Source organism: Nocardia exalbida NBRC 100660 (assembly GCF_000308575.1).
In the GTDB taxonomy this organism is placed as follows: domain Bacteria; phylum Actinomycetota; class Actinomycetes; order Mycobacteriales; family Mycobacteriaceae; genus Nocardia; species Nocardia exalbida.
The window spans coordinates 56,518-168,111 of sequence record NZ_BAFZ01000068.1; the positions used below are offsets into that span (position 1 = coordinate 56,518).

The 111,594-nt window shown below is 68.8% G+C and carries 99 protein-coding genes and 3 pseudogenes (1 of these 102 only partly in view); 38 read left to right on the forward strand and 64 right to left on the reverse strand.

The window, feature by feature from the left end:
• A protein-coding gene (locus ON29_RS16340; RefSeq protein ID WP_040867197.1) for an acetate--CoA ligase family protein crosses the window boundary here: on the reverse strand, window positions 1–1,003 show its start. Its footprint begins 1,148 nt before the window's first position; only the first 1,003 of its 2,151 coding nucleotides appear in the window; the start codon lies at window positions 1,001–1,003; its stop codon lies beyond the left edge, outside the window.
• A gap of 1 nt (window position 1,004) precedes the next feature.
• Window positions 1,005–1,778, reverse strand: a complete 774-nt coding sequence (locus tag ON29_RS16345) for an enoyl-CoA hydratase/isomerase family protein (protein WP_040867327.1) — start codon at window positions 1,776–1,778, stop codon at window positions 1,005–1,007.
• Between the two features lie 162 nt (window positions 1,779–1,940).
• On the opposite strand from ON29_RS16345, the gene ON29_RS16350 reads away from it, so the two are divergent.
• Entirely contained in the window at window positions 1,941–3,335 is a 1,395-nt protein-coding gene (locus ON29_RS16350) for an amino acid permease (protein WP_217999198.1), read from the forward strand.
• A 16-nt stretch (window positions 3,336–3,351) separates the two neighbouring features.
• Here the strand turns inward: ON29_RS16350 and ON29_RS16355 are convergent, their stop codons facing one another.
• Both ON29_RS16355 and ON29_RS16360 read right to left on the reverse strand, forming a co-directional pair.
• Entirely contained in the window at window positions 3,352–4,275 is a 924-nt protein-coding gene (locus ON29_RS16355) for a MurR/RpiR family transcriptional regulator (protein WP_217999199.1), read from the reverse strand.
• Window positions 4,276–4,364: 89 nt separating this feature from the next.
• Window positions 4,365–4,682 (reverse strand): hypothetical protein, encoded by a 318-nt coding sequence (locus ON29_RS16360; protein ID WP_040867199.1) that lies wholly within the window; start codon window positions 4,680–4,682, stop codon window positions 4,365–4,367.
• 628 nt (window positions 4,683–5,310) lie between these two features.
• Between ON29_RS16360 and ON29_RS16365 the strand changes: the two genes are divergently transcribed.
• Complete coding sequence (locus tag ON29_RS16365; protein ID WP_040867200.1) at window positions 5,311–5,703, forward strand: DoxX family protein; 393 nt, start codon at window positions 5,311–5,313, stop codon at window positions 5,701–5,703.
• A gap of 90 nt (window positions 5,704–5,793) precedes the next feature.
• Here ON29_RS16365 and ON29_RS16370 read toward each other — a convergent pair whose 3' ends face one another.
• From ON29_RS16370 to ON29_RS16380, 3 genes are read right to left on the reverse strand one after another with little or no spacing between them, the layout of a single operon-like run.
• Window positions 5,794–6,840 carry a TIGR03842 family LLM class F420-dependent oxidoreductase gene (locus ON29_RS16370; RefSeq protein ID WP_040867202.1) on the reverse strand — a complete coding sequence of 349 codons (1,047 nt, stop codon included), beginning with the start codon at window positions 6,838–6,840 and terminating at the stop codon, window positions 5,794–5,796.
• A gap of 34 nt (window positions 6,841–6,874) precedes the next feature.
• Window positions 6,875–8,296 (reverse strand): dihydropyrimidinase, encoded by a 1,422-nt coding sequence (gene hydA / locus ON29_RS16375; protein WP_040867203.1) that lies wholly within the window; start codon window positions 8,294–8,296, stop codon window positions 6,875–6,877.
• A gap of 14 nt (window positions 8,297–8,310) precedes the next feature.
• On the reverse strand, window positions 8,311–9,147 hold the full coding sequence (locus ON29_RS16380) for a nitrilase-related carbon-nitrogen hydrolase (RefSeq protein WP_040867205.1): 837 nt from the start codon (window positions 9,145–9,147) through the stop codon (window positions 8,311–8,313).
• 205 nt (window positions 9,148–9,352) lie between these two features.
• On the opposite strand from ON29_RS16380, the gene ON29_RS16385 reads away from it, so the two are divergent.
• Window positions 9,353–10,084 (forward strand): peptidylprolyl isomerase, encoded by a 732-nt coding sequence (locus ON29_RS16385; RefSeq protein ID WP_245548981.1) that lies wholly within the window; start codon window positions 9,353–9,355, stop codon window positions 10,082–10,084.
• Between the two features lie 59 nt (window positions 10,085–10,143).
• On the opposite strand, the pseudogene ON29_RS16390 reads toward ON29_RS16385, so the two are convergent.
• Together ON29_RS16390 and ON29_RS16395 are read right to left on the reverse strand one after the other, a co-directional pair.
• Window positions 10,144–11,324, reverse strand: a pseudogene (locus ON29_RS16390) (cation:proton antiporter).
• Between the two features lie 4 nt (window positions 11,325–11,328).
• Window positions 11,329–11,811, reverse strand: a complete 483-nt coding sequence (locus ON29_RS16395; RefSeq protein WP_040867207.1) for a cation:proton antiporter regulatory subunit — start codon at window positions 11,809–11,811, stop codon at window positions 11,329–11,331.
• A gap of 225 nt (window positions 11,812–12,036) precedes the next feature.
• Between ON29_RS16395 and ON29_RS16400 the strand changes: the two genes are divergently transcribed.
• Window positions 12,037–14,121, forward strand: coding sequence for an acyltransferase family protein (locus ON29_RS16400; RefSeq protein ID WP_051175299.1), 2,085 nt, complete (start codon window positions 12,037–12,039; stop codon window positions 14,119–14,121).
• 7 nt (window positions 14,122–14,128) lie between these two features.
• Here the strand turns inward: ON29_RS16400 and ON29_RS16405 are convergent, their stop codons facing one another.
• The 3 genes from ON29_RS16405 to arc form a co-directional block, all read right to left on the reverse strand.
• Entirely contained in the window at window positions 14,129–15,652 is a 1,524-nt protein-coding gene (locus ON29_RS16405; RefSeq protein WP_245548982.1) for an ArnT family glycosyltransferase, read from the reverse strand.
• Complete coding sequence (locus ON29_RS16410) at window positions 15,615–16,280, reverse strand: TetR/AcrR family transcriptional regulator (protein WP_040867211.1); 666 nt, start codon at window positions 16,278–16,280, stop codon at window positions 15,615–15,617. The genes ON29_RS16405 and ON29_RS16410 overlap by 38 nt, the downstream gene beginning before the upstream one ends.
• Before the next feature lie 110 nt (window positions 16,281–16,390).
• Window positions 16,391–18,151, reverse strand: a complete 1,761-nt coding sequence (gene arc / locus ON29_RS16415; RefSeq protein WP_040867337.1) for a proteasome ATPase — start codon at window positions 18,149–18,151, stop codon at window positions 16,391–16,393.
• A gap of 178 nt (window positions 18,152–18,329) precedes the next feature.
• On the opposite strand from arc, the gene ON29_RS16420 reads away from it, so the two are divergent.
• Complete coding sequence (locus tag ON29_RS16420; protein WP_051175282.1) at window positions 18,330–18,848, forward strand: WKL family lipoprotein; 519 nt, start codon at window positions 18,330–18,332, stop codon at window positions 18,846–18,848.
• 37 nt (window positions 18,849–18,885) lie between these two features.
• On the opposite strand, the gene ON29_RS16425 is transcribed toward ON29_RS16420, so the two are convergent.
• Window positions 18,886–19,719 (reverse strand): tRNA (adenine-N1)-methyltransferase, encoded by an 834-nt coding sequence (locus ON29_RS16425; RefSeq protein ID WP_040867339.1) that lies wholly within the window; start codon window positions 19,717–19,719, stop codon window positions 18,886–18,888.
• A 75-nt stretch (window positions 19,720–19,794) separates the two neighbouring features.
• On the opposite strand from ON29_RS16425, the gene ON29_RS16430 reads away from it, so the two are divergent.
• Complete coding sequence (locus ON29_RS16430) at window positions 19,795–20,706, forward strand: RecB family exonuclease (RefSeq protein ID WP_051175283.1); 912 nt, start codon at window positions 19,795–19,797, stop codon at window positions 20,704–20,706.
• Window positions 20,707–20,748: 42 nt separating this feature from the next.
• Here the strand turns inward: ON29_RS16430 and ON29_RS16435 are convergent, their stop codons facing one another.
• The 10 genes from ON29_RS16435 to metH all read right to left on the reverse strand — a co-directional run bounded on the left by ON29_RS16435 (window position 20,749) and on the right by metH (window position 33,915).
• A complete protein-coding gene (locus tag ON29_RS16435) occupies window positions 20,749–21,942 on the reverse strand; it encodes a YeiH family protein (RefSeq protein WP_245548983.1) in 1,194 nt (397 codons plus the stop codon).
• Entirely contained in the window at window positions 21,942–22,076 is a 135-nt protein-coding gene (locus tag ON29_RS37500; protein WP_281032543.1) for a hypothetical protein, read from the reverse strand. The genes ON29_RS16435 and ON29_RS37500 overlap by 1 nt, the downstream gene beginning before the upstream one ends.
• A gap of 113 nt (window positions 22,077–22,189) precedes the next feature.
• A complete protein-coding gene (hisG, locus tag ON29_RS16440; RefSeq protein ID WP_040867212.1) occupies window positions 22,190–23,041 on the reverse strand; it encodes an ATP phosphoribosyltransferase in 852 nt (283 codons plus the stop codon).
• A 44-nt stretch (window positions 23,042–23,085) separates the two neighbouring features.
• Entirely contained in the window at window positions 23,086–23,367 is a 282-nt protein-coding gene (locus ON29_RS16445; RefSeq protein ID WP_174315390.1) for a phosphoribosyl-ATP diphosphatase, read from the reverse strand.
• A 101-nt stretch (window positions 23,368–23,468) separates the two neighbouring features.
• A complete protein-coding gene (locus tag ON29_RS16450) occupies window positions 23,469–25,283 on the reverse strand; it encodes a choline/carnitine O-acyltransferase (RefSeq protein ID WP_040867214.1) in 1,815 nt (604 codons plus the stop codon).
• The gene (locus ON29_RS16455; protein WP_174371830.1) at window positions 25,280–26,116 is read right to left on the reverse strand and encodes a class I SAM-dependent methyltransferase; all 837 of its coding nucleotides are present in this window, start codon (window positions 26,114–26,116) and stop codon (window positions 25,280–25,282) included. Before ON29_RS16455 ends, ON29_RS16450 begins: the two co-directional genes overlap by 4 nt.
• Before the next feature lie 44 nt (window positions 26,117–26,160).
• The gene (locus ON29_RS16460) at window positions 26,161–27,024 is read right to left on the reverse strand and encodes a HalD/BesD family halogenase (protein WP_040867218.1); all 864 of its coding nucleotides are present in this window, start codon (window positions 27,022–27,024) and stop codon (window positions 26,161–26,163) included.
• A gap of 159 nt (window positions 27,025–27,183) precedes the next feature.
• Window positions 27,184–27,855, reverse strand: a complete 672-nt coding sequence (locus ON29_RS16465) for an HAD family hydrolase (protein ID WP_040867220.1) — start codon at window positions 27,853–27,855, stop codon at window positions 27,184–27,186.
• A gap of 301 nt (window positions 27,856–28,156) precedes the next feature.
• A complete protein-coding gene (locus ON29_RS16470) occupies window positions 28,157–29,968 on the reverse strand; it encodes a serine/threonine-protein kinase (protein WP_040867221.1) in 1,812 nt (603 codons plus the stop codon).
• A gap of 350 nt (window positions 29,969–30,318) precedes the next feature.
• Entirely contained in the window at window positions 30,319–33,915 is a 3,597-nt protein-coding gene (gene metH / locus ON29_RS16475; protein ID WP_085994894.1) for a methionine synthase, read from the reverse strand.
• Window positions 33,916–34,082: 167 nt separating this feature from the next.
• On the opposite strand from metH, the gene ON29_RS16480 reads away from it, so the two are divergent.
• A complete protein-coding gene (locus ON29_RS16480; protein ID WP_039798445.1) occupies window positions 34,083–34,967 on the forward strand; it encodes a PAC2 family protein in 885 nt (294 codons plus the stop codon).
• Window positions 34,968–35,068: 101 nt separating this feature from the next.
• Window positions 35,069–37,657 carry an AMP-binding protein gene (locus ON29_RS16485; protein ID WP_063825337.1) on the forward strand — a complete coding sequence of 863 codons (2,589 nt, stop codon included), beginning with the start codon at window positions 35,069–35,071 and terminating at the stop codon, window positions 37,655–37,657.
• Here ON29_RS16485 and ON29_RS34845 read toward each other — a convergent pair.
• Window positions 37,559–37,864 (reverse strand): hypothetical protein, encoded by a 306-nt coding sequence (locus tag ON29_RS34845; protein WP_083863606.1) that lies wholly within the window; start codon window positions 37,862–37,864, stop codon window positions 37,559–37,561. The genes ON29_RS16485 and ON29_RS34845 overlap by 99 nt on opposite strands.
• A gap of 331 nt (window positions 37,865–38,195) precedes the next feature.
• On the opposite strand from ON29_RS34845, the gene ON29_RS16495 reads away from it, so the two are divergent.
• From ON29_RS16495 to ON29_RS16510, 4 genes are all read left to right on the forward strand, one after another.
• Window positions 38,196–39,335: an NsdA family TPR-like regulatory protein gene (locus ON29_RS16495; protein WP_040867224.1), complete on the forward strand. Its 1,140-nt coding sequence runs from the start codon at window positions 38,196–38,198 to the stop codon at window positions 39,333–39,335.
• 107 nt (window positions 39,336–39,442) lie between these two features.
• Complete coding sequence (locus ON29_RS16500) at window positions 39,443–41,155, forward strand: TIGR02677 family protein (protein WP_245548984.1); 1,713 nt, start codon at window positions 39,443–39,445, stop codon at window positions 41,153–41,155.
• Window positions 41,155–42,576, forward strand: a complete 1,422-nt coding sequence (locus ON29_RS16505; protein ID WP_040867226.1) for a TIGR02678 family protein — start codon at window positions 41,155–41,157, stop codon at window positions 42,574–42,576. Before ON29_RS16500 ends, ON29_RS16505 begins: the two co-directional genes overlap by 1 nt.
• A gap of 3 nt (window positions 42,577–42,579) precedes the next feature.
• Entirely contained in the window at window positions 42,580–46,770 is a 4,191-nt protein-coding gene (locus ON29_RS16510) for a TIGR02680 family protein (RefSeq protein ID WP_040867228.1), read from the forward strand.
• Between the two features lie 27 nt (window positions 46,771–46,797).
• On the opposite strand, the gene ON29_RS16515 is transcribed toward ON29_RS16510, so the two are convergent.
• Window positions 46,798–47,112, reverse strand: a complete 315-nt coding sequence (locus ON29_RS16515; RefSeq protein ID WP_040867230.1) for an ArsR/SmtB family transcription factor — start codon at window positions 47,110–47,112, stop codon at window positions 46,798–46,800.
• Between the two features lie 84 nt (window positions 47,113–47,196).
• Between ON29_RS16515 and ON29_RS16520 the strand changes: the two genes are divergently transcribed.
• Window positions 47,197–47,967 (forward strand): SDR family NAD(P)-dependent oxidoreductase, encoded by a 771-nt coding sequence (locus ON29_RS16520; protein WP_040867232.1) that lies wholly within the window; start codon window positions 47,197–47,199, stop codon window positions 47,965–47,967.
• 87 nt (window positions 47,968–48,054) lie between these two features.
• Here ON29_RS16520 and ON29_RS16525 read toward each other — a convergent pair whose 3' ends face one another.
• From ON29_RS16525 to ON29_RS16535, 3 genes are all read right to left on the reverse strand, one after another.
• Complete coding sequence (locus tag ON29_RS16525) at window positions 48,055–48,555, reverse strand: M15 family metallopeptidase (RefSeq protein ID WP_040867235.1); 501 nt, start codon at window positions 48,553–48,555, stop codon at window positions 48,055–48,057.
• Between the two features lie 792 nt (window positions 48,556–49,347).
• Window positions 49,348–49,812: a hypothetical protein gene (locus ON29_RS16530; RefSeq protein ID WP_051175285.1), complete on the reverse strand. Its 465-nt coding sequence runs from the start codon at window positions 49,810–49,812 to the stop codon at window positions 49,348–49,350.
• 137 nt (window positions 49,813–49,949) lie between these two features.
• Entirely contained in the window at window positions 49,950–51,626 is a 1,677-nt protein-coding gene (locus tag ON29_RS16535; protein WP_051175303.1) for a fumarate hydratase, read from the reverse strand.
• 275 nt (window positions 51,627–51,901) lie between these two features.
• On the opposite strand from ON29_RS16535, the gene ON29_RS16540 reads away from it, so the two are divergent.
• Window positions 51,902–52,372: a MarR family winged helix-turn-helix transcriptional regulator gene (locus ON29_RS16540; RefSeq protein ID WP_040867239.1), complete on the forward strand. Its 471-nt coding sequence runs from the start codon at window positions 51,902–51,904 to the stop codon at window positions 52,370–52,372.
• A 4-nt stretch (window positions 52,373–52,376) separates the two neighbouring features.
• Here the strand turns inward: ON29_RS16540 and mftD are convergent, their stop codons facing one another.
• Together mftD and mftE are read right to left on the reverse strand one after the other, a co-directional pair.
• Window positions 52,377–53,609, reverse strand: a complete 1,233-nt coding sequence (mftD, locus tag ON29_RS16545) for a pre-mycofactocin synthase MftD (protein ID WP_040867346.1) — start codon at window positions 53,607–53,609, stop codon at window positions 52,377–52,379.
• On the reverse strand, window positions 53,606–54,307 hold the full coding sequence (gene mftE, locus ON29_RS16550; protein WP_040867241.1) for a mycofactocin biosynthesis peptidyl-dipeptidase MftE: 702 nt from the start codon (window positions 54,305–54,307) through the stop codon (window positions 53,606–53,608). The genes mftD and mftE overlap by 4 nt, the downstream gene beginning before the upstream one ends.
• Window positions 54,308–54,372: 65 nt before the next feature.
• Here mftE and mftR point away from each other — a divergent pair, with 65 nt between their 5' ends.
• The 6 genes from mftR to ON29_RS16580 all read left to right on the forward strand — a co-directional run bounded on the left by mftR (window position 54,373) and on the right by ON29_RS16580 (window position 59,733).
• The gene (mftR, locus tag ON29_RS16555; RefSeq protein ID WP_040867243.1) at window positions 54,373–54,969 is read left to right on the forward strand and encodes a mycofactocin system transcriptional regulator MftR; all 597 of its coding nucleotides are present in this window, start codon (window positions 54,373–54,375) and stop codon (window positions 54,967–54,969) included.
• A gap of 139 nt (window positions 54,970–55,108) precedes the next feature.
• Window positions 55,109–56,014, forward strand: a complete 906-nt coding sequence (locus tag ON29_RS16560) for an STAS domain-containing protein (protein ID WP_039798458.1) — start codon at window positions 55,109–55,111, stop codon at window positions 56,012–56,014.
• 13 nt (window positions 56,015–56,027) lie between these two features.
• The gene (locus ON29_RS16565) at window positions 56,028–56,417 is read left to right on the forward strand and encodes an STAS domain-containing protein (protein ID WP_039798459.1); all 390 of its coding nucleotides are present in this window, start codon (window positions 56,028–56,030) and stop codon (window positions 56,415–56,417) included.
• Window positions 56,407–56,820 carry an ATP-binding protein gene (locus ON29_RS16570; RefSeq protein ID WP_051020806.1) on the forward strand — a complete coding sequence of 138 codons (414 nt, stop codon included), beginning with the start codon at window positions 56,407–56,409 and terminating at the stop codon, window positions 56,818–56,820. Before ON29_RS16565 ends, ON29_RS16570 begins: the two co-directional genes overlap by 11 nt.
• Window positions 56,813–57,442: a SpoIIE family protein phosphatase gene (locus ON29_RS16575; protein WP_040867245.1), complete on the forward strand. Its 630-nt coding sequence runs from the start codon at window positions 56,813–56,815 to the stop codon at window positions 57,440–57,442. The genes ON29_RS16570 and ON29_RS16575 overlap by 8 nt, the downstream gene beginning before the upstream one ends.
• On the forward strand, window positions 57,439–59,733 hold the full coding sequence (locus ON29_RS16580; protein WP_040867247.1) for a SpoIIE family protein phosphatase: 2,295 nt from the start codon (window positions 57,439–57,441) through the stop codon (window positions 59,731–59,733). Before ON29_RS16575 ends, ON29_RS16580 begins: the two co-directional genes overlap by 4 nt.
• On the opposite strand, the gene ON29_RS16585 is transcribed toward ON29_RS16580, so the two are convergent.
• Window positions 59,678–60,745 (reverse strand): DUF4185 domain-containing protein, encoded by a 1,068-nt coding sequence (locus ON29_RS16585; protein WP_051175286.1) that lies wholly within the window; start codon window positions 60,743–60,745, stop codon window positions 59,678–59,680. The genes ON29_RS16580 and ON29_RS16585 overlap by 56 nt on opposite strands.
• A 532-nt stretch (window positions 60,746–61,277) precedes the next feature.
• Here ON29_RS16585 and ON29_RS16590 point away from each other — a divergent pair.
• Window positions 61,278–62,480 (forward strand): AI-2E family transporter, encoded by a 1,203-nt coding sequence (locus tag ON29_RS16590; RefSeq protein ID WP_083863612.1) that lies wholly within the window; start codon window positions 61,278–61,280, stop codon window positions 62,478–62,480.
• 14 nt (window positions 62,481–62,494) lie between these two features.
• Here ON29_RS16590 and ON29_RS16595 read toward each other — a convergent pair whose 3' ends face one another.
• The 7 genes from ON29_RS16595 to ON29_RS16625 form a co-directional block, all read right to left on the reverse strand.
• The gene (locus ON29_RS16595) at window positions 62,495–63,502 is read right to left on the reverse strand and encodes a DNA topoisomerase IB (RefSeq protein ID WP_040867248.1); all 1,008 of its coding nucleotides are present in this window, start codon (window positions 63,500–63,502) and stop codon (window positions 62,495–62,497) included.
• 154 nt (window positions 63,503–63,656) lie between these two features.
• Complete coding sequence (locus tag ON29_RS16600) at window positions 63,657–64,367, reverse strand: DUF8020 domain-containing protein (protein WP_040867249.1); 711 nt, start codon at window positions 64,365–64,367, stop codon at window positions 63,657–63,659.
• Window positions 64,368–64,400: 33 nt separating this feature from the next.
• Window positions 64,401–64,778, reverse strand: coding sequence for a PepSY domain-containing protein (locus tag ON29_RS16605; RefSeq protein WP_051175287.1), 378 nt, complete (start codon window positions 64,776–64,778; stop codon window positions 64,401–64,403).
• Between the two features lie 481 nt (window positions 64,779–65,259).
• Complete coding sequence (locus ON29_RS16610; RefSeq protein ID WP_040867250.1) at window positions 65,260–67,572, reverse strand: arylsulfatase; 2,313 nt, start codon at window positions 67,570–67,572, stop codon at window positions 65,260–65,262.
• Between the two features lie 119 nt (window positions 67,573–67,691).
• Window positions 67,692–68,708, reverse strand: coding sequence for a TIGR03617 family F420-dependent LLM class oxidoreductase (locus tag ON29_RS16615; RefSeq protein ID WP_040867251.1), 1,017 nt, complete (start codon window positions 68,706–68,708; stop codon window positions 67,692–67,694).
• 122 nt (window positions 68,709–68,830) lie between these two features.
• Window positions 68,831–69,376 (reverse strand): hypothetical protein, encoded by a 546-nt coding sequence (locus tag ON29_RS16620; RefSeq protein ID WP_040867253.1) that lies wholly within the window; start codon window positions 69,374–69,376, stop codon window positions 68,831–68,833.
• Window positions 69,377–69,586: 210 nt separating this feature from the next.
• A complete protein-coding gene (locus ON29_RS16625; RefSeq protein WP_085994895.1) occupies window positions 69,587–70,915 on the reverse strand; it encodes an APC family permease in 1,329 nt (442 codons plus the stop codon).
• Between the two features lie 425 nt (window positions 70,916–71,340).
• Between ON29_RS16625 and ON29_RS16630 the strand changes: the two are divergent.
• Window positions 71,341–71,985 (forward strand): annotated as a pseudogene (locus ON29_RS16630) (PAS and ANTAR domain-containing protein); the annotation flags it as partial.
• Between the two features lie 520 nt (window positions 71,986–72,505).
• Here ON29_RS16630 and ON29_RS16635 read toward each other — a convergent pair.
• The 12 genes from ON29_RS16635 to ON29_RS16690 form a co-directional block, all read right to left on the reverse strand.
• On the reverse strand, window positions 72,506–73,414 hold the full coding sequence (locus tag ON29_RS16635; RefSeq protein WP_051175288.1) for an oxygenase MpaB family protein: 909 nt from the start codon (window positions 73,412–73,414) through the stop codon (window positions 72,506–72,508).
• A gap of 277 nt (window positions 73,415–73,691) precedes the next feature.
• The gene (locus ON29_RS16640) at window positions 73,692–74,390 is read right to left on the reverse strand and encodes a hypothetical protein (RefSeq protein ID WP_040867256.1); all 699 of its coding nucleotides are present in this window, start codon (window positions 74,388–74,390) and stop codon (window positions 73,692–73,694) included.
• Between the two features lie 9 nt (window positions 74,391–74,399).
• Entirely contained in the window at window positions 74,400–75,578 is a 1,179-nt protein-coding gene (locus ON29_RS16645; RefSeq protein WP_040867257.1) for an MCE family protein, read from the reverse strand.
• Complete coding sequence (locus ON29_RS16650; protein WP_040867258.1) at window positions 75,575–76,696, reverse strand: MCE family protein; 1,122 nt, start codon at window positions 76,694–76,696, stop codon at window positions 75,575–75,577. The genes ON29_RS16645 and ON29_RS16650 overlap by 4 nt, the downstream gene beginning before the upstream one ends.
• Entirely contained in the window at window positions 76,693–77,793 is a 1,101-nt protein-coding gene (locus ON29_RS16655; RefSeq protein WP_040867260.1) for an MCE family protein, read from the reverse strand. Before ON29_RS16655 ends, ON29_RS16650 begins: the two co-directional genes overlap by 4 nt.
• Window positions 77,793–78,806 carry an MlaD family protein gene (locus ON29_RS16660; protein WP_040867355.1) on the reverse strand — a complete coding sequence of 338 codons (1,014 nt, stop codon included), beginning with the start codon at window positions 78,804–78,806 and terminating at the stop codon, window positions 77,793–77,795. The genes ON29_RS16655 and ON29_RS16660 overlap by 1 nt, the downstream gene beginning before the upstream one ends.
• Complete coding sequence (locus tag ON29_RS16665) at window positions 78,803–79,825, reverse strand: MlaD family protein (protein ID WP_040867261.1); 1,023 nt, start codon at window positions 79,823–79,825, stop codon at window positions 78,803–78,805. The genes ON29_RS16660 and ON29_RS16665 overlap by 4 nt, the downstream gene beginning before the upstream one ends.
• On the reverse strand, window positions 79,822–81,273 hold the full coding sequence (locus ON29_RS16670; RefSeq protein ID WP_040867263.1) for an MlaD family protein: 1,452 nt from the start codon (window positions 81,271–81,273) through the stop codon (window positions 79,822–79,824). Before ON29_RS16670 ends, ON29_RS16665 begins: the two co-directional genes overlap by 4 nt.
• An 8-nt stretch (window positions 81,274–81,281) precedes the next feature.
• Window positions 81,282–82,145 carry an ABC transporter permease gene (locus ON29_RS16675; protein ID WP_040867264.1) on the reverse strand — a complete coding sequence of 288 codons (864 nt, stop codon included), beginning with the start codon at window positions 82,143–82,145 and terminating at the stop codon, window positions 81,282–81,284.
• A 2-nt stretch (window positions 82,146–82,147) separates the two neighbouring features.
• Window positions 82,148–82,981 carry an MlaE family ABC transporter permease gene (locus ON29_RS16680; protein ID WP_040867357.1) on the reverse strand — a complete coding sequence of 278 codons (834 nt, stop codon included), beginning with the start codon at window positions 82,979–82,981 and terminating at the stop codon, window positions 82,148–82,150.
• A 346-nt stretch (window positions 82,982–83,327) separates the two neighbouring features.
• A complete protein-coding gene (locus tag ON29_RS16685; protein WP_040867266.1) occupies window positions 83,328–83,516 on the reverse strand; it encodes a hypothetical protein in 189 nt (62 codons plus the stop codon).
• Window positions 83,516–83,740 (reverse strand): hypothetical protein, encoded by a 225-nt coding sequence (locus ON29_RS16690; RefSeq protein ID WP_040867268.1) that lies wholly within the window; start codon window positions 83,738–83,740, stop codon window positions 83,516–83,518. Before ON29_RS16690 ends, ON29_RS16685 begins: the two co-directional genes overlap by 1 nt.
• 236 nt (window positions 83,741–83,976) lie before the next feature.
• Here ON29_RS16690 and ON29_RS36670 point away from each other — a divergent pair, with 236 nt between their 5' ends.
• The 3 genes from ON29_RS36670 (at window position 83,977) to ON29_RS16700 (ending at window position 86,077) form a co-directional block, all read left to right on the forward strand.
• Entirely contained in the window at window positions 83,977–84,387 is a 411-nt protein-coding gene (locus tag ON29_RS36670; protein ID WP_217999203.1) for a helix-turn-helix domain-containing protein, read from the forward strand.
• Window positions 84,388–84,417: 30 nt separating this feature from the next.
• Entirely contained in the window at window positions 84,418–84,756 is a 339-nt protein-coding gene (locus tag ON29_RS36675; RefSeq protein WP_217999205.1) for a hypothetical protein, read from the forward strand.
• Window positions 84,757–84,898: 142 nt separating this feature from the next.
• Window positions 84,899–86,077, forward strand: a complete 1,179-nt coding sequence (locus ON29_RS16700) for a DUF3089 domain-containing protein (protein ID WP_051175289.1) — start codon at window positions 84,899–84,901, stop codon at window positions 86,075–86,077.
• A gap of 207 nt (window positions 86,078–86,284) precedes the next feature.
• Here ON29_RS16700 and ON29_RS37125 read toward each other — a convergent pair whose 3' ends face one another.
• Window positions 86,285–86,671: a RidA family protein gene (locus tag ON29_RS37125; RefSeq protein ID WP_245548985.1), complete on the reverse strand. Its 387-nt coding sequence runs from the start codon at window positions 86,669–86,671 to the stop codon at window positions 86,285–86,287.
• A pseudogene (locus ON29_RS37130) lies at window positions 86,669–87,253 on the reverse strand (DinB family protein); the annotation flags it as partial. The gene ON29_RS37125 and the pseudogene ON29_RS37130, both read right to left, overlap by 3 nt.
• A 62-nt stretch (window positions 87,254–87,315) precedes the next feature.
• On the opposite strand from ON29_RS37130, the gene ON29_RS16710 reads away from it, so the two are divergent.
• Window positions 87,316–88,317 carry a helix-turn-helix transcriptional regulator gene (locus tag ON29_RS16710; protein ID WP_040867271.1) on the forward strand — a complete coding sequence of 334 codons (1,002 nt, stop codon included), beginning with the start codon at window positions 87,316–87,318 and terminating at the stop codon, window positions 88,315–88,317.
• A 151-nt stretch (window positions 88,318–88,468) separates the two neighbouring features.
• On the opposite strand, the gene ON29_RS16715 is transcribed toward ON29_RS16710, so the two are convergent.
• Both ON29_RS16715 and ON29_RS16720 read right to left on the reverse strand, forming a co-directional pair.
• The gene (locus ON29_RS16715) at window positions 88,469–89,143 is read right to left on the reverse strand and encodes a PAS and ANTAR domain-containing protein (RefSeq protein WP_051175290.1); all 675 of its coding nucleotides are present in this window, start codon (window positions 89,141–89,143) and stop codon (window positions 88,469–88,471) included.
• A 75-nt stretch (window positions 89,144–89,218) separates the two neighbouring features.
• A complete protein-coding gene (locus ON29_RS16720; RefSeq protein WP_051175304.1) occupies window positions 89,219–90,337 on the reverse strand; it encodes a LuxR C-terminal-related transcriptional regulator in 1,119 nt (372 codons plus the stop codon).
• A gap of 207 nt (window positions 90,338–90,544) precedes the next feature.
• Here ON29_RS16720 and ON29_RS16725 point away from each other — a divergent pair, with 207 nt between their 5' ends.
• On the forward strand, window positions 90,545–92,206 hold the full coding sequence (locus tag ON29_RS16725; RefSeq protein ID WP_040867276.1) for an FAD/NAD(P)-binding protein: 1,662 nt from the start codon (window positions 90,545–90,547) through the stop codon (window positions 92,204–92,206).
• Window positions 92,207–92,697: 491 nt separating this feature from the next.
• Complete coding sequence (locus ON29_RS16730) at window positions 92,698–93,036, forward strand: STAS domain-containing protein (protein ID WP_051175305.1); 339 nt, start codon at window positions 92,698–92,700, stop codon at window positions 93,034–93,036.
• A gap of 49 nt (window positions 93,037–93,085) precedes the next feature.
• Here the strand turns inward: ON29_RS16730 and ON29_RS16735 are convergent, their stop codons facing one another.
• Window positions 93,086–94,123, reverse strand: a complete 1,038-nt coding sequence (locus ON29_RS16735) for an LLM class F420-dependent oxidoreductase (RefSeq protein ID WP_040867281.1) — start codon at window positions 94,121–94,123, stop codon at window positions 93,086–93,088.
• Window positions 94,124–94,270: 147 nt separating this feature from the next.
• Here ON29_RS16735 and ON29_RS16740 point away from each other — a divergent pair, with 147 nt between their 5' ends.
• Entirely contained in the window at window positions 94,271–94,930 is a 660-nt protein-coding gene (locus ON29_RS16740; protein ID WP_083863617.1) for a cyclodeaminase/cyclohydrolase family protein, read from the forward strand.
• Window positions 94,931–94,957: 27 nt separating this feature from the next.
• Here ON29_RS16740 and ON29_RS16745 read toward each other — a convergent pair whose 3' ends face one another.
• The gene (locus ON29_RS16745; RefSeq protein ID WP_040867284.1) at window positions 94,958–95,860 is read right to left on the reverse strand and encodes an NADP-dependent oxidoreductase; all 903 of its coding nucleotides are present in this window, start codon (window positions 95,858–95,860) and stop codon (window positions 94,958–94,960) included.
• Between the two features lie 66 nt (window positions 95,861–95,926).
• Here ON29_RS16745 and ON29_RS16750 point away from each other — a divergent pair, with 66 nt between their 5' ends.
• The 4 genes from ON29_RS16750 (at window position 95,927) to ON29_RS33905 (ending at window position 98,914) form a co-directional block, all read left to right on the forward strand.
• Complete coding sequence (locus ON29_RS16750) at window positions 95,927–96,361, forward strand: winged helix-turn-helix transcriptional regulator (protein ID WP_051175291.1); 435 nt, start codon at window positions 95,927–95,929, stop codon at window positions 96,359–96,361.
• A 195-nt stretch (window positions 96,362–96,556) separates the two neighbouring features.
• Window positions 96,557–97,306, forward strand: a complete 750-nt coding sequence (locus tag ON29_RS16755) for a L,D-transpeptidase (protein ID WP_040867370.1) — start codon at window positions 96,557–96,559, stop codon at window positions 97,304–97,306.
• 54 nt (window positions 97,307–97,360) lie between these two features.
• Window positions 97,361–98,008, forward strand: coding sequence for a nucleotidyltransferase domain-containing protein (locus ON29_RS16760; RefSeq protein WP_063825338.1), 648 nt, complete (start codon window positions 97,361–97,363; stop codon window positions 98,006–98,008).
• A gap of 162 nt (window positions 98,009–98,170) precedes the next feature.
• Entirely contained in the window at window positions 98,171–98,914 is a 744-nt protein-coding gene (locus ON29_RS33905; protein ID WP_051175293.1) for a DUF8176 domain-containing protein, read from the forward strand.
• A gap of 9 nt (window positions 98,915–98,923) precedes the next feature.
• Here the strand turns inward: ON29_RS33905 and ON29_RS16770 are convergent, their stop codons facing one another.
• On the reverse strand, window positions 98,924–99,787 hold the full coding sequence (locus ON29_RS16770) for a bifunctional 5,10-methylenetetrahydrofolate dehydrogenase/5,10-methenyltetrahydrofolate cyclohydrolase (protein ID WP_040867285.1): 864 nt from the start codon (window positions 99,785–99,787) through the stop codon (window positions 98,924–98,926).
• A 482-nt stretch (window positions 99,788–100,269) separates the two neighbouring features.
• Between ON29_RS16770 and ON29_RS16775 the strand changes: the two genes are divergently transcribed.
• Together ON29_RS16775 and ON29_RS16780 are read left to right on the forward strand one after the other, a co-directional pair.
• Entirely contained in the window at window positions 100,270–101,139 is an 870-nt protein-coding gene (locus ON29_RS16775) for a YdcF family protein (protein ID WP_040867287.1), read from the forward strand.
• Between the two features lie 95 nt (window positions 101,140–101,234).
• Window positions 101,235–102,038, forward strand: coding sequence for a putative protein N(5)-glutamine methyltransferase (locus ON29_RS16780; RefSeq protein ID WP_040867290.1), 804 nt, complete (start codon window positions 101,235–101,237; stop codon window positions 102,036–102,038).
• 160 nt (window positions 102,039–102,198) lie between these two features.
• On the opposite strand, the gene ON29_RS16785 is transcribed toward ON29_RS16780, so the two are convergent.
• Together ON29_RS16785 and ON29_RS16790 are read right to left on the reverse strand one after the other, a co-directional pair.
• Window positions 102,199–103,029, reverse strand: coding sequence for an SDR family NAD(P)-dependent oxidoreductase (locus tag ON29_RS16785; protein WP_040867292.1), 831 nt, complete (start codon window positions 103,027–103,029; stop codon window positions 102,199–102,201).
• 33 nt (window positions 103,030–103,062) lie between these two features.
• Window positions 103,063–104,634, reverse strand: a complete 1,572-nt coding sequence (locus tag ON29_RS16790; protein WP_040867293.1) for a succinic semialdehyde dehydrogenase — start codon at window positions 104,632–104,634, stop codon at window positions 103,063–103,065.
• Window positions 104,635–104,783: 149 nt separating this feature from the next.
• Here ON29_RS16790 and ON29_RS16795 point away from each other — a divergent pair, with 149 nt between their 5' ends.
• A complete protein-coding gene (locus tag ON29_RS16795; protein WP_040867294.1) occupies window positions 104,784–105,467 on the forward strand; it encodes a TetR/AcrR family transcriptional regulator in 684 nt (227 codons plus the stop codon).
• A 15-nt stretch (window positions 105,468–105,482) separates the two neighbouring features.
• On the opposite strand, the gene ON29_RS16800 is transcribed toward ON29_RS16795, so the two are convergent.
• Genes ON29_RS16800 through ON29_RS16815 form a run of 4 tightly spaced genes read right to left on the reverse strand, consistent with a single transcriptional unit; the run spans window position 105,483 to window position 109,850 of the window.
• A complete protein-coding gene (locus ON29_RS16800) occupies window positions 105,483–106,406 on the reverse strand; it encodes a short-chain dehydrogenase/reductase (RefSeq protein ID WP_169332583.1) in 924 nt (307 codons plus the stop codon).
• Window positions 106,403–107,869 (reverse strand): flavin-containing monooxygenase, encoded by a 1,467-nt coding sequence (locus ON29_RS16805; protein WP_040867295.1) that lies wholly within the window; start codon window positions 107,867–107,869, stop codon window positions 106,403–106,405. The genes ON29_RS16800 and ON29_RS16805 overlap by 4 nt, the downstream gene beginning before the upstream one ends.
• A gap of 38 nt (window positions 107,870–107,907) precedes the next feature.
• Window positions 107,908–108,978, reverse strand: a complete 1,071-nt coding sequence (locus ON29_RS16810; protein WP_040867296.1) for a PDR/VanB family oxidoreductase — start codon at window positions 108,976–108,978, stop codon at window positions 107,908–107,910.
• Entirely contained in the window at window positions 108,975–109,850 is an 876-nt protein-coding gene (locus ON29_RS16815) for a metal-dependent hydrolase (protein ID WP_051175295.1), read from the reverse strand. Before ON29_RS16815 ends, ON29_RS16810 begins: the two co-directional genes overlap by 4 nt.
• Window positions 109,851–109,953: 103 nt before the next feature.
• Here ON29_RS16815 and ON29_RS16820 point away from each other — a divergent pair, with 103 nt between their 5' ends.
• Window positions 109,954–110,616, forward strand: coding sequence for a TetR/AcrR family transcriptional regulator (locus tag ON29_RS16820; RefSeq protein WP_040867298.1), 663 nt, complete (start codon window positions 109,954–109,956; stop codon window positions 110,614–110,616).
• Between the two features lie 153 nt (window positions 110,617–110,769).
• On the opposite strand, the gene ON29_RS35910 is transcribed toward ON29_RS16820, so the two are convergent.
• A complete protein-coding gene (locus tag ON29_RS35910; RefSeq protein ID WP_157172811.1) occupies window positions 110,770–110,931 on the reverse strand; it encodes a hypothetical protein in 162 nt (53 codons plus the stop codon).
• A gap of 99 nt (window positions 110,932–111,030) precedes the next feature.
• Here ON29_RS35910 and ON29_RS16825 point away from each other — a divergent pair.
• The coding region (locus tag ON29_RS16825; RefSeq protein ID WP_373283883.1) for a 3-oxoacyl-ACP synthase III family protein at window positions 111,031–111,594 on the forward strand (564 nt) is incomplete at its 3' end.

Below are 111,594 nucleotides of genomic sequence, written 5' to 3' on the forward strand. Positions count from 1 at the left end.
CCGATTCGATGCCCTGCGCGGCCAAGGCGTCCGAGGCCAGCGCGGCATGACCGCCACCATCGCTGAGGATGGCGACGGTGCGGCCGTGAACTATGGGAGCGCAGGTGGCGAGCGCCCCGGCGACGACAGCCAGTTCGTCTGAACGGTCGACCAATTCCACCCCGGCTTGGCGCAGGACGGCGGTCGCAACGGCGTCCGAACCCGCGATCGAGCCGGTGTGCGAGGCCGCTGCACGGCGGCCGCTCTCCGAACGTCCGCCGCGTAGCAGCGCGACCGGCGTATCCGGCACGGTGCGAGCGGCGGCCACGAGAAACGATCGCCCATCGGCGAATCCCTCGGCATGGATCGCCACAACGCCGGTTTCCGGATGACGGGCGAGTTCGACAAGGCATTCGTCGTAGCGGACGTCGGCTTGATTGCCCAATCCCACGTACGCGTGGAAGCCGGGACCTTTCGCGGCGCGGTCGTCGTTCACCAACGACAGCAGCATGTTCCCGCTCTGCGTGATGACACTGATCGGTCCGCGCGGAATATTCTGCAGGCCGACGAGATTCGCACCGGAAGTCAGATTGAGCAGGCCGGAGGTGTTCGGGCCGATTACCCGGATCCCCGTCTCATCGATCGCCGCGGTCAGGGCGGCGGCGAGGGCGGCGCCATCCTCTCCGATCTCGCCGAAGCCGTTGGCGAGCACCACCGCTCCGGCGATCCCCGCGGCCGCGCACTGACGCAGCGCACCCGGCACAGCGGCTGCGGGCACGGCGATCAACGCGACGTCGGCGCCCTCGGGAACCTGATCGATCGACGCGTGGACATCAAGGCCGAGGATCTGCCGGGTGTTCGGATTGACCGGGTAGACGGGGTAGGCGTAGCCCGCCTCTCGCAGGGCGCGGATGGCCTGGTGACCGCGCTTCGCCGGGTCGGCGGACGCGCCGACCACCACGATGGAGCGGGGGTCGAGCAGCCGTTCGAGCCGGGTCCGGGCCGGGGCGTCGAGTGAGGTCACGTCACTTTCCTTCGAAGACGGGGCTACGGCGTTCGGCGAAGGCCGCGACGCCTTCGGCCCAGTCCCGGGTCGCCATCAACTCGAGGATGTGGCGCGGCTCGGCCGCGAGGGCGACGTCGAGGGGATCGTCGCGGCGCAGCGCCGCCTTCATCCGTGCCAGCGGCAACGGAGCTTTGGCCGCCAGCGATTCGGCGAGCCCGCGCGCCGTGTCCAGAAGGACGTCGCCGGGAACGGACGCGTAGGCCAGGCCCCAGTCGAAAGCTCTTGTGCCGGTGCATCGTTCGCCGAGAACGAGCAGATCTGTGGCCCGGCGCAAACCGATCAGCCGGGGCAGCCGATAGGTGACTCCCCCGCCGACGAATGTCCCGATGCTCACTTCGGGAAAGCCGATCTGCGCGTCCTCGGCCATGACGAGAAAGTCCGCGCTCACGGCCAATTCGGCGCCGGCTCCGAGCGCGTAGCCCGCGACGGCGGCGATTACCGGCGTGTCCATGCGCTGGATCTGCTCGCATGCCCGCTGCGCGAGATCGAGGTAGTGGGCCTGCTCGGTGGGCGTCCGTGTGCCGGAGCGATGCGCTTTCAGGTCCGCGCCCACGCAGAACGCGCGGCCCGCCCCATGAAGTATCACGCAGCGCACTGCCGGATCGGAATCGGCGACGACCAGGTGGCCGATCAACGCCTCATAGAGTTCTTCGCTGACCGCGTTGAGCCGCTCCGGGCGATTCAGCGTCAGCGTCGCGATCGAACCGGATCTGTTCACCAGCACCGTGGACATCTCGCTCACTTCCTCCTGCTCGGGGTTCGAGGCCCACACTATGCCATGAATCTTGCATTCCCATGACTGAATGCAAATCGATTTGCATGCCAGAGTTCAGGCGGTGTTGCATGACCGACCATCAGTTACCCGGGTCACAGCCCACGATCCTTGGGAGGCATCGTGCCCACCGCAATCCCTCATGCAGGAAACCTGAAGCACACCATCAACACTCGTCAGCTCACGATGATCGGGATCGGCGGTGTCATCGGCGCAGGCTTGTTCGTCGGCAGCGGCACCGCGATCGCCGCGGCTGGGCCGGGCATCGTTCTTGCCTACCTGCTCACCGGCCTGGTCGTGATCCTGGTGATGCGCATGCTGGCGGAATTGGCGACGGCCAGTCCGGAAACCGGTTCGTTCTCGAGCTACGCCTCCCGCGAACTCGGGCCATGGGCCGGGCTGTCGGTCGGCTGGGTGTACAGCTACCACTGGTGTGTGACGGTCGCCTTCGAGGCCGTCGCCGGTGGCGCGATCGCCAACCAGCTGTTACCCGCCGTGCCCAGCTGGGCGTTCGCCCTGCTGTTCCTGAGCGCCCTGACCGGAGTCAATCTGGCCGCGGTGAGTTCGTTCGCGCGTTTCGAATTCTGGTTCGCCCTGATCAAAGTCGCCGCGATCGTCGCCTTCATCGGCATCGGCATCGCCGCGATCTGCGGCGCGTTCCCGCACTACGCCGCGCCGGGCACGACGAACTTGCTGGGAAGAGGCGGCCTGTTGCCCAACGGAGGCACTTCCCTGCTGGCCGCGTCGCTGACGGTCTTCTTCTCCTACTTCGGCACCGAATTGGTGACGATCGCCGCGGGTGAGGCCGCCGATCCGGTCGAGGCCGTGCGCGCGAGCATGCGCAGCGTCGCCGGGCGCATTCTGATCTTCTACGTGGGCTCGATACTGGTCGTGGTGACACTGCTGCCCTGGGACAGCGCCGAGATCACCGAAAGTCCGTACACCGCAGTGCTGAATCTGCTGGGCATTCCCGGCGCCCGGACCATCATGAATATCATCGTGCTCACCGCGGTGCTGTCGTGCCTGAACTCCGGGCTCTACTCCGCGTCACGGATGCTGTTCTCCCTGGCCCAACGCGGAGAGGGACCGCGACCGCTGGGCCGGATCACCCGTTCCGGCGTGCCGGCCGCTGGGGTTCTCGCCGCCGCGAGCGCCGGATTCCTGGCCGTGGCCGCGAACTACTTTCTGCCTACCGGAGCGGTCTTCAGCTTTCTGCTCAGTTCGTCCGGCGCCGTCGCGGTCACGGTCTACCTGTGCATCTGCGCCACCTACATCGCCGGTCGGCGCAATCGCGCCGCCGCGGAACCCGCCACGCCACCGGTGCGGATGTGGGGGGCGTCTTATCTGCCGTGGCTCGTCTCGGTGACGCTGCTGGGGATCGTGGTGGGGATGGTATTCGGCTCCGATACCCGGACGCCGCTGGCGCTGACCCTGGTGGTCACCGCCCTCGCCGTGGCCGCGGGGCTGGTGCGCCAGCGTCGCGCCGACCGGAGTGCTGGGATGACGCCGGTGAAATAGTCACCGACAGAGGGAATCAGATATCGTCGGCGGCGTATACGCCGAATTCGTCGAGCAGTCTCTCCTCCGCCAGCAATGTCTCGCGGACCTCGTGGCCGAGTAGATGGGCCACCGCACCGGACAGCGCTTGGACGATCGACGTGAAGGCGGTCATCGAACGCAGCACGCTCGCACTCGACGCCTCGACGTAGAAGGTCTCGTGCGCCGCCACCGCCAGCGGCGAGACCGGGGTGTCGGTCAGGGCCACGACGTGCGCGCCACGTCGGCGTGCCCACCGCGCCGCGCGGACGGTGTCCAGACTGTAGCGATGGATCGATACGGCCACGAAACAGTCCCCCGCGCGAACGCGCCGCAATTCGTCGGTCAGCGATCCACTGGCCCCCGTTATGGTCACCACGTCCTCACGTAGCAAACCGAGCAGGTAACCCAGCAGATAAGCCGGAGCATGACATTTACGCAGACCCATCACGTGCACCCGCGGCGCGCGCGCCAGCTGTGCGGCGACCGCGTCCCATGTGGCGTCCGCGATACCCGCGAAGGAGCGCGCGATATTCGCTTGGTCCAGCACCACCTGACTCTCCCGCACGCCCGCCCCCTGCGCCACCACGTGCTCGAGGTTCTCGAAACGCCGCAGCAACTGCGCCTGCTCCTGCAGCCGCTCCTGGCAGAGGCGGGCCAACCCGGGATACCCCTTGAGCCCGAGACCGTTCGCGAACCGCACCACTGTGGCCTCGTTGACCGCGACCGCGCTCGCCAGATCGGACACGGTCATGAAGGCCACCGCCTCCGGGTCCGACAGCACGCGCTCGGCCAGCTTCTTGTGCGAGGCCGACAGCGAACCCCACCTGGCGCGGATCTCGGCGACCAGATGGTCGAACGTCGCCGGACCCGTCGCCGACTCCGCGTTCGCTCCCACTGCGCCTCCCACCAGGTCGACCACCACGAATTCCTTCTCAATCTATCCGACCGGGTAGGTCGCCTCTTCGGCTCCGACGACCGAGAGTCGGCGCCCACTACTGAGACACGGGCCTAGCAGCGTTCATACCGACGCGCGTAGGGCTGCGACTCCGGTGAAACATCGCGCCAGGATGGCTGGCAACCGCCGACGAAGACCGCGAAACCGGGGCCGCTGCGCGTTTCGATCGTGTAGTCGACCACGGCACCGGGCTGGGCCGAGTAGGGAAGATGCTTTTCGGCGAGTTGTGTTGCCTGCGCTGCGGTGAGCTGCTTTCCGACAGGAGGATATATCGCGACGTCCAGGGTGCGGCCTGCTTTGCCGGGCGGGTCGTAGACGGCAATCCGGACGAAGAATGGGGTGGGTTGATCGGTCAGGAACCACTCCCACATCTCGAGTTCGCTATCGGACAGGAAGCGGGGTCGGCTGGACGGGAAGATGGGTCGGAATCGAACATCCTGTGAGCAGGACTGCCACCATCATCAATATGACGGTCGGGGTGGTTGAGCGCATAACGTTTCATTCTGGCGTCCGGGATGCCAGGCGATGCTAGCGGATTTCGGTCATGACGCTGGCCGGATCCCACAGTCGGCCCGCCGCGGCACGATCCAACCGTGCGATACAGGCCGCCGCGAGTTCGAGCTGTCCACGGTTGGTCTGCCATCACACCGGCATATCGCCTCCGATCACCACCGCGCCGGGGTCTCCAGCCATGGTGCCCCCGTGGCCGCAAAGGGATTTGGCCGGCAAACACTGCGCGATCGATCATCGTGACAGGAGCAGTGCAGATCACCGATGGGCGAGGCGCACCGCGGCCATGGAAAGGCAATCGCACTGCGCCGTGACGCACGTCACGCCCGGCGTGTGTCACACACACAGAGCAGCCGGTGTCTGGTGTCCGACCAGTTACACCAACGGGAAGCTGACAGCGATGCCCGCGCACCGCATCGTCGAGCAGCCCGTCGGCGACCTTCGGATCGTCCAGACGAATCCGAGTCGCCTGAACCCCAGGAGAAGCTCATGAATCTCGCCCTCTGGATCGTTGCCGGGCTACTTGCCGCGCTTTCCCTTTTCGGTGGCCTCACCAAGACTTTCATGCCCAAGGCCGAATTGGACGAATTGGGCGCGAAGTCCGGTGGGGGATGGACGATGCACGCAAGCGCCGGTTTCGTCAAAACTCTCGGAGTTCTCGAGATCCTGGCCGCGGCGGGCCTGATCCTGCCCGCCGCCTTGGACATCGCACCGGTGATGGTGGCGGTGACTGCCGTCTGCTGGATCCTGTTGATGGTCGGCGCGATGATCACCCACGGCCGTTACGGCCAGTACAAATACGTCGCGCTGAACCTCGTCTACCTCGCGCTGGCCGCCTTCGTGGCATGGGGCCGTTTCGGTCCCGAATCCTTCACCGGCTGATTCAGGTGAGTGGCCGGTCTCTCGTCCGCGGGGCACGCACCCGAGGCGAGTTCACCCCGATCAGCGAGTCAGAAGACGTGATCGACCACGCTAGTCGCTCCCCGCGGTGGACCGGGTAGCGGTCACGAGGGGAGCGAGACGAGGCAGCACCGATTCACCGTACGCCTGGAGGGTCGCGGTTTTCGCGTCGTGCTGGAGGTAGACGGCGAATTGGTCCACGCCCAGCTCCGCGAGGCCGCGCAACCGGGACAGCTGGTCGTCGGGCGTGCCCAGCAGGCAGAAGCGGTCCACGATGGCGTCGGGCACGAATTCGGCGTGCACGTTGTCCGCGCGTCCGTGCTGGTTGTAGTCGTAACCTCGCCTGCCTTCGACGTAGTCGGTGAGGGCGGCCGGAATATCGCCCGTCGTCCCGTATCTCTCGACGATCTCCGCCACGTGGTTGCCGACCATCCCGCCGAACCATCGGCACTGTCGGCGCGCGTGCGCCAGCGCCGCGTCCGTCCCGTCGGTGACGTAAGCGGGCGCGGCGACGCAGATCCGCACCGTCGCCGGGTCCCGGCCCGCGCGCTCGGCCGCCGCGCGCACCCGCGCGATGGTCCATGCGGTGATGTCCGGGTCGGCCAGCTGCAGGATGAAGCCGTCCGCGACCGCGCCGGTCAAGTCGAGAGCACGTGGCCCGTAGCCCGCTACCCATACCTCCAGCCGCGAGTCCGCCGCCCACGGCAGCCGGACCACCGTGTCATCGATTCGCGCGCTGCGCCCGTTGCCCAGCTCCCGGATCACCTCCACCGCTTGCCGCAGCGTTGCCAGGGTGGCGGGTTTCCCGCCTTGCGTGCGCACCGCCGAGTCACCGCGCCCGATCCCGCACAGTGTGCGGTTGCCGAACATCTCGTTGAGGGTGGCGAAGGTCGACGCGGTCACCGTCCAGTCCCGGGTGGCCGGGTTGGTCACCATCGGACCGACCATCACCTTGCGGGTGGCCGCGAGGATCTGGCTGTAGATGACATACGGCTCCTGCCAGAGCAGATGCGAGTCGAAGGTCCAGACGTGGGAGAACCCGTACGTCTCCGCGAGCCTGGCCAGTTCGATCACCCGCGAGGCCGGGGGCGTGCATTGCAGCACCAGACCGATGTCCATGCGGCACTCTCCGTTTCGAGGATCGAAAGGCGCGTCAGATCAGGTTCTGCGAGAGGTCACGCTTGACGAACCGGCCGTGTCCCGCGCGACCGAGATAGCCGCCGCCGTCCACGACCACCCGGCCCCGGGACAGCACCGTGTCGACGTGACCGTCGATCTCGAATCCCTCGTAGGCCGAGTAGTCCATGTTCATGTGGTGGGTCTTGCCGAGACCGATGCTGGTGTGGCCGTCCGGGTCGTAGATGACGATGTCGGCGTCCGCCCCCGGGCTGATCACTCCTTTGCGCGGGTACATGCCGAACATCCGGGCCGGCGCGGTGCAGCAGACCTCGACCCAGCGTTCCAGCGAGATCCGCCCGCTCCGGACGCCCTGGAACATCAGGTCCATCCGATGCTCGACGCCGCCGATGCCGTTGGGGATCTTGCTGAAGTCGCCGAGACCCAGCTTCTTCTGGTCCTTCATGCAGAACGGGCAGTGGTCGGTGCCCACGGTCGTGACGTCACCGGTCCGCAGATAGCGCCACAGCTCGTCCTGATGCCCCTCGGCCTTCGATCGCAGCGGTGTCGAGCACACCCACTTCGCGCCCTCGAAACCCGCTGCGCCCAGCTGATCTTCGAGCGAGAGGTACAGGTACTGCGGGCAGGTCTCGCCGAAGACGTTGCGTCCGGCGTCGCGGGCGGCGGCGATCTGGGCCAGCGCCTGCCGGGCCGACACATGCACCACATACAGCGGCACGCCCGTCAGCTCGGCCAGCATGATCGCGCGGTGGGTGGCCTCCTCCTCCAGCTGCCACGGTCTGGTCGTGCCGTGGAAGTACGGCGCGGTCTGCCCGCGCGCGAGCGCCTGCTCGACCAGCACATCGATGGCGATCCCGTTCTCGGCGTGCATCATCAGCAGCGCACCCAGCTCGGCCGCGGACTGCATGGCGCGCAATATCTGGCCGTCGGTGGAGTAGAAGACACCCGGGTAGGCCATGAAGAGTTTGAAGCTGGTGACCCCCTCGGCCACCAATTCGCTCATCCCCTTCAAGGACTCGTCGTCGACCTGACCGATGATCTGATGGAAGCCGTAGTCGATCGCGCACTGTCCGGCGGCCTTCGCATGCCAGGCGGCCAAGGTGTCCTGCACCCGCTCCCCCGGCTTCTGCACGACGAAGTCGACGATGGTGGTGGTGCCGCCCCACGCGGCGGCGCGGGTGCCGGTCTCGAAGGTGTCGGAGGCCTGGGTCCCGCCGAAGGGCATCTGCATGTGGGTGTGGCCGTCCACACCGCCGGGGATCACGTATCTGCCGGTCGCGTCGAGCACCCGATCGGCGGAGGCGGCGAGGTCCGCGCCCAGCGCGGCGGAGCCCGGCTGGAGGACGGCGACGATGGTCTCGCCCTCGACGAGCACGTCGAGCGGCTGCGATCCGGTGGCGGAGACGACCGTGCCGCCGTGGATGAAAGTGCGCGCCATGTCGTTCCCCGGTCTCAGGGGGCGACCAGCGGCCCGTAGGCGTCGGGGCGGCGGTCGCGGTAGAAGGCCCAGCGATCGCGCACCACCTTGATCAGGTCCATGTCCAGATCGCGGACGACCAGCTCGGGGTCGGTGTCGGAGGCGAGGTCACCGACGAACTGGCCTTCCGGGTCGACGAAGTAGCTGGTTCCGTAGAAGTCGTCGTCGCCGTACTCCTCGACGCCGACGCGGTTGATGGCGCCGATGAAATACTCGTTGGCCACCGCTGCCGCCGGTTGTTCCAGTTTCCAGAGGTAACCGGACAGACCGCGCGAGGTGGCCGACGGGTTGAACACGATCTCCGCCCCGGACAGGGCCAGCGCGCGCCAGCCCTCCGGGAAGTGCCGGTCGTAGCAGATGTACACGCCGACTCTGCCGACCGCGGTGTCGAACACCGGCCAGCCGAGGTTGCCCGGGCGGAAGTAGAACTTCTCCCAGAACCCGTGCACGTGCGGCAGGTGATGTTTGCGGTACTTACCGAGATAGCTGCCGTCGGCGTCGAGCACCGCGGCCGTGTTGTACAGCAGGCCCGGCTGTTCCTGCTCGTACACCGGCAGGATCATCACCAGGCGTAATTCCTTCGCCAGTTCGGCGAATCGCTCCGTGGTCGGCCCCGGGACGGATTCGGCGTAGTCGTAGAACCCCGTGTCCTGCTGCTGGCAGAAATAAGGCCCGTAGAACAGCTCTTGGAAGCAGATCACCGCGGCACCCTCCGCGGCGGCCCGGCGCGCGTACGCCTCGTGCGCCTTCAGCATCGACTCTTTGTCGCCGGTCCAGTTCGTTTGGACCAGCGCCGCTCGAACGATTCCCATGCTTTGTTATACGTCACCGGCAACAACTCTGTTGTCCAACAAGTTGCCGGAAACTCTTTTGTGGCCGATCTGCGGCCATCGCAGGCCCTGTCATCGGATCGCTGAGGCGGAAATCGAGCCGTACTCCCCCACCACTGCGGGGGAGATGGAATGATTCGCGCTGCATCGTCCGGTGCGCAACCCCGAGTGAAGGAGCTTTTCAGCGGTGAGCAGCGAAGTGCAAGCGCGAGAACTCGTCAACGGCCGGCGCGCGGGGCGCCGGAGCCTACCGTGGCGATCGCTGCGAATCCTCGGGGTACTCGCCGTCGGCGTGACGCTGGTGGCGTCCGCGACGGGTGTCGTCTCGGCGACCCCCGCGCCGGCTCGGGAGCAGGGCCCGGCCGGCTGCGGCGCACCGGCCGCCGGTAAGCCGAACGGCAAGCAATGGGCCGCCGAACCCGGCATGACCATCGATGCCAACGCCGGATACACGGCGACGCTGACCACCAGCTGTGGCACCGTGACCATCGCCCTGGACGCGGCACACGCGCCGCGCACGGTCAACTCGTTCGTGTTCCTGGCCGGTGAGCAGTTCTTCGACCACACGAAGTGCCACCGGATGACCACCGAAGGCATCTACGTCCTGCAGTGCGGCGACCCGACCGCCACCGGCATGGGCGGCCCCGGCTACTTCTTCCCCGACGAGAACCTGGCGGGGGCCACCTACCCGGCCGGTACGGTCGCCATGGCGAACGCCGGGCCCGGCACCAACGGCAGCCAGTTCTTCCTGGTCTACCGCGACGCGCCGCTGCCGCCGAGCTACACCCCGTTCGGACGGGTCACCGCGGGCATGGATGTTCTGTCGTCCATCGCCGCCGCGGGCGTCAAGGACGGCTCCTCCGACGGCGAGCCTGCCGTCGAGGTCGTGCTGAACTCCGTCGCCGCCGGACGGAACTGAATCCCACCGCGGTGGCGGTGCGCTCCGGCGTCGCCACCGCGGGTTCGGCCCACCGTCGGTCAGGACACGCCGGCACGCCGCCGCAGCACCAGCGCCATGACCGGCTCGACGAACCGGCTGGCGATCGGACCCAGAACCGCCATCAACAGCACGTAGGTGGTGGCCAGGGCGGCGAATTCGGCGGGGACCGCGCCCGCGGCGACGGCGAGTCCCGCGATGACGATGGAGAACTCGCCGTGGGCGACCAGTGCGGTGCCCGCGCGCGCCCGGCCGAGGCGTCCCGCCCGGCCCGCTTGGCCGCCCACCAGCCGGTGGCGATCTTGCTGGCCGTGGTGACGAGCGCCAGCAGGCAAGCCCAGCCCAGCACCGGCGGGATGCTCGCCGGGTCGGTGCTCAGGCCGAACAGCACGAAGAACAGCGCGGCGAACAGATCGCGCAGGGGTTCCAGCAGTTTGGTCGCGTTGTGCGCGGTCGAGTCCGAGATCGCGATGCCCAGCAGGAAGGCGCCCACCGCCGCGGACACCTGGACCGCGGAGGCCGCGCCCGCCACCAGAAGCGCGGATCCGAGCAGCTTCAACAGGAAGATCTCGCGGTCGGCACTGTCGACGATCGCGGAGACGTAGCGGCCGTAGCGCAGCGCGACGATCAGCACGACGGTGACCGCCGCCAAGGCGATCCCCAGCGTCTTCAGTCCGGCGACGAAGCCCACACCGGCCAATACCGCCGTCAGCACCGGCAGGTATCCGGCCATCACCAGGTCCTCGAACACCAGGATGGACAGGACCACCGGCGTTTCGCGGTTACCGAGCCTGCCCAGATCGTTGAGCACCTTCGCGACGATGCCCGAGGACGAGATGTAGGTGACGCCGGCCATGGCGATGGCGCCGGTGAACCCCCAGCCCAGCCCGAACGCGACGAGCACACCCGGCGTCGCGTTGAGTACGAGGTCCAGCACGCCCGCGGCCCACGATCGGCGCATGCCGGTGACCAGTTCCGGCGCGCTGTATTCCAGGCCGAGCAGCAACAGCAGCAGGACGACGCCGATCTCACTGGCGAGGTGAATGAAGTCGTCCACCTGCCGCAACTCGACCAGGCCGCCGGTGCCGAACACCAGCCCGCCGATCAGGTACAGCGGGATGGGCGACATGCCGATGCGCGCGGCGATCCGCCCGAGCAGGCCGAGGCCGAAAAATACCGCGCCCAGCTGGATCAGCGCGAGCGCGGTCTCGTGTGCCACCATGCGCTCAGCCGTCTAACAGGATCTTGGCGGCGGCCTCCAGGCCCTCCGCGGTGCCGACGACGACCAGCACGTCCCCCGCCGTGAAGGTGAAGTCCGGCCCCGGGGAGGGAATGGGCTGCCCGCTGCGCACCACCGCGACGATGGACGCCTTGGTCCGGGTACGTATCTGGGTCTCGCCCAGCATGCGACCGTCGAAGCGGGACCGGTCCGGGATGGACAGCTGGCGGGTGGTCAGCCCGGTGAACTCACGGTGTTCCTCGCGCAGCTGCTCGACCAGTTGCGGCGCACCGAGCAGGCTGGCCAGCACCGCCGCCTCCTTCGCCGTCAGCGGTACCTGTTCGGTCTCATCGGGGTCGTCCGGCTTGCTCACGATGAGGTCCATCGTGCCGTCGCGATGGTCGATCACTCCTATCCGGCGTCGTGTATTGGTCAGCGGGAAATCCTTACGCACACCGATACCCGGCAGGGGTGTCACCTCAACGTTCACGACTCCACCCTAACGACCAGCCGAGGACGACCGATCCGCGGGTGACCGAATTGTCCGGATTCAGCGACTGTTTCCGCACCATGGACCGGCCCCGCGAGTTGGACCGGGGTTCACCGGCCGTGGTAAGAGAGATGACGTGTCCCGTACATCGTCCCGTTGCCGAGCCGTCGCATTCCGTTGCCGCGGCGACCGCGCCGTGCGAGTCCGGTGACGGTCGCCCGAGCGGTGAACCGGCTCCTCCGGCCGGGTGCGGTCGCCCCGGCGGGGCCGCAGCGGGGCGCCGGCGGATACCGGCACGATCTGGACGGGTTGCGCGGCGTGGCGATAGCGCTGGTCGTGGCGTTCCACATCTGGTTCGGGCGGGTCTCGGGCGGCGTGGACGTGTTCCTGGTGCTGTCCGGCTTCTTCTTCACCGGCTCGCTGTTGCGCGGGGCGGAATCCACCGGCACCGTCCGCATCCTCCACACCGCGGGCAGACTCGCCCGTAGATTGCTGCCCGCGCTGGTGACGCTGCTGGCAGCAGTGGTCGCGGCGACCGTGCTGCTGCGTCCGTTCACCCAGTGGGGCGAGATGGCGGCCCAGACGCTGGCGTCGCTGCTGTACTACCAGAACTGGTATCTGGCGCTGTCCTGGTCGGACTATCTGGCCGCCGATCCGTCGGTGAGCCCGCTCCAGCACCTGTGGTCGATGGCCGTGCAGATGCAGTTCTACTTGCTCGCGATGCTCGTCGTGGCGTCGGCGGCGGCCCTGTGCCTGCGTTTCGGCCGCCCCGGGGCATTGCGCCCCGTCTTGGCCGTCCTGCTCGCCGCGGGCACGGTGGCCTCGTTCGTCTACGCCGCGCACGGCACCGCGGTGCACCAGGGCTGGAACTATTACGACAGCTTCGCCCGCGCCTGGGAGTTGTCGGCCGGCGGCCTGCTCGCGATCGTGGCGCCCTGGCTGAAACCGCCGCGCCCGGTGCGGGTCGCGGCGGCCGTCCTCGGTGCGGTCATGGTGCTGGTCTGCGGATGGCTGATCGACGGTGCCGACCGGTTTCCCGGTCCGGCCGCGCTGGTGCCGGTCGGCGCCACGCTGGCGCTGATCCTCGCGGGCGGCGGCCTGACCGCCGCCGAGCAACCGCTGCCCAACCGGCTGCTCGGCGCGGCGGCCGCGGTCCGCCTCGGCGAACTGTCCTACGCGCTGTACCTGTGGCATTGGCCGGTCCTGATCTTCGTGCTGGCCCGGACCGGAGCCGCGACCGCCGGACTCGGCGTCGGACTGGGGGTCGTCGGCGCGTCGTTGGCGCTCGCCTACCTGACGAACCGGTTCGTCGAGGAGCCGTTGCGGATGCGGTCCGGCCGCTCGGCGCGCGAGACACCCGTCCACCCCCGCCACACCGGCCGACTGGTCGCGGCGCTGGGGATCGCGGTGCTCGCGGTGTCGGTCGGCGAGCAGGTGGCGACCAGAGCCAATCCGCCGCGGGCGGTGACGGCGCTGGAACCGGTGCACTATCCCGGCGCGGAGGCGCTGGTCGACGGCGCGAGCACGCCCGAGGCTCCGATGCGCCCGACCATGTACGAAGCGCCGGCGGACGCCGCCTACCCGTCTCGCGACGGCTGCATCGCGGACTGGGACACCCGCGACGTCGTCACCTGCACCTACGGGGATGCCCAGGCGGAGCGGACCCTCGCGGTGGTGGGCAGCTCGCACGCCGAGCACTGGGTGCCTGCCCTCGACCTGCTCGCTCGCGAGCACGCCTTCCGGGTCGAGGTGTATCTGAAGATGGGCTGCCCACTGACGGTGGCGGCGGAACCGATGTACAAGGGCGAAGCGAATCCGGATTGCCGCGACTGGTCGGTGGAGGTGATCGACCGGTTGGCCGTCGAACGCCCGGAGTGGGTCTTCACGACGGCGACCCGGCCGCGAGACGGCGACGGCGACGAGACCCCGGGCGACTACCTGGACGTCTGGGCCCGGCTGGCCGACCGTGGACTCAACGTACTCGCCATCCGCGACACACCATGGCTGCGCCGCGACGGGGTGCGGTATCGGGCCATCGACTGCCTCGCCCAGCAGGGCGACCGGATCAGCTGCGGCATGCCGCGCGCGGCCGCGCTGAATGCGGTCAACCCGGCGCTGGAGTTCGCCGCCTCGTTCCCCAACGTGTTCCCGGTGGATCTGTCCGACGCGCTGTGTGAACGCGACGTCTGCGCGGTCGCCGAGGGCAACATCCTCATCTATCACGACGAGCACCACCTCACCGCCAGCTATTCGCGCTCGCTCGCACCGGAACTCGGCAGGCGCTTGTCGCCGATCCTCGGCTGGTGGTGAAGCGGACTCAGTTCAGCCGCAACATATCCGACCAGGCCCGCGACCAGGGCTCATGCGGTCGCGCGCAGCGCCAGAGGGTGACCGCGCGAGTGACGCCGGGAAATCCGAGCCGGGCGTCGACGTGCCCGATCGCGCTCACCTCCCCGCAGCGTGCCAGCACATCGGCCTCGGTGCCGCCCACCCACAGCACCGTGGTCGCCGTGTCCGGCGGGGCGCCGAAGTATCCGAAACCGCGGTTCGGGCTGTACACGGCGGGCAAGCCGTATGCCCCGCGATCGACATCCAGAGCGCTTGCCTGCCAATAGGAGTCGGCGATCACCACCGCCACCGCCCGCTCCTGTTCCGGCAGCGCCCGGTACGCGGATGCCACACCCGTCGCGAGCTCCGACCACCCGAATCGCCCGTACACCGCGATTTCCAGGCCTGCCTCGGCTTGGTCGGCGACCGGTTCGATGTCCGCTTCCGGACGCAGCGGCAGCGAGAACACCAGCAGTGCGGCGGAGATCGCCAGCACCGGGACGGTGAGCAGCACCCGCGAGCGCCGCATATTCTCCGTCCAGCGCACCGCGCCCGCCGCGATCAGCACCCCATAGCAGCCCGCCGCGTAGTACGGACGTCCGTCGGTCGCGATGAAGACGACCACCAGCACCAGCGGCAACAGCCCGAGAAATCGGTAGGGCCGCCAGTTCTCCGCCCGAAACAGCGTCCACACGCCGTAGATCAGCAGTATGCCGCCGAGCAAGCCGGCCGAGGCGAGCGCCAACGGCAGCCAGACAGCCCGGCCGCCGATCGTGGCCTGCTCCGCGGCGACCACACCACCCAGACGCAGCTGCGGCCAGCCGTGCGCCGCCTGCCACGCCAGGCTGGGCGCGGAGCTCAGCGCGACGACCGCGCCGCCGCACCACAGCGCCGGGCGGCGCAGCAGCTCACGCGGCCCGTAGACCGCCACCCCGACCGCGAGCGCGATCCAGAAGAACGGGATCAACCACTTGACCTGCATATCCAGCGCGGTGACCAGCCCCGCGGCGAACAGCAGGCCGTCGCGGCGGGTGCGGACCCAGCGGACCACCAGCCAGCTCACCACCACCCACAGCGCCGTGTCGATGGTGTTGGTGGCCAGCAGACTGCCCTGCACCAGCAGGAATGGCGAGGTGGCGTAGGCGGCCGCGGTCACCACCTGCGCCGCGCGGCCGCCGCCGAACTCCCGGGCGATCTGCGCGGTCACCAGCACGGCCGCCACGGTGAACAGCACGGCCGGAAGACGCAGCGCCACCAGCGAACCCGGGGCGAGCAGGTCCATCGTCGCGGCGATCGCGGGCAGCAGCGGCCCCTGGTCGGCGTAGCCTGCCGCGAGCCTGCGCCCGGCCGCTACGAAATACAGTTCGTCGCCGAAGAATCCGTACCGCCCGATGGAGACCAGCAGCGCCAGCGCGCCGAGCGCCGCCACCGCTCCCACACCGCCGAGGGCGAACGGTGGTAGCGGTTCGCCGGAATCAGTCGGCCGCCGTGGAACATCCAGCACCTCGGTCACCTTCGCCCGCCTTCCGCGTCGCCGTGTCGAACAGCCCGCACAGATGCGCCGAGTAGGCATCCATCGCGAAATCCGGCTCCCGCACGGCGCGCCCGGCCGCGCCGTCGATGGCGTCGCGGATCGACCTGGCCATCAGCAGCGGATCGAACTCGCCGAACTCCCCGGTGCGTTGTCCTTCGGTCATGATGTCGACCAGGGGGGCGATGATGTCACGCTCCCCGTCGGCGGAGGCGAATTTCGGTTTACCCTCCGCGTCTCGCAGATTCGTCACGACATCCACCAGCGCGGCCACGTAGGTGGTGTTCGCCGCGATGAAGCCGAGGTTCGATTCGAGGTAGGCCAGCAGGCTTGCGCGCGCCCCGGCCGCCGCGCCCACCCGCGGGGCGATGTACTCCGCGGCCGAGACGTACAGCTGGATGACCAGCTGCGTCATCAGGTCGTCCTTGCCCTCGAAGTGGTAGGAGATGACGCCCTTGGAGATTCCCGCATGCTCGGCGATGCGCGCCAGCGAGGCGTTGGCGTACCCGACCTCGGAGATCACCTCCACCGCCGCGGCGATGATCTGCCGCCGCCGGGCCTCCTCGATGAACGACCGGCCTTGTCCGCCCGTTCCATTTTCTGGCCGCATGGCCAAATTTTAGCACGAGCGGCCAGCGGGGGTGCCGCACTGCCGCACCCTCGAACAGCCGAAGGGCCGCGCCTCCGAGGAGACGCGGCCCTTCGTGGTCCGGCGAGCCGTTACAGGTACTGACCGGTGTTCGACTCGGTGTCGATGGCGCGGCTGGCGCTGGCGTTCTTGCCGGTGACCAGCGTGCGGATGTAGACGATCCGCTCACCCTTCTTGCCCGAGATGCGGGCCCAGTCATCCGGATTCGTGGTGTTGGGCAGGTCCTCGTTCTCGGAGAACTCGTCCACGATCGAATCGTAGAGATGCTGGATGCGCAGGCCGGGGTTGCCGGTGTCGAGCACCGCCTTGATGGCGTACTTCTTGGAGCGGTCCACGATGTTCTGGATCATGGCGCCGGAGTTGAAGTCCTTGAAGTACAGGACCTCTTTGTCACCGTTGGCGTAGGTGACCTCCAGGAAGCGGTTGTCCTCGCTTTCGGCGTACATCCGGTCGACGACCCGTTCGATCATCGCGCGGATGCACAGGTTCTTGTCGCCGCCGAACTCGGCCAGGTCGTCGTCGTGCAGCGGCAGGTGCTCGGTGAGGTACTTCGAGAAGATGTCCTGCGCCGACTCCGCGTCGGGACGCTCGATCTTGATCTTCACGTCCAAGCGGCCAGGCCGCAGGATCGCCGGATCGATCATGTCCTCACGGTTGGAGGCGCCGATCACGATGACGTTCTCCAAGCCCTCGACACCATCGATCTCCGACAGCAGCTGGGGAACCACCGTGGTCTCGACGTCCGAGGAGACGCCCGAGCCGCGGGTGCGGAAGATCGAGTCCATCTCATCGAAGAACACGATCACCGGCGTGCCCTCGGACGCCTTCTCGCGAGCCCGCTGGAAGATGATCCGGATGTGGCGCTCGGTCTCGCCCACGAACTTGTTCAGCAGCTCGGGGCCCTTGATGTTCAGGAAGTAGGACTTGGCTTCCTTGGCATCCTCACCGCGCGCCTCGGCGATCTTCTTGGCCAGCGAGTTGGCCACCGCCTTGGCGATGAGCGTCTTGCCGCAACCGGGGGGACCGTAGAGCAGCACGCCCTTCGGCGGACGCAGCGCGTACTCGCGGAAGAGGTCCTTGTGCAGGAACGGCAGCTCCACCGCGTCGCGGATCTGCTCGATCTGCCTGCCGAGACCACCGATGTCGCCGTAGTCGACGTCGGGCACCTCTTCCAGCACGAGGTCCTCGACCTCGGCCTTGGGGATGCGCTCGAAGGCGAATCCGGCTTTCGTGTCCACCAGGAGCGAGTCGCCCGGCCGCAGCTTGCGAATGGGGGAATCGGGGTCGTCCAGGTCGTCCACCTCGGCGACCTTCGCCAGCGGGCCGGCCAGCCACACCACGCGCTCCTCGTCGGCATGGCCGACGACCAAGGCGCGACGTCCGTCGTCGAGGATCTCCCGGAGGGTGCCGATCTCGCCGACCGCGTCGTAGTGCCCGGCCTCGACGACCGTGAGCGCCTCGTTGAGACGGACGGTCTGACCGTATTCGAGCGTCGAGGTCTCGATGTTCGGTGAACACGTCAACCGCATCTTGCGACCCGAAGTGAACACGTCGACCGTCTGATCGTCGTACACACCGATCAGAATGCCGTATCCGCTCGGCGGCTGACCCAGCCGATCGACCTCCTCGCGCAGCGCCACCAACTGCTGGCGCGCTTCCTTGAGGGTGTCCATCAGCTTCGTGTTGCGAATGGTCAGCGAATCGATGCGGGCTTCCAATTCCCGTGTGCGATCCGGCGAGTCGGCGAGTTGCCTTCGGAGTGCAGCCGCTTCGGCGCGTACCGCCTCGAGCTCTCTCCAGGCCGCCGAATCCGAATTCTCGATGGGGCTCATGTGCTGCTCCTCCCAGTCCCGGTCTATCAACGCTACCGGGCGCGACCCGTTCTCGCTTTCCGACATGGTTTCGTGGTGATCACATCTGGGCCGCGATCGGCGGCCGGACCACCATGTTAGCCTGCCCTAACCCGACCCTGGCGAGCCCGCTCGCCGCCCGAGCCGAAAGGTTGCCACCATGCTCCTTCCCGCGAGAACCCTGCGTGTTTCCCTTGCCACCGCCGCCGCGGCGCTGGCCATCTCCGGCGCGTTGGCGGCATGCGGCTCCGACGACGACTCTTCCACCAGCACGGCGACCTCCGCCACCATCAGCGCCGCCGCGTCGGGTACCCACGATCACGGCGACCATGCGGCCGGCGCGCCGACCGCCGAGACCTTGCAGGCGACGCTGGTCAGGCTCGCCGATCCGAATGTACCCACCGCGGAGAAGTCCAAGCTGATCGTCAACGGTGACAAGCGCACCGCGAACATCGACCAGATGAACGCCGGCCTGCAGGGCTACACGCTGACCTTCGCCGTCGCCGACCTCACCACCCAGGGCAACACCGCGAACGCGCAGGTGACCATCAGCTCCCCGCACGGCGCCGCCCCGGCCGTCCCGTTGACCTGGGAAAACGTCGACGGCACCTGGAAGCTGTCGGACGCGAGCGGCTGTCTGCTGCTCGGCTTCGCGCAGGCGCCCTGCGTCCCGGTCTGAGTCCGGCGCGCCGATCACTCCCGTCGCCCTGCCGCGCTCAGCCCTTCGACGGCCTGCGCTGCGGCTTGGGCGTGACGGTGCCCTCGGCGAGCCTGCGGGCGCTGACCAGGAAGGCGGTGTGACCCTGCATGCGATGTTCGGGCCGCACGGCGAGGCCGACCACGTGCCACGGGCGCACCAGCGACTCCCAGGAGCGCGGCTCGGTCCAGCACTCCTGCTCGCGCAGCGCTTCGACCACCTTGGACAACTGTGTCACGGTCGCCACGTAGACGATCAGCACGCCGCCGGGCACCAGCGCCTTCGACACCGCCGGTAGCGCGTCCCACGGCGCGAGCATGTCCAGCACGGCGCGGTCGACCGGCTCTCCGGTGTAGTCGGCCACGTCGCCGACGGTCAGCGACCAGTTCGCCGGGCGCTCGCCGAAGAACGTCTCCACGTTGCGCACCGCGTGCTCAGCGTGATCGGCGCGGATCTCGTAGGACACCACCTGCCCCTGCGGCCCGACCGCCCGCAGCAGGGAGCAGGTCAGCGCACCGGACCCCGCGCCTGCCTCCAGCACGCGGGCCCCGGGGAAGACGTCGCCCTCGTGCACGATCTGCGCGGCATCCTTGGGGTAGATCACCGCGGCCCCGCGCGGCATGGACAGCACGTAGTCGATCAGCAGCGGACGCAGCGCGAGGTAGGGCGTGCCGTTGGTGGAGTGCACCACGCTGCCCTCGTCGGCGCCGATCAGGCTGTCGTGCTTGATCCCGCCGCGATGGGTGTGGAACTCCTTGCCCGGCTCCAAGACCACCGTGTACAGGCGCCCCTTGGCATCGGTCAGCTGCACCCGGTCACCGATGGTGAATGGCCCGGTCCGTCTGGCCGTCATGAATCTCCGTTCCACTGGTTGGAATCCGTGCTGTCCGGCACCGGCGTGTCGGTACCGCCGGATAGCCTGCCAGGTATGTGCTCGCCCGTGTCCACGCCCCCTGCCGACGACGCGCGGACCTTCGAGCCCGACGCGACGGCGAGCCGCGCCCGGCCCGCGCTGTCGCCTTCCCGGGCAATGGATTTCAAGCAGTGTCCGCTCAAATACCGGTTCCGGGCGATCGATCGGATACCCGAGCAGCCGTCGGTGCACGCGGTGCGCGGTACGGTGGTCCACGCGGTGCTGGAGGATCTCTATGGGTTGCCCGCGGGCGAGCGGGTGCCCGAGCGCGCCGAGGCCCTGGTCCCCGCGGCGTGGGCGCGGGTGCGCGCCGAGCAGCCGGAGGTCGCGGAGCTGATCGCCGGCGAGCGGCTCGACGTCTTCCTCGGCGAGGTGCGCGCGCTGGTGCGCCGCTACTACCGGCTGGAGGATCCGACGCGTTTCGACCCGGAATCTCGCGAGGCGCGGGTGGAGGTCGAACTCGCGGACGGCGCGCTGCTGCGCGGCTTCGTCGACCGGATCGACATCGCGCCGAGCGGCGCACTGCGCGTCGTCGATTACAAGACCGGTCGCGTACCGGGGCCGACGCACGAGACCAAGGCGCTGTTCCAGCTGAAGTTCTACGCGCTGGTGGTCCTGCGCACCCGCGGCCTGGTGCCCGCCCAGCTACGGCTGATCTACCTGGCCGACGAGCAGATCCTCACCTATGCCCCCGATGAGGAGGAGTTGCTGCGCTTCGAGCGCACGCTCTCCGCACTGTGGGCGGCCATCTTGGAGGCGGGCCGCACCGGAGACTTCCCGCCGAACACCGGCCGGATGTGCTCGTATTGCGACTACAAGCCGCTGTGCCCGGCGTTCGGCGGCACGCCACCCCCCTACCCCGGCTGGCCGAGCGGCGGCGCGACCGAGTCCCCGGACGAGACCCTGGCCGACGCCGTCTCGGACTGATCCCGCGGCCCGGCGGGCGGCTCGGATCGGCCGCGAGTCGCCTCAGGCGGTGAAGTTGTGGAACAACAGGACCGAAAGCCCCAGCCCCACCGCGAGATTCACGACCGCCGCCGATCCGAACACCACGACCGGCCGCCAGCCCGCTTCGCGCAGCCCGCGCAGCGAGAACTCCAAGCCGATGGAGACGAACGCGAAGATCAGGAACCAGGTGCGCAGATCGTTGACGATCGCGATGTGCGCAGCGCCCGACTTCTTGTCCGTCGATTGCAGGTACAGCGTGCCGATGATCGAGGCGGCGATGAAGCCGAGGACGAACTTCGGGAACCGCTCCCAGAACTGCCGCGCCGACGGCCGCGCCGCTCCCGGCCTGCGCTCGACGCGCAACGTGAAGTAGGCGGTCAGCGCGATCGCGACGACGCCGATCAGGGCGTTCTGCGTGGTCTTGACGATGGTGGCGATCTGCAGGGCCTTCTCCCCCGCGATCGCGCCGGAGGCCGCGACCGCCGCCGTGGTGTCGATATTGCCGCCGATCCAGGCGCCCGCGACCGCGTCGGACAACCCGAACACTCCCGCCAGCCAGGGCAGCAGGAAGATCGAGGGCAGCGCGAAGACGATCACCAGCGAGGCCGCGTAGGCGATCTGCTCACGCCGAGCCTGCACCGCCCCCGCCGCGGCGATCGCCGCGCTGACGCCGCAGATCGACACCGCCGAGGACAGCAGCGCACGCAGTTTGTCGTCCAGCCCCAGGCGTCCGCCCAGCCACCAGGTGAAGCCGAACACCGCCGTGATCAGTAGCAGCGCTTGGAGAATCGACGGGCCCGCCGCGGTGACCAGGATCTTCAGATTGATCGACGCGCCGAGCAGCACCACGCCGGTCTTGATGAAGAACTCGGTGCGGAAACCCGCCGAAAGACGGTCGCGCAGAGCCAGTTTGGTCAGCACCACGTTGCCGATCAAGCCGAGTGCGATGGCGTACACCGGGAATTCGATCGACTTGGCGACCCGCTGGAACGGCGTGTCCACCGACCACCGCGGGACGTGCGTCTCGAAGTACCGGGTGAGGGCGCCGAGCACGATCACGACGACGATGCCGGCCGCGATGGCGGCGGCCGTCGGACGGGGGACCGCCTGCAGCGCTTCGGTTTCCGAGGATGGCACCTCGGCACGTCCCGCCGCGGGCCTGTTCTCGGTCAGGGCGTTCGGTTCGTTCGCCGCTCCGGCGCCGGTCTCGGCCATCACGGCACCAGCCAGTCCGGAATCACGCCGAGCAGGACCAGCGCGATCAGCACCAGCCCGGCGATGGCCGCCAGCCAATCCTCGTTCCAGGTGAAGGTGCTGCCCGACTGCTCCTCGGGTGGTGACTGTGCCACGGGGACTCCTTGCGTTTCCTCATCGAGAGGCCGCACGGTAGCAACTCGCGGTCACAGCGCACACCGATTGCGCTCAGCCTGAGCGGATCAGGCGTATCGGACGAATCCGGCGTTCAGAATGCGCGGCAGGAGCGAATGTCGGTGGCCAGGATGGCTTTGGCGCCCAGATCGGCCAGCTGGTCCATCAGCTCGTTGCTCTGTTTGCGCGGAACGAGCGCACGCACGGCCATCCAACCGGTATCGGCCAGCGGCGCGACGGTGGGCGACTCCAGCCCGGGGGTGATGACGAACGCCTCGTCGAGCAGTTCCTTCGGGCAGTCGTAATCCAGCATGACGTACTGCTGGGCGAAGACCACGCCCTGGATCCGGGCGACGAGCTGGTTGCGCGCCCGGTCGCCCTGGTCGGCGTCCTTGCGTTCGACCAGCACACCCTCCGAATCGCACAGCGATTCACCGAAGGCCACCAGATTGTGCTGGCGCAGCGTGCGCCCGGAGCCGACGACATCGGCGATCGCGTCGGCGACGCCGAGCTGGATGGAGATCTCCACCGCGCCGTCGAGGCGGATCACCTCGGCCTCGATGCCCCGGCGGCGCAGATCGCTCAGCACCAGGTTCGGGTAGGAGGTGGCGATCCGCTTGTCGTAGAGGTCCTCGACCTTCCACTCCCGCCCGGCGGGGGCGGCGTAGCGGAAGGTGGAGCGGCCGAACCCGAGGGCGAGTCGTTCCTGCACCGGCGCGCCGGAATCCAGCGCGAGATCACGTCCGGTGATCCCGAGATCGAGTTCGCCGGAGCCGACGTAGATGGCGATGTCCTTGGGCCGCAGGAAGAAGAACTCGACCTGGTTGGCCGGGTCGAGAACGGTCAGATCACGCGAATCGGTGCGCTTGCGGTAGCCCGCTTCCGCGAGGATCGAGACGGCGGATTCGGACAGGGCGCCTTTGTTGGGAACTGCGACGCGCAGCATGGGAGGAGTCCTTTCGGGAGGAGAAACGGGGTGTCGGACGGCCGTCACAGATGTCGGTACACGTCCTCGAGCTTCAGCCCGCGGCCCACCATCAGCACCTGCACCCAGTACAGCAGCTGGGAGATCTCCTCGGCGAGCGACTCGTCGCTCTCGTGTTCGGCGGCCAGCCACACCTCACCGGCCTCCTCGAGCACCTTCTTACCCTGGGTATGCACGCCGGCGTCCAGCGCGGCAACGGTTCCGGACCCCTCGGGGCGGTTGACCGCACGATCCTGCAGCTCGGCGAACAGGGATTCGAAGTTCTTCACGATGAGCCATTGTTTCAGACCCGGATGCGGGCCCGTTGCTCCGGCCCACGATGGCCGGGAACGGCGACCGCCCGGCTCCTCCGCCCCGGGCGGGTGCGGAGGAACCGGGCGGAGAGCGCCTAGTTCGCGGCGAGCAACGCCTGCAGATCGGCGACCGCCGTGCGGAGGTGATCGGCGAAGGCGTACATCTGGTCGGCGACCGGCTTCGGGGTGGCCAGATAGAGATTCCAGCGGTCCGGCAGCAGGACGTAGGCGATGCCGATGCACCGGGAGCTGGTGGAGCCGAAACCGAAGTAGCGGATGTTGACCGACGGCGCCGAGCTGGTGCTCAGGTAGTCGTCGCGCATGATCGTCCAGCCCGGGCTGTCGTAGAGCGGGATCGGGTCGGTGACGCCCAGCTCCGCGCCGCGACGGCGCTGGATCCACTGCAGCTCCCACAGGTGCTGCTCGGGGGCGGCCCCGGTCTGGCACTGCTTGGCCCGTTCCACGTGCGCCGCCGCCGCCGTCCGCGCCGCGGCGAGCCGGGCCTCGGCGCCAGCGTCCGGGTCCTGCATCGCGTCCACGAAGGCGATCATCTCCGGGGTGACCACCCGCATGGCCTCGGTGCGGCCGTTGCGGTACTGCCTGGTCGCGATGGACTCGTAGGTGGCGCCGGTGAGCCCCTTGCTGCGCCGATGGGCCAGCTGGTAGCTCAGTTGCGCGAACGCGTCCGGCGAGATGCCCAACGCCTTGGCCGCGGTGGTGCCGAAGTCCGGGAACGACAGCGTCTGGGTGGCGTTCTCCGCGGCGTACCGGGCGAAGGCGGCGCCCGCCGCCGCGATATCGCCGCGCTGCGCCTCGTCCAGCACGAACTCGATCGGCTCCACCGCGGGCAGTCCCTGCGCCTGCGCGCCGGAGCGCGTGGCGTGTTCCTCCACCGGGGTCTCCAGCAGGGCGTCCACGAACGAAAGGATCGTGGTGCCGTCGAGTCCGCAGTGTTCGACGTTGATGCCCGCTTGGCCGTCATCGAAGACGATGAAGGACACCGATTTGTCGAACCACCGGTTCGCACTGTCGCCGTGCAGCAGCTCGTCGCAGGCGTGCAGTTCGTCGCGCGGGGCGAAGTCCTCGAGGCAGACGGCGAACAGCGCGGTCTCGATGGTGTCCAGCGCCGCGGCGTTCGCCGGTTCGGCCAGCAGCCGCTGCCTGCTCTGCGCCCACTCCGCGCGGGCCTTGGTGGTGAGCTGCCCGACGGCGGTGTCGGTGCGGGCCGGGCGGGCACCGGCCTTCAGCACCGCGCGCAGCCCGTCGGCGAGATCCTCCGGCGAGTACGGCGCTCCGTCCGGTCCGATCACGTCCATCCGGAACGGGCTGCCGTGGAAGAACACCACGATGTGCCGGGCCTGCGAGGGGCCCGGCCATTCCTCGCTGTAGGGCACCCGCACGGTGTCCTGCTCCACACCGGGGATCCGCGTCTCGGAGAAGAGGTACTTGTTCTGCCACATGGACAGCTGCTGTCCGCGCTGGGTCACCGGCGGGACGGTCTCCTCGTCCAGCGCCAGCTTGTAGTCCACGGCGGCGGCGATGATGCCCGCCGCGCGGTCCACCTGGGTGGCGGCGGTGGAGCCGGCCAGGGCGGTGTCATCCCGGAACAGGAAGAAGAAGTTCGCGTTGAGGGCGATCCGGTCCCGCCTGCCCAGGTACCGCGACGGCCAGAACAGGTCGAGCCAGCTGCCGACCCCCGGCGTCGCGTCGTACTCCGCGAGCGCCGCGTGCAGCGTGCGCCCCGGCCCGTCGGGTCGCAGCAGGTCGTCGACCGCCGTCCGGGTAGCGGCGAGTTCGTCGGCGGTCAGCAGCGGCTCACACCACTGCAGGAACCGCCCACAGCTGTCCTCCAGCGTCGGCAGGGGCACCCGGGGCAGGTGGTCGTCGGCGGCGAAGGTGCGTTCGGTCAATGCGAGTCCTCGGTGTCGGCGTGATGTTTCGGCAGCGGCCTGGACACGTACAGGTTGGCATACAACCATCCCTGGTCTTCCCGGCCGGTGGTGTCGATTCCGTTGGCGGACAGGGTGTTCAGTACCTGCGCCTGCTCGGCCGGTGAGGCGAACCTGCGTTGCTCGTACAACCCCGGCGCCTGCTCGGTCCGGTAGCCGAGCGCGGCGAGTTCCGCCTCGATCGGTGCGAAGTCGAACATGCGCAATACGAAGTGTGCCATCCACGGCCGCCTGCGCGGGTGCGCGGTGGCCACGCGAGTCAAGGTCTTCTCGGTGACGTAGCCGATACAGCCGGTGGAGACGACCAGATCGGCGGTCGCCAGCAGGGCGCGCTGTTCGTCGGTCGGTTCGCCGGACTCCAGGTCGGCGTGCACCACGTCGTGCAGGAGCCCGGCCTCCCGCGCGTAGTCGAGGGCGGGGCGGGAGGCGTCCATGCCGAGGAAACGCACGTCGTCCGCCACGGCCCGCGCCGCGACGCGGGCCAGGTCGCGCCGGATCAGACCGGCCCGATCGATGTCGGCCACGGCGTAGTGCTCGGCCAGTTCGCCGATGGTGGTGTCGAAACGCAACAGCGCGGCGTTCACGCCGTAGGAGCAGCCGATGTCGAGCACGGTCGGTACGGCCACCCGCGCGGAAGCGCGGAACTCCCGAATCTGTTGCTGGAAGAACGGTTTCGCCAGTTCCGGAATGCGGTAGTCCAGATCGGACATACGCGCGTAGTACGCGCGCGGATCGGGGCGGTCGTAGATGTCGTCGAAAGACGCTTTCCCGGTCGTGTGTAACGGCACTGGCACTGTCGGTCCTCTCGGGTCGAGCTCGGTCAGTCGAGCCGTTCGGCTCAGTCGAGCAGTCGATCGCCCCGCACGGCAGCGGCCGCGGCGGCTAGGTGGTCGGGAAGCACGCGGCCGAACAACTGCCGGGTACGTTCCACCGTGCCGACCATTCCGGGACGATCGGTGTAGGCGAAAATGGCCGAATGGCGCTGGCGCGCACCGCCCACGGGTGAGACGCGGTGCAACGAGAAGCGACCCTGGAACAGCTGCAGGTCGCCCGGGCGCAATTCGAGCCGCTGGACGAAACGCTCGCCGTTGCCGGTCAGCACGGCGCGGACGTCGTCGAGGTTTTCCGCCTCGGGTGTGCGGATGCCGGGGCAGTATTCGAAGACGCCACCGTCCTCGGCGGGCTGGGTCAGCATCGAGACGGTGAATTCGTTCGTGTCGAAATGCCAGGGATGCGACATACCCGGCGCGACGACGTTGAGGCACAGTCCGGCGAGCGGATCGGCGAACTCGTGCAATTCGGCCAATCCGAAGCAGTCGGCGACGAACCGCTGGAACAGCTCGTCGGTGTAGAGCCGGTGGATCAGCGCGTCGGCGGGAATCCGGTCGCGCGGCACGAAGGCGTTACCCCGCTCCAGCACGATCCGGCCCGGATGATTCTCCGGCAGTTCGGCGTCCAGGGGAATGTTGTAGGCGTTGACCCGCTCGACCTCGTAGTGCGCGTGCGGGGCCATCGACTCCCCCTGCGCCCGCAGGGTCTCGGCCAGCTCCGGGCGGACGAACCCGCGCAGCACGGTGCAGCCGGTGTCGGCCAGTTCCGCACGGGCGCGCCGCACCGCTTCCCGCAGCGCGGGCCCCTCCGGATCCGCCAGGGGATACTGTGCGATATCTACGATCTCGTCGAGTACGCCCAACGCTGCCATGGCGTCATTTTGGTGGACCCGTCGCCGACACGCCCGGGATTCGGCGAGATTGCCGGTGATCACGGTCACACCTACTATCTGCGCGCACTCCCGTTGCGGCACAGTAACTCTCGACCCACGTCGGCCCGCGGCGGCGCGTCGGGCGATCGCCCGATCAGCTCAACGACGTACGCGCAGAGCGTGTTCGAGATCCGTGACGGTCAGCCCGATCAGCGAATCCCGGAACACCCGTCCCGGCGCGTGCGGCACCGGGATCTCGCACGGGACCACCATCAGCGCACAGCCCGCGGCCTGCGCCGCACGGGCACCGGTGGGCGAGTCCTCTACCGCCACACAGTGTTCCGGATCGAGTCCGAGCAGTTCGGCGGCGCGCAGGTAGACATCCGGCTCCGGCTTGCCGTGCGCCACCTCGTCGCCGCAGACCGAGACGTCGAAGAAGTCGCGCCCCAGGGTGTCGAGACCGAATTCCGTGAGCGACCGCTTGGTATTGGTGACGAGCGCACTGGACAACCCCGCCGCGCGAACCATGGCCAGTGCGTCCTTCGCACCCGGCCGCCACGGGATGGGGCCGGTCATCAATTCGGTCACCCGCCGTTCCAGGAACTCCCCCGCCGCGCGCAGCGAGTCGGGTGTGGGCGCGATGCCGAGGCCGGTGAACATGATCCGCAGAGCGTTCGGGCCCGACGCCCCGATCAGCGCGTGCCGGATCGCGTCGGTCATCTCGCGGCCGTGCTCGCGCGCCAGTTCACGCACCGCGACGTCCCAGAGTTTCTCCGAGTCCAGCAGCGTGCCGTCCATGTCCCAGAGCACTCCGGCCAGTCGCGCTGTCACGTTCGGTCCTTCTCCTAGATCTCGTCCATGTCATGGGCGCGGCTCGGCGGGCCGTCCGCGCCCCACCGCGAAGTGGGCCCACGAACCGTACCGCCGGGCGAAGCCCCCTCACCCGTGCAGCCGGATGGACCGGGTACCGCCCAGCGTTCGTCCATCGTGCCGCGCGCGGCGGAGGCAACCGCCCGAAGCGCACCGTCGGGCGCCTCCACGCCGAGCCCGAGCAAGGGCCGAGGCAGCGCCCGATCGGTGCGGTCACACCGAAATCGCCCACAGCAGGCGCCGACCGCGATGAGGAACCGGTCTAGGTGCCCGACGCGGCGATCTGCAGCTTGGCACTGTCCCCGACGACCTCGATCCATCGGTTCTCGGAGGTCGTCGTGCCGTTCTTCAGGGTATAGGTCAGCGCGACCACCGCCCGGTTCGCACCGTTCTGCGTGACCGAGCCCACGCTCACCGAGCGGATGGAGCCCCAGAAGTTCACGTAGGAGTCGTAACCGGTCTTCGCCTGGTATCCAGGGGCGAGCTGTGTCCAGGCGCCGGACACGTTGGCGGGCAGCATGCCGTAATAACCCTGGATGAACGAGGCGATCCGGTCGGGCGTCGGCGGCCCGGACGGGGCGGTCGTCGCGGTGGCGGTCGGGCCGGTGGTGGTCGGGACAGGGCTCGACGTGGTGGGCTGGGGTGTGGTGCCGGGCGGCGGGGTGGTGCTCGGTGCTGGATTCGTCGTCTGCGCGGGCGGGGCGGTTCCCGGTGCGGGCGGGGGCGGGGGCGCTCCCGCGGAGGTGGTCGCGGGCCCGGGCACGGGAGCGGGCGCCGGGGAGGAGGACGCCTGAGCCGGGGGGTGCGCGGGAGCTTGGGCCGGGGCCTGTCGCGGCTCCGGCCCGGCCGCGTCGGCCGATGACGGCGCGTTCTCGGGCGCCCCGGCGGCCGGAGGCACTGCCGACGACGTCGCCGCGTCGCCACCCTCGCTGTCGACGGTGGCCAGCGTCGCGATGATGGCGACCAGGATCAGCACCCCGACCACGGCGGCGACTTCCACCGCGATCAGCCGGCCGCGCTGCCTGCCCCGCAGAACGCCCGGCAACGTCGCCGCCCGCCCGGGCCGCCTAGGCGGTGGCGGCGGCGTGACCGATTGCGGCGGGAACGGACTCGGCCCGGCGAAGGGCACGACAGCGGTGACCTCGTCGTCCACCGGTTGCTCCGGCGATACGGCAGCGGCTCGGCCGGGCAGGACGGTCGTCGCCGTGGCAGGGGCGGGAATCACCTTGGTCACCGCTACGGGCAATTGTGGATCCCGGCCCGCCGCAACGGCTTCGAGGACCGCTTTCGCCTCCCGCATGGTCGGGCGGTCGGCGACGGACGGAGCGAGCAGGTACATCAGCACCGGCCCCAGCGGGCCCGCGGCCTCGGGAGGCGGGATCTCCCCCCGCGCGACCGCGTGCAGCAGGGCGAGCGGGTTGTCACCCTCGCCGAAGGGCGGGGTGCCCTGCACCGCCGCGTACAGCGTCGAACCGAGGGCGAAGACGTCGGAAGCCGGTTCCGGATCCTCGCCGCGCGCCACCTCCGGCGACAGATAGGCCGGCGTCCCGGCGAGGAAGCCGGTGGCCGTGACCGTCACGTCGCCGACCGCGCGGGATATGCCGAAATCGGTGATCTTGACCGTGCCGTCGTCGGCGACCAGCAGGTTCGCCGGCTTCACGTCCCGGTGCATGATCCCCGCGTCGTGCGCGGCGGTCAGGGCGCTCGCCGCTTGCGCGCCGATCTCGGCGACCTCGATCGGCGGCAGCGTGCGATTGCCCGACAGTTTGGTCGCCAGGCTCGGCGCGTCCATGTACTCCATGACCAACCAGGGCTGGCCGTCCTCCTCGGCCACGTCGAACACGGTGATGGCATTCGGATGGTGCAGCCGGGCGGCGATCCGCCCCTCCCGCATGGCACGCCGCTTCGCCTCCAGCGCCGCAGACCCGGACAGCCCGGGACCGAGCAACACCTGTTTGACCGCGACGGCGCGCTGCAACCGGACATCGGTCGCTCGCCAGACCACACCCATGGCGCCGGTGCCGATCGGATCCGTGAGCCGGTACCGTCCCGCGATCAATCGATCCGCCGTCATGGTGGTGTGCCTCTCCTACTCACGCGCCTAGCCGTTTCGCACTCCGCGCGTAAGCCCGCCGAGGACTCCGAAGGCGTACGCGCCGAGGTGCTTCGCACCACTGAGCAGGGAAGCGAACGCATCCGCCGACTGCCCCGGATGCAGTTACAACGCCTTCGACAATGGCACATCCACCCGACAGACATCCACCTCCCGGCGCTGGCCTGGGCGATCGCCCAGGTCAACACCGCGCGCCCGCGCGCCATGACGCGCCGACGCCAACCCGATTCGCGCGAGAATCGACATCCGGCCAGGTAGCAAAGGCCCTTGGCGCGAGAGCATTTCGCTATGGCTCGCGGCGCGTCGCACGCCTACGCGTTGAAGTACTTCGCCTCCGGATGCAGCAGCACGAACGCGTCGGTGGACTGCTCCGGATGCAGCTGCAGCTCCTCCGACAGCACCACGCCGATGCGATCGGCCTCGAGCAGGTCGACCAGCTTGGCGCGGTCCTCCAGGTCGGGGCAGGCGCCGTAGCCGAAGGAGTAACGCGCGCCGCGGTAACCGAGCTTGAAGTACTCCAGGACGTCGGCCGGGTCGGACTCGGCGACCGCGTGGCCGTCGAGCACCAGTTCCTCGCGGATGCGCCGGTGCCAGTACTCGGCGAGCGCCTCGGTGAGCTGGACGCCGATGCCGTGCACCTCCAGGTAGTCGCGGTAGCTGTCGCCCGCGAACAGTTCGTTGGCGAAGTCGGCGATCGGCTGACCCATGGTGACCAGCTGGAACGGCAGAACGTCGACCTGACCTGTCGTGCGGGCGTAGTCCCGGGAACGGATGAAGTCGGCGATGCACAGGAAACGGTCGCGCTGCTGACGCGGGAAGGTGAACCGGTACCGTTGCGGCGCGTCGGGCTCCGGTTCGGTGAGCACGATGACGTCGTCGCCTTCGGACACCGCGGGGAAGTAGCCGTACACCACCGCGGCGTGCTGCAACACACCTTCGGTGCTCAACCGGTCCAGCCAGGCGCGCAGGCGCGGCCTGCCCTCGGTTTCCACCAGTTCCTCGTAGCTCGGTCCGTCGCCGCTGCGCTGCCCGCGCAGGCCCCACTGGCCCAGGAACAGCGCCCGCTCGTCCAGCAGACCCGAGTACTCGTGCAGGGCAAGACCTTTGACCAGCCGCGTGCCCCAGAACGGCGGCACCGGCACCGGCAGGCCGGTCGCGACGTCGGAGCGTTCGGGCACCACGACGGGCACCTCGGCCGCCCGGCGCTCCGCGGCGATCCGCTTGGAGCGCTCGTGGCGCGCTTTGCGCTCGGCGGCCCGCTCCCGCTCGGCGACGGCTTCCGGGCTGTCCGGGTCCGCTTCGCCGCCGCGCTTGCGGGTCATGATGTCGTCCATCAGCCGCAGGCCCTCGAACGCGTCGCGCGCGTAGTGCACGTCGCCCTCGTACACCGCGGTGAGATCGTTCTCCACGTACGACCGGGTGAGGGCCGCGCCGCCGAGCAGCACGGGGAACTGATCGGCCACGCCCTTGGCGTTGAGTTCCTCGAGGTTCTCCTTCATCACCACCGTCGACTTCACCAGCAGGCCGGACATGCCGATGACGTCGGCCTTCTTGTCCACCGCCGCGTCCAGGATGGTGGCGATCGGCTGCTTGATGCCGAGATTGACCACCTCGTAGCCGTTGTTCGACAGGATGATGTCCACCAGGTTCTTGCCGATGTCGTGCACGTCGCCCTTGACGGTGGCCAGCACGATGCGGCCCTTGCCGCTGTCGTCGGTGGCCTCCATATGCGGCTCCAGGTACGCGACGGCGGCCTTCATCACCTCGGCGGACTGCAACACGAACGGCAGCTGCATCTGACCGGAGCCGAACAGCTCACCGACCGTCTTCATCCCGGCGAGCAGGGTCTCGTTGATGATCTGCAGCGGCGGCACCTCGGTCATGGCCGCGTCGAGGTCGGCCTCCATCCCCGCTCGTTCACCGTCGACGATCCGCCGCTCCAGCCGCTCGAACAGCGGCAGCGCGGCCAGTTCCTCCGCCCGCGACGCCTTCGACGAGGAGGTGGAGACGCCTTCGAACAGCGCCATCAGCTTCTGCAGCGGGTCGTAGTCCTCGGCGCGGCGGTCGTACACCAGATCCAGCGCGGTTTCGCGCTGCTCGTCCGGGATCCGGCTGATCGGGAGGATCTTCGAGGCGTGCACGATCGCGGAGTCCAGACCGGCCTCGACGCATTCGTGCATGAAGACCGAGTTGAGCACCTGCCGGGCCGCCGGGTTGAGACCGAAGGAGATGTTGGACAGACCCAGGGTGGTCTGCACCCGGGGATGGCGGCGCTTGAGCTCGCGGATGGCCTCGATGGTCTCCAGCCCGTCGCGGCGCGACTCCTCCTGGCCGGTGCCGAGGGTGAAGGTGAGCGTGTCGATGATGATGTCGCTCTCCGACAGCCCCCAGTTGCCGGTGATGTCGGCGATCAACCGCTCGGCGATCTCCACCTTCTTCGCCGCGGTGCGGGCCTGGCCCTCCTCGTCGATGGTCAGCGCCACCACCGCGGCGCCGTGCTCGGCGACCAGCCGCATGGTCTGCTGGAAACGCGAATCGGGCCCGGCGCCGTCCTCGTAGTTCACCGAGTTGACCGCGCAACGCCCGCCGAGATGTTCCAGTCCGGCCTGCAACACCGGGGCCTCGGTGGAGTCGAGCATGATCGGCAGCGTCGAGGCGGTGGCCAGCCGGGCGGCCAGCTCCCTCATGTCGCGGGTGCCGTCCCGGCCGACGTAGTCGACGCACAGATCGAGCATGTGCGCGCCGTCGCGGGTCTGGTCCTTGGCGATGTCCAGGCACTTCTGCCAGTCCTCGGCCAGCATGGCGTCGCGGAAGGCCTTGGAGCCGTTGGCGTTCGTGCGCTCGCCGATCATCAGGACCGAGGCGTCCTGTTCGAACGGCACCGCGGTGTACATGCTGGACACGCTCGGCTCGTGCACCGGCTTGCGCCGCTCGGCGATCGGCGGCAGGGCCTGCTCGACCTCGCGCACCGCGGCGGTGACCTGACGGATGTGCTCGGGCGTTGTCCCGCAGCAGCCGCCGACCAGGGCCAGCCCGAACTCGGTGACGAATCCGCGCAGCGCGACCGCGAGCTCCTCGGGCGTCAGCGGATACTCCGCCCCGTGGGCGCCGAGCACAGGCAGCCCGGCGTTCGGCATCACCGAGACCGGCACCTGCGCGTGCCGGGACAGGTGGCGCAGGTGCTCGCTCATCTCGTCCGGGCCGGTCGCGCAGTTCAGGCCGATCATGTCGATGCCGAGCGGCTCCAGCGCCGTCAGCGCCGCGCCGATCTCGCTGCCCACCAGCATCGTGCCGGTGGTCTCCACCGTGACGTGGGTGATGATCGGGATCCGGCGGCCCAGCTTCGCCATCGCGCGCCTGCTGCCGGTCACCGCCGCCTTCACCTGGAGCAGGTCCTGGCAGGTCTCGATGAGGATGGCGTCGGCGCCGCCGTCCAGCATGCCGAGGGCTGCCTCGGTGTAGGCGTCGCGCAGCGCCGCGAACGGGGCGTGACCGAGCGTGGGCAGCTTGGTGCCCGGCCCCATCGAACCCAGCACGTACCGTGGCGTACCGTCGGCGGACGGACCCATCTCGTCGGCGACCTCGCGGGCCAGCCTGGTGCCGCGCTCGGACAGGTCGCGGATCCGGTCGGCGATGTCGTAGTCGGCGAGGTTGGGCAGATTGCAGCCGAAGGTGTTGGTCTCGACCGCGTCGGCGCCCGCTTCGAAATAGGCGCGGTGGATGTCGCGCAGGACGTCGGGGCGGGTGTCGTTGAGGATCTCGTTACAGCCCTCCAACCCGCGGAAATCGTCCAGGGTCAGATCAGCCGCTTGCAGCATGGTGCCCATCGCACCGTCGCCGATGACGACACGGCGGCGCAGCGTGTCGAGTAGCGTGGTGTCGAACTCGGCGGGGATGGACGCAGACATGCGTTCCAGCGTAGTGGGCAGGGGGGACGTTCCAGGCCACCGCGTCGAGGCTCGGTGGCCTGGACCACACGCCCGGCGCGACGCCGCCGCATCCGCTCGCGGAAACACGCCACCCGGTCCGGCCGTCATACGACACGCCATATCGCCGCACGCCGTAGGCTGACCGAGTGAACGCCAGTGAAACTCCCGATCCGGAACTGCCGACGTTGCGGGATCCGGTACTGGTCGCCGCCTTCGAGGGGTGGAACGACGCCGGTGACGCGGCCAGCGGCGCCGTCGAGCATCTGGAACTGATCTGGGACGCCGAACCGTTGGCCGAACTCGACTCCGAGGACTACTACGACTATCAGGTCAACCGGCCGACCGTGCGTCAAGTGGACGGGGTGACCAGGGAAATCCAGTGGCCGTCGACGATGCTGTCGGTCTGCTCGCCACCCGGAAGCGACCGCGACGTGGTGCTGCTGCGCGGCATCGAACCGAACATGCGCTGGCGCAGCTTCTGCGGCGACCTGCTGGAGTTCATCGAGCAGCTCGGGGTGCAGACGGTGGTCATTCTCGGCGCGCTGCTGGCGGACACTCCGCATACCAGACCGGTGCCGGTGACCGGCTCGGCCTACAGCAAGGAGGCGGCCGAGCGGTTCAACCTGGAACAGACCCGCTACGAGGGCCCCACCGGGATCACCGGCGTGCTGCAGGACCAGTGCGTGAAGGCGGGCGTCCCGGCGGTGTCGTTCTGGGCCGCCGTCCCGCACTACGTCTCCCAGCCGCCCAATCCGAAGGCGACCATCGCGCTGCTGCACCGGGTGGAGGACGTGCTCGACATCGAAGTGCCGCTGGGTGAGCTGCCCAAGCAGGCGGAGGACTGGGAGACCGCGGTCAACGAGATGACCGTGGGCGACGAGGAGATCAGCGAGTACGTGCGCTCGCTGGAGGAGCGCGGGGACGCGGCGGTCGACGTGAACGAGGCGATGGCCAAGATCGACGGCGACGCCATCGCGGCGGAATTCGAGAAGTACCTGCGCAGACGAGGTCCGGGCAGCTTCGGTCTCTGATCGGCGGCGCGGCGGCGCGTTCGGACGGGCAACCGTTCACCGGAAGTTCGCCAGGGGACCACCTTCGGGCCGGGGACCGGCCGCCTCCTACACTTTCGCCGGTGACCGTCCATCCGATCGTCGAGCGTCTGCGCACCTTCGACGAGCGGATCGCCGTCCGGTGCCCCGACCGTGCGGACACCGACGGCGCCAAGCCCGAATCCGCGCGGCAGGTCACCTACGCTCGGCTTGCGGCGCTGGTCGAGGGTTACGCGGCCGAGCTGGGCCCGGCCCGCCGCCTCGTCGCGCTCGCCGCGCGCAATGACCTCGCCTCGCTCGTCGCGTATCTCGGAGCGCTCAGCGCCGGCTGCGTCGTGTTGCTCACCGAGCAGATCACTGCGGAGTTGCGGGACGCCTACGATCCGGACGTCCTCATCGAGGGAGGCCGCGCCCGCGTGGTGCGGGAGCGCTCGGCGCATCGTCTGCATCCGGATCTCGCGCTGCTGCTGAGCACCTCGGGGTCCACCGGGTCGCCCAAGCTCGTCCGGCTCTCGGCGGGGAACCTGCGCGCCAACGCCGCGGCCATCGCCGAGTACCTGGCCATCGGCCCGGAGGACTGCGCGGCCACCACCCTGCCTATGTTCTACTGCTACGGCCTGTCGGTGGTGCACAGTCATCTGTTGCGCGGGGCGAGCCTCCTGCTCACCGACCGGTCGGTACTGGATACGGAATTCTGGCGCGCGTTCCGGGAGTGCCGCGCAACGTCTTTCGCCGCGGTTCCCTACACCATCGATCTGCTCGACCGCATCGGTTTCGCTCGCATGACCCTGCCCCACCTGCGCTACGTCACCCAGGCGGGCGGCAGGCTGGCGCCGCGGCGAGTGCGCGAATACGCCGAACTCGGCCGGGCGAACGGCTGGGACTTCGTCGTCATGTACGGGCAGACCGAGGCCACCGCCCGGATGGCGTACCTGCCCTCGCATCTGGCGAGCGCGCATCCCGACTGCATCGGGATACCGATCCCCGGCGGCGAATTCACCCTCGAGCCGATCGAGGAAGCCGACGAGGGGGACGAACCGCGCGAACTGGTCTATCACGGCGCCAATGTGATGATGGGCTACGCGAAGTCGGCGGCAGACCTCGCACTCGGCCCCACGCTCGACGCACTGCGCACCGGCGACCTGGCCCGGCGCACACCGGAGGGCTTGTATCAGGTGGTCGGCAGGCGCAGCCGCTTCGCCAAGATCTTCGGATTGCGCATCGATCTGGAGCGGCTCGAATCCGGGCTGGCGGCGGCGGGTTTCACGGCATGTTGCGCCGACGACGACACGCACTTGGTCGTCGCGGTGGAGACCCCTCGGTCCGATCCGACCGGAACCGCCGCGCGCCTGTCCGGCCTGCCCGCCGCCGCCATCCGGATCCGCCCGGTCGAGCGAATACCACGGCTACCGAATGGCAAACCCGACTATCCCGCGATCCGGCGGCTGGCCGGATCCGTGCCGCAGGTGCGTGACATCCGTACCCTCTACGCCACCACCCTGGGCATCGACCCCGTGCGGATCCACGCGGACAGCACGTTCGTCGATCTCGGCGGGAATTCGCTGACCTACGTGACCACCGCGGCACGACTGGAGCGAACTCTCGGCGGCCTGCCCACCGACTGGCCGAACACCTCAGTGGCGGACTTGGAGCGGATACCGGAGGGTCGCAGCCGGTTCGGACGGGCGCTCGACACCGGAACGCTGCTGCGCGCGATCGGCATCGTGCTGATCGTAAGCGCGCACGCCGGAGTGTTCGTGCGGTGGGGCGCGGCGCACGTGCTGCTCGGTGTGGCCGGATTCAACTTCGCACGGTTCGCCGTGACCGCCGCGCGCCCGGCCGCGCGCTTGCGGCACACACTGCGCGCCGTGGGCTCCATCGCGGTGCCCACGGCGCTCTGGGTCGCGCTGACGCTGCCCTTCGTCGACTACTACGGGTGGCAGAATGTCCTGTTGCTGAACAAGATTCTCGGCCCGCACGACAGCGCCACCGCCGGGCACCTGTGGTTTCTCGAGGTGCTCGTGTACTTCATGCTGGCCGCCGCGCTGCTGATCCGGATCCCCGTGGTGGACCGATGGCAACGCGCCGAGCCGTTCTGGTTCGCGATGGCGCTGGTCGCGATATGTCTCGTGTTCCGATACCAGGCGTTCGGTCTGTATTCGCCGAAGGACATCCCGTTCTCCCCGCTGGCGGTGTGGCTCTTCGCGCTCGGCTGGGCGGCGGCGAAGGCGACGTCGATGTGGCAGCGGATGACGGTGAGTGCCGTCGTACTGATCGCGGTGCCCGGATATTTCGGCGTCCCCGAGCGGGAGCGACTGATCATGGCGGGCTTGCTCGCACTGGTGTGGTTGTCCGCGGTCCGGGTTCCCGCCGTCGTCGCCGTCTGCGCGGCGGTGCTGGCCGACGGATCGCTGTTCGTCTATCTACTGCACTGGCAGGTGTACCCGCTGTTCGAACAGCACCGGCTCGCGGGGCTGCTCGCTTCCCTGGCAGCGGGTGTGGTAGCGAGCGGTACGGTTACCTGGCTGCGACGCTGGGGATCGTTGCGGTATCGGGCAATTCGGTCGCGGCGATCAGCTCTCCACGGTCCATACCCGCGCCGCAGCCTCCTGGGCCAGTTTGGCGATCAGGATGTCGCGCGGAATCGTCTGACCGGCAAAGTGATCGAGTGAGGGAACCACCACATGATGCGCGTCCGCGCGCTTGAGTTCCGCCGTGAGTTCGGCGAATGCCGTCCCGTCGCCGCCGGTCGATTCATGGAACGTTGCGGCGAAGCACAGCCCTTCCTCGCGGGCGAGGCTGCTCATCGCCGCCTCGAGCTCCTTGCAATGGCCATCGGCCAGATCGTCACGCAAGTATCCATAGATCAACGCTTCCACCCGAACCTCCGTTGGATTGGGATCGCTGTTCTCTTATGTGGATCCACCCGTTTTACGGGGTATTTGCGCTTCGTGCAAGAGCAGATGTACTTGCACTTGCTCTTACAGGAGGGGCTGGCTAACTTCTGGCGCCATGACCAGCATGCACAATGCGGCGGCGCGAATGTAGCTGTCAACACACGGACATCTGCCTGCCCTCTTGGGGCCACCAAACGTTAACTGGTGCGATACTACAGACGTGGCCGCTACCGACGATCGACCCGTCTGGGCTGTCCGAATGCGCTCCGAGCGTGACGCGAGGGGGTGGTCGCAAGCCGACGCTGTTCGCGTAATGCGTGGAAAGTCTTCGCACAACCTGCCGACCGACAGTACTCTCCTACGTAATTGGCGCCGTTGGGAATCGGGCGAATCACGCCCCGACGACTTCTACGCGCCCATCATCGCCGCCACCTTCGACACGGTGCCCGCGGCGTTCTTCCCCAAGACCAGACCGAACCGGGACGACGAATTGCTCTCGGCGACGGGCATGGACACGCTCGAGTTCATCGGACGACTGCGCATGTCCGATGTGTCCTCGGTGACGCTGGAGGCCATCCGCATCACCGCCGAACGCCTGTGCTGCGAATACTCCTACGCCGACCCGCACGATCTGCACGCCGAGGGCACGGCGTGGCTGCGCAGGATCACCTCGTTGCTGGACGGTCGCCTGACCCTGGCCCAGCACCGCGAAATCCTCGTTCTCGCCGGATGGGTCGCGCTGCTGGTCGGCTGCGTGGACTACGACCTCGGCCGGCGCACCGCCGCCGAGGCGACCCGCCGCGCCGCCCGATCGCTGGCGCAGGAGGCGGAGAACGTCGAGATCGCCGCGTGGACGACGGAAATGACCGCGTGGTTCGCGCTCACCCAGGGTAACTACCGCGGCGTCATCGAGGCCGTTCAGCCGACGCTGGAAGTAAGCCAGCACCTGCGCGTCGGTGTCCAGCTCGCCGCCCAGCGCGCCAAAGCCTGGGCCAGGCTCGGCAATACGCGCGAGGTGGAGACCGCGCTGGAGGAGGGCCGAGCTATCTTGGAGCGACTCGAACATCCGGCGAATCTGGACAACCACTTCGTGATCGATGCGAACAAGTTCGACTTCTACGCGATGGACTGCTGCCGCGTCGCGGGCGAGGATCGGCTCGCCGAAAGCTACGCGCGCGAAGTGATTCGCAACGCGACCCGGCCCGACGGCACGGTGCGCAATCCGATGCGGGTCTCCGAGGCCCACCTGACGCTGGCCGTGGTCGCGGTGCGCGACCGCGACCTGGAGCTGGCGGTGGCCGAGGGCATGCGCGCGTTCGCGGGCAGCAGGCGCTCCCTGCCCTCGCTGATGTGGATCGCGGGCGAAGTCGCGCGCGAGATCATCGAGCGTTTCCCCGGCGACCCGCGCACGCGCGCCTATCTGGACCAGATGCGTTCGATGTCCGTCGAATGAGCCGGCCCGCTCCGCGACCGCGGCGAACGGTGCCGAACCGGACGCGGCCACGCCGGACACCGGAACGTCGTGCGGGCGGCGATCAGCCCGCTACTACCCTGTTCCCGGTGACCGACTCCGCTGACAGCTGTGCCGACACCCGCTGGGACGACCGGCTGCGGCTGTTCTCCTTCGCCACCGCCGAACGGCGCGCCGACTACCTGCGGGTGCTGCGCGCGTTCGACAGTGCGCGCGCGGCGTACGTGGTGCTGCTGCATGCCGACGACGTCGCGGAGTGGATCGGACGCAATGGAAATTCGCTGCGCACGCCCGATCTGGTGGCTACGAACCAACCGGTCGCGATGGCCGGTGGTGAGGAGCACGCCGGGGAATCGCGAAGGTCCGCGAGCCCGCACGAAGGCGGCCGACGGGAACCGGAGACCGACGCGCCGGACCGATCCCCGGAGACCAGCGGCCCGGCGGCGGGCCCACGCCTGACGGCCGCCGAGATCGGTCCGCTGCTCGACCAGCTGCACCAGTGGGGCGTGCTGGAGCGCAGTTACGACGGAACCCGCGCCGCGACGCTGGCCGAATATCGCAACCGGCACTACGTATACCAGTTCTCCCAGGCCGGATTCCAGGCATACCGGGCGGTCGCCGGTGTGCTCAGCGCACGCCTCGACGATGCCTCGTTGTCGCGCTTGGTCCTGCCGGAATTGCTGGCCGATCTGCACACCCTGGCCGAGGCCAACCGGGCGGGCGACGCCGAACGCGTCTACCGCACGCTGCGCCGCCTCGACACCGCGCTGTCCGACCTGGCCGCCCGCGCGGCGCACTTCTATCTGGGGCTCGGCGACCTGGTGCGCACCACCGAGATCACCCCCGAATCGTTTCTCGCACACAAGGACGCGCTGCTGGCGCACATGCGTGAGTTCAGCCTCGACCTGGCCCGGTTCACCCCGCGACTGGCGGCCGCCATCGCCGAGATCGAGGAGACCGGCGTCGAGGACCTGATCGACCGCGCGGCCCGTTGCGACGAACGAGTGCTGCTGGGCATCGAGGAACGCCGATCGGATTGGCAGGCCAGGTGGGACGGACTGCGGACCTGGTTCGTCGCGTCCGGCGGCGGAGAGCCTGCGGGCACCACGGAGGCCGAGCGGCTGCGCGAGGCCACCATGAGCGCCATCGCCGCGGTGCTGTCGTTGCTGCGCCGGGTCACCGAGACGCGGCGCGGCGGGGTCAGCCGGGAGTCGGCGCTACGGCATCTGGCGGGCTGGTTCACCGCGGCGCCGAGCGCGGACAGCGCCCACGCCCTGTTCGACGCGGTGTTCGGGCTGGGCAAGCCGCGGCATCTGGCGATGGAACACCCGGACGCCGACGTGATCCCGGCGATCCGGTCCTGGTGGGACGCACCGCCGTTGGAGATCTCACGCACGCTCGCCGAGACCGGGCGCCCGCCCTCGGCGGGTGCGCCGGCCCGCATCCACCGCAACGACGCCGGTATCCGGCGTCTGCGCGAGGCACAGTTGGACGCGCAGCGGGCCCGCGCCGAGGCCGCCCGGTCACTGGCTTCCGGCGACCTGCACGAACGGGTGCTGGACGAACGGGAAACCGAAGTGCTGCTGCGGTTGCTGGACGCCGCGTCGACCGCGTGGGTTCCGGTGCGCGGCCGGGTGGCGGGCACCACCGGTTCCGACAGCGGCGTCACCCTGACGGTGTCCGAGCACGACGGCCCGACCGTCGTGCGCACCACCCGCGGGCTGCTGCGGTTGAACAACCGCGCGCTGAAGATCGAGCAGACGACCGGAGCACGGTCGCGCCCGCGCGGGGAGCGCCGCTGATGCACGGACGCGCCATCGACGCACTCGCGCTGGACAATTATCAACGCGCGGCCCGGGTCATCCTGGCCAACCACCTGGTGACCCGCACCTATCCGGACCGGATCGCGCTGCCGCTGATCCGGCGCTGGGCCACCGAGCTGCGCGAGGACCTGGCCGAATTGTTCGGCTATCGGCTCGAAGTCACCGAGACGACGGCACGCGTCTTCCCGGTACTGGACCGCCTCGACGCGGGCAGGCCCGCGCGCACGCCCGCCGAGCGCGTCTTCGACCGCCGCCGCTACGCCTACCTGGCGCTCGCGCTCGCCGCACTGGGGCGGGCCGGGGACCAGATCACGTTGTCGGAGCTGGCCGATCAGGTCGCGACCTACGCGAGCCGGGTGGACGGCCTGGAGCTGGCCACCGACCGGGCCGCCGACCGCGACGCGTTCGTCGACGCGGTGGGCTGGCTGACCGCACGCGGCGCGCTCGCCTTGGCCGACGGTGACGCGGGTGGGTGGGCCAGCGATCCGGATGCCGGTGAGGCGCTCTACGACATCGACCGGCCGGTGGTCTTCGCGCTGTTCCGGCCGCCGCGGGCATTGCAGCATCTGCACAGCGTGTGTGGGCTGCTCGGCGAGGAGGCTACGGGCACCACCGTTTCCGCCCCCGGGACGGCCGGAGCCGAGATCGCGCGCCGGGTGCGCAGGGCGCTGGTCGAACAGCCGGTGGTGTACGCCGAGGACCTCGCGCCCGAAGAGCGCCCCGCCCTCGCCCAGGAGCGGCTGGTCGCGGAGGTCGAGCTGTTCACCGGGCTGCGCGCCGAACGCCGTGCCGAGGGCGTCGCGCTGATCGACACCTCTGGGCGGCTGTCGGACGTCCGTTTCCCGGGGACCGGTACGCTCGCGCAGGTCGCTTTACTGCTGGCGGGTGAGATCGCCGACCGGGTATTGGATATCGATCAACCGTTGCCGCGACGCCACACCGCCGCGGAGCCGGATGCGGCCCTGGCCGACCAGCTCGATGAAGCGATCCCCGAATCCACGGTGTTCGCACCGCTGGCCGAGGCGCGTGCACCGGCGGCACCTGCCGACGATCTCGATCCGCCGGATGACATCCAGGGACAGGAGGATCGGCTCACGCCCGGCTATCCGCTGATCGAGCGGACCTGGTTGCGCGAGACGGTGCAGGCACTGGCCGACCGGTACGGCACGACCTTCGCCGCGCAGTGGCAGGCCGACGTCGCGCGCCTCACCACCGAGGTGGTGGCCCTGCTGGAACGACTACGGCTGGTCCGGACGACCGAGGAGGGACTGCTCGTGCTGCCTGCCCTGGCCCGCTACCGTGGCGCGGTCGTGACGGTCCGCACCAAGCGGGCCGCGGAACTGTTCGTCACCGCGGCCGACACCTACGGGCCCGGCGGTACCGGCACGGAAGGGAACTGAGGGATGTCGCTCATTCACGGCGGAGTGCGGTTCACCCCGACCCGCGCCGGGATCGTCAACCTGTGGGACTACCGCGACCAGGAGTTCTGTTTCGCGGACGGCAGATTGGTGCTGCGCGGGCCGAACGGGTCGGGCAAGACCAAAGCGCTGGAGGTGCTGTTCCCGTTCGTGCTGGACGGGCGGATCGAGCCGCGCAGGCTCAATCCGTTCGCCGGCGAGGAACGCACGATGAAGTCGAATCTGCTCTACCGCAAGCAGGACTCGGCCTATTCCTATGTCTGGATGGAGTTCGCGCGCGGTCGCTGGGAGGACCCCGAGGCGGTCACCGTCGGCATCGGCATGCGCGCCACCCGTTCCTCGGACAAGGTGACCCGCTGGTATTTCGTCGCCGACGGACGGGTCGGCGTCGATTTCTCCCTGATCGGCCCGGACGACCGGCCGTTCACCCGTAAACAACTCGCCGAGCAGATCGGCACCGACTCGATCGTCGACCGGCCGGTGGACTATCGCAACGCCATCGACGCGCGCATGTTCGGTCTCGGCACGCAGCGCTACGACCAGCTGATCAATCTGATCCTCACGCTCCGCCGCCCGCAGCTGGCCAAGAACCTGGACCCGCGCGGGCTGTCGCAGGCGCTCACCGACGGCCTGCGCCCGCTCGACGAGCAGCTGATCCTGGACGCCGCCCGGTCGTTCAGCGATATGGAGGAGGTCGGGCGCACCCTGGAGGGTTTGGTGCACGCCGACACCGCGACGCGGGCCTTCGTCGAGGTGTACCGCAAATATCTTGCGGTGCAAGCGAAGACCGACGTCGACCAGGTCCGCGTGCGGCTGGACGCGGTGACCCATGCCAGTACGGCGCTGTTCGCCGCCACGGCCCTGCGTGAGCGCAGGGACACCGAGCGCGCCGCCGCCGAGGCCCGCGCCGAGGATGCCGACCGCGCCTACGAGCAGGCCCTCGCCGATCGGGAAAACCTCCAGCGCTCCAGCGCCTACGAGGGCAAACAGCAGCTCGACGACCTGGCCGACGCGGTGCGGCGCCTGGAGACCTCGGCGGGTGTGCACGCCGACAAGGCGCTCAAGGCCCGCCAGACCCTGGACCAGCGGACCGTGGAGGCCGAGCGCGCGCGAACCGCGGTGCGCACCGCCGCGGCCGCGCTCGCCCGCGGCGAGGACGACCTGCGCGGCGCGGCGCAGGAGGCGGGGATCGCGTGGGCGCCGCTGCCGGAATCGATCCGGGCCGAGCAGCTCACCGCGGCGGTGCGTGGGCACGCCGAGGAACGCGACGCCGACGTGCGTGCGGTCCGCAAGGCGGTGGGGGCGATGGAGACCGCCGCCGCCGAACGTACCAGGGCCGAGCGGCTGTGCGAGCGCGCGAACGAGCTGCGTGACGCGGCCGCGGCGGAGGTCGCGCACGCCGAAGCGAAGGTCGCGTTGACCCGCTCCGAGGCCGCGGCCGCGTTGCGCGCCTGGTGGGACGAGCACAACGAGGTCTACACCCCGGTGCGCGCCGGTCTTTTCGAGGCGCTGAACTCGGCGCTGGCCGAGGCCGGTTCGGATGCGCCGACCATCGGCGAGGTGCTGACCGAGCGCACCGAGCCGCTGCTCGAGGAGATTCGCGGCCGCCGCCAGGACGCACGCGCCCGCGTGGCCGCGGCGGCGGCGCGGGGCAGTGAGCTGAGCGCCGAACACGAACGAGTGACGGCCCGGCGAGACGACGCGCCACCGGCATTCGCGGGCCGCCGCGGCCGGACCGGCGACCGGCCCGGGGCTCCGCTGTGGCGGCTGGTGCGCTTCGCGGACGGCGTGACGCCCGAGTCCGCGGCGGGCATCGAGGCCGCACTGCACGCCGCGAATCTGCTGGACGCCTGGGTCTGCCCGGAGGGCGAGCTGCCGCCGGACTACGACTGCGATCAGTTCCTGGTACCGCTGCCCGCGCCGGAGCGCCCGAACGGTCGCACACTCGCCGACGTGCTGGTCATAGAGGACGATTCCGACATCATGACGGTGCCGCGGCAGGTCGTCGCCGACGTGCTCGCCTCCATCGCCCTGCACGAGGGCGCGGGCGAGCCGGAAGGGCCGGTGACGATCGGAGCGGACGGAGCGTTCCGGCAAGGCGTGCAGGTCGGCAGGCACCGCAAGACCGACGCCGAATTCATCGGCGCCACCGCGCGGGCCAGGCGCCGCGAGCTCCGCTCGGCCGAGTTGGCCGCGGCCGTGGCGGCCGCGGACGAGGACCGGCGCGCCGCCGAACAGCAGGAGGCCGCCGCCACCACCGAACTCGCGCGAATCTCCGCCGCCGCCAAGGCGCTTCCGCGCCCGGCCACGGTGACCACGGCCTTGCGCGCGGTATCCGAGGCCGCGGGCGTGCTGCGATCGCGGGCGGAGGCCGTCGCCCACGCCGAGCGCGATCTCGACCGAGCGGTCGCGGAACTGTCCGCCGCGGACAAGAAGCTGCGCGCCGCCGCCACCACCCACCGCACACCGCGCACGGCCCAGGAGATCGACGCCCTCGCCGCCGCCATCCGGCACTTCGAGAACACCGGCACGGGACTGCTGCGGCTGCGCGGCGACCACGAGCGAGAGCGGGAGCGCGAACGCGAAGCCGCCGACCGCTTGACCGAGGCCGCCGACCTGGCCGAGGCGTTCACCGAAGAGGCCGAGGCCGCGCGCACCGGCTACCAGGAACAACTGCGCAAGCTGGAGACCCTGCGCGATGCCCTCGGCGCGGGCGCGGCCGATATCGACCGCGAACTGGAACAGGCCCGGCAGCGGATCGAGGCGACCAGGTCCGAGCAGAAAGCCGCCCGCAAGGCCGCCAACCAGGCCATCGAGGCGGTCGGCGACGCCGAGGCCGCCTACCGGACCGCGCATGAGTCTCTCGCCACCGCGCTCACCGAGGTGCTGGCGGAGGTTCGGGCTCTCGCGCCCTACGCTCAACCGGATCTGCTGAGGTTGCTGGGCGCGGCGCCCGAGGGCCGCTGGCCCAGCAGCGACGCGGCGTGGTCGACGCCCGAGCAACTGCTGTACCGGATCTCGACGGCGGGACCGGAGGCGGCACCGCGCGTCCTGCCCGACGAAGTCCACGCGCTGTTCGACAGCCTCACCGCGGCGACCGCGGCGGTGCGCGCGGGCGAGGCGACGCGCAAGTCCACGCGCACGGCGGTGACCGCGGCGTTGCAGGAATTCGACGCCGCGCTGGCCGGTTCGGGCCGCGATTACCGGCTGCAGTGGGACGCCGCCGACGGCCTCACCGTCGTCCAGGTGCACGACGAGAACGGGGTCTCCGCGCTGGCCGACTTCGCCACCCGCATCGACGCCGCGCGCCGTGACCAGGAACTTCTGCTGACCGACGCCGAGCGTCGCATCCTGGAGGATGCGCTGCTGACCGGCCTGGCCCAGCAGATCCACGAACGCACGAGCGACGCACGCGATCTCATCGCCAGAATGGGCGCGGAGATGAAGCAGCGACGGATGTCCTCGGGCAACACCATCGGCGTGCACTGGGTGCTCGCCGACAGCCTGTCCGACGCGGCGCGGGCGATGTGCAAGCTGCTGGACCGGGATGCCTCGGCGCTGACGGCGGAGGACCTGGCGGCTATCCGGGCGCACTTCGCCGCCGAGATCCGGGCCGCGCGGGCCGCGCACCCGGAACGCTCCTACCCCGAGATCCTGGCCGCGACGCTGGATTACCGCACCTGGCGGGTGTTCTCGTTCACGTTGATCTCCGCCGACGGCAGCGAGGACAAACTCACCGTGGCCCGGCACAGCGCGCTCTCTGGCGGGGAGCAGTCGGTGTCGTTGCACCTGCCGCTGTTCGCCGCGGCGCACGTCATGCTCGATTCGGCCGACCCGCAGGCCCCGCGCCTGCTGGCGCTGGACGAGGCGTTCGCGGGCGTCGACGACAACGGCCGCAGTGAATTGCTCGGGTTGAGCGTGCAATTCGACCTCGATCTCTTCATGACCGGCTACGACCTGTGGATCACCTATCCGCACGTCCCGGCGTGCGCGCACTACGACTTGGCGCACGCGGCGGCCGAGAACACCGTCAGCGCGACATTGCTGGTGTGGGACAGTGGCGATTTGCTCGCCGAACACGACGGAACCGACCTCACCGCCGCGCTCGGCTCGCCCGATCGCCGCCGGGTACCCACCACGATCGAAGGCGGCCTGGAACTCACACCGGTGACTTAGCCGTCCGGAATCACCGACCGGCGGCGATCAGGCCGTTGTTTCGCGGCGGGCGGCGTCGAGCAAGGTGTCCAGCAGGCCGGGAAAGCGGGCGTCCAGGTCAGCGCGACGCAGGGACAACAGCAGTTCCCGGCCGGAGGGCCGCTGCCAGATCACTCCGGCATCGCGCAGCACCCGCCAGTGGTGGGTCAGGTTCGACTTGGCGACCTCCGGCAGCACCGAGCCGCAGGTGTGCTCGCCGCCGTCGGCCAGTATCCGCACCACCCGCAGCCGCAGCGGGTTGCCCAGGGCGGTGAGCACATTCGTCAGCTGGATCTGGGCTCGCTCGGGATGTGCCGCGATCACGCGAACCAGGTTAGCGCGACAGTTGACATACAGTCGAACTGTACGTAAGTATTCGTACAATTAGATGATCTCTGGGAGGTTCTCATGGGCGCCGGCATCGATCGCTTCGACGGCAAGATCGCCTTGATCACCGGTGGATCCAGCGGCATGGGCCTGGCCACCGCACGACGCCTGCTCACCGAAGGCGCGCACGTGGTCATCACCGGCCGCGACAAGGGCCGCCTCGACGCCGCGGCCGCGCAGCTCGGTGGCGCCGACCGCGTTCTCGCGGTGGCCGGTGACGCGGCCGACCTCGGCGATCTCGACACGCTCGTCTCGGCCGTGGCGCAACGGCACGGACGGCTGGACGTCGTCTTCGCGAACGCGGGCATCGCGGCGTTCCAGCCGACCGAGACCATCACCGAAGCCGAGTTCGGCCGCGTGGTGGACACCAACTTCAAAGGGGTGTTCTTCACCATCCAGAAGACCCTCCCCCTGATGGCGGAGCACGGGGCGATCGTCGTCAACGCCTCCTGGGCGCTGCATCGCGGGGTACCGGGCGCGTCCCTCTACTCGGCGACCAAGGCGGCCGTGCACAATTTGGCACGCAGCCTCGCCGCCGAATTGGCACCCCGAGGCATCCGGGTGAACTCCGTCAGTCCCGGCTACATCGCGACACCGTCGTTCCGCGCGAACGTCTCCGCCGAGGCGCAGGCCGCGATCAGTGCCACGGTGGCGGCGGGGCGCGTCGGCACCGCCGAGAACGTGGCCGACGCCGTTGCCTTCCTCGCGTCCGGCGAGGCGTCGTACATCAACGGGCAGGACCTGCTCGTCGACGGCGGCCTGATCACCGCCGTTCCCGACCCGATGGTCTAGCGCGCTCGGCCGGGAGGTGTCGGCGCGCCCTCGCATAGGGCGTCATCGGCGGGCAGCCCGGCACGGTGGCCGACGTGAACCCGCCGGTTACCGCACGCTGGCGTCGGGCAGCATGGGCGGGCACGGCGCGCCGGGTACCGTCTGCAACTCGAAGTGCCAATACTCGTTCTCGAATGTCCGGCACAGCCCCCATCGGTAACCGTTCACCTCGAGCCACCGCGCGCCCTGCTGCGGACCGACATCGATCGCCTGGCCGGAGACGTGGGTGGACTCCTCCGGCGGCAGCACCCACCGGCGCGCGTCGTCCGGGCCGTAGGTCGCCAGACCGTCCTCCCACAGCGCCTGCTGCTCGGCGGGCGTCCGGTATCCGGACGTGATGGACAGGGGCACACCCTGCGCGTGCGCCTCGCGTTCGGCGAGGGTGTACGCGAGCGCCAACGGGGGATCGAGCCCATCGGTCCCGGCCGCCGACCCGACCGACCCCCGCTGCTCGATGACGGCGGCGGCGTCGGCCTGCGCGGGCCCCGCCTGCGCACCGGTCGCGGTCGCGACCAGCGCGGGTAGCGCCACCGATAGACCGACCAGCATCCGACTCCGACCAGCGATCCCAAGCACCATGCGCCGATGCTATCGCCTGCGGTCACCTATGCCGGGTTTGCCCCGATCGCCGAGACGGTCGTGCGGCATGGACGAGGACCGTATCGAGCGCCGCGACCCGAAGGTGGGTCAGCCGCATCTCCCGGCAGGCAAGGACGTCTCTTCGCGGCGGTCAGCGTACGTCTGCGAGTACGCGGCCCGACGCGACGCGCGCGCACTCCCCCGCGAGCCCGCTCCACAGGACACGGCCGCCGTGTGGACAACTCTCAGCGAATTCCACAGAAAACTCCACACCTTGGGATAATAGTGATCTGGTATGTCCGTTATGCGCCCAATTCTCCTCAGTGGGCAAACATTTCGCCCGGCTTGGAAGACGCACTGTCCACAATCCATTCCAGTGCTGTGGATCACATCCGCTCCAGCGGAGCTACCACACCCGAAATGCCGGAATCCGTGGGAGTTTCGAGTGATTTGCGCTGTCTCGCGGTCGGGGGGTCGTCGAGTTCCGGCCGCTGAAAGGAGTTTTCGCGAAGCGATGTGTCCCTTTCGGCACATATGTCGCGCCTCCCCCGGCGCCGAACTCGCCCACGCGGCAACGCACTCCGCGCGATCGCGGGCAGCCCGCGCGCGGCGAACACCACTGCGTTGCAAGCACAGTGCGGGCGGCTGTCGACTCCTGTCGTCAGCCGCCCGCGAATCGGTGGGTTATCTATCCAGATGTCGGGAATTTCACATTCCATCCCCACTATGTGGAGACCGAGTGCCTCGGACAATCCGGCCGAATCACGCGTACGGCGGACTGTTCAGCGCGCTCGAACGCCACGGCGGCGCGCCCATCCGCGCGCGTCCTCGGCGAATCGATTCCGCCGCTTGCCTGTTGCGCGCGATCCGTTCCAGGATCTCGCCGTCGTGCGCCCGGGCGTACGCGAGCGCGAGCCTGATCTTGCCCGTGTTCAGGTTCGACTTCGCGCTGAGCACGGCGATCCGCCGTTCCGCGGGGCCGCCCAATTCGCGCAGGCGCGCAACCACTTCCCAGATCTCCGGGCCCGCGGCCAGCGCGGCGCGGCGATCGTCGAGCGGACCACGGAAGACGATCCCGGGGTGTTCGAGTTGGTCGACGCCCTCCCGGATCAGCCGGTCGAGCAGTGCGGTACAGCTGGTTCCCTCTCGGGCAGCGCGATCGGCCAACCGGAGGGCGGCCGACTCGGTGATACACAACGCCGTCGGTACTGGTCTGGACGTGCTCATAGCTCTCCTCGACCTGGATCGGTGCCGGAATCAACGGTGTACTTCGCTAAGCGTGCCCGCTGCGGCGATGCCGAGAACCCGGTGATCGGCAGGACATCGGCGTGTCCGCGGCCTGCCGCATCCGGTCGAGGGAGACCTCAGACGCGCTCTTTCGAGCGAGTACGCACGCGCAGCGCGATCGGCTTCTGCGTCTCGGCGAAGAAGTCGTTGCCCTTGTCGTCGACGACGATGAACGCCGGGAAGTCTTCGACCTCGATCTTCCAGACGGCTTCCATACCCAGTTCGGGGTACTCGAGCACCTCGACCGACTTGATGCAGTCCAGTGCCAGCCGGGCGGCCGGTCCGCCGATCGAACCGAGGTAGAAGCCGCCGTGCTCCTTGCACGCCTTGGTGACCTGCGCGGACCGGTTGCCCTTGGCCAGCATGACGAACGAGCCGCCCGCGGCCTGGAACTGGTCGACGTAGGAGTCCATCCGGCCCGCGGTGGTCGGGCCGAAGGAACCGGACGCGTAGCCCTCCGGCGTCTTGGCCGGGCCCGCGTAGTAAACGGCCATGTCGCGCAGATAGTCCGGCATCCGCTCGCCCGCGTCGAGCCGCTCCTTGATCTTGGCGTGCGCGATGTCGCGGGCGACGACCAGCGGACCACTCAGCGAAAGCCGGGTTTTGACCGGGTATTTGGACAATTCGGCGCGAATCTCGTCCATCGGCCGGTTCAGGTCGATGCGCACCACGTCGCCGCCCAGGATGGCATCGGTCTGTTCGGGCAGGTACTGCGCGGGCTCGCGCTCGAGCTGTTCCAGGAACACGCCCTCGGCGGTGATCTTGGCCAGCGCCTGCCGGTCCGCCGAGCAGGACACCGCGATGGCGACCGGGCAGCTGGCGCCGTGCCGGGGCAGGCGAACGACGCGCACGTCGTGGCAGAAGTACTTGCCGCCGAACTGCGCGCCGATCCCGAAGGACTGGGTCAGCTCGAAGACCTCCTCCTCCAGTTCTAGATCGCGGAAGGCGTGCGCGGACAGCGACCCCTCGGTGGGCAGGCTGTCCAGGTAGTGCGCGGAGGCGTATTTCGCCGTCTTCAAGGCGAACTCGGCGCTGGTGCCGCCGATCACGACCGCGAGGTGGTACGGCGGGCAGGCCGCGGTGCCCAGCGAGCGGATCTTCTCGTCCAGGAACTCCAGCATCCGCGTGGGGTTCAGGATGGCCTTGGTCTCCTGGTACAGGAACGACTTGTTCGCCGACCCGCCGCCCTTGGCCATGAACAGGAACTTGTAGGAGGGGTTCGCCGGATCGCCTGCGGTGGAGTACAGCTCGACCTGCGCGGGCAGGTTGGAACCGGTGTTCTTCTCGTCCCACATGGTGATCGGCGCCAGCTGCGAGTAACGCAGGTTCAGCTTGGTGTAGGCGTCGAACACGCCCCTGCTGATCCATTCCGCGTCGTCGGCGCCGGTCAGCACGCCCTCGGACTTCTTGCCCATCACGATCGCGGTGCCGGTGTCCTGGCACATGGGCAGGATGCCGCCGGCGGAGATGTTGACGTTCTTGAGCAGATCGAGCGCGACGAAGCGGTCGTTGCCGCTCGACTCGGGGTCGTCGATGATCTTGCGCAACTGACCCAGATGCGCCGGGCGCAGGAAGTGACTGATGTCGTGCATCGCGGTCTCGGTGAGCAGCCGCAGCGCCTCCGGTTCCACCTGCAGGAAGGTGCGCCCGTTGTGCTCGAACGTGCTGACGCCTTCGGTGGTGAGCAGCCGGTAGGGGGTGTCGTCCGCGCCGATGGGCAGCAGGTCTGAATAACGGAAGTCCGGCGCGGTCACCAGTCGCACTCCTTTGCATGGGCCCGGATGCCATGAACGGCCGGGCTGGTCACGAGCACAGCGAGCCTAGCCACCACCGCGCACCCCACTGCTGGTTAGGCAACCCTATCTCGGACAGTTGCCCGTAAAGGTTGCACGTTCAACCCCGGTGATGCTACCTCTCGTCTGGTGAGAAAGCGCCCGGGCGCCCGAGTCCGGACGCGCGCAGACCGTTCGCGCGCCGCATGTCGCGACGCGCCGCGATCTCGGGACACAGCAGAGTTTGGAGCGCTATCGTGACCGATCCCCATTGGCTCGATGACGTCGAGATGCGCGCCTGGTTGGGTTTCGTGCGCACCCGCGACCTCATCGCCGCGGCGGTCGGGCGGGATTCCACCAAGGAGTCCGACCTCACCTACGTCGAGTACTCGGTACTGGCCTATCTGGCCGAGTCGCCGGACCATCGGCTCACCTTCGCCGACCTCGCGGCCGCACTCGAATGGTCGCAGAGCAGGCTCTCCCACCAGATCACCCGGATGGAGAAGCGGGAGCTGGTCGTGCGTGAGCCGATCCCCGACGACGCCCGCCGCACCGCCGCCAAGCTCACTCCGCGCGGCGCCGAAGTGCTGACCGGCGCGGCGCCCGCGCACGTGCAGAGCGTGCGCAGGCACATGATCGACATCCTCGACCGCCAGCAGCTGACCGCCTTGGCCGATATCTACGACACCTTGCTCGCGCATCACCGCCGATCGGCGGCAGAGAGCTGACCGCTCAGGCGGATGTGCCCGCCGTCTCCGCGTGATCGGCCGGAGCGCTTGCCGAGGCGGTGGTTTCGGGCAGCCCGAGCGCGCGCTCGAAACCGGCGGGCACCACCACGTCCGAGCGATCCAGCTCGGTGACGCGCGTCTTGCGCAGACCCAGCAGCGCCGAATCGATGCCGCCGCGCAGGATGTCCAGCACGTTCTCCACACCCGCCTGCCCGTTGGCGGCCAGCCCCCACAGGTAGGCGCGCCCGATCAGCACCGCCCGCGCACCCAGCGCCACGGCCTTCACCACGTCGCTGCCCCGCCGGATGCCGCCGTCGAGCAGTACCTCGACCTGCGAGCCCACCGCGTCCGCCAGCACCGGCAGCGCGCGGATCGCGGCCGGGGTGCCGTCGAGATTGTTGCCGCCGTGGTTGGACACCGAGATCGCCGCCACACCCGCGTCGACCGCGCGCAGCGCGTCGTCGACCCGCATGACGCCCTTGAGCAGCACCGGGCCCTCCCACTGCTCGCAGATCCACCGCACATCGGACCAATCCGGCGCGGGTGTGCCCATCCACTCACCGTAGGCGCCGAAGAAGCCCGGCGCCGCGGCGCCGCCGATGGCCATGTTCGGCGCGGTCAGGTCCGGAATGCTGCCCGACCGCGCGTAGGTCGCCAGCCAGCGGGGACGCGCCAGGGTCTGCGGCGCGAATTTCAGCATCGTGCGCAGGTCCAGCTTCTCCGGGATGACCGGGCTGCCCCAGTCCCGCCCGTGCGAGAACGACCAGTCCAGCGTCAGGATCAACCCGACCGCCCCGGCCCGCTTCGCCCGGTCCATCCGCTGCAGGATCTCGTCCTTGCCGCCGCACCAGTACAACTGGAAGAACGTGGCCGGATTGGCCGCGATCACCTCTTCGATCGGCTTGCTGGCGAACGAGCTCAAGCCCATCGCGATGCCGCGCGCCGCGGCCGCCCTGGCGACGGCGACCTCACCGTCGGGGTGCACCGCCTGCACGCCCGTCGGCGAGATCAGCACCGGCATCGAAATCTGCTGCCCCAGCACCGTCGTCGACTGGTCGCGCTCGCCGATCGGCCCGGCCACGTGCGGCGCGAAACCCAGTTCGGCGAACGCCCGCTGATTGTCCTCGATGGTCTGGCCGCGCTCGGAGCCGGCGATCAACGCGCCGTACACCGATTTCGGCAGGCGCTTCTTCGCCCGCCGCTGCGCTTCGGCGACGGTCTCGAACCACGGATTCATGTTCCGGTCCTTTCCGGGGAGTTCTCCGGCCACCAGAGCCGGGTTCGGTCGAGCAGATCGGTGCTCAGGTGCTCGAGCAGGGCCGCGCCCTCGGCGGCGGTCGCACCCGCCGGGTCGCCGAGCACACCGTTGGCGCTCACCGCGCGCACTCCGCCTGCGCGCAGCAGCGGCAGCAGTTCGGTCAGCGGACGGGTGTCCCCCGCCACCGCGCGGTCACCGCGCACGCGCTCGGGCGCCAGGGCCAGTTGCAGCGCCGTCTCCGACCGGCCCGCGTGCGGGTCGCCGTCGAAGCGCGGCAGGTATACGCGCACGTCGCGGGACTCGGCGCGCAGCAGATCCTTCGCCCGGCGCAGCGGTTCGATGTTGCCGCCGTGCCAATTGACCAGCAGGATCCGGTCGAAGGTGTCGGTCGCCGAGCGGCACAGCTCGACGACCAGCAGTTCCAGCGCCGCCTGCCCGATCGACAGCGTGCCGGGAAAACCCGCGTGCTCACCGCTGGCGCCGTACGGGATCGCCGGTCCGACGAGCACATCGGTCCGCGCCGCGGCCAGCCGCGCGCACAGCGCGGCGGCGACGTCGGTGTCGGTGGACAGCGGCAGATGCGGGCCGTGCTGCTCGGTCGCGCCGACCGCGACGGCCAGGATCGCACCCGCCGAGGCGCGCGCGCCCGCCTCGGGCCACGTGAGATCCGCCAACATGCCGCGAGATTATCGTCAGTCACTGACATAATCAAGGGGCCGGGGCGGCCGAGCACAATCAGACGATGCTGGAGAACCGGGCCGCGCGCGGCCGCCCACGCGGCACCACCAAACGCGAACTCGAAGTGATCGCCATGCGGCTGTTCACCGAACAGGGCTTCGACGAGACCACCGTCGAACAGATCGCCGCCGCCGCGGGCATCAGCGGACGCACCTTCTTCCGCTACTTCCCCACCAAGGCGGAGGTGCTCTGGTGGCAGTTCGACGACGAGGTCGCCGCGCTGCGCGCCGCCTTCGCGACGGTGCCGGACGACGTTCCGATGATGACCGCCGTGCGCCGAGTCGTGGTGAGCGCCAACCAATACCGCGCCGAGGACGTCCCCGAACTGCGCACCCGCATGCATCTGGCGGCCACCGTCCCCGCACTGTCGGCCACCGCCGGAGCGCACTACGACACCTGGGAGCGCACCGTCAGCGCCTTCGCCGCTCGGCGACTGGGCGAACCGGAGGACGGGCTCATCCCGCTCGCCGTCGGACGCACCACCCTCGCGGCGGCGCGCGCCGCCTTCGACGCTTGGCTCGCCCGCGCGGACGCCGACCTCACGGTGTATTTGGACGAGGCGCTCGCGGCGCTGGAACGCGGGTTCGCTACGGTGCCGTAAGGTCCGCCGCGCTCGAACCTCAGGCGAACAACCGGCAGGTTTCGCGGGTGACTCGGGTGGGGTATGACTAGGCTCGGAATCGGCTAGCGCCGAACGCACGAACTTCCCGACTCAACCGTCGAAAGGGGCAGGAGTTTCCATGTCCGAGGTGTCCATGAGCCTTTCGGCGGATTCCCTGACCGCGGGACCGATCGATCAATTGCTGCCGCAGCTCGTCGAGCACCTGCGACAGAACCGCACCGCGCTGCGTGAGGAGTGGGCGCGCCGCATCGCCGACGCCCAGCTGCTCACCGCCATGACCCCGGAGGAGATCTTCTCCGAGGCGACATCGATCTACGACGGCTACGTCGACGTGCTCGAGACCGGTAGTGTGGAAGCCCTGCAGGCCTACGCGCGCGACCTGTCCGAACGCATCATCCCGAGAGGCGTCGAGACCGACGAGGTCATCGGCATCGTGCTGCTGCTGCGCGACGTGCTCGCACGCAGCCTGTTCGAGAAGTACCAGTCGGACTTCGAACTGCTGAACAAGGTGCTCGACGCCTACGAACCGGCCGCCAACCGCATCGCCAACACCGTGACCGTGTCCTTCGTACAGGAGCGCGAGCGCGTCATCCGTCAGCAGCAGGAAGCCATCCGCGAGCTGTCCACGCCGGTGCTGCAGGTGCGTGAGCAGCTGCTGATCCTTCCCATCATCGGCGTGCTGGACAGCCAGCGGGCCCGCCAGCTCACCGAGCAGCTGCTGCGCGCCATCCGCGCCAACCGGGCGAAAGTGGTCGTCATCGATATCACCGGTGTGCCCCAGATCGACTCCACCGTGGCCAACCACTTGGTGCAGACCGTCGACGCGTCCGGCCTGATGGGCGCGAACGTGATCATCACCGGTTTGTCCTCGGAGATCGCGCTCACCCTGGTCACCATCGGTCTGGACCTGTCGAAGATGAACGCGGTCGGCGACCTGCAGGGAGGCATCGAAGAAGCGGAACGGCTGCTGGGCTACGAGGTTTCCCGCGTCACCGAACGGGTTACCGAACGCGACGGCCGCTGATCAGGCGCCCCCCATGCCGGTTCCGATTCTCAAACAGGGTACGTACCTCATCGCGTCCGTTCAGTCCGCACTGACCGATGCCGATACCGAGCGCCTGCAGGACGACCTGATGAAACAGGTCAGCAAATATCGGGCACACGGCATCATCGTCGACGTCACCGCCATCGACGTCATGGATTCGTTCGCCGCGAGATCGTTGCGTACCATCGCGCACATGACGCAGCTGCGCGGCGCCGAAACGGTGATCGTCGGTCTGCAACCCGAAGTCGCGTTCGCCATGGTGCAACTCGGCCTCACCTTCGAGGACATGCACACCGCCCTCGATCTGGAAGAGGGACTCGCCTGGTTGGACCGAAAGATCCCAGCCCGTCGCCAGCGAGACGGTCGTGACAGTGGCCGCTGAGAACGTGGTGATCGCGGTCAGGGTGTCCGGGGACATCGTGACCGCACGTCAAGCCGGACGCGAACTGGCAGCAAAGCTCGGATTCACCCTGACCGACCGCACGATGATCTCCACGGCGATCTCCGAGATCGCCCGCAACATCACCAGTTACGCGGGCAGCGGGGAGATCCGCCTGCTCGTCGACGACCGGGAGGGACGTCAAGCCCTGGTGGTGCAGGCCGAGGATCAGGGGCCCGGCATCATCGACATCGCCCGGGCTCTGGAGGACGGCTACTCCACCGGACGCGGGCTCGGGCTCGGCCTTCCCGGCGCCCGGCGGTTGATGGACCGGCTGACCGTGGATTCGGCGCCGGGCCGCGGCACGCTGGTGGAAATGTGGAAGTGGGTACCGAACGGTGCATGACGACGGGTTCATCGGCCGGATCGAGTGGGCGGTGGCCGGTCGCGCACTGCCCGGTCAACAGGTCTCCGGTGACCGCGGCGTCGTCCTCGACACCGGCGGCGGCACCGTCCTGTTCGCGGTCCTCGACGGACTCGGGCACGGCGCCGCCGCGGCGGACGCGGCCGATCGCGCCACCCGAGTGCTGTCGGAGAACCGCGCCGAACCGTTGGACGTGCTGATGGTGCTGTGCCACCGAGCGATGGCCGACACCCGGGGGGCGGCGATCTCGCTGGCCCTGTTCGACGAGGGCGACAAGGTGCGCTGGCTCGGCGTCGGCAATGTCGAATCCCAGGTGCTGACCGCGGGTCCCGCGGGCCTGCGGGTGCACGCGACCGTCCTGCTGACCGCGGGCATCGTCGGCTATCGCCTTCCGGCGACCCTCCAGCCGCAGACCGTCGCGGTCCGCCCCGGTGACCTGCTGCTGATGTCCACCGACGGCGTCGTCACCGAAGCCGCCGACATCGACCTTTCCAAGTCCACCGCCGACATCACCGCAGACATGCTCGCCCGGCACGCCAAGGACACCGACGACGCGCTGGTGCTCGCGGCGCGGCACCGCGGTGCGGCAGGGGCGGCCAGATGAGTGCCCTGCTGGCCGAGTTCCTGGACGCCTACGCCGACGCGCTACGGCGGCACATGGATTCGCAAACCCAGGCCGGCCTCGCCGAGGGGTACGAGCTGGGCAGGCGCGCACTGGTCGAAGGCATCAGCCTGCTCGATCTCACCGAGAACCACTTCCGGGTGGTCCAGGACGTGGAGGAACAGCGGCAGAAGGACAGTTCCGCCGAGGGGAGCCGAGCCGGGGCCCGCCTGCCGGAGACCGCGCTGGAATTCCTCTTGCAGACCCTCGTTCCGCTGGATATCGCCACCCGCGGTTACCTCGACGGCACCCGCCGCTACGAGCAGCAGCGTTCCCGCGCCGACGATCTCGCCGGACGCGACGCGTTCCGGACCGCCTTGGTGGAATCGCTCCAGGACGGCTTCTTCGTCGCCGACGCGCAGGGCACCATCATCGAGGTCAACACCGCTTTCGGCGCCTTGACCGGCTACGGCGCCACGGGCCTCCCCTACACGCTGCCGCATCCGTGGTCGAGCCCCGAGGGTCCGCGCTACCCCGACCTCGGTACCGAGGCGCAGCGCTTCGTCATCCCGATCCGTCACCGCGACGGCCGGAATGTGTGGCTCGCGGTGAGCACCAGCGCGCTGATCAAGCCGGAGGACCACGAGCGGATCTTCGTCGGCACGTTGCGCGACATCACGGCCGAGCACGACGCGCAGGCGCGCGACCAGGCCGCATCCCGGCTCGCCACCGCCGTCGGCGCGGCCACCAGTGTGGTCGAGGTGCTCGCCGTCGGGCTCGACGAGGTGCGCCGGACGGTGGGCGCGGAGACCGCCGTGGTGGCCGTGTGGCCGAGCCGCAACGCCGTACCGGAGGTGTACGTCTCCGGCGTGGGCGCCGACGGCGCGTCGCACGACGGCGCCGCCTCCCTCGACGATCGGTCGCGCGCACTGCTGGACCGGGCCAGGCGCAGGCCGCCGCGCAGCCTGCTGGCCATTCCGGAAGGGGCGGAGAGCTCCGAGGGCATCGTCGCGCCGCTGGGCGAGACCGGCGACGCGGCGATGTGGTTGCGCTTCGCCGCGCCCCGGGCGATCAGCGCCGCGGACTGGACGCTGTTCTCCCTGTTGATCGGCCATCTCAGTCTCGCGGTCCAGCGGGCGCGCAACTTCGACCAGGCCCGCGCCACCTCGCTGACCCTGCAGCGCGCCATGCTCGGCCCGATCGATCTGCCGCCGCGGTTCTCGGTGCACTACGAGCCGGCTCTGCCGCCGCTGGAGATCGGCGGCGACTGGTACGACGTGGTGCCGCTGCGCGACGGCACCATCGGCGTGGTGGTCGGCGACTGCGTCGGGCGTGGCCTGTCGGCCGCGGTCGTGATGGGTCAATTGCGGACCGCTGCCCGTGCGCTGCTGCTGCGCGGCGCGGGACCGGCGCAGTTGCTCGCCGAACTCGACACCGTCGCCGCGCGCATCCCCGGCGCCATGTGCACCACGGTGTGCGCCGCCGTGCTGGACCCGGTGCGCGGACTGGTCCGCTACAGCAACGCCGGTCACATGCCACCCATCCTCGCCGACGTGGGCAAGACCGGCCGGATGCTGGAAGGCGGGCGCGCGGTGCCGCTGGCGACGTTCGATACGCCGCGCAGGCCGGAGGCCACCACGGCGCTGACGCCCGGTTCCACCTTGGTGTTGTTCACCGATGGTTTGGTCGAACAGCGCGGCGTGGACATCGACGAGGGATTCGCCAAGATCGCCGCGGTGCTCGCCGACACCTCGGGACGCCTACCCCGTGAGGTGGCCGACGCGGTGCTCTCTCGCCTGCGGCCCGCCGCGGGTTACGACGACGACGTCGCCATGGTGGTCTACCGCCAGCCGCCCGCGCCGCTGCGGCTGGACGTGCCCGCGCGCGCGGACGAACTCGCTGTGCTGCGGCGCACACTGAAGGGGTGGCTGGCCGCCGCGGCGGTGCCGCACGACCTGGCCGCCGACCTGGTCGCCGCGGCGAACGAGGCGTGTAGCAACAGCATCGAGCACGCCTATCGCAACAACAACGATGCCGGTCGGGTGCGGATGTCGGCCACCTGCGATATCGACACCGTCGTCATCGTGGTCGCCGACACCGGCAGTTGGAAGCCGCGGGCATCCGATCCCGGCTATCGTGGCCGCGGCATCGACATGATGCGCGCGCTCACCGAGGAACTCGATATCGACCATTCGGAATCGGGCACGACCGTGCGGATGTCGGTGACGCTGCCCGCGATCACGTTCCCGGTGGCCAATCCGTTGCGCGGGACGAACCGCCGCGTTCCCGGCTGACGGTGCGCGCCGCGAATCGAATGGGAACGGCGGGCCGCACTCCGTATATCCGGAATTGCATGCCCCGGTAAGGGATACCGGATTCCGCCCATTCGCTCACGATCATGCCGAACGCACCGTCGAATCTGCTGTCCGGATGGACATAGCATCCGTAGAGGCGCGGCACGATATCCGGGCCGCCCGGCGCCCAGAAGGACCCTTTCACCGGACGATAGGTCAAGGCCGTGCGCCAGTTGTCCGTGATCCTCGCGGCGACCTTGACGAACGCGCCGTAGGCCCCGGCGTCGAACCCGGACATCACCCAGTTCCCCTGGATCCGCCGTAATCCGATCTCGCCGAGCTTCGTGCCGTCGGCCAGGATCCCGAAGCGCGGGTCGCCGCCCGGATCCCGGCCCCAGCCCCAGTCCTGCCCGTTCCAGCCCCATCCCTGCCAGGCCGCCGGGTCGACCAGCGCGGCATGGGTTTCGCGAACTCGCCACAACAGCATGTTCTTGTTCCGCGCGAGCCCACCGGTGGAGATGATGTAGACGTAGCCGTCGCCGCCGCGTTCCCAGGAGATCATGGTGCGTTTGCCGCCGTAGGCACTGGTCGACCACCGGACCCCGCTATCGGTCCAGCTCTCCGCGTTGTCGTCGGAATAACGGATCTCGCACCATCGCTCGTTCGCCAATCCCTGGGTGACCATCACCCACAGATAGATTCGGCCGCCGATCGTTATCGCGTCGCAGGGCAGGATCGTGGAGTATTGCGGATTGTCGTGCACGTAATCCCAGAGTTGCCGGGCGTCCCGCGCCGCCGACCGGAATTCGATCGGCCAGGACATATCGTGCGTATCGCTGCGCAACAGCATCGGCGAACGCCAATTCGGTCCTCCGACTCTCGGTTCGGTGCCGGAGAAGGTGTCGCCGAGAACGTATCCGATTTCGCCACTCGGCATGCGGAAGGGGATGAAGAGATCCGAGCCGCCGATATCGGCCATCGGGAGCGGATTCAAATTCTTGATCTTGGGCATCGCGGATCCTGTCGATTCTCGGAGCGTCACTTACCGGATCGGCTCGTAGGAATCACCACGAGGTGTGGACGGGCTACCCCCTCAGTATCGGCCGTCGATGGCTGCGATGTTGCTGCTCCGGTCGGTTGAGGCCGAAAGGAAATGGGGAAACCGACTGCGCAGCTTGTGTTTCGGCAGTTCGCCGCCTCATCGCGCCTGGTGCCTCCGGTGGAGGAGGTCCCTTACCGATCGCGGGATCGGCGATGCACGGTGTTCGCCGGGAATGGATTCGCGAGATGTCGTAGGTGCCCGGCAGGCTCCCGCGTCCGATGAGGCTCCCGGCCGTGAACACGCGATCCGGCGCCCATCGTCGTCCGGAGAACCCTTACGGCGGACCGCGAGTACGGCCCGACTCCCCGGGTGATCGCCGAACCGCCGCTCGACCGGCCGATAGCGCGAACCGCCTCGGTATCGGCCGCGTTTGGCCGAGCGTGCAGCGGGTAAGCCGCGCTGTGCATCCCGGACCAGCTCACTCATCGATCGGACGGAAAGCATGTCCGAAAAAGACGCTACGGACGACGAACGTCCGGCACGCGATACCGCCGACGCGGGCCACAGCGGCGACATCGCGCAACCCCACGGCGCCGGCGAAGCCGGCCCGATCGTCGCCGCCGAGGCCGAAGCCGCGCGGTCGCGCAGTGCGGAATTTCCCCTCGGCCGGCCCGGACGCCGGTTCGATCGGCGCTCGCCGTTCATGGTCGGGATGACCGGAGCCGCCGGTGTCGCGCTGACCTACGCCGCCATTCGCACCGTGCTCGCCGCCGGAGCGACGCTGATCCTGATCGTGGTGGCGTTGTTCCTTGCCATCGGAATGGAGCCACTGGTGTCGCGGCTGGTACGGCCCCGGTTCCCGCGCTGGGCGGCGGTGACCACCGTCTACCTCGTCGGGCTCGGCCTGTTCGCCGGATTCCTGGCCGCGGCGATACCACCGCTGATCACGCAAGGTGACGCGCTCGTCCACAACGCGCCGCACTACGTCACCCACCTCGCCGACCGCTACCCCCTCATCCACACCCTCGACGAGCGATTCCATCTACAGCAGCGGTTGCAGCAGACGCTCGAATCGGACTCCTCCGGATTGACCACCGGAGTGCTGGACGCGGGGCGCGCGGTGTTCTCGATCGTCAGCAGCACGATCATCGTCGCCGTGCTCACCGCCTACTTCATGGCGAATTTCACGCAGGTGCGCGCTTCGGTCTACCGGCTCTTCCCGCGCTCCCGGCGTGCCCGCGCGATTCTGATCGGCGACGAGATCTTCGCCAAGGTCGGCGGCTACATCCTCGGCAACCTGGTGATCTCCCTGATCACCGCCGTGCTGACCGGCGTCTGGCTGCTGATCTTCGACGTGCCCTACCCGCTGCTGCTGGCGGTGCTGGTCGCCCTGCTCGACCTGATCCCCGTCGTCGGTTCCACCCTCGCCGGTGTGATCGTCGCCCTCGTCGCGTTGACCGTCTCCCTGCCGGTCGCGGTGGCGACCGTGGTGTTCTTCATCGCGTTGCGCCTGGTCGAGGACTACGTTCTGGTGCCGCGCATCATCGGCCGCGCGGTGCACGTGCCCGCGCTCGTCACCGTGGTGGCGGTGCTGCTCGGGGGCGCGCTCCTGGGCATCATCGGCGCTCTGCTGGCGATTCCCGTCGCCGCGGCCGTGTTGCTGATCATGCGCGAGACCGTCCTGCCCTCGCTCGACGAGCGCTGACCGGGCGCGGGGTCTCACCGCATCCGACGGAGCATGCGAATGACGGCGCTGTCGATGATCGCCCGCTGCGCATCGGCGGAATCGGCGCGGTCGGCGCGCCGCAGTGCCGCGGCGACTGTCGTGCCGTTCTCGAAGGCCCTCACGACCCGCGGATCGACATAGGACGCCTGGGCCACCGCGGGCGTGTTGCCGAGCGCGGCGGCCACCTCGTCCATGACCTCCCGTACCGCGCGTTTACGCGCCCGGCCGCCGGCCGGAGGGTCGATCGAACCGAACGCGGCCGCGGCCAGCACGGTGGCCTGCCAGGTGCGCAGGTCTTTGACGCTGCATTCGCACGCGGCGAGTTCCCGGAAACGCGCGTTGATGTCGTCGGCGCGCAATTCGCCGTATCGGCCGCCCTCCCGGTACACCAACAGCCGGTCGGAGTCCGACCCGCTGCGCAGCAGGGACCGAACGGCTTTGGCGAGCAACGGATCCCGGACGCTCACTCGTCGCCGGATGCCACCCTTGGCCACGTAATCGAAGAGCATCCGCTCTCCGGATACCCGGACCTGTTCACGCAGTAGCGTCGCGACTCCCCGGGTGCCGTTCTCCTCGGCGTACTCCTCGCCCCCGACCCGGAACACTCCGCGATCCACCAGGTCGATGGCCACCGCCTCGACCCGCCGCCGGACCGTGCCACGCAGCGTGAGATCCTCCCCCACCTGTGCGCGGATCTCCGGCAACCGCCCGGCCAGCGCCAAGACCCGGTCGAACTTCTCCTCGTCGCGCTCTTTTCGCCACTGCTCGTGGTAGAGGTACTGTCGCCGGCCCGCCGCATCGACACCGACGGCCTGGATGTGCCCATTCTCGTGCGGGCAGATCCACACCTTCCGCCAGGCCGGCGGGATCACCAGCCCGCGAATGCGCTCCAGTGTCGCGTCGTCGACGGGTTCGCCTTGCGCGGTGCGGTAAGCGAACCCGCGTCCGCGCCGGACACGTTCGACTCCGCCGTCATACGGTCGGCTACGGCGCAATCGCATTCAGTCACCGTGGTGGTCGGGGCCGGGGGTGACGCGTCGTGTGCTCATATCTCATAGCTGCCCGGTCTCCGAGCGGCGAAACAGCCCGAGGCGCCAGGTCCCGGCAGTCCGACCTGGCGCGGCACGATATTCGAGGGTGCGTCCAGCCGGAGACCTACTTGGCCGGGGGGACGAAGGGCTGGTTGACCGTGGTGAAGTACTGGACTAGGGCGGCGACGGCGACGGGCGCGGTGATGAACAGTTGTCCGGCGAGCGTGCCAAGGGCGCCGACTGCCAGGATGCCGCCCAGGCAGCCGACGGCGGCGGCCGGAATGAACGGACCGAACATACCCACGATCGTCGCGGCCGCGACCGTGGCGCCCGCGATGCCACCGAGCACACATCCGACGAGGCCGCCGCCCAGGCCGCCGACGACGGTACCGATCGCGGCACCCGTCGCGATGGTGTCCTTGAGCCGGGTGAAGGCCGCGACTTCACGCTCGTACGGCGTCCTCCAGTGTGCCGAGTCCTCGAAGGGAAGGGCGACGGGCCGGTACTTCGCGTGCTCGAGGTCGAACAGTGGTGTGAGCGTGGCGGTCCGTCCGCTGATGTCGGCCGCTATCGGGAAGACGAAATCGTCGACACGGAACTCGAGGGGCGTGCCCGCCAGCAGCGTGCCGTCGGTCGCCTCGATCGCGAAGACCCCGTTCTCGGCCTGCAATGAACCCGAGTCGATCTGGACGACCACGCCCTCGGCGGAGGTGGTGGCGGTGTAGTTGACGACTTCCGAACCGGCATCCGGAGCCGTGGCGACGGCATGTCCGGCCGAGACGCAGGCAATCGCGACTGCGAGCGTCGATACCGTGGCGATCTTGCGCAAAACCATGTCTGGGGCTCCTCGTCCTTCGCTGTGCTGCCGTCAGTCCTGTTTCACCGTGCCGAGGACGGCCCCGCTGGTCGCGTCGATCGTTACCTCGTGCTCGATGCCGTCGGGCGTGCGGAGCTCGACCTCCCACACCGTCGTCGGCCCCTCGGCGTCGAGTTCGGCGGAGACCACGGTGCTACCGGGCACGGCTCGGAGCGCCTTGTCGACGGCTTGCTGCCTGCCGATCGCGGGAGCCGCGGTGAGTTCCCAGTCGTGATCGGACAGATAGGCGGCGACGCGGTGCTTGCCGGGCGCCTGATCATCGGTGGCGGCGTACAGCGCCACGGGCCCACCGACGAGGACAGCGGCGACAACGGCGCCTGCGAGGAGCCCGCGCCGACCGGACAGTGCCCGGCGAACGATGGCCTTCATCCTGAAACCTCCTATGCGAGTTGTGATCCGAAGATGCGGATCACCTTCGCGGGCAGCGGCTTAAGGCAGCCTGAAGTCACCTGAAATCCGTTTCAGGAACGGCGAATTGCGGTTTTTCCCGCCATCGCCGGACCGGCGGCGTTAAGGTCGGTCCCGGGTCGGGGTTTCCGGGGGTTTTCGCATTCGTCTCCGTCGGTCAGTCCCGGCGCAGCCCGCGTCGGCCGTGCCCGCTGCTCAGCCGGCGCCGAGGCGCGAGGGTGGGTGCGCTCGATCCCCTCCGAGTGCACTCACCTTCCCGAATCGCGGTCGCGAGGTACCGGGCGGCCGCACCATCGGGTGCCGCGTGGTGACAGCCCCTGGTTCAGGTGGCGTCGAGCCCGATATGCCGGGCCAGGAGGGCTGGTCGGCCTGCGAGACGGGGACGTATTCGGAAAGGCCGACTGACGGACCGCCTACCGGCACCGGGATGCCCGGTCGGCAGTCATTCGGCGACGAACTCCGCCTCCCGCTCGACCGCTTCGATGGTCCGGCGCGGCACCTGGATCGGACCCGGGGTGTACGTGATCGCGCGCAATGCGCCGGTGTAGCGGAAGGTACCGCGGCGTTCGCGCAGATCCCAGGCCACCGGTCCGCGCGCGTCGACGCCGACGGAGATTCCGGTCCACGGCGACATGCCGACCAACTGGACCTGATCGAGCAGCCGTGCGACCTGGACGCCGTCGATCTCCACGGTGAAATCCCACCGCAGCCGTGGTCGCACCGTGGCGCGCACGGTGATGTGCCGCGCCCCGGCGGCGAGGGGTCGCGTGGTGACGCTGTCGTAGCGGCCGTAGCTGTTCAGACCGAACGTCACCCGGCCGTCCTCGAGGTAGAGCACATAACCGCCCAGCGGATCACCGTGCGCGACGAGAACCCCTTCGTCACCGGACGCGTAGCCGGCGAGTTCCGCCTCGATGACGAAGTCTCGGTAAGCGATCAGTCGCTGTGCGCGATACCGTTCCAGGGTCGGCGTGCCGGGCAGCAGCCGGACGGGGGCCGAGAAGCTCTCCTCCTCCGGCCGCCGCCGCGCCAGATCCTGGCGCGTGACCAGCGGGAACACCGTGTTCGCCCAGGCGGATTCGTCCCATGCTGCGGCCAGCTCCGCGACCTTCTCCGGGAATCGCCAGGACAGATCGTGCAGTTCCGTCGGATCGGTGCGGACGTCGAACAGCTGCCACTCCGGCTCGTCGATATCGGTTCCCGGCTCGTACAGCGACAGCAGTTTCCACCCGTCCCGATAGAACCCGCGGTTCCCGATCATCTCCGAGTACTGCTCGGTGTGTCCGGACACCGCCCGTGGGTCACGCAGCGTCGCCACGGCCGACACGCCGTCGAACTGTTTCGCGGGCAGACCGTTGCGCACGCTCAGCCGCCGCAACCCGGCCAGCTCCAGCAATGTCGGCGCGAGGTCGGTGACGTAGGTGTACTCGTGCCGGATACCGTTGTCGTCACTGCCGCGCGGCAGTCCCTTCGGCCAGGAGATCAGGAACGGCACGCGCACCCCGCCCGCGAAGGTCTGGCCCTTGTAGAAGCGGAACGGCGTATTGGACGCCTGCCCCCATCCGCGCGGGTAGTGGACACCCAGCTTCGCGGTGCCGATCAGCTCCTCGTCGTGCGGCACGTCGCCGACCCAGTCCGGATCGGTGATGTGGGCGAACTCCGCGAAGTAGGTGCGGGTGCCCTCCGGCCCGCCCTCGGCGGTGCCGCCGTTGTCCGAGGTGAAGACCACGATGGTGTTGTCGAGTTCGCCGAGTTCCTCGAGCGTGCCGACGATGCGCCCGAGGCTCTGATCGATGCTGTCGACCATGCCCGCGTACACCTCCATGTACCGGGCGAATCGCCGCTGCTGCGCGGGAGTCAGCGAATCCCACTCCGCCGCCTCGTATCCCGGTTCGGTATTGCGCGGTTTCTGCTGCGTGCCGGCGGGGAAGAGGCCCTGGGCGAGTTGCGCGGCGAACCGGCTCCGGCGTAGTTCGTCCCATCCCTTCGCGTAGCGGCCGCGATATTTGGCCAGATCCGCGGGCTTGGCTTGGAGCGGACCATGCATGGCGACGTGGGCGAAGTACAGGAAGAACGGTTTGGCGGCGTCGTGCGCGCGCAGGTCCTTGATGTAGGCGATGGCCTTGTCGGTCAGATCGTCGGTGAGGTAATACCCCTTCGGGTACTCCTCGATATCGACGACCGAGGAGTCCGAGACCAGCTGATTCGGGTAGTAGAAGGAGTTGAGTCCCTCGAGCGAGCCGTAGTACCGGTCGAAGCCGCGCTGCGTCGGCCAGGAATCCCGGTGGGCGGCGGGATTCATCGTGGCGTCGCGCACCAGGTGCCACTTGCCGACCGCGTAGGTGGCGTAGCCGTTGCTACGCAGGATCTCCGGCAGCGTCAGTATGTCGTCCGCCAGTTCCAGGCGAAGACCCGGATAGCCTGGGTCGGCGTTGGCGACGAACCCGAACCCGGCGCGGTGGGCGTTGATGCCGGTGAGCAGCGACGCGCGCGACGGCGAGCACAGCGGGGTGGTGTGGTAGTTCGTCAACCGAAGACCGTTCGCCGCCAACCGGTTCAGCGTCGGCGTCTCGATCTCGGAGCCGAACGGGCCGATATCGCTGTATCCCATGTCATCGATCAGCACCACGACGATGTTCGGAGCGCCCTCGGGGGCGGTGGGCGGATAGCGCCAATCCGGCGTCGAATCGGTAGTGGTGCGACCGACCGAGCCGCCGAAGTCTTCGTAGCCGCGAGCATGGGGTGGAACAGGCATCTGTGCAGTCAAAGCGACCCGGCGCCCGGCTCACCACGCTTTCGCGCACCGTGCGCCGAACGGGTGACCACGATGGTCCGGTGTTGCTAACTTCGCTCCTCGACCTTTACAGGCGCGAGTCATGCCTTCCGGTCGTGCAAAGCTTCGACCAGATCGGCCACATCCGCCGCGGACGGCGCGTAGCCCGGGAAATAGCAGCACACCTCCTCGATTCCGGCGCCGAAGCGGGTGCGGATCTGCGCGGCGCACTCTTCCGGTGTGCCCGCCACCCCGATCGTGCGCACCATCTCGTCGGTCACCAGCGCCCGCATCTCGGCGAAACCGCCTGTCTTGGACAACGCGTTGAGCGTGGAGTGCAACTGTTCCCAGCCCTCGACCTCGAGCACGGGACGATAGGCGGGGGTGGAACCGTAGAACGCGATCAGGGAGCCCACCCCGCCCATCGCGGCGGACAGCGCTTCCTCCGTGCGTCCGAGTGCGACCATCACCTGCGCGATCACCGGGAACCCGTCCGAGGTCCGGCCGGACCGGCGCAGGCCCTCGGCGAGGGCGGGCAGGGTGCGCTCGGTGAAGTGACGTTCGCTGTTGAACGGCATCACCAGCAGCCCGTCGGCGAACTCGGCGGCCTTGCGGGTCATCACCGGTCCGAGCGCGCCCATCAGCACCGGCGGAGGACCGAAGGGGTTCGGTCCGGGATCGAACGTGGGCGGCAGCAAAGTGTGCGTGTAATACTTGCCGCGGAAGTTCAACGGCGCCCGGCCTTCCCACGCGGCGAAGATGGCCCGCACCGCCGCCACGCTCTCCGCGGTACGTTCCGCGGGCGCGCCCCACGTGCTGCCGTAGCGCTTTTCGATGTGGGCGCGGATCTGTGAGCCCAACCCCAGCCGGAACCGTCCCTCGCTGTAGACCTGCAGGTCGTAGGCCGCGTGCGCCAGGTGCATCGGGCTGCGCGGCCCGGCGATCGCCACGTTCGTCATCAGTTCCAGCGTCGTCGCGCCTGCCGCGACGACGAGGGGGAAGAACACGTCGTGTGGGCCCTCGAAGGTGAACAGGCCGTCGGCCCCGGTCTCGGCCAGCTCCCGCGCGTCGGTCGCGACCTGCCGCAGCGCTCCGGTGACCTGTAGATGGACCTTCACTTCGACCTCCGTCGGTCATCGGCGCGCCACGCCTTCCGCGACACGACGACCCCATCGTATGGACAGCACTCCGTGCATGTGTCCAGTCCGATGGCAATCTGCGACAGCGGGTTCGAGCGCGGTCACAGACCGGGGGGCCGGTTCTCGCGCAGCGTGACCACGACCACGACGTCTCCATAGGGAGCCGCGCCCATGGCCAGTCTGTGCGCGAGGCGCGCCAAGCCGACCCGTCTTCCGTATTTGGTGTCCATGCCGGTCCGCACCTGGTCGATCAGCGGTCCGGTCCGCAGCAGTTCGGCCATACCTTGGTGCTGTCGCGACCCGAGGGCCGGCTCGCCGAGCCAGTCCCCCGCCTGCACGATGACCCGGCGGTCGCGTGCCAGGTGCCCGGCCTCGCTCGAATGCGAGGAGATCCGGAAGGCCAGGCGTCCGTTTTCGACCGGTAACACCAAGTGCGGCACGGTATTCCAGCGTCCTGACGCCTCCGGCCGCGGGTAGGTCACCAGCACTGTGCTCGCGTCCCACCAGAGCATTCCCGGCTGCCATTCGCTGGGACGGTCCGGTACGGCGAGGACCCGATGCGCCGCCGGGAACGGGTTGTCTCGACGTGGGGTGTATCCGCGGACTCTGCTGCCGAGCAAGGAGCCGCCGTGCGCTGGATAGGTCATGCGTGGGAACCTCCGGGATGGGTGCGGGTGGGGATTGCCGATCCGATCTCCGTACTGCGATCGGCGCCCATGGCGCCGTGGCGATGGCGTCCAGGCCCGACGCCTGGTCACCGAGTGTGATCGTAGGAAAATCTACCTAGATACTCACAGATTTTGTGTACCACCGGCCTCATGGTGCGTGCAAGGACGCGGTCGTGTCGCCGCGAATCATCATGCCCCGCCCCGGGCCGGGAAGGCCTCACGACCGTTCGGTTCGGAGCGGCGGGCCCGGATCGTGTTCACGGCCGCGAACAGCACTCCGATACCGATCAGGAGGCCACCCCGCAACCACACCTCACCGTCGATCCGGGTGAACAGGAACAGACAGGAGGCCAACCCGAGCCAAGGCACTATGACGGGCACCCGGAAGTGCTCCGCTTCGTCGCCCTCGCGCCGCAGGATCAGCACCGACACATTGACCGCCGCGAAAACGACGAGCAGCAACAACACCAGCGTCTCCGCGAGCGAGGCCACCTCCCCGGTCAGCGCGAGCAGCAACGACACCGCCGCCGTGACGCCGATCGCCACCCACGGCGTCCGGCGGCCCGGCAGGATCCGGCCCAGCGCCCGCGGAAGCAGGCCCTCGCGAGCCATGCCGTAGGCCAATCGCGAGGACATGATGCCGGTCAGCAGGGCGCCGTTCGCCACGGCCACCAAGGCGACCACCGCGAACACCTTGTCCGGTACGCCTCCGGCCAGGCGCACCACCTCGAGCAGCGGACCGCTCGAGTTCGCCAGCCGGTCGGTGGGGACCGCCGCACCGGCCACCACTCCGATCAGCAAGTACACGCCACCGGCGGTGAGCAACGCGCCGAAGAGCGCGCGCGGATAGGACCTGCGCGGGTCGGCGACTTCCTCCGCCAGATTCACCGAGGTCTCGAACCCGACGAACGAATAGAAGGCCAGGACGGCGCCCGCGAGGGTCGCGCCGACAACGCCCTGCTCCGCTGTCCCCACCTCGGTGAGCCGGCCCGGATCGGCGTCGCCCCGAACCATCACCCACGCGCCGAGCCCGATGACCAGCACGAGCCCGCCGAGTTCGACCAACGTAGCGGCGACGTTGGCGCCCAGCGACTCTTTGATCCCGGAGATGTTGAGCAGTGCCAAGGCGGTGAGGAACACCACCACGACGAGCGCGGTGGGCAGACTCACCAGGGCGCGCAGGTAATCCGCCGCGAATGCCCTGCTCAGCGCCGCCACCGACACGACACCCGCCGCGAGCATGCAGAATCCGACGAGCGACCCGGCCGCAGGCCCGAGCGCACGGCCCGCGTAATGGGCCGAGCCGCCCGCCTTCGGATACTTGGTCGCCAACTCGGCGTACGAACCGGCGGTTAGGCAGGCGAGACCGAGCGCCACCAGCAGCGGCAACCAGATCGCGCCGCCGGACTCCCGTGCAATGGCCCCGACCAGCACGTAGACGCCCGCACCCAGGATGTCACCGAGGATGAAGAAGAACAGCAGGCGCGTGCTGACCGCCCGTCGCAGAGAATCCACCACAGAGCGGCGGATACCCGCGTTACCGGCGCTGAAGCCGCCGGCGACGGCGCCCTGACGCGATGATCCTCACACCGGCGCGCCTGCGCCCGCTATGCCTCGCCGCGCCACAACGCCGCACGATCGAAATCGGAGGAGCGCCGCAGACGGACCGCTGCGCCCGCGGCCTGCGCGAGGAGCGCGGGGTATCGCCGATTTACCGCGCGACACCGTGTTGTACGCGGCCGCCGCCGAAGAACGGTGTTGCGTACTCGGCGCCCGGATACTCCCGCCGCCGCAATCGGATCGGCATGGCTCCACGATGATTCCGCGACGAGCATCACGCCGAATGCGCGTGATTCACGCGCGAGTGTGGCTCGTGAGGCGGTTCACGCGCTGCCGTGCCGGTCGTGGCGCATACCGATTCCGAACCGGGGAAAACTGATTCGGTGACGAACAACGCGCCATCGGGACCGGCGCCGACGGTCCCGATCTCGAAGAGAACGGGCAGTTTCCAATTCTGGTTCGCCGACCAACGCTGGACTTGGTCGGACGAGGTCGCGGCCCTGCATGGTTACGCGCCGGGTGAGGTGACGCCGACCACGGAATTGCTCTTGGCCCATAAACATCCCGACGATCGAGCCGAGGTCGCCGACACCCTGGCGACGGCGGTGCAAACCGGGCTGCCGTTCAGCGGCCGCCACCGCATCATCGATACCGCGGGAATCGTGCACCACGTGCTGGTGGTGGGAGATCAGATGCGTGATGCCACCGGTGCGGTGGTCGGTACGGCGGGGTTCTATATCGATGTCACCGACACCGTCGACGAGGAACGCCAGGAAGTCATCGACGGGACTCTGCCGGAAATGGTGGCCGCGCGTGAAGTGATCGAGCAGGCCAAGGGCGCCTTGATGCTGGTGTACGGGATCTCGGCCGATCAGGCGTTCCGCGTGCTGACCTGGCGATCGCAGGAGACGAATACGAAATTGCGCGTGGTGGCCGAGCAGCTGGTTGCCGCGCTGATCGAATTCGGTGGCGCCGGGGTGCAGACGCGTACCCGCTTCGACCACGTCCTGCTCACCGTGCATGAACGCCCGATCCAAGACCACCGTCGATGTGCTCACGCCGGTCACGGCCACCCCGCCCGATTGAAGGGAACCGGGGTGGGTAGATCGAAGCAACACGGAAAGGGGTTTGTGATGGCACGCGAGAACGACAAGGACGACCAGAACAGCGGCGAGCCCAAAGGAGGCAGGCCGGGCCCGACAGATCAGGATCGTCACGGTGGAATGGCCACCCGGGAGATAGCCCCGGAACTGACCACCGATGAGGCGCAAGAACCGCCGGACTGATTTGTTCGACCTCGGACCGCGGTACCGGAGCAGGCCGTTCGAAAAGCGTGCGCAGGCCCGAATTGCCCGAAGCCTGGGCGAGCCAACAGCCGGTGTGAACCAACCGAGCCCCGCACCGGTCTGCATCGGTTCGGGGCTCGCTCGGGGGTATTCGTGCCTATCCACCGATCGCTCGGTAGCTTGACCATACGAATGTACCGGGTAGGACGCGATTTCGCCAAATCCGAGTCCCGCAGCGGCCGAATGGTTTAGCTACCCGACCTCAGATGAGGTTCTTCTGCTTGCGGATGCGCCGTCGCAGGTCGACCATCAGCCCGTGCGATCCGCCGTGGCGGATGAAGCGCGGAATGAAGCGGTTGACGAAGGACACGAACACGAACAAGTTCTCGAAGCGCCGCTGGTCGGCGGCGGTCCATTCCACCCGCAGTTGTTCCCGGAAGATCGGGGCCAGGAATCCGATGGTGAGAAACCGGAGCAGATTGCGGAAAGGCAGCCGAAGATACCAGTGGATCATGCGCAGCTCGAGCAAGTTCCCGAGGTAGTCCCGGACATAGTCGTCCAGTACGACCTGCTCGCACGCGGTGTTCCAATATTCGTCGAATTCGGCTCTGGTGGCGGGCCACATGTCCTCCGTCACCTGCAAGGTGGTGCCCAGGGTGGAGGATGAGGCATAGAACGCTTCGGCCTGCTCGTCGTTCATTCTTCCGTGCAACAGCTGGTAGGTGTCCTCGAAGCCGATGTAAAGACAAGCGGCCACCCACAATTGGAGGTTGCGGTCGAAGGCGTTGTACTTGACCGGTGCTCCCGGCGCCGATTGCACTTGCCGGTGCGCCACATTCACCGCTTCGCGATAGGCCCTACGCTCTTCCTCGGTGCCGAGGATGGCCACCGCGAGATATTGCGTCGTCGTACGCGCGCGTTTCCACGGATGCTTCATCAGCGATCCGGATTCCACTTTGCTCTCGGCCACCCCGTAACCAACACCCGGCCGGGCCATCTGCATGACGACGTTCGCCGCGGCGCCCGCGAAGGACCAGAAGTCCAGAGCGTCGGTGAGCGCGAGGGGCCGCTTGGTGAACGGTTGATGCGTGACGCTGATACCGATCCGGGTGCGATCCTTGGTCAGCGGCACACCGTGGTCGCGATCGGATCGAGGAGCCACTGCGGTCATCGGGATGTCCTTCCATCTGTGTTCACACGTCGCGCGACCAGGCGAATCAGTCGCACCGATCCCTGTCGAACACCGGACCTTGCCTTTATGTTACTGATCATTCTACCGATTTGGCGGCAAGGATCAACAGTAAATCACCAGGTTGAGAAGCCATGTTCCCGCAGATTACTGAATATATGTAGTTGATTGTTCTTGTTTTGGTCAGGCCGGGCGACGGTCCGGCTCCCCGTGCGGTCACATCGCGAAGCCGGGTTCCACGCGAGCCCGGTTCCTGCGGTCAGGGCTGCGGCGGCAAGGCCAACGGCGAGTTGACCTTGTTCACCAACCACCGGTCACCGACCTTCTCCAGGCGCATCACCATCGAGAGCTGTCCCGGGGCGGGCTTGCCCTTGGTGCCGAGACTGGTGATGGTCTGGCCGATGATCACGATCGCTTCCGCCGAGTGCTCGTCACCGGCGCGGATCGCGCACTGCACGTCGCGTGTGGCCGAGGTGACCTGGCCTTGGCCGAGTACCTCACGCAGTTCGGCGCTGGTGGACTCGAACTGTTTCTTCCAGTCACCGGTGGCGCCGTCACCGACTGCGGCGAAGTAGGCGTCGAGGTTCTTCGAGTCGTAATTGGCCAGGACGGGCGCGTAACGGCAGGCCGCGGCGCGCGCGTCCTCCTGCGCCGCCAGCAGGTCCTTGCTGTTGTCGTTCTGGATGTACCAATAGCAGGCGCAGGCCACCGACAGGCCCACGAGGATCGCGGCAGCCGAGCGCAGCGCGATCGGCCCCGGACGCCCGAGCGGCAGACGGCGCAGTCGATTCCAACGACCGGTGGATGCCGCGGCGCCCGCGTCGGATGCCGCGCCGCCGTCTACCCGCTCAGCGGTCGTGTCCTCGGAGCCGGCTTTCACCGGCTCGACAGGGCGCTCCTCCGATCGGCTCGCGCGCGACTCGGCTTCGGGGGTCGGCTCGGCGTCTTCACTCTTCATCGGAATCTCCTAGTTGCCGGGGACGGGGCGCGACAGCTCGTCGCCGGTGACGCCGGGCGGCCGGGCCGACCCGTTGTCCGGGATGTCGGGACGTGGCGCATTCGCCGAACCGCGTACCTGCAGGGCGGGATCGCTGGTGACGCAGTAGTTGTAGAGCCGGATCCTGGTGTCGGTCATCTTGTCCGTGGGCACGACGGGGATGGTGTCGTACTCGCAGGTGGGGCGCGGCCAGATGTCGACCAGCGTGTAGAAGGCGTTGTCGTGGGCGGGTATGCCCAGCGCCTCCGAGCCGACCCGCAGCGCAGGGAACAGGGCCGAGATGGCCGGTGCGCGCAGCTTGGCGGCCTTGGTGATCGCGACGAAGTTCGTGACCAGGTCGGTGAGGGGGTCCTGGGTGCGGGAGACGAAACCGCCGAGGGTGCGGAGCTGGACCGGCCCTTCGTCCAGGAGGTGACGCACCTCCTGGTCGGCCGCGGTCAGCTGCTCGAACAGCACACCGCCCGTGCGAGTGAGTGTCGCGAGGTCCGGCTGCGCATGCGAGGTCGTCTCCGCGATCACCTCGAGGTTCTCGATCAACTGCCGTGTCTGCGGAAGCAGCTCGGTCAACCCGGCCATGGCACGGCTGATGCCCGACACCATGTTCCGCAACTGGTCGGGACCGCCTGCCAAGGCCTTGTCGAGTTCATCGACGATGATGGTCAGCCGGTCCGGGTTCATGCCGCCGATGAGTCCGCTGAGGTTGGTGAGCACCGACTGCACCGTCACCGGGACGGTGGTCTGGGAGCGTTCCACCAACGCACCGTCGGTGAGGTAAGGACCGGTATCGGAGTCCGGGCGGAAGTCCAGGTACTGCTCGCCCGCCGCGGACAACCGGCCGACGGCGACCGTGCCGCCCACCGGGATCTTCGCCGAGGAGTCGATCTCGGCGACGGCCGCGACGCCGCTGCCCGCGACTTTCACCTCGCGGACCTTTCCCACCCTGGTGCCGCGGAAGGTGACGTCGTTGCCTGCCGACAATCCGCCCGACGACTGGAGTTCCACCGTCACCGAGTAGTTGCTCGGCAGCGGATTGATCCGCAGGACTTCCGCGCCGAGATAGACCGCGCCGAGAACCAGCACCACGACCAATCCCAGGTTGGCGAGCGCGACGCGGTGCCGTACGAGCCACTGCCACAAGGGAGGATTCATCGTTCTCCCCCTTGCCGCGGCTGTTGCGGAGGACTGGTGACCCGTCCGATCACCTTCTCGATGACCTGCGCCAGGCTGCCGATGAACGCGGGCACGTCGCCGATCTCGGGCACCCTGCTTCCGCTGGGATCGGTCAAGGCGCCGACACTGAGATAGGACACCGTCGCGGCGACGGCCAAGGCGGGGCCGTCCAGGCTCGCCATCAACGACGGGTACAGGGTGTGCAGGCCGTCCAAGGTTCCCCCCAGGTCGTCACCCATCTGGGTGAAGCCCGACATCAATCGCTGGATGCTGTCGAAGAGGCTGACGGCTTGGGGCCCGGTGGTCTCGGTGAAATCGCCGAGCGCGGTCATCGTCGTCGACACTTTGTCGAGCAGGTCGACGATGGACTGGTTGTTCTCGGCGAACAGCGCCAACAACGCCGGAAACGTGTCGGCGGCCGCGCCCAGTTCGGCTTTCCGTCCGGCCAATTCCCCGGTCAGCACGTTGAGGCCGGTCAGGGTGTTGTCGATGTCTCCGGTTCGCTGGTTCAGCGCGGCGATGACAGCGGTCATCTCGCTGATCAGATGCGCCAGCTGCGGGGCGCGACCGGCGAACATCGAATCCATCTCGGAGGTGATCTTCGCGGCCTGATTGATGCCGCCGCCGTTGATGAGCATCGAGACCGACATCATCAGCTGCTCGACGGACGCGGCGGCCGAGGTGTGCTCGGTGCCGATGATGTCACCGGCGCGCAGATTCGCACCATCCGCTGCCGCCGCGGGCAACGTCATCGCGACGAAGATGTCTCCGAGCGGCGTCGCCTGACGCAGTTCGGCGGTGGTGCCCCGTGGGAGCTCGATATCCTCCCTGATCAGCATTTCCACCTCCGCGATGAAGTTGGTCGTGCTGATCGCGGTGACGACTCCGATGTCGGTCCCACCGATCTTCACGTGCGCGTGATCGGGCAGGTTGAGCGCGTCACGGAATGCCGCGCGAATCGGGTAGCCCGGGGCGCCGATGCCGGGTTTGGGCATCGGCAGACTGGACACCGTCACGGTGCAGCCGGTCGCCGTGCTCACCGTCGCGACCAGCGCTGCCGCCATCGCGGTGCGTCGAAGCCCATGCGTACCGATCATTTCGTGATCCCCAGAAGTGCTGCGGTGAGGCCGAAGTCGGGCCCGAAGTCCTGGATCTTCCCGGTACGGCAGCCGTCGAGGCGCATCTGGATCCGCTCGCAGAACTGCGACACGACTTCGTTGTCGAGCAGGACCTTGTCGGTCAGCGCGTGCAGGCGCAGCGCTTGGTGCTCCCGGCTGACGGAGTTGGACAGGTTCTCGAACAGCAGTGGTCCGATGTCGACGATCTCGGTGAGGCCGCGGGCGTTGGCGCGCATCTGCTCGGTGATCGTCGTGAATCGCTCCAGCGCACCGGCGAGCTGATCGGAGTTCTCGCCCACCAGGCTGCCGGTGTTGGTGACGAACTGGTCCAGCTGTTGCAGTACCGCCTGCAGGCCGGGCGCCTGGTCACCCATCAGCTGCACCAGCTCGGTGAGACGGCCGCTGAAATCGCGCACGGTCTGGTCGTTCTGGGCGATGATCTGGGTGATCTCATTGAGTTTGATGATGGTGTTCGAAATCTGGTCCTTGTTGGCGAAGGTCACCTCGAAGGCCGAGGACAGCGCGTCCAATGTCTCGCGCAGTCGGTCGCCGCTGCCGTCCAGGAGCGGGAACAGGACCCGGCTTGCCATGGGGCCGTTCTCGTTGTCACCCTTCAGGGCCGCGCCGAGCTGGTCGAAGTTCTGCAGGATGCGGTCGAGCTCGACCGGTGTCCGAGTCCTGGCCAGCGGGATGTGCGCGCCGTCGGCCAGGATCGGTCCGTCACCGCCGTAGGCCGGCGCGAGCTCGACATGGCGGTTGGTGATCAGCTGCGGCGACACCAGGGCGGCGATGGCATCGGCCGGGATCTTCGTTCCCTTCTCCAAGCTCATGGTGACCTGGACGTAGCTGCCCTTGGCCGCCACCGTGTCGACCCGGCCGACCGGAACGCCCAGCACCGCCACCTCGTTGCCCGCGTAGAGCCCGGCGACATTCTCGAAGTCGGCGCTGATGCGCACGTGCTCGCCGAGGTATTGCCTGGGCAGCGAGGTCAGGCTGTCCGGTACCAGCGCGCAACTCCCGGTGACCAGCGCGGCCACGATCAGCCCACCGATCTGGGCGAATCGTCGTGTTCTCATCAGTTGCACCCCTGTACGGCTCGAGCGAAACACAGCCAGTTGTCCGGGAAGAACCATGGCGCCCACACGTCGCCGTACGGGCCGTTGCCGACGGCGTTGTTGAACTGCCGCAGGGCGATGGGCATGTTCTCGTAGAGGCGGTCCAGGTTGTCGCGGTTCTTCTCCAGGCCCTCCGACATGGTGTTCAGATCGTGGATCAGTGGCGCGAGCTGTCCGTTGTTCTCCAGACCCATCTGCTGCAGCAATCTCGACAGGGCCGCGACGTTGTCGAGCAATTGCCTCAGCAGATCCTGCCGCTGCCGTACCGCATTGCCGATCGCTTCTCCGCGGGTCAGCAACAGCAACACGCTGTTCTGATTGTCGGAGACGAGCTGGGACACCTGGTCCATGCTCTTCAGCAGGGAATCCACCTCGTCCCGGCGATCGGTGACGACCTTGGCGAGCGCACCGATACTGTCGAGCGCCTGGACCGCCAGCTGCGGGGAATCCCCCATCTGCTGGTCGACCAGATCCAGCGCCTGGCGGAGTTTCTGCGGATCGATGCGCTCGATGCGCTCGAACGAGTTCTTGTATTTCGGGTCCTGGATGACCTTGCTCAGGTTGTAGGGCACCGAAGTGTTCTCGATCCGAATGCGGTTGCCCGGGAGTCCTTTTCCGTCGCCCGGCACCAGGTCCACGTGTAACCGGCCGAGGATCGTCGACATCTTGATGGCCGCGCGCGCATCCGGCCCCAAGCGCAGATCGCGGCGGACCTTCAGATCCACCAGGACCTTGGTGCCCTCGAGGCGAACGGAGTGCACCTGGCCGACCTCGATTCCGGATACGTCGACCGTCGCGCCGGGACGCAGACCGGCGGCCTGGGCGAATTCGACGTGGATGGTCTTGTCTCCCAGCCGGGCCTGAGTCAAGACACTCGATCCGATCAGCAGCGCCGCCACCGTGGCCGCCGCGATCAGGCCGAGCCGCAGATATCGATTCCGCAGGAATCCCGGCGCTGGAATGCTTTTGATCATCGGCACACTTCCGAATGCGAGTTACCGCCCACCTGGGAGAACAGTCCGGGAGGCAACAGCACACCCCACAGGGACACGTCCAGGCTGCACAGGTAGGCGTTTCCGTAGGCGCCGTTGCTGGTGAAGCGGGCGACGCCGTTGAGGACGGCGGGCAGTTCGACCGCGGCGCGGTCCAGCGAGGCGCCGTTGAGCAGCAGCAACGCGACACCCGTTGTGGCGTCGTTCTGCGCCTTCGCCAGGCCGGGCTTGACCTGCATGATCAGCCCGGTCAGTGCGTCGGTCGTGTCGGCTACCCGGTCGACCGAGTGCTTCAGGCTCTCTCCTTGCGAGTAGAGGGCCTCCACCAGCGCCCTGGCCTGCGTGAGCAGCGTCTCGAGTTCGCCGCTGCGATGGGCGAGACCACCGATCACCGAGCTCAGATTGCCCAGGACCTCCCCCAGGATCTTGTCGCGCTGCCCGAAGGTGCCCGCGAGCTGGGATGCTTGCACGATCAGATTGCCGAGGGACACCTGATTGCCCTGGAGGGCCTGGATCAACGTTTCGGACAGGGAGTTGACCTGGTCCGGTTGCAGCACGCTGAACAGCGGTTCGAATCCGGACAGGAGCGCGGACACGTCGAACGACGGCTCGGTTCGCTCCAAGGGAATCCGGGTCCCCGGCGCGACCACGGTGCCCGCTTCCTTGCCCGGCGCCAGGGCGATATAGCGCTGCCCGATCAGGTTCTGGTATCGCACCAGCGCCTTGGTCGTGGTGGTGAGATGCTGGCGTTCATCGAGCCGGAAATCGACCTCGGCGCGGTAGCCGTCGGTGAAATCGATCTTGTCCACGCGGCCGACCCGCACGCCTGCCATGCGTACGTCGTCGCCGACGCGCAGCCCCAGCACATCGGAGAAGACCGCCGAATAGCGATGGGTGTCGCCGTCCACCGACCGCTGCAAAGTGGACCAGATGGTGAAGGTGAGCGCGACGGCGACCACCGCGAACACACTGAATCCCGCGAGGGCCTTGGCTGATTTCATTTACCCGGCCCTTCGTTGTCGGCGGCTACGGTGACCGATCCGCCGGCCAGTACCGGACTCAGCAGCAGGTACTGCGCCACGGTCGGCCGCGTTCCGACGATCGCCGCCACGGCATCGGATCCGCGCAGCGCGATCGGCTTCGCGGTGGTGCCGGGATCCGGCGTGCCGGGCTCGGTCGGTGCGACGGCATTCGGCGTCGGCGAGAGACTCGGGATGGACGGCAGACCCGGAATGAAGGGAAGACCGGGAATCGCGGGCAGGCTCGGAAGCACCAGCCCCATGGCACCCAGTGGTGCGGGCGCGGCCGGTACCGGTGCGGGGCCTGCCGCATCGAGCCACTTCGGAATCAATTGCGGCGGATAGTTCTGCTCCGGAGCCACCTCCGGGACAGAGGCTCCACCGCAGCGGGGACCGTACTGGTCGCCGTAGTGGGGGCAGTCCTTCGCCGTGTACTGCTGGAAAGGCGTGAACGAGACATCCATCTTCCACACCATCTGTCTGGCCGGGCCGAAGTGGAACGTGGTGGCCAGCCGTTGCAGTGCCACGTTGAGGTTCGCGGCGGTGTAGGGAATGGCTTCCGGATCCTTGGCCAGACCACCGAACAGATCGTCCAGTCCGGAGACGAGGAACTTGCCCGCGTCGGGATTACGCGCGAACAGCGCGTTGACCGTTTCGACCGTCGCGTTTCCGGTGGTCAGCAGGTCGATGAGTTTCGCTCGCCGTTCGGCCAGCGTCCGCGCGGTGGTCACCGACTCCGACAGCACCCCGACCAGCTCGGGAGCCGACTGGCTCAACGCGATCGACGCTCGCCCGAGATCCCCGAACAGCGCGTCGACGCCGGGAGTCGCCCTGATCTCGGTCAGCCAGTTGTCCAGGCGCTCTATCGTCGAGCCGGGAACCCGCGCCGAGGGATCCAGCGCCGCCGAGAGGGTGGCCAGCACGCGGCCCAGCTTCTCGGGCTGGATGTTGTCGAGCACGTTGCGCAGCACGTTCAACGTGGTCTGCAACGCCACCGTCTCGCTGCCGGTGTCCTCCGGAATGGTCGCACCGGCGCGCAGCGTCTTCGGTTCCGGCCCATTGTCGACGAGTTCGATCGCCGTGACGCCGAACAGATTGTTCGGAATCACCCTGGCGGTCACATTCACCGGAATGGTTTCGGCCACACCGGGCTTCAGATCCACGCTCGCCTGCTGCCGGGCGCCACGGGCCACCACGTCCACCGCGGCCACCCGGCCCACGACCATGCCGCGGAACTTGACGTCCGCGCGGCCCGGCAAGCCGTCGCCGGTACTGGTGAGCACGATGGTCACCGGCACCTTGTCCTCGAAGTAGCCGGTGTAGCGCAGCGCCAGCAGGTACAGCAGCACCGCGACCGTGGTCAGCACCGCCAGCCCGGCGAGGGTCAACTGCTTCGCGCTCGGTCCGCGGCCACTGGGGTCCAGAATCATTGTCGGCCTTACCCCGAGATCCGGAATCCGGGATCGATACCCCAGATGGTCAATGTCAGGAAGAGATTGGCGAACACCATCACGACGATCACCATTTTGATGGCACGCCCGGCCGCGACCCCGACACCTTCCGGGCCACCGGTGGCGACATAGCCGTAGTAGCACTGGATGAACGTCGACAGCATCACGAACACCACCACTTTGAGCAGGGAGAAGAAGACGTCCGTGCCGATCAGGAACTGGAAGAAGTAGTGATCGTAGGTACCGGCCGCCGTTCCGCCCAGGAACAGCACCGTGATCTTGGTGGCCAGGTAGGCGGTCGCGAGACCGATGCTGTACAGCGGGATGATGGTCAGGGTGGAGGCGATCATGCGCGTGCTGATCAGATAAGGAAGCGGGCGGATGGCGATGGACTCCAGCGCATCGATTTCCTCGGAGATCCGCATGGAGCCGAGTTGGGCGGTGAATCTGCATCCCGCTTGAATCGCGAAGGCCAAGGTCGCCAGAATGGGCGCGAGTTCCCTGGTGGTGGCGAAGCCGGAGATCGCGCCGGTGAGCGGCGACATCGTGAGGAGGTTCAGCGCCGTGAACGACTCCATGCCGACGATGATCCCGCCGAACGCGCACAGGATGACGACGACGCCGATCGTGCCGCCGCCCACGATGAGCGAGCCGTTGCCCCAGCCGATATCGGCCGTCAGCCGCGTCACCTCACGGCGGTAGTGCCGCAGAACGAACGGGATGGCGGCCAGGGCCTGGAAGAATGTGATGGCCTGGTGCCCCAGGCGCTGATTGGCGTGCACCGGCGCCAGCGCGGCCCGACCGACGGTGCGCAGCGGTTTCAGCGCCGGGGGTGTGTAGCTGCTCGCCACCCTCACACCACCTTCGCCGGAAACAACGTGTTGTACAGCTGGGTGAGAATGATGTTGGTGGCGAACAGCATCAGCGCGGAACTGACCACCGCCGAGTTCACCGCGTTGGCGACACCGCCTGGGCCACCGTGCGCGTGCAAACCGATGTCACAGGCGATCACCGCGGTCAGCACCCCGAAGATCGCGGCCTTCACCAGGGCGATGATCAGGTCGTCGGCCACCGCGAAGGAGGCGAACGAGCTGATGAACGAACCCGGCGTGCCGGATTGGGCGTACACATTGAACATGTAGGCGGTCGCGAAGCCGACGAAGACGACGAACCCGCAGAGCAAGACGCTCACCAGTACCGCCGCGGCGAGCCGGGGCGCGACCAGGCGGCGTACCGGGTCGACCCCCATCACCATCATCGCGTCGATCTCTTCCCGGATGGTGCGCGATCCCAGATCGGCACAAATAGCCGAGCCGACCGCACCGGCGACCATCAATGCCGACACCAAAGGCGCGCCTTGGCGGATGATGCCCAATCCCGCGACCGCGCCGATGAATGTCGTGGCGCCCACTTGATTCACCAGTGCGCCGACCTGGATGGAGACCACGACGGCGATCGGAATGGCCACGAACACCGTCGGGGCCGCCGACACCCCGGCCATGAACGCGCACTGCTTGATGAACTCCTGGTAGGGAAATCGTCCCCGGACCAGCGAAACGAACAGTTGGACAATCGCTTCGCGGCCCAGCGTGACTTGACGGCCCAGCGTTTCCAGCGAGCGTTGAGGGTGGCGCCGCCACAATCCCGAAGCGCCGGCGACCAACTTCTCGATCTCGCCCGGTTCCAGTGGCGGTTGCTTGTCGGCAGGCGATCGCAGCGAGGCAGTCACTGGTGGCCGTTCCTTTCGATTTCTCGTCCGCCGCACCAGCGGCCGCCCCTCCGATGGCCCGGAGCGTGTGAAGTGTTACACACCGCACAGACGTCATACAAGGGATAAGTGATTGACTATTTCTTCTACGATCGACCACTGCCGCAGGTCGGCCCCGGGTCAGCGCTCAGGCGAATCACGCAGGATTAACCTGCACCTATGCCTTATTCTTCGATAGGCGCCTACTCCATAGCGAGGCTCCGCGAGACAGTAAGTAATCGAACATTCCTCATCGTCTCCAGGATGGACCAGGCGGGTGACGCGGCTAGGCGAGACCCTCCAACCACCGCTGCAGTAGCACCACCAGTGCGACGAGCACCGCACAGCCGGCCAGCAAGAGGCTGAGCGCAGCCACCCACATCCCGGCGCGAAGGACGGGATTCACCTTCATCCGCCCACCGAGGATCTTCACCACGATCACGAGAACGTCGATGAGCCACACCACAGCCATCATCAGGTCATGCACACATTCGAGAAGGTGAGCACCGGCCAGCACACGATGGATCCCAGGAACGACATCACCAGGTCGATGCCGTGCATATCGCGCAGATGGCCGGTGTGGGTGAGCGTCCAGATCACCCCCGCCACCCCGTAGGGAACGCCGATGATGATGAGGGTGCCGAGGAACTCGGAGACCTTCATCTCGTAACCGAGTATCCGGTCGAGTCTCTTGAGCATGCGTCGATGCATCCTTTCGCTTCGATCCGCAGCTATGTTAGTCACAATTCTTATCGGAACGGAAGCCTTTCCGGCAATCAGGCGCGGAAGTGCCGAATACGAGCAGGAAATAGGACCCCGCTGGCGGTCGATCCCGCCCATCATGTTGATGACGATTCTCTCTATTGCTCGCGCGGGTCATGCCTCGCGACAGGCGGCCGAAGGGCCGCACCACCGGTGCGGCGTCATCGGTTCCGATGGTTCGGGCCGGCCTGGGCCTGGGGTGGGTGCGGTACCCGTTCGGTGACACGACCGTGCTGGCGATGTCGGGCGCGTCGCCGGGCGGCGGTCTGCTCGCCGAGCCCGACCGCGACTCGTCCGGTTACCGGCGCTACACCGCACGCGACGCCATAGATCTGGTGAAGATCAGGATCCTGGCCGATGCGGGCGTGCCCCTCGCCCGCATCAAGGAACTGCTCGACGCCGATCCGGACGCGCTCACCGCAGTCGTCGCGGAGATCGACCGCAACCTCGAAGACCGCATCGCGCAGCTGCGGCGAACCCAGGACCAGCTCGCCCAGTTGCGGGGCGGCGACCGGCTGTTCGTCTCCCCGGAAGCCGCCGATTATCTCGACGACCTGCGCGCTCTCGGCGCCAGCGAGCGCTAGGTTCATCTGTAACGCGACGGCTGGATCCTCATGCAGACCGCCGCACCCGACGACGCCGCCGGGTGGATCACCGAGAAACGCGAGCTGATCACCGATTCCGGGTTCCGCGCCCTCTATCTCGACCACGACGCCGCCTACGACTGGTCACCGAACGATCCCCGCCTCCCCGGTCCCGCCGACCGTACCCGGAGCTGGTTCGCCGAGTACCACAGCCGATCCGAGAGCCGCCCGGTCGCGGACCCGGCGATGGCCCGATTGGCCGCGCAGTCCCTTCCCGGAGCTTCGTCACCGGCTCGGGACCGCCTCGCCCAGCTCATGAAAGCCGAGCCCGGCGTCCGTGGCGGCACATCCGCCCCTCGAGACCGCTGAGGCGGCGGCAACCGTGCCGAGCGATCGAGTCCCGTCGCGTGCGATCGCCGCTAGGCTGACGCCGACGAGAGCGCCGAAACACCGGTCGCGGTGTCGCGGACCGGCGCTCGTGGTCGGGCGCGGAAGCAGTGAGGTGTGCGGGATGCGGGACAGTCGGTGGCAGCGGGCGGTCGCGGCCGTCGTGTGCGGAGTCGGACTGGCGGCGGGGTCGTCGGTGAGCGCGGCGGCGGACACCGTCGATGACGCCGGTGTCGTGTGGTTGTGCAGGCCGGATCGGGTGGATGATCCCTGCGCGGGGGGTACGGCGACGACCGTGCGCCAGGCGGGCCGACCCGATGTGCGCGAGGACCCGGCGCCTGCCGAGGATCCGGGGGTGGACTGCTTCTATGTGTATCCGACGGTGTCATCGGAGCCGACGCCCAACTCCGATACCGTCGTGACGCCGGAGGTACGGGCAGTCGCCGAGCAGCAGGCGGCCCGATTCTCCCAGGTCTGTCAGGTATTCGCGCCGGTGTACCGGCAGCGGACCCTGACCGCCTTGGCGACGGAGCGGACCTACACCCCAGAGCAGCGCGCGCAGATGTCGCGGATCGCCTACGAAGACGTCCTGCGGGCATGGCGGCAGTTCCTCGCGGAGCGCGAGAGCGGACGGCCGGTCGTGCTGATCGGGCATTCGCAGGGCGCGCGCATGCTGCGCCAACTGATCCGCGAGGAGATCGAACCGCAGCAGGCGGTACGAGACCGGATCCTGTCGGCGATCCTGCTGGGTGGCAACGTGGTGGTGCCCGAGCACGGTGACATGGGCGGCGACTTCCGGTATCTGCCGCTGTGCCGCAGCGAGGAGCAGACGCGATGCGTGCTGGCCTGGCAGACCTTCGGCGCGACCCCGCCGCCGGACAGCCGATTCGGCCGCAACCCGATGACCCCGGAGCCGCTGCCACGACCGTACGGCCCCGGCTACGAGATCGCCTGCACCAATCCGGCCTCGTTGAGCCGCAACGAATCCCGCACCGCGGCGACCGTGCTCCGCAGCAATCCGGTGCCCAGCCCGCTCGGCGTCGAAGTGGCGCTTCGCCACGGGCCGTCCGCCGTCGTCGCGCCGACGCCGTGGCTGGTCCCCGCCGAGAAGTACCGGCTCCAGTGCGTGCGCGGCGACGACGCGACGGCGCTGATGGCGACTCCCGAACCGGGCAGCCCCGAGCTGTATCCCGTCCCGGACGCGACCTGGGGTCTGCACCTCACCGACGTGGAGATCGCACTCGGCGATCTGGTTCGCATCGTGGCGTCCCAGAGCAGCGCCCATCGCGCCGGGCATCGCTGAACATACGAGCTGCGACCGCCGGCGAACCTCGGAAGAGCGCGAAATAGCGGGCCGCGGCAGCGGGTCGAGCGCGACCTCCACCTTGCCGACCGGCCGTGCCTCGGTGCCCAACGCGGTTTGCCCTGGGAGCCGTCGTAGGTGGCGTAGAGCTTGGGATCCGGCGGCGGTCGCCCAACGGTTGCGGTCGGCGGGGAAGCCGTTCTGGTGCTATTCGGGGATTGTCGCTATCGCGTCTATTTCGACGAGTGCGCCGGGGCGGGCGTGGCCCGCGGTGGAGACGACCGTGATGGCGGTGCGGTGATCGCCCCACACCGATCGCGACGCCGCGTATCCCACCTGGGCATCGACCCCGTCGACCAGGTAGATGGTGAGTTTGACGACGTGCTCGGGACCGGTGTTCGCGGCGGCGAGCACGGTCAGTACGTTGCGCATCGCCTGGACGGTTTGCGCTTCGATGCCGTCGAGCAGTTCTCCGGTGCTGTCGGTGCCGAGCTGGCCGCCGACATACAGGGTCCGGGCGGCGGGTGCGATCACGCCCTGCGTGAAGGCCGGGTTCCGGTGCAGTTCCTCGGGGTCGAGATGCGTCGTGGTCACGGGTCTCCTCAGGGTGGCGGGGCCGGTATGCGTGTAGAGGTCGCGCAGCAGGCAGACCTCGGACAGGTGGTGGATCAGCTCGCGGTGGATGTGCAGCACCAGGTCGGCCATGGGCAACTCGGGAAAGGGCTCCTTCGCGCCGATCGGCTCCCGGAGCGCGGCCTGTCCGAGACCGCTCACCCCGGCCAGCCAGGTGTCGATCTGGGCCTCGAGCTGGTCGAGCGCGGTGGCCGCGTCGCCTGCGTACTCCCATGTCTCGTACGACGCCGCCGGCGCGCCGAAGTGGGCCGCGTTGCGTGCGGCGAGCACGCCGACGATGACGTGACCGAGTCGCCAGGCGATGGTGGTGAACGGTGCGGGAACCGGCTCGGGAAGGGCGAAGTCGATCGTGAAATCGCCCGAACCGGCCTGCACCGGCGCCGTCGACGTGCCGCGCGGCCGCACGTTCCAGGCGTCCGCCACCGGCGACCAGAAGTACTCGTCGTCGGTGAGGCCGTGGAGCCGGGGCCGGAGCTGCCGGGTCCAGTGGAACTCCCACTGTTCGCGCAACGTCTTGTTCCAGTCGAGTTCGTCTGCGTCCATGCCGCCACCCTGACATGCCCAGCGGACAGAATCGGTCCGCTATTTCTGGCAGGCTGAGCGACATGGAGGCGGCGAGCGGTGACGAGCGGGGCACGACCGAGCGGGTGCTGACGCTGCTCGGTTTGCTCCAGCAACGCGAGGTCTGGACCGGGCCCGAACTCGCCGACCGGCTCGGCGTCACAGCGCGCACGATCCGCCGCGATGTCGAGCGCTTGCGCGCGCTCGGCTACCTGGTGCATGCCGACCAAGGTGTCGGCGGCGGTTACCGGCTCGGCCGGGGGCAGGACCTCCCGCCGCTGCTTCTCGACGACGAGGAAGCGATCGTCACGGCGGTGGCGCTGCTGGTCGGCGCGGGTGGCGCGGTCGCGGGCGCCGGTGCCGCCGCACTCCGAGCGCTGGCCAAGCTCGACCGGGTCCTGCCCACCCGGTTGCGGCACGAGGTGCGCGCGCTCTCCGGCGCGGTGGAGACTTTCGGCGGAGGCCGCGCCCCGGTCGACCCCGGGGTGCTCATGACCCTGGCCAGAGCCTGTCGCGACGAGGTCGAGGCGGGCTTCGACTACCCCGCCGGGAGCGAGGTGCGACGGCGGCGGGTGGAGCCCTATCGCCTGGTCGCCTCCGACCGCCGCTGGTACCTGCTGGCCTTCGACCTCGATCGCGACGACTGGCGCAGCTTCCGCGTGGACCGGATGACCGATGTGTCCGCACGGACGTGGCGTTTCCGCCCCCGCACGGCGCCCGAGGCGGCGGCGTACGTGCAGGAAGGGGTGGCGAGCCGGGTCTACCCGCATCGCGCCCGCTTCCTGGTGCACGCCTGCGCCGACACCGTGCGCGCGCAGATCCCGGCGTCGGCGGCGGTGGTGCGACCACGCGGCAGCGAGCTCTGCGAAGTGCTCAGCGGCGCCGATGACAGCCTCGACATCGTGCTCGTGCACATGCTGTTGCTGGGGCACGACTTCGAGATACTCGACCCTCCCGAACTCGGGCGGCGCAGTCGCGCGCTGGCGCAGCGGCTGCTGTCGGCGGGGGCGACGATCGCACCGCCGCCGGAGGCCGAGGAGTCGTGAACCGGCTCGCGGGATCGCGGCGCCGCGTGCGCGCTCTGCGGTCGGAGCCCGGCCTGCCCTGGCCGCCGAACAGGTCGACCGCTTCCTCGTCGAACTGGTCGGGCTGCGGCCGAGCCATCGCGGATGAATCGCCGCGCCGGACCGCGCGGATTCAGTCGGGTCGTTCGTGGACGGTCAGCAGCAGATGATCGAAGCGGGTGCGCTGCTGAACCGGCCCGCCGCCCTGCGCGACGACCGCGGCGACGAGTTTGGCCGCCAGATCGCGCAGTTTGGTGTTGGTCTCCTGGGAGCGCCACTGCAACACCCCGAACGCCTGCTCGGCGTTGATCCCGTAGATGAACATCAGGATGCCTTTGGCCTGCTCGATGACCTCCCGTGCGGCCACGACCTCCGGCAGCGTCTCCTTCAGCACTTCCTGCCGGTTCTCGTCCAGCCGACCGGTCAGATCCACGTAGTAGCCGGTGGTGCCCACGGTCGCGCCGGTCGAGTCGTGCAGTCGATCGCCCACCACCAGCACGTGATGCACCCGGCCTGCCACATCGATGATGCGGTGCCTGCTGCAGAACGGCTCACCGGTCCGCACCGCCGTGGCCAGCGTCTCCGCGACCGTGGCGCGGTCGTCCGGATGCTTGTGCGCCAGCAGCAGTTCGGTGGTCGGCTCCACCGTCCCCGGCGCGTAGCCGTGCAACCTCGCGACCTGATCCGACCACTCCCAACGGTGGTCGGCGAACCAGAATCGGAAGCTTCCTATGGGCTCCAGATCCTGCCGCTCACCGTCGGCGGTCTCCGCCTGGCTTCCGCTGCCAGGATGCGCCGTCTTCGTCACCACTCGATCATTCCCTCTCCCGGGCACCGGGGATGAGAAACTCGCGCGTCGGCCGGACGAACCGCTCAGGCTCGTCTACCTCGCCCCAGCGTCCAGCACACGAACGGTGTTGCGGGCGGCGAGGGGTTCGTAGTGGTCGGTGAAGAGTTTGGCGACGAGTTCGCCGCGGCTGGCCACGCCCACCTTCTCGAAGACGGCCTTCACGTGGTCGCGGACGGTGTGCGCGGAAAGGAAGAGCTGGGCGGCGATATCGCTGGTGGACAGGCCACGGGCGATCAGTTCGGTGACCTCCAGTTCGCGTGGGGTCAACTCGTAGGCGGCGACCACCAGGGACATGACCTCGGAGGGTTTGGCCGGTGCGATCACCATCGCGGTCATCCCGGGACGCCCGTCGGCGTCCTGCAGGCAAGAGGCGTGGCAGACCAGCCAGCGGCCGGTGCTGGAGCGGATGCGGATGCGAGAGTTCTCACCGGTCGATCGGGCCCGGCCCGCGGTGCTGAGGATCCAGACCGGCAGCGGTAGCGCGATGCCGGTGGCGGTCGGCGTCGTCGGTCCGGGCGGCATCTGGGCGAGCAGGTGACGAGCCTCGTCGTTCAGTGACACCAGCCCGCCGGTCCGGTCGAACAGCAGCATGCCGGGCGCGTCGGCGAGGTGCGCGGCCGACAGCTCCGACGACCGCGCGAAGCTGCGCAGCCGCCGGGCCATCGGTGCCGACAGCGCGTTGACCACCTCGATATCGGCGGCCCGGAACGGCTTGCGGCCGCGCTCCCGGAACAGGCTCAGTTGCCCCCACGGCTGCCCGTCGACTCGCAGCACGGCACGCAGTTCGTCCTCGAAACCGCGCGGGCACATGAAGCTTCGATACAGCGGGCTGAGGGTGGGCCGGTCGCCGGTCACCTCCCGCAACCCCGCCACCGGCACCGAGGCCAGCGCCAGATCGCGGAAGAGGTTCACATGCTCGGCGAAAAGCTCTGATTCCCAATAGGTTCCGCAGCCGCCCTCGTGCAGGTTCTCCACCCGCACCGGCGCGGTGGTCAGCCCGTTGATCGGATCGGTGGCCACCCAGACAGCGGCATCGAACGGTGTGATCCGACGCAACCGGTCGGAGGTCTCGGCGAACAGCGCGTGCGCGTCGGGCGCTTGCGCGATGCCGGTGCACAGCGCGTCGACGGCGCGCCGAGTCGGCGTGGTCATCTTCGTCATCCTGCTGTCGCGCCCGTTCACCCGCCATCCCGCATATGAGGGATAAGCCGCAGGCCCGAGGCGAAATTCCCTCGATCGCGGGATGCCGGTACGGGCCGGGGCCGCCGAGGCTGGTCAGCGCACGGCAGAGGCGGAACGGAAAGGCCACGACGCCGCAGCCGTGCGCCACTGGGCACCTCGACGAAAGAAGGCACAACCATGCGTATCGGCATCATCGGCGCGGGCGCCGCGGCGGTCGCGTTGCTCGACGCGCTCGCCGCCGCCGACCGGGCGCCCGGCAGCATCACCGTGTTCGACGGCTCCCCCGCCGTATGGCGCGGCCGCCCGTACCAGCCGGACCTGGAGGCGGTGCGGGTCAACGCCCCGCCCGCCCTGATGTCGGCACGCGCCGACGACCGCGCCCACTACGAGCGCTGGCTGCGCGACCACGGCAACGGGGCAGGGCGCCTCGACGAGCGTCCCGGCGCGCCCCTCGTCGGGGAGGAGCCGCCCCGCGAACACCCGGAACGGACCGAGCGCACCGCCACCTCGCGGTTCGACCCGAACGAGGACACCGCGCGACGCGTCGGTGACGGCCTGGTCCAGGCATCCGCGGCCCGCGTCGTCGAGCGGAGGTGGCGCGGTGACGATCTGGAGCAATACCTCGATGAAGGTCTTGGCGTTCCCCTCGTCCCGCGAGGTGTCTACGGCGCGTATCTGGAGCAGACCGCGCACGCAGCGATCTCGCGGTTGCGCGCCCGAGGCGGGCGAGTGAGCGTGGTGAACGCCCGGGTTACCGGCTTCACCCGCGAGAGCGGCGCTGTGCTGCACACCGACGACGGCGGCAGCCATCCGGTGGACCGCGCCGTCCTGTGTGTCGGAAGCGGCCGTCCCCGCGACCATTACGCCTTGGCCGGCGCACCCGGATATGTGAACGAGCCCTACCCGCTGGAGGCCACATCGGCCGTTGTGGCCTCCAGCGCGCACGTCGCGATCATCGGCAGCGGACTGACCGCGGTCGACATCGCCGCGGCACTGACGGCCCACGGCCATACCGGGCCGATCAGCTTCGTTTCCCGCAGCGGCGTGCTGCCGTACGTCCAGCAGCGGCCGTTGCCCCTGGCGCCGAAGCACCTCACGCCATCCCGGGCGCTGGAACTGGCCGGGCAAGGCACGGTCCCCGTCACCCGGCTGGTCGAACTCATGCGCGCCGAACTGGCGGAACTGGGGCAGAATTTCGAATCCCTCGCCACGGAGATCCGGGAAACCGAGACCGAGGAACCGGCCACCCGCCTGCGCCGCCAATTGGACGCGGTCGATTCACCTCACCAGGGCCGCCGCCTGCTGACCATGGCGATCCGGACCATGGGTCCGATCCTCTGGCCCGTGCTCGCCGAGCACGACCGGACGATGCTGCGGGAGAGGTATTTCCGGACCATCAGCAGCCTCAGCTCCCCGATGGTGCCGCACAACGCGCGAATCATCCTGCGCCTGCTGGACTCCGGGCAGTTACGGCTGCGACCGGGTGTCACGAAGCTGGCGGCCCGGCCCGGCGGTGGTTTCACGGTGTTCGACGGCACCGACCGGCCCGCCGACGTGGTCTTCAACGCCGTCAACCCACCCGCCTACACCACACCGCAGGAGACCGAACCGCTCCTCGGCGCACTGATCGCCACCGGCGCAGCGGAACTCGCGCCGACCGGCGGTCTGCGCATCGAGTCCGGCACCCGCCGCCTCCTCGTCGGCGACCACCCCGACCCCACCTGGCACGCCCTCGGCAACCTGGCCGCGGACTCGATGTTCATCGCCACCAATCCCCCCGGCCTCGCCGCCGAAGCCGCGAGCCTCACAAACCACCTGACGATTCCCTCCGTCAAGTGATCAGCCGCGCCCGAACCTCTAATGCGGGACGGACCCTGGCGAACCGGCTGCGGAGCGAGGGGCGTCCATACCGGGCTCGTGGACTCGAGCCGAAGCCGCCACCCTTGCCGGACTCCGAAGCGAAGGCGCAAGCCCTGGGAGTGAGTGCGCTCTGGATCGGGCGCACCACGCCGACCTCGATCGGACGCGAGTTCGGCGTCGCGGTCGCCCACCGCCGGGCACATCGACGGCAGCTCCAGCCGTGGTCCGGCCACCCGCACCGACGTCCCGCCTCGATGGCCGAAGCGGTCTCGCCGTTCACCGGTTGGGCTCATCCGCTCGCGCACGGCCATCGACGGCCGCTGCGAGGCCGACTCCTGCTCGGGCGGGCGGCTCGGCCAACGGGGTATGGTTAGCTCTATGAACACTCAAAGGTTGCGAATCTGCCGCGATTTGTGTGTTGTGATGTTGTGACCAACACTTCCGGAGACGCGTATCCCCTCGCGGACACGATGACCACCACGGTCGCGGCGCACGACGGCGCGACAGTGCTGACGGTGGCCGGCGAGGTCGATCTGGCGACAGCCCCCGCGCTGGAGAACGCGATCGATGCCATCCTCAGCGGCAAGCCCGCGGCCCTGATCATCGACCTCACCGCGGTCAGCTTCCTCGCCTCGGCGGGCATGGCGACGCTCGTGGCAGCCCACCAGCGCGCGGGCTCGACCACCTCGATCGCGGTCGTCGCGGAGGGCCCGGCGACCAGCAGGCAGCTGAAGATGACCAGTCTGGATCAGGTGTTCGCGCTGCACTCGACGCTGGACGCCGCGCTGGCCGCGCTCCGCCAGAGATGACCCCCGCCGCTGCCGCCGTCGCACCCCGCGACGGCGGCAGCGCCTTGTCTCAGACCAGTTCGCGCAACTGTTCGATCAGCTTGACGCGCTCGGCGGCGGTGGCCGCCATCGGCACCACGTTGAGGACCGTAACGCCCGCCTCCCTGAAGGCCGCGACCCGCTCCTTGACATAGCCTGCCGGACCGACCAGGGAGATGTCCCGGACCAGCTGGTCCGGCACCGCCTTGGTCGCGGCTTCCTTCTCCCCCGCCAGATACAGCTCCTGGATGCGGTCGGCCTCGGCGCCGTAGCCGTATTTCGTGGCCAAGGTGTGGTAGAAGTTCTTGCCCTTGGCGCCCATGCCGCCGATGTAGAGCGCCAGATGCGGCTTCACGAACTCCAGCAGCGGGTCGACGTTGTCCCCGATGGCCAGCGCCGGGCCCGCGTAGACGTCCAGGTCACCGAGGACCGGATCGCGCTTGGCGAGACCGGCGGTGAGCGAGTCGGCCCACACCTCCTTCGCCTTCTCCGGCAGGAAGAAGATCGGCTGCCACCCCTCGGCGATCTCGGCGGCCAGTTCCACGTTCTTCGGGCCGAGCGCGGCCAGCAGCACCGGAATGCGCTCGCGCACCGGGTGGTTGATCAGCTTGAGCGGCTTACCGAGGCCGGTGCCCCGGTCGGCGGGCAGCGGGATCTGGTAGTACTTGCCCTGATATTCCAGGCGCTCGCGCCGCCAGACCTTCCGGCAGATCTCCACCAGTTCGCGGGTGCGGCCGATCGGCGCGTCATAGGGCACGCCGTGGAAGCCCTCGATCACCTGCGGACCCGACGCGCCCAGCCCGAGTACGTAGCGTCCGTCGGAGACGAAGTCCAGGCCCGCCGCGGTCATGGCGGTCAGGCTCGGTGTGCGCGTGTAGAGCTGCAGGATGCCGGAGGCCAGCTGCAGGGTGGTGGTCTTGGCGGCCAGGTAGCCGAGCGCGCTCACCGCGTCGAACGAGTACGCCTCGGGCACGAACACGATGTCCAGGCCCGCCCGCTCGAGGTCGGCGACTTCGGCCGCCGCCTCTTTGAAGCCCCCCGAGTAGTTGATGCTCAATCCGATGCGCATAGCACTCAACATAACGGCGGGTACGTCCCGGCCGCGCACCGGCCGGGTGCGAGCCCGGCAAGGCGTGGTCACACCCGAGGCGGCGGCGCCACGGGGTAGCGTCTACTCGTAGTCCTTCCTCGCCGTAGAACGAAAGGCAATACGCACGTGTCGCAGCCCAGCTCGTCGTCCACGGAAACTGCGCCGTCCTCCGGCGAGGTCACCCTCGCGCAGTACCTGGGCGATCTGGCCGCCAAGATTCCCGCACCGGGCGGCGGCGCGGTGGCGGCGTTGCACGCCGCGCAGGGCGCCGCGCTCGTCGCGATGGTCGCGCGTTACACCACTCGCGCCAAGGACGCCGAGAACCGGCCGGTGATCGACCGGATCATCGAAGCCGCCGACGCCGCCCGCGAGCGCGCACTCGCGCTGGCCGACGCGGACGCCGCCGCGTTCACGGCCGTCGGCGCCGCCTACAAGCTGCCCAAGGACACCCCGGAGGACCTCGCCGCCCGCACCGCGGCGATCAACGCCGCGCTGATCGAGGCCGCCCGCGTGCCCGCCGAGGTCGTCGACGAGGCCGACGAGGTGCTCTCGCTGGCCGCGGAGCTGTTCCCGATCGGGAATCCGAACGTCGTCACCGATATCGGCGCGGCCGCCGACGCCTGCCGCGCCGCCGCGACCACCTCGCAGCTCAACATCGAGATCAACGTGGCATCGCTGCCCGCCGCCGAGGGCGACCGGTTCGCCGCGGTCCTGATCCGGATCGAGGAGCTGACCGCGCGGGCGGACGCCCTGCACGCCGACGTCGTGCACGCCGTCCGCCGATAGCCGCGCGATCGCGCCGGGGCCGCCCGTTCAGGCGGGCGGATTCCAGGCGACCAGTACGACCTTGCCGCGCACCCGTCCCGATTCGCCGAGTTCGTGCGCCTTCGCGGCATCCGAGAGCGGCAGCACCTGGTCGATGGTCGCCCGGAGGTGACCGCGCTCGACCATCGTGGTGATCTCGCGCAGTGATACCGCCGAGGGTTCGACATAGAACCGCTCGTAACGCGGGTCAGCTTCCGCGTCCGACCCCTGGGTATCGATCAACCTGCCGTCGGGCCGCAGCACCGGAAGGGACCGGGACCCGTACGTACCGCCGACCAGATCCAGCACATAGTCGACGTCGCGCGCCACCGCGCCGAAATCGACCGCGGTGTAGTCGATCACCTCGTCGGCGCCGAGACCGCGCAGGTACTCGTGGTTGACCGCACGCGCGGTGCCGATCACGTGCGCTCCGCGATGCTTGGCGATCTGCACCGCCAGATGCCCGACGCCTCCCGCGGCCGCGTGCACCAGCACGCGCTCCCCGGCACCGAGGGCGGCCAGCGCCTGCCAGGCGGTCAGCGCCGCCGTCGGCAGTGCAGCGGCGTGTACCAGATCGATGTTCCTCGGCACCGCTGACAACGTGTGCGCTTGTGCCACAACGTATTCCGCGTTCGCTCCGCCGAACACCATGCCGTACACGGGAGCGCCGATCGCGAACCGGTCCACCCCGGCACCGAGTTCCTCGACGACACCCGCCACATCGAGTCCCAGCGTCAGCGGTGGATCGCCGAGCTTCCCGAGCAGTCCGGCGCGCACCTTCCAATCGGCTGCGTTGACGCTGGTCGCGGCGACCCGTACCAGCACCTCCCCCGGGCCGGGCCGCGGCCGATCCACCTCGACCACCTCCAGGACTTCCGGGCCACCGAACGCGTACTGCGTGATTGCGAGCATGTACCGATTCTCTGGCCACCTGGTACCTTTCGGGAAGAAGGCACCTTCTTGATACCGAGGTTCCCCATGGATACCGTATGTGACCGGCCGGATACCGGCAGTTTGGTCGAGAGCTACCTGCATCACTGCCCCGCGCGGGAAGTGCTGGCCGTCCTCGCCGACAAGTGGGTGATGCTGGTGCTGAGCGTCCTGCGCTCCCATGCGGGGCCGATCCGCTTCAACGAACTGCGCCGCCGCCTCGACGGCATCACGCAGAAGATGCTCACCCGAACCCTGCGCAACTTGGAGCGGGAGGGCCTCGTGCGCCGGGCGGTCTACCCCACGGTGCCGCCCCGGGTGGAGTATTCGCTCACCGAACTCGGTGCGAGCATCGGTGCGATCAGTCACGCCATGGGCGTCTGGGCCGTCGAACACCAGGACCGAATCCTCGCCGCGCGAGCGGAATTCGACACGCGAGCCGCGGCCGAACCGGAACCGCTGCCACGCGGACTCGCGCGCTGACCGCATCGTCGGGCCCCTGCCCGTAGGGCTCGAGCGACTCACTGCCGTTTCGACCGCACCCGGCGGGGTACGCGGTCATTGGTGGGCCTATCCCCAGCACAACCGGACCATGGACCGGTTCTATCCGTGGCCGAGTTGATCATGGGGGCTTAAAATGTTCCTTGCCTACCACACCAGCTCGAAGGGGTGGACGCCATGAGGAGCGCCATTCGGTACCTGTTCCTCGCGACCGTGATCGTGGCACTGGCCGCGTTCGGATCGGGTGCGGCGGTCGCGACGATGATCGTGCGGCCGACGCCTCCGGTGGCAGCGATCGGACCCTCGAACGGCCAGGTGGTGGGCGTGGCTCATCCCGTGACCATTCGGTTCGCCGCACCTGTCACGGATCGCGCGAAGACGGAACAATCCATCGACATCAGAACGACCCGGCCGTTGCCGGGCACATTCGCGTGGACCGACGATCGCGAAGCCGTGTGGACGCCGACCGGGTTCCTGCCCGCCGACGCCACCGTCCTCGTCTCGGTCGGTGGCGCGCGCACGGAATTCCGCACCAACGCGGGTGTGTTCGGCGAGGCGAACATGTCGGCGCATACCTTCACGGTCACCGTCGGCGGCACCGTCGTCCGCACGATGCCGGCCTCGATGGGCAAGCCGGGGTACGAAACACCGGCCGGCACCTGGCCGGTGCTGGAGAAGTTCCGTTCCGTCGTGTTCGACTCCCGCACCATCGGCATCCCGCTGAGTTCGCCGGAGGGCTACGTCATCAACGGCGAGTTCGCCGAAAGACTCACGTGGGGAGGCGTTTTCATCCACTCGGCGCCATGGTCGGTGGACCAGCAGGGTTATGCGAACGTCAGCCACGGCTGCATCAACCTCTCCCGCGACGACGCCGAATGGGTCTATCACACGATCGGCGTCGGCGATCCGGTCGTCACGCACTGGTGAGCGGCGCCCTCCGCCGGGTAGCGTCTGGCGACATACCCGAGGGGAGGGCCATCCGTGCGCGAGTTTCCGATCCCACCACCGCGTGACGCGAAGGAAGCCGAGTTCCAAGACCTCTGGGGCCCATGGGCTCTCGTCACGCCGCGCGATGTGGGCGAGATCCTCGGCGACATCGACGCCCCGTGGTGGATCGCGGGCGGGTGGGCGATCGACGCATGGACCCGAACGCGGCGCGAGCACAGTGATGTCGACGCGGCGATGTTCCGTGCCGATCTGCCCGCTCTGCGCACTGCGGCACGAGGCCGCTTGCACATCTGGTCCGCGGGCCCGGACGGCATTCGCCCCGTCGATGACCGCTTCCCCGCCTTACCCGACAGCGCCGACCAGGTCTGGCTGCGGGCGAACGCACGGTCTCCGTGGCTGATCGACCTCCTGCTGAATCCCGGACAGCGGGGCGCCTGGGTCAACCGGCGCGATCGGACCATGGTCGTACCCCTCGACGAGGTGACCTGGATCGCGGACGACGGCATCCGCTACCTGAATCCCGAGTTCGTGCTGATCTTCAAAGTGAAACAGGCCCGGCCGAAAGACCGCGTCGACCTCGAACGGACCTGGCCGGAGTTGAGTGCCGCCCAGCGCACCGTGGTGCGGACCTACGTGTCCGACCACTACCCGGAGCACGAATGGCTGGCTCTGCTGAAGTGACACCCCGCCCACCGGCCACCTCGAGCCCGCGTGGGAGACCCGCCGGTATCCTCCGGTAGGCGGACGGCTCAATTGTGAACGCGGCAGGGCGTTCCCGCGTCGTGGCGATGCGGTTAATCTGACGGGGACCTGATGAAGGGCGGGGCGATGGATCGACCGGAGATGAGCGCGCGACCCGGCTACGACCGGGGAAATCCGTATGGCACCGGGGTGCCCGGGCAGGCGCCGGCCGGCGAGGAGTACCGCGGCGAGTGGGCCACGTGGGTGGATCGGCCGCAGGACCAGGCGCAGCCCACCGAACCCGTGCACACGCAGGCGCCCGGTCCGGACGAGTACGAAGATCAATTCGCGGGACTGATCGACCGCTCTCCCGCGCCGCGTAAGACGCGGCGGTGGGCGGTACCACTGCTCGGCACGCTCGGCGTCGCCGCGCTCGGGTTCGCGGCCTTCCTCCAGTTCGGGACCGGTGGCTCCGACCGGCAGGCCGCGGGGCCGGTCCCGTCCGCGCAGGCCACCGCTCCGGCGGCGCCGGTCGCGCAGTGCCCCGCCGAGCGGGTCGGCAACCGGATCCAGGGCAATGGCGTGGGCGGCTTCGATTCCGGTCCCGCGGTGATCTTCGCCTTCCAGCACGCCTATTACGTGGACCGGTCCGGCGAGCAGGTCCGCGCCACCACCACCGCGGACGCCGCGGTACAGGCCGCCGACGCCATCCAGCGCGGCATCGACAGCATCCCCGCGGGCACCACCCACTGCGTGGCGATCACTCCCGGCGCGTTCGCGGGCCAGTACACCGTAGTGGTCACCGAACATCGCCCCGGGCAGCAGCCGGTCACCTACAACCCGCAGGTCGTCACCACTACCAAGGACGGCGGCCGCACGCTCATCAGCGCCATCGCCCGGGGGTGAGGCGGCTTCTCAGGCAGTGCCGCTCGGCCGGTCGGATTCGGCGGCGGTGACGACGTGGCGCATCAGCAGGGCCGTGGTGACCGGGCCCACGCCGCCGGGGACGGGGCTGAGCCCGGCCGCCTTGCCGCGCACCGACTCGGCGTCGACATCGCCGACGATCTTGCCGTCGGGAGCCTCGTTGGTGCCGACATCGATGACCACCGCACCCTCCCTGACGTGCTCGCCGGAGATCAGGCCGATGCGGCCCGCCGCGGCGACGACGACGTCTGCGGTGGCGGTGACGGCGGCGAGGTCGGCGGTGCGCGAATGACACACCGTGACGGTGGCGTCTTTCGCCAGCAGCAGCTGCGCCAGCGGCTTCCCGACGACGTTCGAGCGGCCGACGACCGCGACGTGCCGGCCGGTCAGCGGGATCTCGTGGTGTTCGAGCAGTTCGACTACGGCCTCGGACGTGGCGGGGACGAAACCGTCCAGCCCGGCCGCGAGCAGGCCGAGCGACAGCGGGCTGACGCCGTCGACGTCCTTGGACGCGACGATCGCGGAACTCACGTCGTCGAGCGTGACACCCGCCGGGAGGGGCGTCTGCAGCATGATCGCGTCGGTCGCCGAGTCCGCACCGCGCGCGGTGAGCTCGGCGCGGATCTCCGCGGCGCTCGCCTCGGGACCGAGATCGACCGTGTCGCAGGCTATTCCGAGTCGCTCGGCCGCCTTGCGGAGCGAGTTCACATACCAGGCGCTCGCCGGGTCGTCGTTCGCCACCACGAGGGCGAGGCGCGGGGCGGCGCCGCCGTCGGTGAGCGCGGCGGCGCGGGCCTTGGTGTCGGCGTTGATGGCGGCGGCGAGTTCCTTGCCGGACAGCGAAACGGTATCCACGTTGACACAGCCTAACGGGCGCGGCCGGGTGTGGTCCTCCCCCGCCCGCCTCCGGCGTTGCAAACTCGGGGCAATCACACGGCGAGCCTGACTCGATCAGGCCATGCGACCACAGCGAGGCCGGACGGCGCACGCAGCAGCACGGTAGTCGCCGACCATGGCACGCCGGTGGCAGGTGCGGCGGCACAGCCGCACCGCCGACGACGACAGTAAACAGCCCCACCGGTATTTCCCCAGTGCCACTGTGTTTCAAGTAGTTTCGAATGCCTTCGGAGCCGAAAAGGCCGCCGCGATCCCGCCGCGAAAACGAACCAACCCCCCGGTTTCGCCCCCGGCACGCGCACCGGGGGCGACATCGCGGGAGCCCGTTCGCGAATTGCCGGTTGGACGAAGAGTTCGCCCGTATGGTATTTCGTGTTTGCCCCAGCTAACTGCTAGCACGTGCCAACCCGTTCCACAGCGGAAAGGTGACGACTGTAGTGATGATCTCGAGGCAGTGGAAACTTCTCGTCGCGGCGTCGTTCGCCGCGTTCTCGCTCACCGGTCTGGCCGGTGTCCCCGCGCACGCCGCGCCGGAGACCGACGCCCTGTACAACTCCGCCCAGCGCCACTTCACCAACGGCGACGACGCCGCGGGCCGGGCCGACCTGCACAATCTGATCGGCGCCGACCCCGCCGACGCCGAAGCGCTCGCCCTGCAGGCGATCTGGTCCGACTACGCCGGTGACCTGCCCGCGTTCTTGGACGCCATGGCACGGCTGCACGTGGTCGATCCGGGCCTGGCACAGGGCACCGACAACGTGCTCGGTGCCGTGCGCGCCGCGGTGGGCACGCTGCCGAACCCGCTGCCCGCGCTGGCGGGGCCGCAAACCGGCATCGTCGTGCTCGGCTACGGCCTTTTGCCGGATGGAGCGTTGCGCCCCGAACTGGTGAACCGGCTCACCGCCGCGTGGTTGCAGTCCATCGCCGCGCCGCTGTCGCCGATCGTCGTCACCGGCGGGAATCCGCAGAACGGCATCACCGAGGCCGAGGCCATGCGCGACTGGCTGGTCGCCCACGGCGTAGCGCCCGCGCGCATCCACGTGGAGAGCCGCGCCGGCTCGACCGTGCAGAACGCGCTGTTCAGCACGAGGCTGCTGCGGGATGTCGGTGCGACGAGCGCGATCGTGGTCACCTCGCCGAACCACATCCGCCGCGCCGTCGCCGATTTCGTCGTCGCGGGCACCCGGGTCGTCGGCGCGACGACCTCGCTCGAACAACTGGTCTCGCAACTGCCGCCGCCCGGCAAGCCGGGCCAGCGCGGCATCTATCTCGACGCCACGCGTACCTTCCAGCTCAGCACGGCGCGCTGATCACCGGCAGATCGGGATTCGCGCCGAGCGCGCCGGTCCCGATCGCCGGGGAAATTCGTTGGCGGCGTCCCGCGTGGGCGCGGCAGGATGGCCCGGTGAGGTCAGCCGGAAATTCCGAGGTGGTCGCCCGGCTCCGGGCGGCGGGCTGCGTGTTCGCCGAGGACGAGGCGCGACTGCTCACGGCCGCCGCCGCGGAGACCGGCGTCGCGCTGGAATCGCTCGTCGCCCAGCGCATCGCCGGTAGCCCGCTGGAGCACCTGCTCGGCTGGGCGGAGTTCCACGGGCTGCGGGTCGCGGTGTCTCCCGGCGTCTTCGTGCCCCGGCAGCGCACCGCGTTCCTCGTCGACCGCGCGGTGGAGCTGATCCACGCCCGGCCGGGTCATCCGGTGGTGGTCGATCTGTGCTGCGGCTCCGGCGCGCTCGGGCTGGCGGCGGCTCGGACCGCCGCCGACGAAGGTCGTCCGGTCACGCTGGCGGCCGCCGACATCGATCCGATCGCGGTCGAGTGCGCCCGCCGGAATCTCACCCCGCTCGGCGCACCGGTCTACGAAGGGGATCTCTTCGAGCCCCTACCTGGGGAATTGCGCGGTTGTATCGACATCCTGCTCTGCAACACCCCGTACGTGCCCTCGGAGATGATCGCCCGGATGCCGCCGGAGGCCCGCGACCACGAACCACGCACCGCCCTCGACGGCGGCCCGGATGGCTTGGACGTCTTGCGCCGGGTCGCGGCCCAGGCCGCCGATTGGCTGTCTCCGGGCGGGCATCTGCTCGTGGAGTCCAGCGAGGATCAAGCGCCGACCGCGCTCGCCGTGCTGGCGGAGAACAATCTCGCGGGCCGGGTCGCGGCATCCGAAGAGCATTACGCGACCGTGGTCATCGGCACCCGTCCACGCTGACCACCCGTCGCTGACCACCCGTCGAGGAAGCGCCGTACCCCATTCGAGCGGTGCGGCCTGGGAGTTCACCGCGCCGCTCGGTGGCCGTGACCGACATGCCTCGCACACGCCGGTGTGGGGCCGCAGTGATTTCCGGGCGCCGGGGCGAACGCGCCGCGCTCTACTTCTCGCGACCGGTGAACTGGTCCATGGAGTGGTAGACGCCGACCGTGTCGAGGAACAGGTCACGCAGCTTGATCGGCAGCAGGCCGGAGATCGCCTTGTTCAGCCGCGAGGTCCACGGCAGCACGACCAGCGGGGTGCCGTTCTTCATCTCCCGCCACGAGGTGTCGACCACCTTGTCCTGGTCCAGGATCGGGGTGAACAGGAAGCCCTTGGCGCCCTCGAACATTCCGGTGTTGATGTAGGTCGGGCAGACCGTGGTGATCGTCACGTGCTCGTGGCCGGCCTGTTCCAGTTCGATGCGCACCGAGTCCGACCAGCCCAGCGCCGCCCACTTGGAGGCGGCGTACACGCTCATGCGCGGGTTGGACACCAGGCCCGCCGAGGAGGCGATGGTCAGCACCCGCGCCTCGGTGGTTCCGGCGACCATGGCGGGCAGGAACTCGAGCGTGACGTACATCGGGGCGAGGGAGTTGATCGCCATGGTCTTGTCGATGTCGGCGCGGTTCGGCGTTTCCCAGAAGTAGCTGTTGCCGCGCACGATGCCGGCGTTGTTGACCAGGATGTCGATGCCGCCGACCTGCTCGCGCACGCCGGCCGCCGCCTCGGCGATCGCCTCGGGCGAGGCCACGTCCACGACGAAGTGATGAACGGCGCTGCCGCGGCCGGTCAGCTCGGCGGCGGTGTCCTTCAGCGCGGCCTCGTTGATGTCCCACAGCACCACCGCCGCGGCGCCTTCGCGCACCGCCCGGTCGGCGAACAGCTTGCCAAGGCCCATCGCGGCCCCCGTGACCAGGACCCTCTTGCCCGCCACCGTGTCCAGTTTCATCCGTACCGCTTCCTGATCCGTGAGTCGTGCGAGTTACTTCTGCCGAAGCGCTTTCATGACGCCGAAATACAGCGTCATCGTCTTGGCCCAGAGCGCTTCGGACATGCCGGGCAGCGGAGCGATCGGCACTACCCGCTGCACCGCGATGGTCTGGGTGTCGATGTACTTGAGCAGGCCCTCGGGACCGTGCCTGCGTCCGGTGCCGGAGATGCCGAGCCCGCCGGACGGCGCGTCGGCGCTGCCCCAGGCGGCGATGAAGCCCTCGTTGACGTTCACCGAGCCCGCCTCGATCCGCGCCGCCACCGCGCGACCGCGGGCGGTGTCCTTGGTCCAGACACTGGCGTTGAGGCCGTAGGCGGTGTCGTTGGCCTGTTCGACGGCTTCCTCGTCGCTGCTCACGCGGTAGATCGAGACCACGGGGCCGAAGGTCTCCTCGCGGTGCACCGTCATGCCCGGCCGCACGCCGGACAGCACGGTGGGCTCGTAGAAATACGGTCCGAGGTCCGGACGCGCGCGACCGCCCGCCAGCACCGTGGCGCCCTTGGCCACCGCGTCGTCGACATGCGCGACGACCGTGTCGAGCTGACGCCGGAAGGTCAGCGATCCCATGTCGCTGTGGTAGTCCAGACCGCCGCCGAGCCGGATGGCCTCGACGTGCCCGACGAATTCGGTGACGAAGCGGTCGTAGACGCTGTCGTGCACGTAGATGCGTTCCATCGACTCGCACAGCTGTCCCGCCGAGGCGAAGCAGGCCCGGATGGCGATCTTGGCGGCGCGTGAGACGTCCGCGTCGGCGAGCACCAGCAGCGGGTTCTTGCCGCCGAGTTCGAGCGAGTAGCCGATCAGGCGCTCACCCGCCTGCCGGGCGATGGTCCGTCCGGTCGCGCTGGAGCCGGTGTAGTCGACGTAGTCGGCGCGGGCGATCACCTCGCCGCCGATCACCGATCCGCGGCCGAGCACCGCCTGCCAGAGCCCGCGCGGCAATCCGGCGCGCACGGCGGCATCGATGGCCCACAGCGCGGTGAGCGCGGTCTGGTTGTCCGGACGCGCCACCACCGCGTTGCCCGCGACCAGGGCGGGCAGCGCGTCGGAGGCGGCCAGCGCCAGCGGATAGTTCCACGGCGAGATGACCGCGACCACGCCCTTGGGGCGATGCCGCACGTCGACCTGGGTGAGCACGGGAAGCACCCCGCGCGGTTTGCGCGTGGCCAGCAGCCGGGCCGCCACCGAGGCGTAGTACCTGGCGTTCACGGCCACGTCGCCGACCTCGTCGAAGGCGTGGGCCCGCGCCTTGCCGGTCTCGGTCTGCACGATGTCGAGGATGGCGTCCTGCTCGGCCAGCACGATGTCGTGGAATCGGCGCAGCACCGCGATCCGTTCCCGCACCGGACGTCGCGCCCACTGGCGCTGGGCTTCGCGGGCGGTGGCGAACGCGGTCTCGATGTCGTCGGCGCAGGACTGCGGCAGATCGACAATCTTCGCGCCGGTCGCGGGTGCGAACACTTCGACGGTGGGCGCCCCTCCGGCGACGGCGTGCGCGAGCAACGGCTGCACCAGCGACGGGGACAGCGCGTCGGCGGTGGCCGGTTGGGAGGCGGTCGTCATGGCGGGCCCTCTCGAGGACGGTGGACCGCGCCGCGGACGCGTCCCATTAAATGAACAGTGGTGTTAGATTAATATCTATGTCACACCTCGTGTCAAGCTGTTCGTCGTGGCGCACAGGGATCCAGGGGGCCGCGTTGTGAGGCGGCACTATGCAGGCTGAGCCGACGGCCGCGCGGCGCGGCAGGCCGCCGCAGACGCAGGAGCAGGCCGAGGAGGTCCGCGCCCGGATCGTGCTCGCGACGGCGGAGGTGTTCACCCGCACGGGTTCCCGTGGGCTGAGCGTCGCGCAGATCATCGAGCAGGCGGGACTGGCCAGGCCGACCTTCTACCGCTACTTCGGCAACGCGAACGAACCGCTGCTCGCGGTGCTCGACAGTTCCAACGAGGGGTTGGTCGGCGGCATCCGCGCGGCGCTGGCGGGCACCGACGAGCCGGTCGAGCTGGGTATCCGGCTGATCGACGCCTACCTGGACTGGGCGCGCGGACACGGCCCCATGCTGCGGCCGCTGTTCGCCGAGCTGCACGATCCGGGTTCGCCGGTGTCGGCGTACCGCGAACGCGCGCTCGACGACATCCGCGATCTGGTGCGCGAGACGTTCGCCGAGCTGGGCAGGCCGGTGCCGAGCCCACTCGACCTGGACGCGGCGCTGCACCTGTGCGAGTACGTGGTCTACCGGATCTCCGCGGGCACCGCGCCCGGCGCCGAACCGGACGCGGACACCGTCGCGGCGGCGCGCCTGACGATGATCCGCGTGCTGCTCACGACGCTCGGCACGCGCGTCGACGTGGAGTACGCGCTGACGCTGCCCGCGATCTTTCCCGCCGCGCCGTAGTCCGGCCCGCGCGCGTCAGCGCGGTACCGGGGTGACGGGATGATCGGCGTCGATGACGCGCTGTTCGACCCGGTGGATCAGGTCGTGCACGCGCGGGTCCCGCGCCAGCCTGCTGTCCAGCACCACGTTGATCACGCCGCGGAACAACGCGTAGGGCTCCCACTGCGGCGGCGCGATGGTGCGGGCCGCGCGCCGGGCGATGCCGTCGGCGATGGATTCCGCCGCGTCGCGCACGGTGATGCGCAGATTGAGCGGCCAGGGCAGCAATGCGCCCAGGTCGGCGCCCAGCTCGTCCTCGTCCAGCGTGCCGTGCGTCATCGCGGTGTCGACGATGCCGAAGTACGCCACGCCCGCCGTCGCGCCCACCGCGGCGAGCTCGACCCGCAGCGCCCGCCCGAACTGCTCTACCGCGGCTTTGCTCACCATGTAGGGCGAACCGGCCATGCCGGGCGCGAACGCCGCGGCGGAGGAGACCACGACGACGTGCCCTTTCGCGGCGACGATGTCCTCCAGCGCGGGATGCACGGTGTTGAACACCCCGGTCACATTGATGCCGATGACCCGATCGAAGTCGCCGGGGTTCATCGTCCGGATCGTGGCCGGCTCCGGCACCACGCCCGCGTTGGCCACCACGACATCGATCCGGCCGAAACGCTCGCGCACCCGGGAGATGGCTTCGCGCATCCCGATTCGATCGGAGACGTCCGCGCGCACGACCAGCGCACGCTCCCCCATCGAGCGTCCGACGGCAGCGGCGGCGGCCTGGTCGATGTCGATCAGCGCCACCGAAGCGCCCGAGGCATAGAGTTTTTCGGCGAGCGCGCGGCCGATTCCGGTGCCCGCACCGGTGATCACCACCACCCGATCGCGCACATCCAGCCGATGCTCGGCAGGTGGGGACAGCAGCTGACGCAGCAGATCGACGACCACGACGCTCACCCGGCCTGCAACTGGTAGGACTCCGGATCGAAACGGCTTGTGCGCCGCCGGTATTCGAAACTCCAGTTCGGGTACAGACCGGCGTTGCCGCCGTCGGCGGTCTGGTAGTAGCTGCGGCATCCGCCGGTCAGCCAGGCGGTGTCGCGACTGCGCTCGGTCACCTCGTCGAGGAAGGCTCGCTGCACCTCCTCGCGCACATCGATCCGCTGGATGTTCCGCGCACGCATGGTGGTCACGGCATCGACGATATAGCGCACCTGCGCCTCGATCATATAGATCGCGGACTGATTGCCCGCCGCCCCGAACGGCCCCAGCGTGCAGAAGAAGTTCGGGAAGCCCGCCATGGCCGCGCCGAGGTAGCTGCTCGGACGCTCCCGGTAGCGGTCCCCGATGGAGCGACCGCCGAGCCCGTGGATCCGGTCGAAAACCGCGGGGGGAACGCCGAATCCGGTGCCCCAGATGATCGTGTCCACCGCGTGCTCCGCGCCGTCGGCGGTGACGATCGACCTGGCGCGGATCTCCCGGATCCCCTCGGTGACCACTTCGACGTTCGGCCGGGTCAGGGCCGGGTAGTAGGCGTCGGAGAAGATCGCGCGCTTACAACCGATCACGTAATCGGGGGTGAGTTTGCGACGCAGCTGCGGATCGCGCACCTGGCGCAGCAGCTGGAGTCTGCCCAGCGCCTCGTACGGATGCCGGAACCGCTTGTCCACGAAACCGACCAGACCGAAACCTTCGATGCCGGTGTAGAAGAGACCGCGGATCGCTTTGCCGAGCGCGGGGACCCGGCGCAGCAGCGCGCGTTCGGCGGGCAGCGTAGGGCGATCCAGTCGCGAGACGATCCACGGCGCCGAACGCTGGAACACGGTCAGCTCGCCCACCAGGGGCTGGATCTCCGGGATGAACTGCACGGCCGACGCGCCCGTGCCGATCACCGCGACGCGCTCGCCGGTGAGATCGTGTTCGTGATCCCAGTGCAGCGAATGGAATTGCGTCCCTTCGAAGGTATCCGCGCCCGGCACCCGCGGGATCCGCGCCTCGCTGAACGGCCCGACGGCGGAAACCAGCACCGCCGCGGTCAGCTCGCCGCGACCGGTACGCAGCCGCCACAGCGTGGCCGCGTCGTCCCAGCGCGCCTCGAGCAACTCGACGCCGAACCGCATGTGCCGCACCACGTCGTGGCGCGTCGCGACCGACCGGAGGTAGGCGAGGATCTCCGGCTGCGTGCCGTAGGTGCGCGACCAGTCCGGATTGGGCGCGAAGGAGTACGAGTACAGCTGGGAGGGCACGTCGCAGGCGCAACCGGGATAGGTGTTCGCCCGCCAGGTGCCACCCAGGTCATCCGCGCGCTCGAGCAGCACGAAATCATCGATGCCCGCTTCGCGCAGCGCGACCGCCAGACCGATCCCGGCTATCCCGGCGCCGATTACCGCGATCGGCACGTGTTCCGGATGCGCAGCCATGTCTTTCCTTCCACACGCGGGCGCCTGGCCCGCCGAGCTCACAGATCCAGGTGGAGTTCGCCGTCGCGCGCCCGGGAGACGCAGGTCAGCATCGTCTCCGCGCGCTCGGATTCGAGCAGCGACCGGTCCCGGTGGTCCACCGCGCCCGCGAGCACCCGTGTCTTGCAGGTGCCGCAGAATCCCTGCTGACAGGAGTAGGCCACGCCGGGCAGCACACGGCGGATCGCGCTGAGCGCGGACTCGTCGGCCGCGACCTCCACGTCGAACCCGCTGCGATGCAACCTGATCCGAAACGGCTCGCCGTCGCGCACGGGCAGCGGCGAGAAGCGCTCGGTGTGCAGCGAGGCCGTCGGATCGTGCAGTGCGAGCACCGCACGCGCGGCCTCGGCCAGCGGCGGCGGCCCGCACACGTATACCGCGGCGCCGGGCGGCGTCTGCTCGAAGATCATCCGCGCGTCGGGCACGCCGTACTCGTCGTCCGGCCGCACCACCACGTCGCCGCCGGTGTACCGGGCCAGGTCGTACAGGAACGGCATGCGCGAGCGGGACCGGCCCAGGTACATCAACCGCCAGGGCACTGCCGCGCGTTCGGCCGCGGCGACCATGGGCAGGATCGGCGTGATCCCGATGCCGCCCGCGACGAACAGATAACACGGCGCCTCGACGAGCGGGAACGCGTTGCGCGGACCGCGCACGCACAGCCGGTCACCGACCCGCAGATCCCGGTGGATCTCCGCGGAACCGCCCTCGCCGTCGGCGATGAGGCGCACCGCGATGCGGTAGAACCCGCGGTCGGCGGGGTCGTTGGTGAGCGAATACTGCCGCTGCCGACCGGACGGCAAGAAGACGTCCAGATGCGCGCCCGGCGTCCACGCGGGCAGTGGGCCGCCGTCGGGGTGGCACAGCCACAAGCTCACCACCCCGTCGGCCTCGTGCCCGATCCGGTCGACCACCACCTCGAATTCGTAGCCGGTGCGGCGGACCGGATCGGGACGCGAAAGCAATTGCGCGGCGTCGCTTTCGACGAACAGGCGCTTGTAGGCGTCGGCCGCCGAGCCGATCAGCCGCAGCGCGGCCCCTGGCTGGAACCGCTCCCCCACGGCGGTCACGCGTTCGCCGCCCGTGCCGCGGGCGACTGCGCGAGGTAACGCAGCGCGTTGTCCATCGGGCCGAGCTGCGACGGGTGGAAGCCCGGCCGCAGGTAGCGCGGAATCTCGGTGAAGAACGTCGTGAAGCTGGGCACCACGCCGCGCACCGACGCGCCGGCCAGCTGGAGCGGCCAGAATCGGCCTTTGTGCCGCGACGGGTCCTTGTGGAACAGGTAGCCCCCGGAGACGACGAACAGCACGAGCAATCCCGTGCTCGCGATGAGCGCCTGCCGCGCCTTGCGCGCGTATCCGCCGTCGACGTGCATGTACGCGTCGTAGACGACGCTGCGGTGCTCGACCTCCTCGGCGCCGTGCCAGCGGATCAGATCCAGCATCGCCGGGTGCATGCCCTTGGCTTCGAGGGTGTCGTTGGTGAGCAGCCACTCCCCGATGACCGCGGTGTAGTGCTCCATGCCCGCGAACAACGCCAGCCGCTCGCACAGCCACTCCCGCTTGGCCCGGCCGGTCAATCCGTGGTCGCCGAGGATGCGGTCGACCAGCCAGCTCACGCGATCGACCATCGGGCCGACGTCCAGGCCGAGCCGCTCCAATTGCTCGCGCGCCTTCTCGTGCGAACTGGCATGCATGGATTCCTGGCCGATGAAGCCGCGGACTTCCTCGCGTAACCGCTCGTCGTCGATCAGGGGTAACGCCTCGGCCAGCGCCTGCGCCATCGCGCGCTCACCCTCGGGGAGCACCAGGTGCATCACGTTGATGATGTGGGTGGCCATCGCCTCGCCGGGGATGTAATGCATCGGCACCGTGGCGAAGTCGAATTCCACCGCGCGCGCGTTGATGGCGTGTGTCTGGTCGGCGTATACGGCAGAACCCATCTCGCACCCCTCGTCATCGATCGGTGTCTTCGCAATGTATTGGTGACATCAGGTGCTGTCAACATCACATGATGTCAATTCGGTGCTATGAGAGGATGACGCTATGGACCAAGCCGACGGGGCGATTCCGGGCATGCGCCGCTGGCGCGGGCAATCGCCCGCCGACCGCGTCGCCGCACGCCGGGAACAGCTGGTCGAGGCGTGCACGGAGCTGATGGCGACCGTGGGCGCGGCCGAGACGTCGATGCGCGGCGTGTGCAGGCAGGCCGGACTCACCGAGCGCTACTTCTACGAGAGCTTCCCGAACCTCGACGCGTTGCTGACCACCGTGCTGGACACCGTCGTCCTCGGCGCGCGCGACCGGCTGCTCGACGAGCTGCCCAACGCGCCCATCGAACGCGACGCGATGTTTCGCCACATGGTCGGCGTCTTCACCGACTATCTGCTGGCCGACCGCCGCCGCGGCCGGATCATGTTCATCGAATCGCAGGCCACCCCCGTGCTCATGCCGCGCGCCAACGAACTCATCGGCTTGTTCACCGCGCCGATCGCGTTGACCATCAGCGCGGGCGACTACAGCCAGCCGGTGCCCGACGAGCACGACTACGCGCTCAACGCCAGCGCCATCTTCGGTGCACTCGCCTACCTCTACCGGCCCTGGCTCGACGGCGAAATCCCCATCTCCCGTGAACGTTTCGACGTGCACGCCGCCGACGTCATCGAGCGGATCGCCACCGCGCGCTCCGCGTCGAGCACCGAAGCCTGATCCCGGCTCGCACCGGTCACCGCGCCGCCCGACTTCCCTTCTGTCGCAACCTGTTCGGCTCGAAGTCAAATCGAGCGACAGGCAATCCGCACCGAAGGGGTGGCGCACAGTGAAGTCACTCACATCCGGCGAGAGAGACCCCCTGCCGACGACTCACGAACCGCCACCATCCGGCAATAGCCGATCGATTGCCATTCCGAAAGCGGCGCCGTGGCGAGCGTCGCGCGCCGCGCACAGCGGCGAACGCGAAATGCGGTGACGAACCGAATCGGCAGGTCGGATGGCAATACCGGCAAGCCATAGCCAGTCGGTCACCGGTTGGTGATACCTCACGAAACATGTACTGCTGGTCGTGATTTCCGTCTCAGACGGCGGCGCGAAATAGCTGTGGTCATTCGTTGTTACCGTCGGGTAGTGTTCATTGCACCGACGATCAGAGTCGATCCGGAACCGTATATCTCGACGATTTCAGGAGCGCTCGTGTCTCCCCATTCTCGCTTCGAATCCATCGGTGCCTATCTGCCTTCGCGAGTTGTCACCACCGCGGAATTGCTTTCCGGGCTGAAAGAACCGCCTTCGTTCGATCTGGAGAAAATCACCGGCGTACGCGAACGCCGGGTACGCGATACCAGGCCGGAAAGTCACGAGGACTCGTTCACGCTGGCCGTCAAGGCGGTAGAGGACTGTTTGTCCAGGTCAAAGTACGCTCCGGAGGAGATCGACGTAGTCATCTCCGCCTCGATCACCCGGAGCAAGCACGCGACCCGGGTATACATGGAGCCGTCGTTCGCGGGTTCGATAAGTCGCCTTATCGGAGCCAAGAACGCCATTACGTTCGACATCACGAATGCCTGCGCCGGAATGCTCACCGGCACCTACATCCTGGACCGTATGATTCGGTCCGGCGCCGTGCGAAACGGCCTGGTGGTCAGCGGCGAGGCCATTACTCCGATCGCCGAGACCGCGATCGCGGAGATT

Bases quoted from the DNA above. Each gene is read 5' to 3' on its own strand.
- ON29_RS16345 (WP_040867327.1), bottom strand. From the start codon at position 1,778: ATGTCCACGGTGCTGGTGAACAGATCCGGTTCGATCGCGACGCTGACG.
- ON29_RS16360 (WP_040867199.1), bottom strand. From the start codon at position 4,682: ATGTGGGAGTGGTTCCTGACCGATCAACCCACCCCATTCTTCGTCCGG.
- ON29_RS16365 (WP_040867200.1), top strand. From the start codon at position 5,311: ATGAATCTCGCCCTCTGGATCGTTGCCGGGCTACTTGCCGCGCTTTCC.
- ON29_RS16370 (WP_040867202.1), bottom strand. From the start codon at position 6,840: ATGGACATCGGTCTGGTGCTGCAATGCACGCCCCCGGCCTCGCGGGTG.
- hydA (WP_040867203.1), bottom strand. From the start codon at position 8,296: ATGGCGCGCACTTTCATCCACGGCGGCACGGTCGTCTCCGCCACCGGA.
- ON29_RS16380 (WP_040867205.1), bottom strand. From the start codon at position 9,147: ATGGGAATCGTTCGAGCGGCGCTGGTCCAAACGAACTGGACCGGCGAC.
- ON29_RS16410 (WP_040867211.1), bottom strand. From the start codon at position 16,280: ATGCGGCCAGAAAATGGAACGGGCGGACAAGGCCGGTCGTTCATCGAG.
- arc (WP_040867337.1), bottom strand. From the start codon at position 18,151: ATGAGCCCCATCGAGAATTCGGATTCGGCGGCCTGGAGAGAGCTCGAG.
- ON29_RS16420 (WP_051175282.1), top strand. From the start codon at position 18,330: ATGCTCCTTCCCGCGAGAACCCTGCGTGTTTCCCTTGCCACCGCCGCC.
- ON29_RS16425 (WP_040867339.1), bottom strand. From the start codon at position 19,719: ATGACGGCCAGACGGACCGGGCCATTCACCATCGGTGACCGGGTGCAG.
- ON29_RS16430 (WP_051175283.1), top strand. From the start codon at position 19,795: ATGTGCTCGCCCGTGTCCACGCCCCCTGCCGACGACGCGCGGACCTTC.
- ON29_RS16435 (WP_245548983.1), bottom strand. From the start codon at position 21,942: ATGGCCGAGACCGGCGCCGGAGCGGCGAACGAACCGAACGCCCTGACC.
- hisG (WP_040867212.1), bottom strand. From the start codon at position 23,041: ATGCTGCGCGTCGCAGTTCCCAACAAAGGCGCCCTGTCCGAATCCGCC.
- ON29_RS16460 (WP_040867218.1), bottom strand. From the start codon at position 27,024: ATGGCAGCGTTGGGCGTACTCGACGAGATCGTAGATATCGCACAGTAT.
- ON29_RS16470 (WP_040867221.1), bottom strand. From the start codon at position 29,968: ATGACGGCGGATCGATTGATCGCGGGACGGTACCGGCTCACGGATCCG.
- metH (WP_085994894.1), bottom strand. From the start codon at position 33,915: ATGTCTGCGTCCATCCCCGCCGAGTTCGACACCACGCTACTCGACACG.
- ON29_RS16495 (WP_040867224.1), top strand. From the start codon at position 38,196: ATGCGTGGAAAGTCTTCGCACAACCTGCCGACCGACAGTACTCTCCTA.
- ON29_RS16505 (WP_040867226.1), top strand. From the start codon at position 41,155: ATGCACGGACGCGCCATCGACGCACTCGCGCTGGACAATTATCAACGC.
- ON29_RS16510 (WP_040867228.1), top strand. From the start codon at position 42,580: ATGTCGCTCATTCACGGCGGAGTGCGGTTCACCCCGACCCGCGCCGGG.
- ON29_RS16520 (WP_040867232.1), top strand. From the start codon at position 47,197: ATGGGCGCCGGCATCGATCGCTTCGACGGCAAGATCGCCTTGATCACC.
- ON29_RS16525 (WP_040867235.1), bottom strand. From the start codon at position 48,555: ATGCTGGTCGGTCTATCGGTGGCGCTACCCGCGCTGGTCGCGACCGCG.
- ON29_RS16530 (WP_051175285.1), bottom strand. From the start codon at position 49,812: ATGAGCACGTCCAGACCAGTACCGACGGCGTTGTGTATCACCGAGTCG.
- mftD (WP_040867346.1), bottom strand. From the start codon at position 53,609: ATGAATCCGTGGTTCGAGACCGTCGCCGAAGCGCAGCGGCGGGCGAAG.
- mftE (WP_040867241.1), bottom strand. From the start codon at position 54,307: ATGTTGGCGGATCTCACGTGGCCCGAGGCGGGCGCGCGCGCCTCGGCG.
- mftR (WP_040867243.1), top strand. From the start codon at position 54,373: ATGCTGGAGAACCGGGCCGCGCGCGGCCGCCCACGCGGCACCACCAAA.
- ON29_RS16560 (WP_039798458.1), top strand. From the start codon at position 55,109: ATGTCCGAGGTGTCCATGAGCCTTTCGGCGGATTCCCTGACCGCGGGA.
- ON29_RS16565 (WP_039798459.1), top strand. From the start codon at position 56,028: ATGCCGGTTCCGATTCTCAAACAGGGTACGTACCTCATCGCGTCCGTT.
- ON29_RS16580 (WP_040867247.1), top strand. From the start codon at position 57,439: ATGAGTGCCCTGCTGGCCGAGTTCCTGGACGCCTACGCCGACGCGCTA.
- ON29_RS16585 (WP_051175286.1), bottom strand. From the start codon at position 60,745: ATGCCCAAGATCAAGAATTTGAATCCGCTCCCGATGGCCGATATCGGC.
- ON29_RS16590 (WP_083863612.1), top strand. From the start codon at position 61,278: ATGTCCGAAAAAGACGCTACGGACGACGAACGTCCGGCACGCGATACC.
- ON29_RS16595 (WP_040867248.1), bottom strand. From the start codon at position 63,502: ATGCGATTGCGCCGTAGCCGACCGTATGACGGCGGAGTCGAACGTGTC.
- ON29_RS16600 (WP_040867249.1), bottom strand. From the start codon at position 64,367: ATGGTTTTGCGCAAGATCGCCACGGTATCGACGCTCGCAGTCGCGATT.
- ON29_RS16605 (WP_051175287.1), bottom strand. From the start codon at position 64,778: ATGAAGGCCATCGTTCGCCGGGCACTGTCCGGTCGGCGCGGGCTCCTC.
- ON29_RS16610 (WP_040867250.1), bottom strand. From the start codon at position 67,572: ATGCCTGTTCCACCCCATGCTCGCGGCTACGAAGACTTCGGCGGCTCG.
- ON29_RS16620 (WP_040867253.1), bottom strand. From the start codon at position 69,376: ATGACCTATCCAGCGCACGGCGGCTCCTTGCTCGGCAGCAGAGTCCGC.
- ON29_RS16635 (WP_051175288.1), bottom strand. From the start codon at position 73,414: ATGACCGCAGTGGCTCCTCGATCCGATCGCGACCACGGTGTGCCGCTG.
- ON29_RS16640 (WP_040867256.1), bottom strand. From the start codon at position 74,390: ATGAAGAGTGAAGACGCCGAGCCGACCCCCGAAGCCGAGTCGCGCGCG.
- ON29_RS16645 (WP_040867257.1), bottom strand. From the start codon at position 75,578: ATGAATCCTCCCTTGTGGCAGTGGCTCGTACGGCACCGCGTCGCGCTC.
- ON29_RS16650 (WP_040867258.1), bottom strand. From the start codon at position 76,696: ATGATCGGTACGCATGGGCTTCGACGCACCGCGATGGCGGCAGCGCTG.
- ON29_RS16655 (WP_040867260.1), bottom strand. From the start codon at position 77,793: ATGAGAACACGACGATTCGCCCAGATCGGTGGGCTGATCGTGGCCGCG.
- ON29_RS16660 (WP_040867355.1), bottom strand. From the start codon at position 78,806: ATGATCAAAAGCATTCCAGCGCCGGGATTCCTGCGGAATCGATATCTG.
- ON29_RS16665 (WP_040867261.1), bottom strand. From the start codon at position 79,825: ATGAAATCAGCCAAGGCCCTCGCGGGATTCAGTGTGTTCGCGGTGGTC.
- ON29_RS16670 (WP_040867263.1), bottom strand. From the start codon at position 81,273: ATGATTCTGGACCCCAGTGGCCGCGGACCGAGCGCGAAGCAGTTGACC.
- ON29_RS16685 (WP_040867266.1), bottom strand. From the start codon at position 83,516: ATGATGGCTGTGGTGTGGCTCATCGACGTTCTCGTGATCGTGGTGAAG.
- ON29_RS16690 (WP_040867268.1), bottom strand. From the start codon at position 83,740: ATGCTCAAGAGACTCGACCGGATACTCGGTTACGAGATGAAGGTCTCC.
- ON29_RS36670 (WP_217999203.1), top strand. From the start codon at position 83,977: ATGGTTCGGGCCGGCCTGGGCCTGGGGTGGGTGCGGTACCCGTTCGGT.
- ON29_RS36675 (WP_217999205.1), top strand. From the start codon at position 84,418: ATGCAGACCGCCGCACCCGACGACGCCGCCGGGTGGATCACCGAGAAA.
- ON29_RS16700 (WP_051175289.1), top strand. From the start codon at position 84,899: ATGCGGGACAGTCGGTGGCAGCGGGCGGTCGCGGCCGTCGTGTGCGGA.
- ON29_RS16710 (WP_040867271.1), top strand. From the start codon at position 87,316: ATGGAGGCGGCGAGCGGTGACGAGCGGGGCACGACCGAGCGGGTGCTG.
- ON29_RS16720 (WP_051175304.1), bottom strand. From the start codon at position 90,337: ATGACCACGCCGACTCGGCGCGCCGTCGACGCGCTGTGCACCGGCATC.
- ON29_RS16725 (WP_040867276.1), top strand. From the start codon at position 90,545: ATGCGTATCGGCATCATCGGCGCGGGCGCCGCGGCGGTCGCGTTGCTC.
- ON29_RS16730 (WP_051175305.1), top strand. From the start codon at position 92,698: ATGACCACCACGGTCGCGGCGCACGACGGCGCGACAGTGCTGACGGTG.
- ON29_RS16735 (WP_040867281.1), bottom strand. From the start codon at position 94,123: ATGCGCATCGGATTGAGCATCAACTACTCGGGGGGCTTCAAAGAGGCG.
- ON29_RS16745 (WP_040867284.1), bottom strand. From the start codon at position 95,860: ATGCTCGCAATCACGCAGTACGCGTTCGGTGGCCCGGAAGTCCTGGAG.
- ON29_RS16750 (WP_051175291.1), top strand. From the start codon at position 95,927: ATGGATACCGTATGTGACCGGCCGGATACCGGCAGTTTGGTCGAGAGC.
- ON29_RS16755 (WP_040867370.1), top strand. From the start codon at position 96,557: ATGAGGAGCGCCATTCGGTACCTGTTCCTCGCGACCGTGATCGTGGCA.
- ON29_RS33905 (WP_051175293.1), top strand. From the start codon at position 98,171: ATGAGCGCGCGACCCGGCTACGACCGGGGAAATCCGTATGGCACCGGG.
- ON29_RS16775 (WP_040867287.1), top strand. From the start codon at position 100,270: ATGATCTCGAGGCAGTGGAAACTTCTCGTCGCGGCGTCGTTCGCCGCG.
- ON29_RS16785 (WP_040867292.1), bottom strand. From the start codon at position 103,029: ATGAAACTGGACACGGTGGCGGGCAAGAGGGTCCTGGTCACGGGGGCC.
- ON29_RS16790 (WP_040867293.1), bottom strand. From the start codon at position 104,634: ATGACGACCGCCTCCCAACCGGCCACCGCCGACGCGCTGTCCCCGTCG.
- ON29_RS16795 (WP_040867294.1), top strand. From the start codon at position 104,784: ATGCAGGCTGAGCCGACGGCCGCGCGGCGCGGCAGGCCGCCGCAGACG.
- ON29_RS16805 (WP_040867295.1), bottom strand. From the start codon at position 107,869: ATGGCTGCGCATCCGGAACACGTGCCGATCGCGGTAATCGGCGCCGGG.
- ON29_RS16815 (WP_051175295.1), bottom strand. From the start codon at position 109,850: ATGGGTTCTGCCGTATACGCCGACCAGACACACGCCATCAACGCGCGC.
- ON29_RS16820 (WP_040867298.1), top strand. From the start codon at position 109,954: ATGGACCAAGCCGACGGGGCGATTCCGGGCATGCGCCGCTGGCGCGGG.